The organism is Anaerococcus provencensis, assembly GCF_000312365.2.
Classification (GTDB): Bacteria; Bacillota; Clostridia; order Tissierellales; family Peptoniphilaceae; genus Anaerococcus; species Anaerococcus provencensis.
This window is the reverse complement of record NZ_HG003686.1, coordinates 520,039-629,298: the sequence shown is the minus strand read 5'-3', so window position 1 is coordinate 629,298 and position 109,260 is coordinate 520,039. Positions and strand designations below refer to the sequence as shown.

Here is a 109,260-nt window from a genome sequence, read left to right as displayed (position 1 = left end):
AAACATTCCAAAAATATAGAAAAGAATCCTTAGAAAACATAAGATCAGCCCAATGAATAGAAGAAAGATTAAACAGATCAATCCAATCCGAAGGAGCATTTTCCAAAATAAAATCAGGACTAAACTACAATAGATTCCACCACAGAGGAAAAGCAAATATAATAAGTGAAATATGCCTATTGTCAATGGCACTAAACTTAAACAAATTATCATCAAAAATAGAAAAAAGAAACTTAGAAATCATAAAATATAAAGCTGCCTAAGAAAAAAATATTAAAATGAGGAGCTCTATTACTTGAGCCTAATTTTAAAGAAAATGTGGAAAAATTTATCCTCATGTTTAAAAACTGTACAGAATATTATGGCTTGATATAAATATACAATAAAAAAAGTGATGAGCAGAATAGATTTTCCTATTCTGCAACACCACCCTATTTTACATTTATTGTATAATGTTCTGCTATTTCTGGGTTGATATTTAAAATATCTTCTACAGCTTTTTTGGTTTGTTCATCAGCTTCGGTCAACAAACCCTTGTCAACCGCTTCTTTTTCTACCTTTGCTTCTTCTTCTTTTCTAAAATTAGAATAATCTTCTAGGTCTAAGGGATTAAAAATTGAATTCTTCTCATCATAGATCATCACAGACTTCTCGTCAATATCGTGACTTAAAATCTTGGATTTTGGTAAAGTGACGCTAACTGTTTTATCTTCGTTATTAACATCCACCTTTGCCTTGTCTAGGTCCACGCCAGCGTGAATTACGCCCTCGTAAGTATACAAAAATCTTTTTGTAGTAAATGGTAATTTGAAACCTTGAAATTCTTGGCTATTTTCAAAAGATGCTATATTTTTGTAGTGGTATTTGAGAGTGGTTAGCTCCTTGGCTTCTTTGAGCGAAGATTCAACTGTTTCGGAACTAATAAGGGTTTCTTCTTTTGGAACAAAGTTGTTTTTGACATAGATGCTGCCGCCTATTAAAATAATAGCTATTATAAGGCTCCCAATCAGACCTTGTTTGAGTCCTCTTTTTTCTTTTTTATTCATTTATTATCATTCCTTTTCTCATATTTCAAATATAATATACTATATTTTTCAAGAAATCAAATTTTATTTTATTAATTCTTAAATTTTGCCTTTGCATAATTAATTGGAATGCCCCTATCTCTCCATTTTCTTTCGTATTCTGTCACGATAGAATCTTCTTCGGCAAGATCATAGTCATATTCCAATATTTCCATATCAAAATCTTCAAAATATTTTAGTGAATCGTCAAAAAATGGTCTATCATCAGTTTTTTGCTCAACTATACCACAAGGAACCATAATCTTCTTATATATCTCCAAAAATCTAGGATGACTTAGCCTTCTCTTGTGGTGCCTAGTCTTTGGCCAAGGTGTCGAAAAGTTTATGTATATACGGTCAATCTCACCCTCATCAAAAGCTTCTTCCAAGTCTTCTGCATAGTCAACAAGGCCTATCACATTTGTTAGACCCTCTTCTTCAATTTTCCTACTGGCAATTACAAAGGCATTTGTATTCATCTCAAGAGCAATAAAATTGATATTAGGATATCTTTTTGCCATTTCTATGATAAAATCCCCTTTTCCAGCTCCAATTTCTAGATAGATAGGGTTGTCATTGGCAAAAACACTTGCCCATTTTCCCCTCATATCTTTGGGATAAAAATATATCTTGTCATTTTCCTTCATCTCAGGAATTGCATTTGGTTTAAATCTCAATCTCATAAAATTCTCCTTAAAAAAACTGGCAATTTTACTCGCCAGTAGTCTTAGTTACCTTACTATTTTTCTTTGATTTATCAATGATTATTCCTATTGCAAAGCCTATAGCTGCTGGTATTATCCATGCAAATCCTAGGTCAAAGCCAGGGAGGAAATTTTCTGGAAACTTTAGGATATTTACAAGCAAATCGAATTTTGCAAATGGGCTTGCCTTTAGCAAGTCAAAAATAGCCGCAAATGCAGTTAATCCAATTGTCCATTTGTAAACTGTCTCATTTTTGCCTATTTTTACTGATAGCATTGATAAAATTATCAAAACTATGGATAGTGGGTACAAAAATAGCAAGACTGGAAGTGATAAGCTTATTATCGTTTCAAGGCCAAGATTTGCAATAGCGAATGAGATGATTGCAAATATATAGCAGTACTTTTCATAAGATATATCAAAACTTAGGATTTCACTAAACATTTCTGAACAAGCTGATATTAACCCTATCGATGTCTTAAGGCATGCAACTATAACAATCAAGGAAAGTAGGATGTGGCCTATATCTCCCAAATAGTACTTGCTTATCTCAGCAAGGATTATAGCTCCGTTTGCTACAGGCTCCATTATATTTGTTGAACTAGCTCCGAGCAAAGCCAAAGATACATAAACAAGGCCCATGGCTAATAGGCATACAAGTCCTGCCTTTAGTGTTTGCTTGGCTATATTTTGTGGATCCGTAAGTCCAAAAGACTTGATAGCTCCTATAATGATAACAGCAAAAGCCAGAGATGCTGGAGCATCTAATGTATTATAACCATCAATTACTCCCTTTAAAAATGGAGAACTTAGATAATTTTTAGTAGGCTCAATTGCCCCAAGTGGACCCATAGGTTTAAATATCCCCAGTAAAACCAGCACCCCCAACAATACAAGAAATATAGGCGTCAAATACTTGCCTATAGTATCGATAAGTTTTCCCTTGTTAAGAGCGAAGTGCAAGGCTAGGACAAAAAATATCAATGAAAAGATAAATAACCCCAAGCTTTGGTTAATAGAAAATGATCCAAATGATACTTCATAGGAAACTGTGGATGTACGTGGAATAGCAAATCCTGGTCCTATGGTTAAGTATAGTAAAATTGTAAAAAAGTATGCGAATTTCTTACCTGCAGGCACTGCTATATCAAAAAGTGACTGGCTATCAGACATGGCTGCAGCCACAACACCCAATATTGGAAGTCCTACACCTGATAATAAAAATCCCAAAGTAACAGGTCCTATATTAGATCCGGCATCTTGGCCCATTTTTAGTGGAAATATCAAGTTTCCTGCTCCAAAAAATAGTCCAAATAAAAGCGATCCTATAAGTAGAATCTGTTTAAAATTTAAAGTCTTTTTCATAGTATCCTTCTTTCATAATGAATAATTATATCATGAAATGAATTATAATACCATAAAAAGACTATAAATATTTTTCTATTAACCTAGCTAGCTTATCAAAAGTTTCTACTTCTAGGTGATTGAAGCGATTTTTGCTTGGGCTATCCAAGTCCAGTACTCCATAAACTTTGCCATCCCTAAATAAGGGTATAACAAGCTCGCTTTCTGATGCACTATCACAAGCTATGTGTTCGGCAAATTCATGGATATCATCTACTTTTGTAATTTTTTTATCATTAAAGGCCTTGGCACACACTCCCTTATACAATGTTAACCTAGTGCAAGCAGGCAGTCCTTGGAAGGGTCCTAAAACCAGTTCTCCATTTCTTAGTAAATAAAATCCTGCCCAGTTGAGATTTCTTGTAGACGACATTATAAAGGCAGAAATATTGCTCATAAGTGCAAGCTTATCTTTTTCATCTTCTACTTGTATTTTGACAAAATTTAAAAGCTCGGCCATGCGAGCTTTATCATCCATATTATCCATACCTCTAAGAGTAAAAGTCATCTCATCACCTACAAGGTCTCGATGTATTTTTTTACATCAGGGCCAACATAAATTTCCCCATCATCTGTAAATAAAATAGGTCTTTTCACAAGCATACCGTCTTTTGCAAGAAGTTCGTAAGCCTCATCATTTGTAAGATTTGGCAATTTATCTTTTATATTTTCTTCCCTATAGATTTTGCCAGAAGTATTGAAAAATCTCTTGATTGGAAGGCCTGTTTTTTCATGCCATTCTTTTAGTTCGCTTGCTGTTGGATTATCTTCCTTGATATCCCTATATTCATAGGAAATATTTTTTTCTTCTAACATTTTTTCAACACCCTTGCATGTTGTACATCTCTTATAACAAATTAATTTCATTTTGTCTCCTTTCGCAAAGTAAAAAAGATAGGTATATGATATATCATACCCTATCTTAAGATTTATATTTCTTATATAAAAAATTTTATAATTTCCACTGGATAATTTTGATCTATACGCCTAAATAAGTTTTCCAAAATATATTTTGAAGTTTGCCTATCATTTGATATTGTAACAAACCTTAGGTGAGCAAAATTTTTCATATCATTGTTAGATATTTCTGCTGATGAAATCTTTAGGGTGTTTCTTGCATAATCTATAATTGATTTTATAACTTTTTTCTTATCTTTAAGTGAAAAAGCCCCATCAATCCTAAATTCAATTTCCATTAAAAATACATACGCCCTATCAGCCATCATTTTGCCTCTTTACTTTTACCTTATCAACAGAGCTATTGGAAAAGTAAGCAAAGGTTATTGCCAATATAGGAATTCCCAATAGTAATATTAATATTGGATATCTTAAAAAAATTTGTTCTATTAATAATAGGCTTATAAGTAATGATATGAGCTCAAAAAGAGAGCTAAGGCTTATTAATATGGATTGGATAAAATAAACTTTGATTTCTAGATCAAATCTCAAAATTGTTATAGGTGAATGACTAATTATAATTAAAGTTAATAGAATTAGAACTAGCAAAATAATCCTTAATAAATTATTTTCTAAGAACTTTTGATTTATATTATAATCAAAAATTAAAATACTAGAAAAAAATGCATTTATCCAACCTTTGATATTTGATATTTTAAAATATTTTTTATAGGTCTCTGTAAATTCGTATTGAAGTGTATTTGGATTTTTATCATAAAACTTTGTTATCAATACTTTTATGCTTGCAAGAAAACTTGGAAATATGCCAAGTACTATTAAGCCCCTTAAACTATTATTAAATTATTCCGTGTTTACGGGTTCAGGTCAAAACTAGGAGTCTTTTTCACATTTAAATTTCGCTCCATATAATTCCTCCTTATTATAAATTTTAATTTTTCTCTTATCATATATATTATTAAAAAAATTAGTAATTGTCTATAAAATATAATTACGCAATAAATTAAAATTTAATAGGAAAAACCCTTGATTAAATCAAGGGTAGTCTCGTTTATCCTAAGAATCCAAAATATGCACCGGCAATTCCAAGTACTAACATTATTAACATTATTAATAGTGGACTTGTTTTTCTCTTTAGTAGTCTATATGCTAACCAGAATACTAATAGTTTAGGTATACCAGGTATGATACCATCAAGTATAGCTTGAACGGTGGTTGCATTCTCTCCAGCACCTATCGCTATAGGTATGTTTACATTAACCATTTCTGCTGTCATTGCACCTGCAACAGAAAGCCCTACTACACTGGCTGCACGTGTTATCTTATCCATAACACCTTTTTGGTTAGCCTTGGTAATAACTTCAGTACCTAAGTTAAATCCGACAAAAGATAAAATATATCTGGAAATCCAATGAGGCACGTTCCATACTAGAAAAAATAGTAGTGGACCAAGTAAATTGCCTTGTAGAGCTAGGGATGTACCTATACCTGTAGCAATTATTCTAAGTGTTCCCCAAAATATTGAATCACCTATGCCAGCTAAAGGACCCATTAAAGCAGTTTTTACGTCTGATATGGACTTTGTATCAAAGGTATCAACACTGGTTGATCTCTCTTCTTCCATCGCTGCAGATATTCCAAGTGGAAATGTGATTATAAATGGAGTAGTGTTATAGAATTCTAAGTGCCTTTGTAAGGCCTCTCTAAAATCCTCATCTTTTGGATATAATTTCTTTAAGATAGGCATTAAAGCCCGTGCATAACCCATGTGCATCATTCTTTCATAGTTCCAAGAATGTTCCATAGGTATGGATCTTAAGGCTAAGTTCGATAAATCTTTTTCTGTAATTATGCTATCTTTATTTTTTATTTCTTTAAAACTCATCTAAAACATACCCCTCATCTTCAATTACAGTACTTTCAGTTACTGATTTTTTATCATCTGAATAATACATGATAGCTGCTATGATGAATGCAAATATAGCTACTCCAGTAGTAGTTAAGCCAGAATCAGCAAAGTAACTAACTAAGAAAAATCCGAAAAAGAAAAATGGAGCAACTCTTTTATTCATTATCATTTGAGCTAGCATAGCAAACCCAAGAGCTGGTAATAAACCAGTAGCAATTTCAATACCTGTTATAACGAACTCTGGCAAAACACTTAATGCATTTGTTACAGCATCGCTACCAAAATAATATGCAAATGGTACAACTAGAGCAATAACCATTTCAATTAGTAAAGGAAATATAATTACATCAGTTGTAAACATTCTATAATTACCTTCTGCCACATGCTTATCAGCTAAGTGAGCAAGCCCTACTTTAATAGGCTCTCCAATAACGGATCTTAACGCTAACATTAGGGTTGCAATTGGCATTCCTAATGTTAGAGCTGCTTCTGGCCCTCTTCCTGAGGTTATTGCAAATGCAACCCCTAGTACAGTTCCAGATAACATATCAGGTGGTATGTAAGCACCTATACTTACTGCTCCTATAAAAGCTAATTCCATTGTTGCACCCATTATCATTCCAGTTTGAAGGTCCCCAAAAATCAAACCAACTAAAGGTCCAACTATAATTGGTCTTTGAATAAGCGCTGTACCAAGTAAAAACTCTGACCTTCCTATTATCATTATTAAGTATAATAATATCGCTTCTCGAATCATTAATATCTCCTACTTTAAAATATCCTTAATATATTCTTTTTTATTTGAAGGTACACCCTGAATATAAATGTCAATTCCTTCGCCTACCATCTTTCTTAGTAATGCTTTATCTTCCTCATTTACATGAACTGCTACTCCGATTTCTTCATAGCCTTCATGTGGATAAGTCCCTCCTAAATTAATTTCATTTAAATTAATTGCTTTTGCCAGTTTATAAGCATCTTGAATAGTTTCTACTATAATAAATAAATTATATTTGTCTGTAACACCAGATTTTATTGCTTCAACACTATCATCGATGCTTTTTGCTATAACTTTCACACCTGCTGGTTTAGAAAATTTAATCACATTTTGTCTTAATGTATCATGTACGAGTTCATCATTTGCCAATAATATTGCGTTTGCGTCTAAATTCTGAGCCCAAGAAAAGGCAACCTGACCATGTAACAATCTATGATCTATTCTTAATAATTTAATCATATTACCACCTTAAAAATCATCCAATCCTTCATCTTGTATAATAGTTGAATCATTAAAATAAATTATTCCTTTTCTTGATTCATCTATTATTTTATTAATTTGTTCTGGTAAATTACTATCATCAGCTAGCAAAATACTAATAACAAGTATTAAGTTCATACCTGTTATGAGATGAATATTATCTTTACCATCAACCATACTCATAACTTCATTATTAACACTGCCTCCTAGTAAGTCTGTCAAAATTATTAAATCATTGTCTCTATTATCATCAATAATCTTTTTCAATTCATTTTCAAAAGGAGGCTCGCCTTCTACATAAGCTGATAAGTATTCTAAATTATCTTGCTTACCTAATATAATATCAACACTACTAACAATTCCCCTAGCCATATGTCCATGACTAATTAATAAAACTTTTTTCATAATAATATTGTTTAATAATCAAACTGTCTGTAGTATCTTCTATAATCAAGATTATGCTTGGTATATTTCTCGTAGTTGGCACCCATTCTTTCAGTTAAAAGCGCTGTAGCTATCCATGGTGTTAAGTATTTTCTAAATTCTTTTGAAATACTTGTTAATGCAAATTCTGCTGTATCAAAAACGTAATGTTCAGCGTTTATTTTTCTACAGAAGTTCTCAACACGTGTATCTTGTTCTCTGAATTCATCTTCTCCTTTTATGATAAATACTGGAACACCGTCTTCTACAAGTTCTAATGTACCATGGAAGAATAAAGAACTGCTCACAGGTCTTGTTCTTATCCATTGCATTTCTTCTAGTATGCACATTGAGTATAATAGACATTCTCCCCATAAAGCTCCTGATGCTGTAAATATTGTGTGTTCAGCATTGTATAATTTGCTAGCCCAATAATCAGCTTTTTCTTCAAAATTTTCCTTTACCAATAGTAAGTCTTCAAAAATATTTTCTAGCTCATCAGCAAACTTAGGATATTCATCAAATTGATCAAGTTTATTTAAAATTCTATATAAAAGTATAGTTTGTAATAGATATGAGAACTCTACTTTTCCGGTCACAGCGGCTTCAGGAACTACATGTGTTGAATATTTTGCAAGTTCGCTTTTTTCTTTGGTAAATGATACTACTTTAATTCCTTTTTCATGGAATGATTTTGCTGCCTTTATTAATTCAGGTGTGTTACCACTAGAACTTGCAGTAATAACTAGACTTTCTGTTGTAAAGTTTTTATCTTCGAGTAATAAAAAGTCAGCAGCATTTATTAAATGAATCTCTACATCAAAGTATTTATTTATTAGATAATGAAAGTGGTAAAATTCAAATTCAGTTCCTCCCATTCCCATTAAATAAATATTTTTAAATCCCTCATCTACTAATTGATCTGCTAATTTTTCTACATCCTTTCTTTGACTGTAGGCATTTCTTCCATCTTCTAGGTATCTTTCTTTGTCAAATTTGTGTAAGTCTGTCATTTTAACCTCCGTATAATCTTATTCGTTTTCTTTGGATTTTATTTTTTTATCAAAATTTTTCATTAATGGATGTTTTTCCCATTTATTTAATTGATCAGTTTCGATTTGTGCTAAAAGTTGAAATGGAATTATATTAAATATCAACCTTGAAATATTGTTGTTATAATTTACCTTTAATGATCTGTCATCATTAATATCTCTTGTTGAAACAATATACACTCGTTCAGTAACTTCAGAAACAGCATAAAATAACTCAATAATCCTATCAGATGTATCATCTTCATTGTCTATTAAATAAACAGTATAATTTGGATCTATTTGAAGATTTGGGCCGTGTATATATTCCTCTAAGTCATACGCATATGCAGGAACTTTTACCGTTTCACCTATTTTTAAAGCTGCTTCTGATGCAGTCCCTAGACCATCGCCCGAACTAACTACGTGAACAACCTTTGAGGATAGAAAGTTTTTTTCGTTATTTTCATATATTTTTTTGATTTTAAAAGAATATCATCAAAAATATTTTGGGCATTACTTATATCTTCTATAAACTTATAATATAAGTCATTTGCTTTATCTCTATTTAATCTAAAAGCAAATAAAAGTAAAAATGAAACTAAGCCAGTATATCCTCTAGTAACATAACCAACCTTTTCAATACCTATCTTATAATCAATTACATTATTAGTAATTTTTGCTATAGAACTATCAATATCGGATGTTATTACAGTTGATTCAATATTTTTATTTTTCAATGTATCTAACAATCTTAAACAATTTGTTGAGTAACCCCCTTGAGATATGACAACTATCAAATCGTCTTTAAATCTATCTAATTCGTAGTATTGAAAATTAGATGGAGAAAACACATCGACATTTGTTCCTAATATTTCTCTTAAAGTATACTTAACTGTCAAACAAGCATTGTATGATGAACCACTTGCAACTAGTATTAAATTTTCACTTGAATTTAAGTAAACCTTTTCAAGTTCTTTAGTTAATTCAGTATCTTCATTATATTCTTTTAATAAATTTGGTATAGAAAAAATATAATCTCTCATGTTCATATCCATAAGTACATCCTTATCTTCAATAAACAGTAAACTAACAAAATGAATAAAGCTTTATTACTATTTATATGATAATATAGCTATTATAATAATGCAATCGTTTTTATAAATTACCTTAAAAAAATGAACCACCTATTAAACCAGCGGTTCATTTCTTTCAACGTGATAATTAAATTCTACTTCATTGAGCAGAATAAATGATTGAGTGTATTCTACTAACTCGTTATTTTGTGTGCTACCAAAAAATTCTATATTAAAAACCCTGCTACCTATCGATATATTAAGTAAAGAGTTGATTTCTTCATTTTTTACTACAGACATATGGGTTTCAAATTTTACAGGTAATTTCTTTTTGTATTCCATATAATCATACAAGGATGAGGTCGAAAAATCATATCTTATAGCATCTTTAAATTTACTAAAAGGAATATAGCAATACTCAACTGAATAAGCTATATCACCCGAATATCTAATTCTAACTAATTCGTAAAAATCTTTTTCGTATTTAAACAACTTTGAAATTTTTTCACAATCATATAATAATTTAAAGGACAAAACATCATTGTAAGTAATCTTACCTAATATAATATTTTTCATTCTTAAGGACATTGGTGTATTATCAGCAATTATCATTCTTCCATTATGATTTAAACTTTTTGTAACATATGTCCCCTTACCGTGTATTCTATAAAGTATTTTGGATTCTACAAGTTTATTTATCCCATTTTTGACAGACATCCTATTTATATTTAATAATTTGGACAACTCTCTTTCAGATTTAATTTTCATACCTGGTTTTAGCTTTTTGTCTGAAATTTCAGATAAAATATATTCTTGAACTTTAATATAATTATAATCTTTCATTATCTGCCCATATCATAAAATTCATATTGTTCTATAGTTAAACATTCCTCTACATAGCAATAAACCTCATCATTTTTATATAATTTAGTAGTGAGTAGAAGAATTTCTTTTACCTTTCCTAACCCCAAAACTTTGGATTCATCATCATCTGCATAAGCTGCCATAAGGTGAATATCAGCTTCTTCATATTTATCCAAAAGTTCATTAATAATATTATTTAGTTCTGTATATCCAATATTATAGTACGATATATCTTCGAATTTGATCAAAGAAATTTTTACATAAGATAAAGGATTAGATTTATAATTATTTATAACAAAATTAATTTTAAGAATATCCTTATTACCCTGAGTATCAAACAATGAGTCTGTAAAATTATTGCCTATCTCTAAAGATGCGTACAAGGAGTCTAAGTATATCCTGTTTTCTTGACTAAACTTTATCCGAAAATATGGATCATCTATTCTTCTCTTTATTCTTTGCATGATAAAACTCTCTTTATTTTATATAAAATTAAATTTTAAATGGTTATTAAAACATACATTTGTTATACTTAATTATAACACATACGTTATATCTTAAAAGTACACTTCAAACTAATAAATAAAATTGTATAATAATTCCAAGTGACACAATTTTATTAAAAGGAGTGTATATGAAATTTATTTTTAATGATAGTAAGAACAACTTAGTAAAATTTGTCTTTGAGAATGAATCTAACAATCCATTTTTTGATGGATCAAAGGGTTCAGTTTTGCCACTTGTCGGGGAAGAAACAATTCTTCTAGGTCTTGGTGATAAAGACAAATTTTGCAAAGAAAAATTCAAAGAAGCGGTTTATAAACTAGGAAGATTTTTGGCAGATAAGGATATCAATGAGGTTTCTTTTGAAAAATCTGACCTAAATCTAGAGGAAAAAGATTATGTCCTTGGACTTGTAGAAGCTTTACAAGTTTCAACATATAATTTTGACCATTATAAGAGCCAAAAATGCGCGAATAATCTTGAAAGCATAAATCTACCAGCTAGTTTAAAATCATACGAAAATGATGTCAAAGAACTTTTGGACACATTATTCGGTCAATTCTTAGCCCGTGATCTCATTAACCTTCGTTCAAATGATATCTATCCAGAAACACTAGCAAAATACGCCAATGATGAACTTAGCGACCTTGGTGTTGATGTAAAAATTTATGAAGAAGAGCAAATCCGTGATATGGGTCTTACAGCTTATCTAGAAGTTGCCAAGGGATCAGCTAACAAGCCTCGTTTTATAGTAATGGAATACTTACACGGAGATAATAAACCACTAGTATATGTAGGCAAAGGTCTTACCTATGACTCAGGTGGATACTCTATCAAAACAAGCGAGGGAATGAAAACTATGAACTCTGATATGGGTGGATCTGCCACTGTTATCGGTGCTATGAAAGCTATAGCGAAAAACAAGCTAAAGGTAAATGTAGTAGCCCTAGTAGCAGCCTGTGAAAATAGCATTTCTGGGGGATCTTACAAACCTGGTGATGTTATAAAGGCAAGAAATGGCATGACAATAGAAGTTGATAATACTGATGCAGAAGGCCGTATCACCCTCGCTGATGCAGTAAATTATGGTGTTACAGAATACAAACCAGAACTTATCGTAGACCTTGCAACCCTCACTGGAGCAGTTCTAGTAGCCCTTGGAGAAACCTACACCGGTGCTGTTACCAACAACCAAGAAGCTTTTGAAAAAGTTATGGAAGCTTCAAAAGAATCTGACGAAAAGATTTGGCAACTTCCAAATGATGACTTCCTAAGAACCTACAACGATTCAAAAGTCGCTGACATCAAAAACTCTGGTGGCAGATACGGTGGTTCAATCACAGCTGGCCAATTCGTAGGAGCCTTTGTTGAAGACTATCCATGGGTTCACCTAGACATAGCAGGAACAGCCTACCTATCAAAATCTCAAGGATTAAACGAAGTTGGTGGTACAGGAGTCCACGTCAAAACTCTTTACCATCTAGCAAAATCATATAGTAAATAAGTAAAGAGGGGCTGTTGCAAATTGATAGATATCTAACGTTCCATCATTGGAGTGCACTCCCAGAAAGTTTGAGGTTTAGCCCGCCGGCTCAGGGAGGCCAAACTTTCTGGGAGGGTGCTCGAATGATATAGGAACGATTTATCTATTTTGCAACAGCCCCCTTTTTATTTGTATCATATTATAATTCTTTTATGTTTGTACAAAGTATAAAACATAGTTTATCATTTATTGGCTAGCTTTCAAAACCATAGTAAATATAGATCCACTTGGTATATTATCCGTTACACTTATTTCGCCACCATGGGCCTTAACTATAATCCTACAAAGATATAAGCCTAGACCTATACTCCTCTTGCTATCGATGATTTTGTTATTAGCCGAATAGAATTTTTGGAATATTTTTTTCTTATCGGTATCCTCAATTCCTTTTCCATTATCTGCCACTTGGATTATGACTTTGTTTGCATGTTGGTAGGCTCTTATATTGATACTTGACCCTTCAAAAGTATATTTTATAGCATTGTCTACAAGGTTTATGATGACTTGTATTATTAACCTCACATCCATATCAGCCATTAGGTAGTCATCATCTATATCAACAGTTATATTGTGATTTTTTTTATCTCTGCTTACATGCTTTAGGGCCTCTTCTATGACTTCTTCAACCATTTGTGGCTCTATTTTTAGTTTGCTTTTACCTTCTTCAACTCTAGTTACTGAAAGTAAATTTTCTATAAGATTCAGTAGCCACTGGGAATCATCATAAATATCTCTATATAGCCCTAATTTCATTGTTTCTGTCAAGTTTTCCGAATTATTAAGTAGTATATCAGAATTACCATAAATAGTAGTTAGGGGTGTTCTTAAGTCATGGGAGATTGATCTTAAAAGATTTGTTTTCAATTGCTCATCTTTTATTCTCAAATTAGCTTCGTTTTTATCTTTTAAAATTTTTTCTTTCTCTAAAGCCAAAGACATATCTCCAAGGATAGCTAGTAAAATTTTATTTTCTACGGAATCCAGCCTATCTTTACCCAAATGTATACCTATAACCCCATACACGCTTGTATTAAATCTGATTGCATAATATAAGTACTTGGCATCTGGCAAATATTCTGTGCCAGCACCTGCACTTTTGTTTTTGGCAAATACCCACTTTACTATTTCTAATTCTTTGAGAAATTCTTTATCAGCATCCCTAAGGTCATCATTGAATATTAGTGGATCCTGAATTTTCCCATCTACTATATCGTAATAAACTATATTTCTATTTAGTAGGTTTGATAATTGATTACAGCCTGTTTCTATGATTTCGTATTTGGATATTTTAGTCTGTAAAAGTTGATTCGTTTCTAACAAAAGCTTTGTTATATATATCATATTTGATGAATTCTTTGCATTTTTTCTTATCTGGCTTGCTAGCTTACTTGTCAAAGATGATACTATTAATAAGACTAAAAAAGTAATAATATATTCAGGATTATATACTGATAAACTTAAAGTTGGCTGAGTAAAACAATAATTGAAGGCTAATACGCATATTACAGATGAAATAAAACTCACTAATTCATCATAAGTTACAAGGGCAATAAAAAAAACACCTAGTATATAGATCATTATTATATTTGCATCACTGTAGCCAAAATTATAAAATATATAACCTATTAGAGTGCTGATTGCTAGTATTATAAAAGCAATTAACAAATCTTTTGATATATTTTTGTTTTCTTTAAATCCATAAGTTTTGACCTTATCATTTATTGGAACAGCGTAAATATCTATTCTGTCAGATTTTTTTACCACTTGATCATATATGCTGGTATTTAAAGATAATAGCTTAAAATCATTTCGGTTTTTTCCTATTACAATTTTTTTTACTTTATATAGTTTTGCAAAGTTTACTATTTGGCTTGCTATATCGTCATCATATATAATCTCAACCATGGCCCCCATGTTTTCCGCTAGACTTAAATTGTCTTGTAGATAGTCATTGTCCTTTTTTTCCTGAAACTTATCTCTATCAGATACATATAGAGCAATTAGTTTAGCTTTTTCATTTTGAGCTATCTCATTGGCTTCTTTTATTACCTGACTATTAGATTGGGATTCAGATATACATACTAATATCAAATCTCTATCAATTAAATCCATTTATTTCATCTTCCCCTGATTTATTGATTCTAATCATCTTGTAGCCAACTCCAACATGAGTTTGGATATACTTATCGTCAGTTAATTTTTCTATCTTTTTTCTAAGAGAGGTCATATATACCCTCAAAGAAGAAAGGTCAGATTCAAGGTAATTTACCCAAATATTTTTTAATATATACTGATGTGTTAGTACTTTGCCGACATTTTCAGCCAATAGGCACAATAAACTATATTCTATTGGCATTAAATGTATTTCTTCACCTTTAATAAATACGCTTCTCGAAGGATAATCTATTCTTATATCTCCATTTTCAAATGAAATTTTGTCTTCAACACTATTATTCTCAGCATAATTTATTCTTCTTAAGGTTGACCTAACTCTTGCAAGAAGTTCGTCAACATTAAATGGTTTGGTTAAAAAATCATCTGCCCCTGCATCCAAGGCTTCTATTTTATCTTCATCATTGGTCCTAGCGCTAATTACTATAATTGGAGTAGTCGAAAAATCTCTGAATTTTTTTATTATTTCTATTCCATCAATGTCAGGCAAGCCCAAGTCAATAAAAACTATGTCATATTTATTTGAAGTCATTAGCTGTAGAGCATTTTTACCATCAATCGCTAGGTCATATTCATAATCATTTATTTGTAATGCTGTCGATATCAAGTTTCTCACAGCTCTGTCATCTTCTACAACTAATATCTTTATATTTTCATTCATATATACTTACCTTCTTTATAGCAAAATATTGGTCAAATCATTCTAGGCCTCAAGTTATGATTACCTGAGGCCTTATATTACAATATTATTTTTTCATTTCACTTACTAAGTCTATGTTTAGCTTCAATACATTTACAGTTTGTTCACCAAAGATTCCCAATGTTTTTTCTTTTGTGTTTTTCTTGATTAATTGTTCTATACTTTCCTTAGCAAGTCCAGTATTTTTTGCTATCCTATCAACTTGTAACTTGGCTGCATTTAAGGAAATATGAGGATCAAGCCCTGAAGCAGATTGACTGATGATATCTTCTGGAATATCCTCTTTTGATACAGTTGGGTTTTCTTTCAAAAACTTATCAACGTCCTTACCAATTCTCTTTTTTAAATCAGGATTACTTACCGCGAAGTTTTCACTACCAGAGGCTAGCGACCCAGCTTTTCCTTCATATACATTGTAGTTGACAGCTGATGGTCTGCCATGAAATAATTTAGGATCGGTAAAATCTTGGCCTATTAATTCAGATCCAACTACTTCATTATCTACTTTTATTAAACTACCATTTGCTTGTTTTGGGAAGATTAATTGAGCTATTCCCGTCATAAGAAGTGGATAAATTATTCCACATACTATAAATGCAAATATTGTTAAATAAAATGCACTTTTATATTTTTTTATCAATTTCATTTAATCTCCTTCATATTCCTAATACACCAAGTAATGGAAATACTATTATATCTATTAGTTTTATACCAATAAATGGACAAATCACTCCACCAAGTCCATAAATCAACATATTCTTGCCTAGCATCTTTGATGCTGACATTGGTTCATATTTTACACCCTTCATTGCTAAAGGTATTAAACAAGGGATGATGATTGCATTAAATATCAGTGCTGAAATAATAGCACTAGATGGGCTGTGCAATGACATTATATTTAAAACCTTCATTTGAGGAATAGCCAATGTGAAGATAGCTGGAATTATTGCAAAGTACTTAGCTATATCATTGGCAATAGAAAATGTAGTCAATGAACCTCTTGTTATAAGTAGCTGTTTACCAATCTCTATAACTTCCAATATTTTGGTTGGATCAGAATCTAGGTCAACCATGTTGGCTGCTTCTTTAGCTGAACTTGTACCAGAATTCATTGCAATACCAACATCAGCTTGAGCTAGGGCTGGAGCGTCGTTGGTTCCATCACCTGTCATTGCTACAATTTTTCCAAGAGCTTGCTCATTTTTAATGGCTTCTATCTTATCTTCAGGTTTACACTCTGCTATATATCCATCAACACCAGCTTCTGCTGCAATTGTTGCTGCAGTAAGTGGGTTATCACCAGTACACATTATGGTCTTTATTCCTATTTTTCTAAGTCTTTCAAACCTTTGTCTAAGTCCTGGCTTAACCGTATCTTTCAAATAGATAATTCCATAAATTACATTATCTACACAAACGACTAGTGGAGTACCCCCTAATTTTGAAATACTTTCTACTTTTGCTTGTAGGTCGCTTGGTACATCTCCACCTCTTTCTGTAATAAACTTTATTATCGCTTCCCCAGATCCCTTGCGTATCATTGGACCATTTTCTAAATCGATCCCACTCATCTTGCTTGCTGCAGTAAATTCTACAAAAGACGCATCTTCGTAATCTGCCGGATTAACTTTCGAACCCAATTTTTTTGCAAGTTCGACTGTAGATTTACCTTCAGGGGTGTCATCTTTTAGTGATGATATCATGGCATAGTCTATTAAATCTGATTTGTCGATTCCATCGACATTTATAAAATCACTAGCTAGCCTATTTCCAAAGGTTATTGTTCCTGTTTTGTCTAGAATCATTGTATCAACATCACCACAAGCTTCCACAGCCTTACCTGACATTGCTATGACATTGAATCTAGTAACCCTATCCATACCAGCTATACCGATTGCGCTAAGTAATGCACCAATTGTAGTAGGGATTAGGCAAACCATTAAAGCTATCAATGTAGAAACTGAAATTTTTACATTAGAATAGTTAGCTATTGGATAAAGGGTTATGATAACTATCAAAAATATAATAGTTAGAGAAACTAGCAAGGTATTTAGAGCAATCTCATTTGGTGTTTTTTGTCTAGAGGCTCCTTCTACAAGAGATATCATCTTATCCAAAAATGATTCACCAGGATCTGAGCTTATACGAACTTTAATCCAATCTGATACAACAAGTGTACCTCCCGTCACTGAAGAAAAATCTCCTCCACTTTCTTTAGTTACTGGTGCGGACTCACCAGTGATTGCAGATTCATCAATACTTGCTATTCCCTCTATAATCTCACCATCATTAGGAATTATTTCGCCTACTTTTACTAAAACTACGTCTCCTTTTTTTAGGTCATTACTAGAGATTTCAATTTCTTTTCCATCATCTAAAATTTTTCTAGCCTTAGTATCCTTTTTTGTTTTTTTCAATGTCTCTGCTTGTGCCTTTCCCCTACCTTCAGCTACGGATTCGGCGAAATTTGCAAATAATAAAGTTATAAACAAAATAATGGAAACAAGCATATTGTATTTACTTGCATTGTCGCTTCCATCATTTATCAAATTTGGGAAAAAAGCAAGTAATAGACAAATTATAAATCCAATTTCTACTACAAACATTACAGGGTTTTTTACCATATACTTGGGATTTAATTTTAAAAATGCCCCTTTAATAGAAGTCTTCATTATATCTTTACTTACAAATTTTGTTTTCTTATTAACCATATTTCCTCCTATAGTACCAACCATTCTGCTATTGGTCCTAAAGCTAGTACTGGCAAAAATGTTAGTGCTGCAAATATATATACAATTATCACTAGAATAATTGAAAAAGTTAAGTTATTAGTTTTTAATGTTCCAGCAGTTTCATTGATATCTATTTTTTTAGAAAGACTACCTGCTATTGCTAGCTGGATAATAATAGCTAAATATCTTCCAAAAAACATTACTAAGCCACAAGTTATATTCCAAAAGATTGTATTGTCAGCCAAACCTTCAAAACCAGAGCCATTATTGGCTGCTGATGAAGAATATTCGTATAGTATTTGACTTAGTCCGTGGAATCCTGGATTAGTAATACCCTCAAGTCCAGGATTTATACTAACTGCTAGTGCAGAAAAACCTAGAATCAAAAGTGGGTGAATGATAATTGATAAAGCTGCAAGTTTCATCTCATTACCTTCAATTTTTTTACCTAGATATTCTGGTGTCTTACCAATCATAAGACCGCATATAAATACTGCTAAGATAGCATAGATTAACATATTCATAAGTCCTACACCTGCTCCACCAAATACAACATTTAACATCATGTGAAGCAAAGGAACTAGGCCACCCAAAGGTGTAAGTGTATCATGCATATTGTTAACAGTTCCAGTAGTAAATGACGTTGTAACTGTTGTAAATAATGAAGATTGGGCAATGCCAAAACGCATCTCTTTTCCTTCCATATTTCCCATATTGTGAGATATTCCAGAAAGACTTGCCCCGTTTACACCATTAAGCTCATTATGATAGCAAATACCCAAGCCTATTACAAATAATATGGACATGGCAATAAATATTGACTGGCCTTCTTTGCCAATCCAAACTTTCTTAGCCATAGCTTTATCTGTGTGCTCTGGTATTTGTTCATTTTCACTTGCTGATTTTTTAATAAACTTATCATGTGCCATCTTTCCAAAAATGAAAACACATGATCCTGGCAATAACATCATAGAAATTAATTCTATAATATTTGAAATAATATTAGGGTTTTCAAAAGGAGTTGATGAATTGGCTCCGAAAAATCCTCCACCATTAGTACCCAAATGTTTAATTGCTTCCAAAGCAGCTACAGGACCAGCACTAAGTTCTTGGTTTTTGCCCTCAATAGTTTTAATTAAAATATTAGAATTAAAGTTTTGGATAACTCCTTGAGACACCAATAATAATCCAACAATAATAGATGCTGGTAATAAAAATCTTGTTATGATTTTTATAAAATCTACAAAGAAGTTTCCCATCTTCTCTCCAAGTATTCCTCTTATCATTGCTACGCAAGCTGCATATCCACTAGCTGCTGAAGTGAACATCATCATAATAATCACAAACATTTGAGAAAAATATGACAAGCCAGACTCACCTGCATAGTGTTGCAAGTTAGTATTAGTCATAAAAGAAATAATTGTATTAAAAGCTAAAGTTTCCTCCATAGAGCCTATTTTATTCGGATTAAATATCCCTATAGATTGAATTCTAAGAACTAGATATGAAAGTAGAACCAAACATGCATTTAAAAGAATCAATGACAATGTATATTCTTTCCAGTCCATATCACTTTTTTCAATCTTTAAAATTTTAAAAATTCCTGAATCCACTTTATCAAATAAAGGATCAGCGAATGTTTTTTTATTGTTAGTCATTTTATATAAGTAATTTCCACATGGAAATATAATGACTAAGAATATTAGTAATGTTAATAATATTTGTAACATAATCTCTCCTACTTACACAATTTTCTTACGAAAATATATATTTTTTATTTGTTCCATATATTGCTAAATTTTCCAAATTTTTACTAGCAGGTTCATAGCAAGGGTCTAATGCCCAAGCAGCTCTGAAATGTTTCATAGCTAGTAGATGGTTTCCTCTCATTTCCATCAAAATACCTAACAAATTATGAGGAACTGGACTATGTGGATAATCTTTCATCTTTTCCTTAACCAATTCCATACATTCATCAATATTACCTAAATCAATCTTTAATTTTATTAAGGAACAGAAATCATTCAAACATTTATTAAAATCACACTTATTTAAATTCATAACTTCCTCCATATTAAACTCCTAAATATATATTAAAACTTTTCAGGGTTAATTAATGCATAAAATAAATAACATAAAATCCCTACAATAATAATTGACAACAATAACATAATAGCCTCCAAAATAATTACTGTTTATTTTTTATCGATACATTGAACGAATATTTTTAATATTAAAAATGAAATGATTATTACAGTTACCATAATAATGTCTAACATAAATCACTCCTCCTATTCACTAACTATATTTGTAATATACCAACATTCGCCTTAAAATAGTTTTAAAATATGCATCTTGTATATTAAAATTGTATTAAAATTCATTAACCTTTGAACTTTTATGGTTTTTATATAGTAAAATAGAATAAATATCATATTTAAGAGGATAATATTATGGATAAAAGAGGAGAATTGACAATATTTTTCGGATACTGTGCAGGTGTCGGAAAGACATACAATATGCTAGAAGTTGCCCACGAAAAGTACCTAGAAGGCATAGATGTGGTTGTTGGTTATGTAGAACTTCATGATAGAAAAGATACTCTAGCATTAATGAATGGTCTAGATATAATAGACTATAAAAAAATAAACTATAAAGATCATATTTTTAATGAACTGGATATAGATAAGGCCCTAGATAGAAAACCTGACATCATATTAGTAGATGAGCTTGCCCATACCAATGCACCAGGCAGTAGACATAAAAAAAGATACCAAGATGTAGAGGAATTACTTAGGGCGGGCATTGATGTATACACAACATTAAATGTCCAACACCTAGAGAGCCTTCATGATATAGTAGAATCAATTACTAATATAAAAGTCAATGAACGTATACCTGATTATGTTTTTGATAATGCTGACCATATAAAAATAATTGATATCGAAGTAGAACAGCTAATCGAAAGATTGAAAGAAGGAAAAATATATAAGAACGCGCAGTCAAAGAAAGCTTTGGAAAATTTTTTTACAATTGATAACCTGGTATCGCTTAGGGAAATAGCTTTAAGAAGATGTGCTGACAAAATAAATTTGTATTCTGACGATAAAAATAAAGCTTTTTTAAAAGAGCATATACTAGTATGTCTCAGTCCGTCTCCAACAAATCAAAAAGTAATTAGAACTGCTTATAGGATGGCAAATTCCTTTCATGCTGAATTTAGTGCCTTGTATGTAGAAACATCAGATAGCGAACAATTTTCAGATACAGAGAAAAATAACCTACAAAAAAATATAGACTTAGCTAAACACCTAAAAGCAAATATTGTATCATCTCACGGAGATGATATAGCCTTTCAAATAAGCCAATACGCAAAGATAAGTGGAGTATCTAAACTAGTTTTAGGAAGATCTGCCCAGAAAATTTCTATCTTCAATAAAACTACCATAATTGATGAAATTATCAAGGCTGCACCAAATTTAGACATTTTCATAATTCCTTATGCTAATAGCGAGTTTAAAAAGAAAAATTTAAAATTTCCAGAATTTGTAAATTTAGATAGTGAGGACATGATACTTACATTCTTTATAATGCTAACCACCACAATATTATCTTATATTTTGTTTATTTTTGACTTTAATACAACCAACATTGTCTTACTTTACACCCTATCTTCCTGTATTGTAGGATATACAACCAAGCATCCAATCTATAATATGCTTGCATTGCTACTAAATATTTTTATTATAGATTTTATCTTTATACCACCCTATTACTCTTTGAGAATTTACTCAAAAGAATATGTGATGATATTTGTGATAATGAGCGTAGTATCATTTTTTATTAGCCTAATGCAAAATAAACTAAAAAATGAGAGCATTCTCGCAACCCAACAATCACATAGCCTGGAAGTTTTGCTTAAAACAAGCCAGAGATTGCAGCTAAGCAAAAACTATGATGAAGTAATGTATGAAACCTGCTATCAACTATATAAGCTCCTAAACAAGGTAATAATATTTTATCCTGTTTTCAAAAGCTCGCTTTTGTCGCCAATAATTTATAACCCAAAAAATGTCGCAAATATGAAAGAAATATATTTGCAAGACTCCGAGAAAACCGTAGCAAAATGGGTGTTTTTAAATAATGATAGTGCTGGTGCAGGCACAAATACTCTAGCCAATGCTAATGGCTTGTATTTTGCCATTAGAAAAAATAGTGCAGTCTATGGCGTTGTCGGTATAGATATGTCAGATAAAAGTATCGATAGTCAATTGTCAGTAAATGATAAATCTCTGCTTATAGCCATGCTAAACGAGATTGCTCTGGCTATTGATTCATTGGAAAATAAGTCTTGCTATATAAACCTTAATAAAATCTAATATTATAACCCCATAATTTTTCTATTGAATACTTTGCTATATTATGGGGTATTTTTATGTCCGAACTAATGAACAAATAATAAAGTATTAAGATCAGTTCATAATCAAAATATAAATGGGCAAATAAAAAGTGGAGATAAACTCCACTTTTTTATAATGAACCATTATTCATCTTCTTTTTTCTTTTTGCTAGCAAATAATCCAGCACTTGCTGCCGCTAATATTGATGCTACACTGAATGCACCACTTACACCTGTTTTAACGTTCGTGTTAGCAGTTTTGTTGCCATCTTTTGAGCTTGAATCCTTTTGAATTTTTTGATTATTCAAAGTTTTTGTTTCTACTTTTATATTATTTTCAGATTTATTACCCGGATTAGTAACTATATTGTTGTTGCCATTATAGTTTGGTTTCTCTGGATCTTTTGGATTCTCTGTTCCTGGTGTATTTGGTTTGCCTGGTTCATTTGGTTTGTCTTCACCTGGTTTGCCTGGTTCATTTGGTTTGTCTTCACCTGGTTTGCCTGGCTCGTTTGGTTTTTCTTCACCTGGTTTGCCTGGTTCATTTGGTTTTTCTTCACCTGGCTTACCTGGTTCATTTGGTTTGTCTTCACCTGGTTTACCTGGTTCATTTGGTTTGTCTTCACCTGGCTTACCTGGTTCATTTGGTTTGTCTTCACCTGGTTTACCTGGTTCATTTGGTTTGTCTTCGCCTGGTTTGCCTGGTTCGTTTGGTTTTTCTTCACCCGGTTTACCTGGTTCATTTGGCTTTTCTTCGCCTGGTTTACCTGGTTCATTTGGCTTTTCTTCGCCTGGTTCGTTTGGTTTTTCTTCACCTGGTTTGCCTGGTTCTTTCGGATCTTTTGGATCTGTCGGATCTTTCGGATCTTCTGGTTTTGCAGGTGGGATTTCACAAACATTCTTAGTTCCAATTTCTATAATCTTATCTCGTTTTTCTGTGATTGTCTTTGTATCCCTAGAAACTTCCTTGCTGTTTTCAATCTTAACAGTTGTTTCAGTTTTTCCTACAATGCCTTCTTGGATAACATTAGTCTTACCCGCTTCAAGGTTTGGGTTTTCTCTGATAATGATGTCGTAAGCTTGTTCACTTTCATAAGTGAATTCGCCTTCTGTCTTAGAACCATATTCTACAACCTTGTTCTTTGGTTCGACTCTTTCTTCTGTGACCTCAAGCTTACCAGTTTCCTTGTTGAAAGTAGTTGTGTATTTTACAGATCCCTTAGAACCTTCTTCGATGACATTTGTTTCACCTGCTGGAAGATTTGGATTGTGTCTGTATTCTGTATTATTACCAAGTTCAGTTTCTTTCACAACAGGTTTCACACCAATTCTTACTACCCTATCTTCTTTTTTTGTGATAGTCTTAGTAGTTTCTGTGGCTTCGCCTACTGGCTTAGAATCCTTAACCTTTTGAGTAATAGTTACTTCTTCCTTACCAGTTTTTCCTTCGTTTTCAATCTTTTGAGTTCCAGCTTCAAGGTTTTCGTCATAGATTACCTTAGTTTCATAAGGAATTTCTCTTTCGATAGTCTTAGTAGTTTCACCTTCAGTTGAATCAGCTGGTTTTGTACCTATACGAACTATGTGTTTTACAGGATCTTTAGTTGTTTCTTCGCTAATTTTCTTAGCTTCACCAACTGCTTGACCATTTTTAATGTCTTGTTCATACTTTGTAGTTTTAGAGCCTGGTACTCCTTCTTGGTCTACTACCTTTGTACCTTTTTCTAAAGTATCATCCTCGATAATTTCTACTTCAAATGGTATTGGGCAGGTCTTGCTGTATTCATAAGTTCCTGTGAAGTCTTTAGTACCTACTATAACTTTTTGCTTAGCCTTTGTTACTACTTGTTCTGTAGTTTGTTCAACCTTACCTGTTTCTGGATTGTATTTATCAATAACTCTAGTTTCTACCTTGCCAGGTATTAAATCGCCAGTTTCTACTACTCCCTTGTCTTTTGTGTCGTCGTATACATATTCGATTTCTACTTCCACATCTTTGGAGTAGTTGTTTTCTGGAGTTTCTACCTTAGTTCCTACTTCTATGATGTGCTTCTTAGCTTCTACTCTGTTGGATTCAACCTTGAGCAAGTCACCATCTGGAGCACCATTTTTAATCTTTTGGTTAAATTCTATATCATAGGAACCTTGGACACCTTTTTGAATTTCTTTGCTAGTTCCAGCTGGAAGTTCATTGTTGTATCTAACTTCAACTTCAAATGGAATTTCAAAGTGTTCAGTGTGTTTTACTTCACCTGTAAAGTCCTCGTCACCCACAAGGATAACTGCCTTTTTAGGTTCTCTAACCGTTGTGTATTCTGATGTGTGTGTTATTTGAGAGTTTTCAATTGTTAGAGTTCTTTCTCTTAGGCCGCTTTCTCCAGTTTGTTTGACTCCATTTATTTCGTTATATTTCCACTCACCTTTTTTAAGTGATGGGTCTTTTCTAACTTCTACTTCAAATGGAATAGTCTCAGTTTCCTTGTATTGGCCATTAGTTTTAGAGCCTATTCTTAACTTTCTTGTAACTGGAGCTTTAGTTTGAATAGTTTCTCCACGGTTTTCTTCGCCTGCTTCACCATTTGTAATTGTTCTTGTAATCTTAGTTTCTTGTTCTCCAAGTTCACCCTTTTGGTCTTCTACAATTTCATTTGGTGCTAGGCTTGGATCAACTATGATTTCAGTTTCAAATGGTATTGGGTCTTTGTCAACATATTCTACAGAGCCAGTAAAGTCAGCATTGCCTACTTCGATAATTTCTTTAACTGGTGTTTTTATTATTGATGGTTTAGAAGTTTCTGTCACCTTTGAATCTACTATAGTAAGGGTGTATTTTTCTTCTCCTGGTTCACCTTTTTGGATAACTTTATATTCGCCCTTTGCTAGATTTGGGTTTACCCTAACTTCTACATCATAAGGAGTCTTGTTAGTGTATTCGTGTGTTCCGTTGGATTTTGCAGCTCCTACTTTTACAATTCTCTTAGATGGAGCCTTGGTTTGTACTGGTGTGCCTTCCGTAGACTCTGTTACTTCACCATTTTTGATAGTATGGGTTACTTTTGTTTCTTTCTCTCCAAGTTCACCTTTTTGGATAACTTCTGTTGTACCTGGTTCTAAAGAATTATCTACAATATATTCTATTTCAAATTCAATAGGGCTTGTCTTCTTAGTTTCGAAAGTTCCTGTAAAGTCTTTTTTACCAACTTTAATTACTGCGTTTACTGGTTTTGTTTCTACAACTTTTGGTTCTCCAACGACTTTAGAGTTTACAATTGTCCAAGTTGTAATTCTTTCTCCTACTTTACCTGGAGTTACTTCTCTATATTCTCCTGCTTTTAATTCAGGATCATATTCAACGGTGTACTCAAAAGGAATTTCTTCCTTATGTTGATGAGTTCCGTCGGTCATAGAGCCCACTCTAACCACCCTATCTTCCGCTGGTGTTTCAGATATAAGTTTTTCTTCAGTTGATTTCTGTTCACCATTTTCAAAGTGTTGAATAAATTCCTTTGTACGCTCTCCTACCTTACCTGGTTTATCTACCTTCATAGTGCCAGCTGGGAGAGTATCATCAAATATCACTTCAGTTTTAAAAGGAATTACTTCCTTAATTTCGTTCTTGAATTCACCAGTGTATTTGTTGGTACCGACTATGATTTCTTGAACAGGAGGTGTAACGACTGTTTCTTCAACAGATTCTATCTTTCCAGTTTCAGGGTTGTATTTGTTAGTTACAACTGTCTTGACTTTACCTGGAGTGAACTCACCTGTTCTAGCTTCTGTAACATCTAAGTTAGGATCAAAGGTATATTTAATAGTAACATTTACATCACTTTCTACTCCAACAGAGTTTTGGGCAGGTTTAGTACCTACTTTGATTACATGTTCAACAGGCTCAGTTTTTGAAGTTTCTTCTGATTTTAGTTCACCGTCAGCTTCGCCATTTTTAATAGCTTGGGTGTATTTAGTTGTTTTTGAGCCTGGTACACCTTGAGTTACTAATTCACTCTTACCAGCTTCTAGAGTTTCATCTTCTATAACTCTGACAGTAAATGGAATTTTTTCTGTTACTTCGTGTGAGAAGTCTCCTGTAAAGTCTTTTTGTCCAACTCTTATAACAGCATCAACAGGATTTGTTGTTTCTACACTTGGCTCTCCAACTATTTGGGAGTTTTTGATAGTCCAGGTAGTTTTCTTAGTTCCTTCAGTACCTTTAACATCTATTACATATTCTCCAGATTTTAGTTCTGGATCGTAAGAGATGTTGTATTTAAACGGAATCTTTTCTTCGTAGGTGTGGGTACCTTCAGTATTTCTACCTACTTTGATGATTCTATTTACAGGTGCTTTTGTTTGAGTGTATGCGCCTTCTTCGGTATTTGTTACTTGGCCATCTTCTATAGTAAGGGTATTAGTTCTAGTCTTTTCACCTAGTTGACCTTCTTGAGTAACTTTTGTTTCACCTGGTTTTAGGCTGTCATCAAATTCTATAATAGTTTCAAATGGTACTTCAACTTTTTCTGTTACTTCGTGAGTACCGCTATTTGTTCCCTTACCAACATTGATGATTGCATCTTCTGCTGGGACTTCTGTTACAGTAGGTTCGCCATCAACTTTAGAGTTTACAATCTTCCATGTTGTAGTTTTAGTTCCAACCTTACCTTGTTTTACAATTTCATATTCGCCTTTTTTAAGGGTGTCGACTTCTTTGACTGTATATCCAAATGGTAATTCTTCCACATGTTTTACTTCGCCTTCAAAGTCTTTGCCACCAACTTCTATAACAGCAGCTTCTGGTTTTGTTTCATCTACTTTAGTATCTACAATCTTAGAGTCTCTTATTGTGTAGGTAGTTTTCTTGCTTCCAGGCTTACCTTTTTGCTCAACACCACCAACTTTTTTGTATCTCCACTCGCCCTTTGCTAGGTCCTCTACAACTTCGACTTTTGTTTCAAATGGAATTTCTTGCTCATGAACAATTGTATTTTTTGTACCTGAAGCTATAAATTGTACTTCTGTTACCCTTGTGCCTTTTTCTGTAGCTCCATCATAATAATGAGCAGTTACAGGTACGTTTAATAAAGCTCCGTCAATATTTTCCCCATCTGGAACAGTTGCTGTCACTTTACCTGTGTTTTCATCTATTGAAACTTGCCAAATATTGCCTTTATCATCTGTGTAGGCATTGGTATTAAGGGTAAATTTAGTTGGTCTTCTGTTAAAAGTATCTTCCTCGTTTAGAATAACATCAGAAGAAAGCACATCTCCTGCCTTACCTGCTTTTGCATTGTAGCGAGGAGTCATATTGGCTCTTTCTTTAATGATAAATTCAGCAAATGTTTCGTCGGTGATGTCCTCATCTGGTTGTTTTGGATCATTATAATGGGCAACTACTGGGACAAAAAGCTTTTCTCCACCATTAAAGTTACCGTCTTCTTTTGGCTTGGCAGTTACTTGGCCAGTTTTTTCATCAATAGAAACAGTCCATTCATTGCCGTGGTCGTCCTTATAATCAAAACCATCTTTTATAGAGTATCTTGCAGGGCTTTCCTTCTTTTCATCTTCAGTAATCACTGGTAGTGAGGTCTGTTCTTCTGAAGGGAAGTTAACTTGTGCCTCGTACTCTGGTTTGTTTAAAACTGACTCTTGAACAACAAAATGGAACCAACGTGTATCTGTTGAACCATTGGTATAAGTATATACAACAGGTAGGGCTATGGTATCTCCAGGCTTTGCGTTTTTTGGTGCAGTTATGTCAAAATATGATATATTATCAGACTTACCATCAATAACCCATCTCTTATCCTTATTTTCATCTTTCATCAATTCTTCGTAAGATATGCCTAGCTCTCTTGCAATTTTTTTATTTGCTGCTATAAGGTATTTTTCATCAAGTTTTCCTGTGGCTTCTCCAGCCTTATATGCAGCATCCATTGCTTCTCCAGATTTTTGAGTTCCATCACTTGTATCTGGATCTAAAATTCTTATAGTGGCTTTTTTCCCAGGATTTACACCTGTAGATTCATTTGGATCAATTTTATTTCCATCTTCATCTTTGAATTCTTGGTCATAATATCTAGTGTCGTCAAGGTTTAGGCTAAAGTCACCAATTAGGTTGTAATGGTCATAGCGATCTATGCCTTGCTTATCGATTGTGACATTAGTTCCCTTGTGGTTGATGTCGGCAGTTCCTGCACCTGTTTCTACATAAGTTCCTGTAGCACCAAATCTATCTGGTGTTTCTGCAATATTCTTAAATTCTTCAGCTGTTCTTGGGCGAGCAAAGAATTTGACATCTAGTTTTTGAAGGCCTTTATAATCTGGGTCTTTAGCAAAAATAGAATTTTCATTTACTACATACTTACCACCCTCTAATTTTAGAGCTCCTTCTGGCATATTGATGTGTATATTGCCATCATCTGCTATATAGGCACTTGATCCAGGAACAATTTCCCCTGTAATAGGGTTATAAACTTGACCGACTAATCTTTCCTTGGCATTTTCATCGATATTTTCTACCTTGATTCCAGTGTTTATATCTTGGCCTTGGACAAAGTATTTTTTGTTTGGATCGTAGTAATTTTTATTTAGCTTAAGTTCTTGTAGATTGTCGTTTTCATTTGGCCATGGGTTTACTTTGTAACCTAAAGTGAAACTATCACCAAAAAACTTCACATTTGGGTTATCTTTAGTGTAATTATCCTCAAATCCAAAGGAAGTGGAGTCATTATCCTTGTTGTTGATATGCTTTAAGGTTTCTTCGCTAGCTTCGTAGTTCAAGTTTCTTTGTGTCCTAGCAGCATCTATTATAGTATTTTCACCTGGCTTGAATGTTACATTAGGAGATTCAAGAGTTAATTCATCTCCTACATTCATCATAGGTTTTTCTCCAGGATTAACAGGTATAAGACCGGAATCTGTAACATAAACCAAAGTATAGGTTCTTTGACCGGTCTTCTTATCTATGGTGATTTGGTAACCGTATTCTCTCTTACTTGGTGATGTTGGGGATGGGTTACTAAGTTCAAATTTAAAACCGTCTTTTTCTACCTTCTCATCAGTATTTTTAAAATCCTGATTTGTATTTCCCGGTTGAAGATCTGTTGTCCTATAACGTTCACTGCCGTTATAGTCTTTGATTTCCTTTTCATCATTGCTATAGTTTGTCTCAGTTGAAGCTGGTGCCTGCTGCCTAGCTGGAGCATTAGCCTCAGACATTTCAAGGGCTGGACTAGTTGCTTCTTTAGCACTTGTACTGTATGTTTGAGCACTTACTGCTTGTTCTTTACTTTCTGTTTGTTTGCTTTGTGCACTTGTAGTACTTGCACTTACATTGGTCTTTTCTGCATTATTAACGCTAGTCTCTCTTGAACTAGTATTATTAGTTTCAGTATTGCTTGCACTACCATTACTTATAACGATAGTTTCATCGTATACTCCGTCTAGTTCGTCTGCAATATATGACGGAACACTATCAGCATATACTTCATTAGTATTCCCCATAAGGCCAAATCCACCAGCAATAATAGTAGCACCCAATAGTGCCTTCTTGATGGTTTCATTGGACAATGGAATTATTGATTTTTTGTTGTTATCAATCATCGTACAACTCCTAATCTCTAGTATAAAACATATCTACATATTTGTTACATATTATACCATTTTAATTATATATAACAATAGAAATAGAATGATTTTAATAGTTTAATTCAAAATTTCCATTTCTTAGGCCAAGCTTTTTAAATAGCAAAAAGCCCCAAATTTAGGGCTTCTATTTTAGATCATCTAATATATCGACAACCTTATCTAATTTATGGATGGTATAATCAATTCTTATGCCTAAATCATTGTCTAAATCTTCTGGATTGTACCAAATGTTTCTAATACCTGCATTGTTTGACCCTAGCATATCTGATGTGAGCGAATCACCTATTAGGATGTATTCTTCTTTATTTTTTGACTCAATGCTTTCAAATACTAAGTCAAAGTATTCTAGGCTAGGCTTATCATAGCCCATGTCTTCTGATATGAAGACCCCATCAAAGACCTTGTCTAGGCCAGAGTTTTTGAGTTTGCCTGATTGGGCGATCTTGGATCCATTGGTTACAGCGTATTGTTTGTAGTCTTTGGAAAGTTTTCGGAGAACCTCTTCGGCACAGTCGTTGAAAAAAACTTGTTTGCCTAGTTCTTCTTGGTAAAAGAGATTAAAGTCATTTACCAATCTCTCATCGTAGGCTATGTCATAGAGGTCAAAGAACTCCTCAAATCTCCCTGTCAAGATTTCCTCACGAGTCATTTCCCCCTTTTCTAGCATCTTCCAATATTTGTCGTTTATATTTTTGTAAACTTCTAGGGCTTCGTCATCTCCTATGTCTAGGCCAAATTTATCAAAGCCCTTGGTCATAGATGCTCTTTCTGCCAGGTCGAAGCTTAAAAGTGTATTGTCAATGTCCCAAAGTAAATATTTTATCAATTGTTTATCCTTCCTAGAATGAAATTTTAAAGACTAAGGCCAATATAGTTATGATTACTGCTATTGGCACATAGATATATCTACCTATTTTATACCAGTTTTTACCATAATTTCTTTTGGCAGATAGGTTTATCTCTGCTAGGAGCTTATCTTTTTGCAAAATATAGAACCAAGTTATAGCTCCAATTGATGCTCCTATTGGTATGATGTAGATTGAAACTATATCCATATATGGACCAAAGGAACTTATGGTCTCAAGGTTGATTCCTAGGACAAACACTAGTAAGCCAAGGCCTAAGAAAACTATCTTCCTAGTTAATTTAACAAATCTATGGGTCATAGATTCTGCTATAACTTCAAACATATTTTGCAAAGAAGATATACCGGCAAAGACTACAGCAAGGTAGAGTATGATTGCAAAGATTCTTCCAAATCTAATATTTAAAAGTATGGTTGGTAGAGTCACAAATAGTAGTGATGGGCCGCCAACTCCAGTCATTCCAAAGACGCTTATAGCTGGTATTATGACAAAGGAAGCTATCAAACCTGCCAATGTGTCCAAAAATCCAGTTTGGACTGATGAGTGGACTAGGTCTTCCTTTTTGTCAATATAGGCTCCTACAACTATCATACCAGATCCTGTTATGGATAAGGAAAAGAAAGCTTGGCCCATGGCGTTTACTATGGTCTGTATATTTACTTGTTCAGGCCTATAGGTGAACATATTTTTGTAGCCTTCTATAGAATTTGGTAAGCTTGCCACTTTGATGGCAAGGATTAGAAAAAGTATGAAAAACGTCGGCATCATAATTTTGTTTGTTTTTTCTATAGACCTTGCCCCACCTATGCAGGTTAGTATTGTTACTATGATAATTGTGATGTGATAGATTAGGACAGAATGCTCTTTATTGGCAAAGCTATCAAACCAAATTTCAGATGATGTCCTAAAAATCTCACCTGTAAGCGAATCCACAAAACCCTTTAGTACATAGGCAACTATGACAGAATATCCTATGGCTATGAGAAATGTTCCAATAAGTGGCACATAGCCAATGTATCTACCCAAAGTCTTGTTTTTGTTAGCTGACCTAAAAGAGTACTCGTAGGCACCCAAGGTCCCTGTTTTTGCCATCCTACCGACTGCAAATTCAGATGATAGGCCTACATAGGAAAATATCCCTGCAAATATAATATAAAATAATAAAAATACTAGGCCTCCCTGCTGGAATTTATATGGGAAACCCCATATATTTGCCATTCCTACAGCAGAACCTACTGCTGATAAGATGAGACCTAGTCTTGATGAAAATTTCTTGTTCATAATTTATCCCTTTAAAGCAATAGTGTTTATAAGGGAATTATATCATAAAAATTAATATATACAAAGTGTTTTAGAAAGATATTTTAAATATCAAAGCTATAAGAGTCAAAACCACTGCTATAGGCACGTATACATACTTGCCTATTTTGTACCATCTGTCACCGTATGTTTTTTTGGATGATTTGTTTATTTCGGCTAATAGCTTGTCCTTTTTTAGTATATAAAACCAAGTTATAGAACCAATAGAAGCTCCTATGGACATTATATATATGGATACTATATCCATGTAATGGCCTACTTGGTCTATGGTTTCCATATTTAAACTTATGGCTATTGTGACAAGTCCTATGATTAGCAGAGCTAGATTTCTGCTAAGTTTGTCAAATCTACCGGTCAGAGATGCCACAACTGGTTCAAACATATTTTGCAAGGATGATATACCTGCAAATATTACTGCCAAATATAATATTATGGAAAATATACGTCCAAAGAATATATTTTGGAGTATTGTTGGTAAGGATATAAACAATAGTCCCGGCCCTCCAACTTGTTCCATACCAAATACGCTTAGAGCTGGAATCATGACACAAGAAGCAAGGATTGCTGCAATTGTATCGTAAAGGCCTGTTTGCTTGGATGAATTCATAAGGTCCACATCATCATTGGTATATGAACCAACTGTGACCATGGCAGCTCCTGTTAGTGATAGGGAGAAAAATGCCTGGCCCATGGCTGATATTATGGTATCTAGATTAATCTTACTAGGATCAAATCTAAACATAAATTTGTAGCCTTCTATGGATCCATCTAAAAATAATATCCTTATAACCAAGATTAGAAATAAAACAAAAAATGTTGGCATCATAATTTTGTTAGATTTTTCTATGGTTTTTGCCCCACCTATACAAGTTAGGATGGTTAATATAATTATCACTATGTGATAGATTACCACACCATAATTTTTACTAGAAAAGCTATTAAACCATTCTTCTGCTGGCATAGTGAAAAGCTGGCCGTTTAGGGAATCGATAAAGGCTTTTGATACATAAGCCACTATAACCGAATATCCAATGGCTATGAGAAATAATGCAAATAGTGGTATGTATCCCAAGATTCGCGCTATTTTTTTACTTTTACCAGCAGATTCAAAGGCAATCTCATAAGAACCAAGGGATCCTTTTGGACTCATCCTACCTGCTGCAAATTCGCTGGATAGGCCCACGTAGGAAAATAGTATGACAAATGCTAGGTAAAATAACAAGAAGACTAGTCCTCCTTCTTGGAATTTGTAAGGGAATCCCCATATATTTGCCATACCTACGGCTGAACCTACTGCTGTTAATATAAATCCTATTTTTGAAGAAAATTTCTTTTCCATTCTTTACCTCTTATTGAAAAATTTTAATAAAAGTATATCACACTTTAAAGCGAAATAAAAGGCATAAAAAAAGGATGCTCATAGCATCCAAATTTTTATAAGTGACTTTCGTCAATAATATCTTTCAAGGTTTGGGCAGATTTGTCCATGTTTTCCTTTTCTATGTCAGTTAGTGGGATTTCTATTACCCATTTTGCGCCATCTTTGCCAATGATGGTTGGAACTCCTAGGTAGATATCATCTAGGCCGTATTCGCCCTTTAGGTATGATGATGTTGAATAAACTGAATTTTCATCGTCTATAATGGCTCTTACTAGGGCCGTTAGTGCCATGCCTATACCATAGAATGTTGCTCCCTTTTTCTTTATAATCTCATAGGCTGCGTTCTTTGACTTTTCAAAGGTATCTAGTAGGGCTTTTTCGTCAAGTTCGCTTTGGTTTCTGACCCATTCGTATATTGGCAAGCCACCTATGTTTGTATGTGACCACACTGGAAATTCTGTATCTCCATGTTCACCCATGATGAAAGCTTCCACACTTCTTGGATCTATACCGATAAGCCCCGCTATCTCTTTTTTGAACCTAGATGAATCTAGGGTTGTACCAGTTCCTATGACCTTGGATGCAGGAAATCCTGAATATTTCCATGTAGCATAAGTTAGTATATCAACTGGGTTACTTGCTATTAAAAATATGCCATCAAAACCACTGTCAACGACTTTTCCTATCATCTCTTTGAAGATGGCAAGGTTTTTGTCTACTAGATCAAGTCTTGTTTCGCCTTCCTTTTGGGCAGCTCCAGCAGTGATTACAACAACTTCTGCATCCTTGCAGTCGCTATAGTCAGCCTTGTATATATTTTTAGGTTTAGTGAAGCTTATGGCATCTGTTAAATCCATTACTTCTCCTTCTACCTTATCTTCGTTTATGTCAATGATGCCAAGCTCTCTGCCAACTCCAAGTAGTGTAGAAGCATAGGCAAAGGAAGAACCTACAGCACCAGTTCCTATTAGGATTATTTTGCTATCTTTCATATTAACTCCTTATCTTTTCTAAAAAGTTCTACAATATATATTTAACCATATCTGACCTTAGATAACAATTATCACTATCATTTATAGGATTTATAAATTAAAAAAGAGCTTTTGCAAATAAATCTAGCAATTTGCAAAAACTCATTTTTTTATTTATTGTATTTTTTCTTCATTTCTTCTATATAGGCACCATCTGCAAAATAGTCTATGCCCATGGCTTTTTTGACAGCATCAATCTTTGCTCTTCCTACTTTCCTAGCATCTGCTGTGCCTTTTTCAAGAATAGCCACTACATCATCTATATGGTTTTCATAGTAGGCTCTTTTTTCTCTGATTGGTTCTAATTCTTCTTCCAAAACTTTGATGAGGAATTTTTTGACCTTGACATCTCCAAGTCCTCCTCTTCTGTAGTGGTCCTTGAGTTCGTCTAGGTTCTTATAATCTGGCAAATATTTTTCAAAATGACTGTCATTTGAAAAGACATCTAGGTAGGTAAAGACTATATTGCCCTCTACCTTGCCTGGATCATCGATATTGATATGGTTAGGGTCTGTGTACATGGCCATAACCTTTTTCTTGATGGTCTTCTTATCATCAGCTAGGTAGATAGCATTGCCCAAAGACTTGCTCATCTTAGCATTGCCATCTATGCCTGGCATACGGCGTGCATTTTCATTTTCCGGCAAAACAGCTTCTGGCTCTACAAAAAGATTGCCATAGATGTTGTTAAATGACCTAGAAATCTCTCTGGCTTGCTCTAGCATTGGTTCTTGGTCCACACCAACTGGTACTATATTTGCATCAAAAAGCAAGATATCTGCAGCTTGGCTTACAGGATAAATCAAGAAACCAGCAGGTAGACTTGTTTCGAAATTTCTTAGTTTAATTTCACTTTTAACAGTAGGGTTACGCTCTAGTCTTGATAGGGTGACTAGATTTAGGAAATAAAATGTAAGCTCTGTTAGTTCTTCTACTTGTGATTGAACAAAGATGGTTACTTTTTCTGGGTCAATGCCTACAGAAAGATAGTCCAAGGCAACTTCGATGAGGTTTTCTCTTATCTTTCCAGGGTTATCAAAGTTGTCTGTGAGAGCTTGGCTATCGGCAATCATTACATACATCTTGTCAAAATTGCCCTCGTTTTGCATTTTAACCCTGTTTTTTAAGCTGCCTACATAGTGTCCTAGGTGAAGACGACCTGTTGGTCTATCTCCTGTCAAAATTATATTTTTTTCGTCCAAAATATTCTCCTTTTAAAAAAGAGAGGATTAATCCCCTCTATTTATTATCCTTATGGCTTTCTGCTAAATATGCATCTATAAATCCTTGGATATCCCCATCCATAACACTTTCCACATTACCCACTTCGTAGTTGGTTCTGTGGTCTTTTACAAGGGTGTATGGTTGGAATACATAGGATCTAATTTGGCTGCCCCAGGCAATTTGTGTGTATTTGCCTTGGATGTCCTCTATTTTTTCCCTTTGTTCTTCTTCTGCAATTTGAACTAGCTTTGCATAAAGCTGTTTCATTGCTGTTTTCTTGTTTTGGGTTTGGGAACGTTCGGCTTGAGAACTAGCCACAACTCCTGTTGGTATGTGGGTAATCCTTACTGCTGAGTCAGTCTTGTTGACGTGTTGGCCACCAGCCCCACTTGCCCTATAGGTATCTATCCTTAGATCATTGGGGTCGATTTCTACTTCAGTTGTATCATCAAGTTCTGGGAATATATCCACTGATGAAAATGAAGTGTGACGTCTGGCACCGGAATCAAATGGAGAAATACGAACAAGCCTGTGGACTCCCTTTTCTCCTTTGAGATATCCGTAAGCATAGGAACCCTTGATAGCTATGGTAGCTGATTTGATGCCCCCTGCTTCTTCGTTGTTTAGGTCAGTTATTTCGTATTTGAAACCATTTTGGTCAAAATATCTGGTGTACATACGAAGTAACATAGAAGCCCAGTCGGTTGCCTCTAGCCCACCTGCACCAGCGTTGATGGACATATAAGCATTGTTTTTGTCATATTCACCATCAAGTTGGGTTCTTAGTTTCATAGCAGAAACTTTTTTAGATAGCTCTTTAAGGTCAGCTGCTATTTGATCAAGGGTATTTGTCTCTGCTTCCTCGCTCATCTCAACTAAGTCGATTAAGTCAGTATTATCTGAGATAGCTTCCATTATAGAATTGTAGGAAGAAAGCTCATCTTTTTTGTTTGACAAGTCTGCCATAATATGTTGAGCTTTTTCACTATCGTCCCAAAAATCAGCTTGGAAAGTTTGTTTTTCTAGAGAATCTACTTCTTTTTTTAGACTTTCTGGGTCAAAGAGAGTCTCCGATTAATTTCATTGTAGCTGATAAGTCGCCAATTGTTTCTCTAAGTTGGTATATTTCTGCCATTATTATTTCTTAACCTTAGATTTTTTTGCAATACGTTCTAGTTTTCTACGTTCTGCCCTGTTAAGGTTTGATAATTGGTCATCTTCATCAGAAAGCTCGTTAGCTGATAGAACTTCTACATCACTTGAGCCATCATCTGATGGTTGTACTTCCTTATCTGGAACTAGAACTTGTTTTCTTTGGATATTTTGTCTGATTTCAACATTCATCATGTATCTTACAGTTTCTTCTTGGATAGATCTGGTCATCTCTTCATACATATCGAAACCTTCGTTTGTATACGCACGAACTGGGTCTTCGTTACCCATTGCACGAACACCGATTTCTTTTCTCATTTGATCCATGGCATCGATGTGGTCCATCCATTTTTGGTCGATTACACGAAGCATTATTACTCTTTCTACTTCTCTCATGTTTGAAGATCCAAATTGTGATTCTTTGTCTTCGTATTTTGCAAGAGTTGCTTCTGTGATATAGTCAATCAAATCTTGTTGGCTGTAATTGTTGATGTTTTCAAAATGTAGTTGGGTTACTGGTATACCAAGGCTATTTAGGTAGTTTAATAGGGCTACCATTTCCCAGTTTTCTGGTTTTACTTCTGGGTTTGTAAATGTATAAACAGAATCTGTTATAACATTTTTAATCATAGCTATGATAGTTTCTTTCATATCATTACCATAAAGTACGTCTTTACGTTCGTTGTAGATTATGGTTCTTTGTTTGTTCATGACATCATCGTATTGTAATACTCTCTTACGAGTAGCAAAGTTGTTTGCTTCTACTCTAGTTTGAGCCTTTTCAATAGACCTTGTAACCATCTTTGAAACTATTGGTTCATCTTCGTCAAAGTTTGCACTTTCGATGAATTTGGCAACTTGCTCGCCACCATTCAGTCTGATTAGGTCATCCTCAAGAGATATGAAGAATCTTGATTGTCCTGGGTCTCCTTGACGACCAGAACGGCCACGTAGCTGGTTATCTATACGGCGTGATTCGTGACGTTCTGAACCTATAATGTATAGGCCACCTACTTCTTTTACTCTTTCAGCTTCTTCTTTGACTTTCGGTCTTATGATGTCTTTTTCGTGTCTGTATTTTTTGCGAGCTTCTAGGATTTCTTGGTCATTAGTTTCTGCAAAGCTATCTACTTGTTCTAGTAGTTCTTCGCTCATACCATCTCTTTTTAGTTTTTGCTTAGCCATATCATCGACATTACCACCAAGCATAATATCTGTACCACGACCAGCCATGTTTGTTGCTATAGTTACTGCACCAAAACGACCAGCTTCTGCTACTATTGCAGCTTCTCTCTCGTGGTTTTTAGCATTAAGTACTGTGTGTTTGATACCCGCCCTCTTTAGAGCTTCTGATAATCTCTCACTTGCTTCAATTGATATAGTACCTATAAGGATAGGTTGTCCTGTTGGGTGGACTCTGTTGATTTCTTCGATGATTGCTCTGTATTTTCCATTTTCGTTGATATAAACATAGTCAACGTCATCTTTTCTTGCTATTGTTTTGTTGGTTGGGATTTCTACAACGTCAAGGTTATAGATTTCGTCAAACTCTTCTTCCTCAGTCTTTGCAGTACCAGTCATGCCTGATAACTTGTCGTACATTCTAAAGTAGTTTTGGAAAGTGATTGTAGCAAGAGTCTTAGATTCTGCTTTTACTTCTACACCTTCTTTAGCTTCTATAGCTTGGTGAAGACCATCTGAGAAACGACGACCTTGCATTATACGACCTGTGAATTCATCTACGATTTCAACTTCACCATGGTTTACTACATAGTCTATGTCTCTGTGCATAGTAGTATTTGCCTTAAGGGCATTGTTGATGTAGTGAGATAGCTCTAGGTTTTCGCTGTCAGATAAGTTTTCTATACCAAAGTATTTTTCTGCCTTAGCTGTACCTTTTTCTGTAAGGTTTGAAGATTTTCTCTTCTCATCAACTATAAAATCAACGTCTTCTACCTTGAATTCCCTGTCAAATGGGTCAATCTCTGCATCCTCGTTTGGATCTAGGATTCTACCTTCAAGAGTTAGGATAAACTCGTTAGCTTTTTGGTAAGTATCAGTTGATTCATCACCTTGGCCAGAAATAATAAGTGGTGTACGAGCTTCATCAATAAGGATAGAGTCAACCTCATCGACTATAGCATAGTTTAGGCCACGTTGTACCATGTCTTCCTTGTAGATAACCATGTTATCTCTTAGGTAGTCGAAACCAAATTGGTTGTTGGTACCATAGGTAATGTCAGCAGCGTAGTTTTCTTGTCTTTCAGAATTGGTTAGACCATAGATGATACATCCAACAGTCATACCAAGGAAAGTATAAATCTTGCCCATCCACTCTTGGTCACGCTTTGCAAGATAGTCGTTAACAGTAACTATGTGGACACCCTTACCTGTAAGGGCATTTAGGTAGGCTGGACAAGTCTCAACAAGGGTCTTACCTTCACCTGTCTTCATCTCTGCTATCTGACCATTGTGCAAAACAATACCACCAAGTAATTGAACTGGGTAATGTTTCATATTAAGGACTCTGTCACTTGCTTCACGTACTACAGCAAAAGCTTCTGGAAGCAAATCATCTAGAGTTTCTCCATCTTTTAATCTTTGTCTAAATTCTACTGTTTTGTTTCTTAATTCTTCGTCACTAAGACTTTGCATTTTTTCATCTAGGGCAAGAATCTTATCAACAACCTTCATATTGTTGTCTATTTCTTTTTGACTAAATGACTTAAATAGGTTAAATATTGCCAAATTATTCACTCTCCAATTTTCTAATCATCTTAGGCTCATGGCTTTAGCTATTAACCATGAGGGTAAAAATAATCAAATTATTTCACTAATATATTAAATGAAAACTTTTATTTTGTAAAGTTACCAGATAATAGACTAGCTTATGTTCTTATTCATATAAAAAACGCAGTAGAACTTAAGTCACTTAAGAGACTGCGTAATCTATAATTATATAAGTAATTACTGTTTACTATCATACCTATAAATAAGTTTTTTTCAATTAAAAAAGAGCGGATATACCGCTCCTTTGTGAATTTATCTTTGAGTTGGAATTATTACTCCATAACCACCATTTTTCCTACGATATACTATACGTAGATTCATATCTTGATCATCTTGGTAAACATAGAAATCGTGGTTAAGTAGTTCCATTTGCATTGCTGCTTCCTGGTCGCTCATAGGCTTCATCTTTACTTCTTTTTCACGAACAATCTTGATTTCATCATCGTCATAGGAATCGTCGATATTGTATTCGCTGTCAAAAGATTCGTTGAAGCTTTCAAATTTGATTGACCCTGAAGTTCTGTGCTTTAATAATCTAGTCTTATGTTTCCTAATCTGGCGAACAAGAGCATCCATGGTTCTGTCGATAGCGTTTTGATAGGACTCTTCCATGCTTTCTGCTCTAAGGATAGTACCACCATCAAGAATTATGGTCGATTCTACCTTATAGTCATTGCCCTCTTGGGAAATCTTGACATCCATAGCTTGTTGGTCGTCAAAATATTTGTTAAGTCGATCGAATTTCTTTTCTACTTCATCTTTGATATCTTGGGTGATGTTTATGTTTTTTCCCACTAAGTTTATTTTCATATTCTCTCTCCTTATGCTTTTTATATTATTACCCCAAAATGTTAAAAACAAAACTATATCATTCCAAAGATTTAGAAAATACTGTATAATTAAAATAATATGATGGAGGTATTATGAGTAAAACTAAGATTAAAGATATACTAGGATACGATTTTTTGCGTGGCCTAGAAATATCAAATGACAAAAGTAAGCTTGCTTACACCAAGACAAAGGCAAATTATGACGACAACAAATATGAAAATGACATCTGGATTTATGACACAAAAGAAAATGTAACTTACCCTGTAACAAATTCAAAAGAAAGTTCTATTTTTACTTTTGACCAATCATCCAATCTAATCTACAAGGCAAAAAGTACAGATGATGAGGATGTTTTCAACAAGGTTGGAGATCACGGAGTTGGTGAGAAATATTTTGCAATAGAAAAAAATGTATCTCGAATAGACTGGCTAAAAGATGACCTATATCTAATCAATGCAAGTGATAAAAAATCTAAAGAAGAAAAGGATAAAGATAAGGAAAATAATTATTTCAAAGAAGTAATTGATCTGCCATTCTGGCTAAACGGTGCTGGATATCTTAAACATGAGAAAAGCTCCTATTATTTCTATGATGCCGAAGATAAAAACCTATCAAAAATCATAGATTCTGATTTTGACCATGAAATTAGCTTCTTAAATATAAATGAAGATCACACAAAGCTTGTCTATGCCAAAGCAAACTATGACAAGGCAAGGGTTATGAACTTGCATGAATCCTTGTATCTTTACGATATAAAAAAGAAAAAATCAAAACTTTTAATAGATGCTAATTTTTCTTTCTACTATGCCAACTTTATAGATGATAAGATTATCTTTGTAGCAACTGATATGAAAAAAGGCGGAATAAACGAAGATGCCTTTATCTATATCTGTGATTTTGACGGTTCATATGAAAAAATAACCGACGATAAATTTGATATGGCCTTTGGTAATAGCATAGGTACTGATGCAAGATATGATGGAGCTAAGACTTTTGCTATAGCCAATAACCGACTATATTTTGTTGTAACAGAAAAAGAAGATAGCAAACTTTATTCTATAGATAAAACCGGTGATATTAAGCTAGAAATTGTCTCAAGAGTGGAAGACTTTGCTATAAAGGACGATGCATTATACTACTTTGCTATGGATAAAGATAGCCTATACGAACTTTACAAAAAAGATTCTGATACGGCTCTAATTGAAAATAAAATCACTACAAAGCTAGGAAATATAGAAACATTTGAATTTAAGTCAAATGGAGATACACTAAAAGGCTATGTGCTCCTTCCTACAAAATTTGATAAGAATAAGAAGTATCCAACTATCCTATCCATCCACGGTGGACCAAAGACAGAATTTTCTGATATCTTCCACCACGAACACCAAGTTTTTGCCAATGATGGATACATTGTAATCTATACAAATCCACATGGTTCATCTGGAAATGGCGTTACCTTTAGCGATATCAGGGGCTTATATGGGGCTAAGGACTATGAAGACCTAATGAGATTTACTGATTTAGCTATAGAAAAGTATTCACAAATAGATGAGAAACGTATGGGAGTATATGGCGGATCTTATGGTGGATTTATGACAAATTGGATTATAGGTCACACTGATAGATTTGCTGCAGCTTGCGCCCAAAGATCTATATCAAACTGGATAAGTTTCTACGGTGTATCTGACATAGGTTACTATTTTGCAAACGACCAAACAGGGGCAAAGGATCCATGGGAAGATTTAGAAAAGATGTGGGACCAATCTCCACTAAAATACGCTGATAAGGTAGTAACTCCTACCCTATTCATCCACTCTGATGAGGACTATCGCTGCCCACTAGAGCAAGGTCTACAAATGTATACAAAGATTAAACTAAATGGTGTAGATACAAAAATGTATATATTCCACGGTGAAAATCATGAACTATCAAGGTCTGGTAAACCAAAGCCAAGGCTAAAGAGACTTAAAGAAATTAAAAAATGGTTTGATGGATATTTGAAATAATGAAGATTGAGACAAAGGTAAAATTTAAAAAGACCATAAGCGATATGATTTATAGGTTTAAGTACCACGAAGTAACCAATAACTCAGCAGCTTTATCTTTCTACTTCTTACAAGCATCTATACCACTATCAATGGTGCTTGTATCAGTCGCTTCTAAGATTTTAGAAAATAATGTTGATGCTATATATTCACTATTAGAATTTTTGCCATCAACTTCAAAGGATATGGTTAAATGGGTCATTGACACTATGTTTGTCAATACTAGTTCAACATCGGTTACTGTTATTACCGTGCTTTTTGCCCTTTGGTCTGCCACCAAGGGTATGAATAACCTAATCACATCTATAAATAAAGCCTATGGTCTTGAGGGTGAAAATAAGTATATCAAACAGAGACTTTTTTCACTGCTTTATACAATAATGTTTATAGTTTTTATACTGTTTATTTTGGTTTCACAGATTTATGGTCCTAGTATTTTGACTTTTATAAATAACAACATACTAACACGTATATCTGACAAAGCCTTTGGGGGCTTATTTGATAGTATATTTGAGGCCCTCTCATCTCCTCTATTTAGGTTGACGTTGACATTGGCACCCATACTAATAATTGCTCTAGCCTTTGGAGTATTTTATAGGTTTGCACCAAATAACAAGAATGATAGGGTTCCATTTAAAAGTGCCTTTTATGGAGGATTGTTTGCAATCATAACTATTTATATTGCAACCTTCTTGTACTCTTTCTTCTTGAACAATTTTTCCAAGCAATCTGTAGTGTATGGAGCTTTGGCAGGTATATTGGCCCTATTTATTTGGCTTAACTTAGTATCCACCATACTTATCCTTGGAGCTGAATTAATTGATTCTACTAAAGAAAACTTCGCAATAGCTTCTGATAAGGAGATTAGAGAATTTAAAGAAAACAACAAGTCTTTCAAAGAAAGCCTACAAACAACAATTGAGGAATCTATGATTAAAAAAGAAGATAAAAACGAAATAGTAGATAAGAGAACTTTAAGGAAACATTTCAGAGATCTAAGATACCATATGGATCCAACTAGGAAAAATATGGTAGACTATGCAATTTTTACAAAATTGTTGAATTCTGATATGTACAATGATGCTGAAAGTATATTTATCTACGTATCAGTGGCTGATGAAGTTGATACATTTGAGATTATCAGGCGATCTCTAGAAATGGGAAAGGATGTCTATGTGCCATATATCACCGATAGAGATGAAGGTCTTATGATTCCTATAAGAATCTATGATTTGGACAATCTAATCCCAGGAGAGTTTGATATACCAACATCATATACTATGGAAACTATAGAAAATCCTGATCTAACTATAGTTCCTGGCCTAGGCTTTGACAAAGACAAAAACCGCATGGGCTATGGTGGTGGTTACTACGACAGGTATCTTAACAAGGTAGAAACAAAAGCTGTAGGATTATTTGCAAGCGAATTTGAAGTCGAAGAGATTCCAACAGATGAATTTGACCACAAGCTTGATTATATCATTACAGAAAAAGAAATATTTTAAAAAAGTATACACTATGAAAAAAATAATAATTTTAATTCTTACTTTATTTTGTCTGAGCTCTTGTGATGTAGATAATGAAATACCTAATAACGATGGTTCCAAACTTGTTTACAGTAATCTACTAACTAAAAAAACTAAAGAAGATCTAGAAAGTATTTTTAAATCCTCTGACCTAGATCATAAGAAAACTGATAGATTTTTTAAGCAAGTAGAATTCTTTAATTCAAGTGTGAATAATAATTTATTAGTCAAAGAAGATTATGCAAAAGCCAATAAGATTAAAGACTATGACGTATATGCTATGCAAGATGAATTGTATAAATCAAATCCAGACTTTACAGGTATTAATTGTAGGATTACTACTTTTGGCTTAGTTTCTGATAAAATCGAGGTTAAGAATAAATCAAATCCTAATATGTCTGTTGTTGAAATTGATAATACAAGCTTTTCCAATCCACCTGTCCCTACTCTAGATAAAGATGAGATTGATAAGTTTAATAAGTTTTATTCTGCTATCCCTACAGAAAATAAAGATGATTTGGACTATCAAGCAAATAAAATTAAAGATTTTTGGGAGAATAGTGGTATCAAATTTCACAAAAATAGTTACTATGAAGTTATATCAGTTTTTGAATTTTCAAATATAGACGAAAATAAAAATGAGCTTTTTGTTGGCCATACTGGTCTATTATTTGGTCTAGAAGATGGTAGATTAATGCTAGTTGAAAAACTAGCTTTCACAGCTCCCTACCAAGTTGTAATCTTTGAAAATGACAATGATCTTTATGACTACTTGATGGATCTTTATGATTATTCCAATGATGAGTATCCAATCAAGCCTATTATATTTAGAGATGACAATTTGTTTGTAAAAAAATAACTCCTCATTTGGGGAGTTATTTTTTATATTATTGTATCTCTGTATAAGTAAATGTTTCTTTGCCTAGTTTATCCAAGTATTTTTCTATTTTTTTACTTCTTTTCCTATTCCAATCCTTATCGTAGACTAGAGGGTTGATACAATTGTCAAATCTTACTGGACTGGTATATTCTTCTTTCAAATCAGCCGCCATATTTTCTATAGTTTGGTCAAGGTCTAGGTTGTAGTAGGCAAATGGCTTATCTCCTATTACTTCCATTCGATTATCAAATATTAAATCTTCTATTGCTATCTTTGATAAGTTTACTCCGTTTTGAGTCGCATAGTAGTGGCAGCGACCTTGGCGTAGATTTATTTCAAATGCATAAATCTTTCCAGTATCTATATCCTTCTTAAAGTCAATATTAAATAGTCCATAAACTCCAAGACTTTCTACTATTTTTCTTGCGTAATCGTATAAAATATCTTGGTCAGTATCAATTTTGGCTACAAAATTGCCTACCCAATCTGGTCTTTTGTCAAGCATGACATTCTTGCAAGCTGACATAGAAAAACCAGCTTTTGACCTATAACCATCGATACTAAATTCGCTTCCGTCTCCTCCAGCTACAAATTCTTGGACCATCATATTCTTGTCATAACCATTAGAAAAAATATTTTCCAAGATTTTTATAGTCTGCTCTTTTGATTTGGAATGGTAGCCCTTTTGCCAGCCATCAAAATCAAGTTTTTTATAAAACACATCATCGTCTGCTTTTATGAAGACATTATCTGGAAAATCTAGTTTTCTATAATTTTCCTCATTTGCTAAAATTGTTTGTGGGACTAGGTCAAGATGGGCTATTTTTTGGTTAAATTCATCTTTAGTCTTTATAGAATTTATAGTGTCTATATCTGCATATGGGAGTTTTGGCTTAAATTCCAATAAAGTCAAATTATTTATGAGGAAATTTCTCATATAATCATCTGGAGCAAATATGATAAAATCATCGCATGAATCTTTGTAATCATGGTAAATTTCATTTAAAAGGCCCGAAAAAATATCTTTTTCTTTTGAGAAATCTTTCTTCTTGTAAAATTTAATTATATCAGAGTCTATACAAGGTAAGAATATAGCAGATGTTGCAACAACTGACTTTATGCCATAGGCTTCATGGATTTCCCTTGCTATAGAATATGTATTTAGGTCTGATCCTAGTATTATTGGTAAAAATTTTTTCATTCTTTTCTCCTTTGTAAGAGTCTATAGCAAATATTATATTATAGATTTATGCAAAGTAAAAGGCGCAAGCTTTCTTACGCCTAATTTAATTAGTTATTTTAAAATTCTATTCCAAAATCATGACCTTCTTGACCATCAATATTATATGATATATCTATGCCCTTTAGGCTATTTTTATCTTTAATTATGAAATAATCTTTGTTGTAGATTATCCCCTCTTCATCATCCCAAGTGGAGTACTGACTAACATTAGTAACTTCATTGTCATTATTATCAATTAATTTAACTCTTACATAATTTTCTGATCCATCACTTGCTTGTGTGCTTATAGAAGTTTTTTCATCTCTACTATCCACTATCCTATATTCAATTCTAAAAACCTTATCGTCATTTTCTTTAATATATTCTTTTAGGTTGCTTCTTTCATTTTGATCAAGTTTATCTTTATCCACAATGTCATATGATATAATTTCTAACTTTACATCATCTACTATATTTAAACTATAGGTCGCTGGCTCCATAGAATTATCAACTTCACTAACTTTCTCTTCTCCTGCATTTTGAATGTTTGAACATCCTGTAAAAAGTAGTATCGAAAATATTAATAGTAATTTCCTTATTTTTATAAGCATACTTCCTCCAAAAAAAATTTTTTTAATATTATATTATAATTTTTCTACCAGTTCAATATTACAAATAATCTCCAAACATCATAAAATTTTGTAAATTGTAACCATTCCTTAATTTTAATTTAATAGGATATTTGATATAATGATTAAGTTCACGAGGTGGATTATGGAAAGAAAAGTAAAAACAAAAAAGAATATCATTTATTAACAGCCCTTCGTGCCCTAGGATTTGTTGGAGTTAGCCTATTTCATAGATTTAGCCATGTGATTTCTGGTGGATATTTGGCTGTTATAATTTTCCTTCTCCTGTCCGGTTTTTTGACTATGATGGGAGCTGATAATAAAAAAAATCTAGATTTTAAAAAATCTTTGTCTATTTTTCTTAATAAATACATAAAGATTTTGGGACCGGTATTATTTATTATGGCAATAGTTATGGGCTTTTCTTTGGCTTTTGCCAGGGAAGTTTTTGATGATTCCATCAAATCTGTTATTCCTGTTGCCCTAAACTTTGAAAATATACAAAAAATCCTTATAAATGAAGATTACTTCAACCAACTTGGTAATTTTAACATCTTTAACCATTTATGGTATGTATCTATGTACATGCAATTTATTGCTATATTTATGGTAATTGATGGATTTACAAAAAAACTTAATGACAATTTAAAACTTATAGTTCATTTGTTGATCACAATTGTTAGTTTTATCCTAATGATAAGTTTAGGAAAAAACAATAGTGATATTACAAGAATATACAATGGTATAGATACTAGAATATCAGCATTTACGTTTGGAGTATCCTTATATCTACTAAACAAAAATTACTTGTCAAAGATTAAATTTAGCGAGTCTTTCTTAAAAATTTGTGGAATAAGCCTAGGAGTACTCTGTGTGCTTCCATTTTTTCTAGTTAATGGCAAAGATATCAGGTCATATAAATTTATCTTTATAGCCTTTACAATAATCACAGGTCTTTTGACTTTGACATTATTTAACTATGAGAAAAACTACTATAGGGCTAGGAAAAATAGATTCCAATTAATCTCCTACATTGGTGACAGGTCCTATTACCTATACTTGTGGCAATATGTGGTACAAATATTTTCTGTGTATTTCTTGCATGGGATAAATAATTTTCTTGTAGCCATTATAGAAATTTTTGCCATATTTATATTATCTGAGCTAACATATATTATATTTAAGAATAAGAAAATAAATCTAAGCTTGATTATGATATCAATACTTGCTCTTATTGGTCTAAGAATTACTTCAGCAAGCATTGGTAATGCCAAGGAAAAGGAAATAGCAGAATTAAGAAAAGAAATTACGGCCAATGAAGAATTAATCAAAAAGAGAAATGAAGAGGCAAAGAAAAAAAGCAAAGTAAAAGCTAATGATAAAAAAGATGGCAAGAATAAGTCTATAGATGATGTCGACACAAAAACATTGGATGCCCTAAATAAAAAAGATAATCCGAATTTTGAAGAAAAGTCCTATGATGATTTTGAATTTACAGAAAATGAGCTGGATTATTTGTCCAAAGTTTCTATCACTTCTGTAGGTGATTCTGTTATCATCAATGCCGATTCCTACATCAGAAAGTATATACCAAACTTCTATCTTGATGGAAAAGTAGGGCGAGATATGGTTAGTGGTCCAGAAATCTTATCGTCAATTAAGGAAAATATTGGCCTTGCTGATATAATAGTAATTTCTCTTGGGTCAAATGGTTCTGCCAACCATGCTGATATGGATAGAATCATGGAAATTGCTGATGGCCGTGATGTTTATTTTGTAAATACTTCCCATACCCAATCCTATATGGACTATGTTAACAATTCTATCAAGGAATACTGCGATAGCCACGATAAGGCCCACATGGTTGATTGGAGAAACTATATCAAGGATAAGCCAGATTATCTAGCAGCAGATAGAACCCATCCAAATATACCAGGATCAGATGCCTTTGCCAAACTTATTATGAGAAAGATTTTAAATGTCAACAAGGTAGAACCATAAAAATTTTTAGGAGGCGGAAATGAAGATAAGTGGAAAATGTCCAAAGTGTGGATCAAAGAAGATAATAATTGTTCCAGGCAAAAGAATCCCAGCTGAAGCAGGTAGGTCAATAATGATAGGCCAATCAGCCCTATCATCTGCCCTGTTTGATAGGTATGTCTGTAGCGAATGTGGATATTCTGAGGAATATTTTGATAAAGATAACATAGATAAGTTGATTAGTACGTTTGGAATCAATAATTAAAAAATCAAACTGACCCCGTTAGTTTTTACACTAGCGGGGTCAGTTTATTTGCAAAGGTTGGTCTATTTTGCTTTAGGTTCAATTTTTTCCTTGCCACCCATGTACATTCTAAGTGGTTCAGGTATTTTCACGCTGCCATCTGCTTGTAGTAAGTTTTCAAGGAAGGCTATAAGCATTCTTGGTGGTGCTACTACTGTGTTATTTAGTGTGTGGGCAAAGTATGTTCCATTTTCTCCACGAAGTCTGATACCTAGACGTCTTGCTTGGGCATCGCCAAGGTTAGAGCAGGATCCTACCTCAAAGTATTTTTGTTGTCGTGGGCTCCATGCCTCTACGTCACAAGATTTAACCTTAAGATCAGCTAGGTCTCCTGAACAGCATTCTAGAGTTCTTACTGGTATTTCTAGACTTCTGAAGAAATCTACTGTGTTATTCCATAGTTCATTGTAAAATTCTTTTGAATCTTCTGGTTTGCAGATGATTACCATCTCTTGCTTTTCGAATTGGTGGATACGGTATACTCCACGTTCTTCTATACCGTGAGCTCCAACTTCTTTTCTAAAGCATGGTGAATAAGATGTCATTTTTAGTGGCATAGCATCTTCTTCATTAATTGTATTGATGAATTTACCAATCATAGAGTGTTCACTTGTTCCTATTAAGTATAAGTCTTCACCCTCGATTTTGTACATCATGTTTTCCATCTCTTCAAAGCTCATAACACCAGTTACAACTTCTGAACGAATCATAAATGGTGGGATGTAGTAAGTATATCCACGGTCAATCATGAAATCACGAGCATAAGAAAGTATTGCAGAGTGAAGTCTTGCAATGTCACCTTTTAAGTAATAGAATCCTGCACCAGAAGTTTCGCGAGATGCATCTAAATCTATACCATCAAATGATTCCATTATATCTACGTGGTATGGAACTTCAAAGTCTGGCACTACAGGTTCTCCGTATCTATCGTTTTCTACATTTTCGCTGTCATCTTTGCCTATTGGAACAGTTTCATCGATGATTTGTGGGATTTTTTGCATACGAACTTTGACTTCTTCAGCCAAGTTTCTAGTTTCTTCTTCTATATGACTTAGTCTATCGTTGATTTCTCCAACATGAGCTTTAGCTTCTTCTGCTTCATCTTTTTTGCCTTGGCCCATTAGTGCGCCAATTTGTTTAGAAACCTTATTTCTTTCTGCTCTGAGATTATCTCCCTCAGTCTTTGCAGCTCTTGCCTTTTCATCTAGGTCTAAGACCTCATCTACTAAAACTAATTTCTCATCTTGGAACTTCTTTTTGATATTTTCTTTTACCATTTCTGGATTTTCTCTTAATAGCTTAATATCTATCATTTTTACTCCTTTTTTGGCAAATAAAAAAGACCTCATCCTACATGGGACGAAGGTCTCGTGGTGCCACCCAATTTAAAACTTAATTAATAAACAGCATAAAGGTAGATTCACTAGCTTCCGCTAAAGATTTGCACCGACCATCTTCTCTCTGCAAGCTTTCCCTAGTTACTATGTCTTATCGTAGCCATATTTAGTTAAGTATAGTATACATTGAAATCAATAATTTATCAACACCTAGTCTAATTTTTCTTCATTAGCGTTTTTATTAGCCATATTTATTGTCTTCTTTTTTCTCTTACTTACCAAATATTTCACAAAGAAAGCAATTAGTATTGCTATAAGTACTAGAGGCCAGAAAGTGATTAGGGCAATTATAAGGTCTTGGAAGAAATTTATAAATAAATGGATCGAATCACCAAAGGCTTGGGAGACTCTTCCGGCAAAATCTGGTGACCTATTGGCTACATGCTTGTAATCATAAACTTCTCTTAGACAAAGATTGTAGGTATCGTAGTATACTCTGCTGTCCATGTCCGAAATCTCAGCATTAATCTGGTCAATTTCTGCTTGAACGTCCAGAATCCTAGCCTGAATAGCCATCACATCTTCGAGATTTTCTGCCTTTTCTAGAAGTTCATTTAGTTTTTCTAGTTCGGTTTCTTTGGACTTTAGCCTTATACTTGTATCTGTGTATGTTTTTGTAAAATCATTGATGTGGTTGCTAGATGATAGGATTTTGCCATGACTTTCAAGGTCTTTCCTAAATTTTTCTGAATTATCCTTTGGAATCTTGATGCTAGCATTTAGGATTCTTATACTCTCGTCAGATTCATTAGGAAATTCACGGTCAATAGTAGATGACTGATAAAATCCACCATATTTACTAACTAATTCTTCAATACCTTGATTGTCTTTGTCAAAGTCTATTGTTTCTATGTAATAATCATAAAATCTTTCAATCTTACGCTCACTATCTGTGCTTTTTATAGGCAAACTTTCGCCATCATCAATTCCCTCTTCTTCTGCTACTTCTTCAGTTTTCATGTCACTTGGCATTTCGGCAGGAGTAGATGCCCTGTCCGTAATTTCATTAGATACGCTAGCATCCTTGGTATTGCCTGCTACACAGGCAACAAGCATGAAGCTAAAAATTATACTGATTAAAATATACCTTCTCTTTGTCATAAGTTTATCCTCCTATGATCTCTCCATATTTTTATAAGTGCTTTTACTTATATAATATTTACCCCAAAAAAATAGAGAGCCTCAGCTCTCTTTTAAAACATAGTCTATTGCTTTTTGTGGTATGCCTATATCTTCGACTATGCACTTATCGCGATATCTACTGCGTTCATATATGCCTTTTTTCATTAGTTGCATAGAAACTATCAAATCGCTATCTACTACCTCGCCCCAAGAATCTCCAGATGTAGAATCTAGGCCACTTGGTATATCTATGGAGATAATATATTTCATGGAACGATTTATCATGGCTATTACAAAGGCATAGGTTCCAGAGATAGTACGATCTAGTCCTGTGCCAAATATTCCTTCTATGATAGTAGAAACATTTTTGATATTTTCTTCCATATTTTCCATATCTTCTATTGTATCTACAAAAAACATTCGATCTGTAAGCTTTGAGCAAGCATCATAATTTGCCCTAAACTCATCACTTGCCTTATCCAAACTCCCTATAATATAAATATCTACCTGAAAGTTTCTTGCCATGAGGTTTCTAGCACAGGCAAGACCATCTGCTCCGTTGTTGCCAATGCCGACAATGACAGCAAAAGTGCGTCTTTGATTTAAGTTGATATTTTTGATGATAGCAAGGCCAGCACGCTCAACCAAGGCTAAGGCTGGTATTTTTAGTTCATTGATTGCATAAGTATCTATGGCCTGCATAGTTTCTTTGTCTACTACAAGCATATTAATCTCCTACATATCTCTAAGTCTTAAGTCTTTGCCAAATATCTCGTGTACTTCACTATTACCCACAATCCTAGAAAATATTCTAGGTCCATATGTCTCAGATAGCATACTTTCATCGTAGTTGGTGGAAAATAGTATTGGTTTTTGCGATATCATCCTAGTATTTACAATATCAAAAAGATTAGAAGTGTTGTTTTTTGATGGATATTCGCTACCCAAATCGTCTATTATGAGCAAGTCACAGTCCAAGATAAAATCATATTTTTCTTGGTGCTTATATCTTTGCTCTTCAAAGGCCCAATTGTAATCGTTTAAAAACTTGAAAAGGGACGATGAAGTCATATATAGAACCGAGAAATTTCTATCCAATAATTCTTTGGCTACAGAATTTAATAGGAACGTCTTACCACGGCCAACATCACCAAATATATAAATATTTTTTGATTCTTTCGAGAAATTATTTATATATTTCATCAAGTTGTCTTTTACAATCTTGATATTTTCCCTAGGAGTAAGTGGATAGTTGCCATAGGGATTGTCATCAAAAAGCGTATCGTCAAAGTTTGAGAAATTTTCTTTTTCTATAAGATTTTTAATATTTGATAGATTATAATTTTCATCTATTATGATCTGCTTCCTACAAGAACACATATCATTTCCCACAAAACCAGTATCTTTGCACAAATCGTGGTGGTATTTTAAGTCCATATAATCCTTGGAAAATCCATTTTCTAGCAAGAGTTTTTCTTTTAAATCTCTTAGCTTTTTTAGCTTTACTTCTAAGTTTTCAGTATCTCCACCAGATAAGGTTTGGTTTATAATGGTAAAGCCCAATTCTTTTATATTTTTTTCAAGGGATGCCATGGTTGGGATTTTTTCATAGACTTCATCTATTCGCTTATTTCTATTTATTTCATTTTCTTGTCTGCGTTTTGCCAGTATTTCACTAGCCTTATTAGATGTTTTCATTAGATTTTCCCTGTTCTAGCATTTTTTCAAAGCGCTTTTTTCTAGCTTCCTCGGCATAGGACTTGTAATCGTCTCCACTTGAAATATTTCTACTGTTTTTCTTGTATTGCCTTGGAGATTTTTTTCTTACAAGTTTTTGACGTTCTTGGTGGATTTTTAGGTCATTGAGAGATAATATATTTTGATCTCTCCATGTTTTTATAAAGCCCATCACATACTTCACATCGACATTGTTTAGCTCTTTTGCTTGGCGAAAAGCTTCTGTGATAAGTTCTGGTTCGCTATTGTAGTCTTCTATAGTTTCTTGAATCCTTGTAATATCAGCTGGAGTTAAGGCCCTACCAATAATATTTTCTACATTGTTAAACATTATTTGCTTGCGGCTAGATTTGTCAAAGCTAGCTTCATTGACCTCATCATATGTTTTCTTATTGTCACCATAGATCATTTGCCTAAAAGAAACAATTTCTATGTATTCACTGCCATTTAGATCCAATTTCTTACGAAAGGCACCCATATTTACCCAATAATCTATAGCGTTTTTGATATCCTCATCAGAATATTTTAGAATCTTTTTGATTTTGTCTATGTCTACAGAACCCTCGTTATATATGTCCTTATATACCAAGAGATAAAACTTGAGATTCTCGCCATCCACCATACCTAGATAGGTATTTAAAAACATATTTTCAAGGGGTGTGGTTCCTAAATCAACTTTCAAATTTTCAAGTGTGAAGTTCATAATAATCATCCTTTGTAAGTTTCATCTTCAGTATCTTAGAATATATCAAATTGCCGTGCATTTCAAAATATCTATCGTCAAATTCTATGTCTTGGTTTTCAAAAAGTTCGCTATCAAAGCCAGTTTCCTTAAAACCTAACTTTTGGTAGAGATTTAAGGCCCTTTGGTTAAATAGATTAACTTCAAGAAGCATGACTTTGAATTTTAAATCATTAAAATAATAGTCCAGTAAAACAAGCATTGCATCATAACCATAGCCAAGGGATACAAAATGTGCATCAAAAACTATACCCAAAAGTGCCTTTTTTGTAAGAGGATTGTAGTTTTTTAGCCCTACAAAGCCAATAAATCTATCATCTTCATATCTTTTTACAGCAAAATACTTTTTCCTTGGTGTACAGATGGAATTGTACCAAAAGTTTATTTCGAAATCTGAAAGATTACCATAATTATATCCAGAAAGCCTGGGATCTTCATAATCTTCCCAGTTATTAAGTTGGTAGGCCGTAGACCTTGTCATTCTCTCAAGGTAGACTCTTTTTTGCTCGCTATTAGTAGGCATTTTCTTCTCTGTATGATAGGTCTCTAAATGTAGTACATGGCTTGTTAAAGAATAGGTCTATAGTTCCAGTAGAGCCATTCCTGTGCTTAGCCACAATTACCTTGGCTATATTTGGATTATCTTCTTCATCGTAATAGTCTTCCCTGTATAGAAGCATTACTACATCGGCATCTTGCTCTATAGCTCCTGATTCTCTCAAATCTGATAGGATTGGCTTGTGATCAGCCCTCTTATCAGCCTCACGGGATAGTTGGGCTAGAGATAGGATAGGACAATTTAACTCTTTTGATAAAGATTTGAGCCCTCTGGATATGGATGCTATTTCGTTTTGCCTATTTTCTTTGCTGGAGTCTGCACTCATCAATTGTAGATAGTCTATAACTACAAGGTCTAGGCCACTTTCTGCCTTAAGTCTTTTTAGCTTTGATCTCATTTCAGATAGGGATATAGCTGGAGTTTCATCGACATAGAGGTCCTTATCTACAATCTCTCTTACTGACCTAAATAACAATTCCCATTCGTCATCCTTTATCCTACCATTCATAACTTGCTCTAAATCTATCATAGATACCATTGATATGAGCCTGTAGTTTAATTGAAGGGTAGACATTTCTAGGGAAAAGAAGGCTACAGACTTGCCCTCTTTGGCTGCATTCCATGCCATAGTAAGTCCAAGGGCTGTTTTTCCCATAGCAGGGCGCGCGGCAAGTAGGATAAGCTGAGATGGTTGAAGGCCTGATAGTTTCATGTCTATGGAAGATAGTCCTGTTGGAACTCCAGTTATATCTCCATCATTTAAAGATAACTCGTTGATGATTTGTATTGTCTCATCTAGGGTATCTCCAACTTTGGTTAGGCCGTCGTTTAGTTTATCTTGGGATATATCAAATATTTTGCTTTCAGCTACTTCTAGTATTGTTGAAACATCGTCACTTTGCCTGTAGCTTAGCTCCATTATATCGTTACTTGCCCCTATAAGACTTCTTAGCAGCGCTTTTTCTTTGACTGTCTTTGCGTATGTATCAATATTTGGAGTATAAAATGAGGAGAGGGTAATCTCAGCGATAAACTCCTCCCCTCCAACTTCTTGTAATATATTTTCATTCCTCAACTGGGATAATAAGCTCACTTCGTCTACCTTGATGTCTTTTTCAAACATGGTGACTATGGACTTATATATCCTTTGTGTCCTGGAATCATAAAAGTCTACAGGTTTTATTATTTGATTTGCTCTATCGAAAGTTTCGTTTTTCTTAAGTATACTTCCGATAATAGCCTTCTCTGCTAAGAAGTCATATGGAAGAGGCCTACTTGCCTCAGTCATTAAGCTTCCTCAGCTACTACTTCTACTTTAAGATCAGCGTTAACTTCTGGGTATAGTCTTACATTTAGAGTAAATTCGCCAGTTCCTTCGATTTTTTCAAGGCCTTCGATTCTCTTTCTGTCAACTTCGATACCATTTTCAGCTAGTGACTCTGCTAGATCTTTGTTTGTGATAGAACCAAATAGTTTACCATCTTCACCAACGTTTACTTTTTGTGTAAGTGTTAGAGCTTCGATTTTTTCTTTTAGTTCTTCCGCTTCTTTTCTGTTTTGTGCTTCTTCTTCTTTTAATTTTGCTTGCATTTCTTCAAGTTCAGCCATGTTCTTTTTGTTAGCTTCTACTGCAAGTCCTTGTGGGTTAAGGTAATTTCTAAAATAACCTGGTTTTACATCTACAAGGTCTCCCTTAACGCCTACTCTTACGATATTATCTGTTAGTATTACTTTCATCTTCTTCTTCCTCTCTTAAATATTCAATTATTGCTTTTCTTAGCAATTCTTCAGCATTTTCCATGCTCATGTCAAGCTGGGTTGCAGCCGCTGTTAGATGGCCTCCCCCTCCGATGCGCTCTAATATTAATTGTACACTTATATCGCCCAAGCTTCTACCAGAGATGTGAATTTTATTGTGAGATCTGGTCAGTACAAAGCTTGCCTTTACACCCTTTATAGTCAAAAGATCATCTGCTGCTTGACTTGCTATAAGTGTTGATCCATCAATATCTCTATTGAAATGACCAATAGCAATCATATTATTTACTATACTCGAATCAGCTATAACTTCCGACTTATATTTAACAATTTCAAAATCATCTTTAAACATTCTCTTGATATAAACTGAATCTGCTCCCCAACGTTTTAGTATACTTGCCGCCTCAAAGGTACGAACTCCTGTTTGATAAACAAAGTTTTTTGTATCAACGGTGATTCCTGCTAAGAGTGACTCAGCTATTTGGGTTCTCGCCTTGAAATTTTCATCCAAGTAATTTAGGATTTCTGTAACAAGCTCTGATGCACTTGATGCATAAGGTTCTATATATGATATTGTAGATTTCTTGATGTAGTCATTGCCACGTCTGTGGTGGTCTATTATAACAATCTGATCGGCCTTTTCTATTATGTCTGGTGCTTCTGTAGAGTTTTTCCTATGATTGTCTACAACTACTACAAGTGATGAAGGCCTTAAGATATTAAGTGCTTCTTCTTCTGTCAATATATTATCCCTAAGCTCTTCTAGGTTTGAAGTTGTAGATGAGTACATATTTTCAATTTGTCTAGGAACTTCGTTAAGAATAATATATGGCTTTTTCTTTAGAAATCTTACACCCTCATATACACCAAGAGCCGCCCCAAAAGAGTCCATGTCAGGGTTGTTGTGTCCCATAATAAATACTTCTGATGATGCAAGGATCATTCTTTTTAAAGCACCAGATATTACTCTAGACTTAACCTTTGAAGTTTTTTCTGTTGCCTTACTCTTACCACCAAAGTACTCGTAGTTATCTTTTACTTTTACTACTGCCTGGTCCCCACCACGAGATAGGGCTATGTCAATTGCAACTCTAGAATCATCGTAAATTTCATTTGGTGATGATCCAGATATTCCAGCCCCTATTGATAGGGTTGGGTTAATAGTATTGCCCAAAGATATTTCCCTGATATCATCTAGGATTGAGAATTTAGAATCATAGATATCTTGATAATCTTGATATTCCATAACTACCATAAATCTATCATTCTCATATTTTCTAACCACACCATGATGGGAATTGAAATACTCTGTAATAGTCCTATCAATTGTACCCAAAACCTGTGGTCTATTGATGGCATCAGTAGAGTTTCTCAAATCTTCGTAATTGTCCAAAAATACTGTAAAAAATACAAGTCTCTTATCCTTAAAGAGCTGTTTTATGGACTCATCATAGGTATTATCGATACCATATAAAAAAGTCTCTCTAGTATCAAGCTCGTCGTTTCTCACACTTGAAATATGAAATTGTATAACCCTGCCATCTATTTCAGTTGTAACTGGCACAGTTAATTCTCTTTCTTCAAAATCGACTTCAGATAAGCTTGGCAAAACATCATCTATAGGATTTCCTATTAGCTCTTCTTCAGGAAATAAATTCCTAAAGTCGGTGTTGTGCCATTTTATGTTATCGTCAGCATCTAGGACTACAATAGGAAAAGGCATTTCAAAAACTAAGTTTTTTGTTATGCTATCAAAACTTGATTCGACCTCGTCAACATAACGTTGCAAGAGCTTTTCATTGGAATCACTTAAGTTGCTCAAATAAAAATACAAGGCCAAACATAGTATAAGGGCTATGAGCGATAAAATCTTACTATAGAAAAATAAAACTATAGATAAGGCCACTGGTAAAGCCAAGGCATAAAATATTTTTTCTTTTTCATTTGGTCTAAATTTGTCCATAAGACCTCCTAGATTTGTTTCTTATATCCATAAAGATATCAGCAAAGCCTATTATTACAAAAAATACGGCAAATATATAAAAGAATACTATTACAAAGAACCACTGCAATCCTCTAGACAATAAGGATTTTCTCCTACTTAGCATGTAATCATATACTCCCATACCATTAAACAATAAAATACTAAGGCAAATCCATATTAAATTTGTTCTTATATATATATCCTTTACTCCCAAAAATCTTGCAATGAAGTAAAGAATGATAGAAGCAATTATTATAGTAGAAAAATCCTTTTTATCCAGTCTTATATCTCTTAAAGCTACCATATCCTTGCCAATTTTCTTATAGGCTAGGTAATTTCTTATAATCCTAAGACTAATTGCACTATATATTAAGGATAGACTTGCAATCATAGCTGGATATAGGACAAAAACTGATTCTATGTACTCTAATTTTAAATCATAGGTGGTGTTAAGCTTAAGCTCTTCATATAAGTCATTTGCCAATGTTTTTATATCCAAACCAGCATCTACCATGGCAAGCTTATAGACTATTATAAGGATAAGGCTTATTATAAGAAAGCTAATCAAAATCTTATACTTATCACTTATAGTAGACCTAGTCATTGCTATAAAAAGTAGACTTATCAAAAATATCGGAACAAGATCAAAGGCTATAACATCAGGACTGATAAACATAAAAGCAATTAAGATTGCCATTAGCAAAGATATGCCAAATTCTTTAAAACCCTTTGTAAGGTAAACTAGGGCTAAAAGTATAGGACAAGTTGCAAAAAGCAAAACATTGCCACCAGTCACCAATAATAAAACTGTTATGATTGCTCCAATAGAAAGATAATCAACAATTTTATTTATATTTTTACTAATTTCCATAAAATTCCTTTCACTTAATTCTAGCATAAAGAGCCATTATAAACAATCCAAGAAATTTATGCTTTGTATATCTTACTATTTCTTTACCCACATTCAATTGATTAATAAATAAAACATAAATTTAAAAAGTGCCAAGAATAAATCTCAGCACTTTTAATCTATATATCCAAAATATTTAATAGTTCATTCCTATAATCAGTAAATTCTTTGCTTGTCCTATTTCTAGGATAGTCAAGTTCTATTGGAACTATCTCTTTGATCCTTCCTGGCCTTGGTTCCATGACTATAACTTTAGTTGACATATAAACAGCCTCATCAACATCATGAGTTACCATTATAGTCATATTCTTTTCTTCATCCCACAGTTTTAGTATCTCATCTTGCATGTTCATTCTTGTAAATGCATCCAAGGCACCAAGAGGTTCATCAAGAAGTAAGACTTCTGGCTTGTTTACCATAGTTCTGATTAATGAAATTCTTTGGGCCATACCACCTGATAAGTTTGATGGGTAAGAGTTTTTGAAATCTAATAGACCCACTTTCTTTAGCATTTGATCAATTGTCTTATCGTCGACTTTTTCTTCACTTTTTAGCTTACCAGAAAATCCTACATTATCTTTTACACTAAGCCATGGAAATAGGGTTGATTTTTGAAATACCATTCCCCTACTACTTGAAGGTCCTGTGATTTCTTCTCCATCTAGATAAATATTTCCTGTAGTGGGAACTATAAGGCCTGCTATAAGTCTAAGTATTGTAGACTTTCCACATCCTGACGGACCAACTATACTTACAAACTCATTTTCTCTTATGGAAAAATTAATGTCCTCAAGAGCTGTAGTTATAAATTCACTATCAGATCTTACGAATGATTTTGATACATCTTTAAATTCTAATTTACTCATCTAATAGTTCCTCCATTTCTCCATTTTAAGGCCCTTTTACTAATTTGCTTTATAACCATATTTACCAAAATAAAGGTAAGTGCAAGTAGAATTATAGCTCCGTACATGGAGGAATAATCAGCCCACGAGCTCTTCCATGTTATATACCAGCCAAGTCCACTTTCTACCCCAAGCATTTCTGCAACGATTAGGGCATTACAAGCTGCAGACATACCAGCTATAAGTCCTTGAAAAATATTTGGTGTAGCTGATGGAATTGCAACCTTTTTTACTAGCTCTGTATTGGTTGCTCCTAGGGTTTGGGCAGCCTCATAATAGGCAGGATCGACACTTCTCATACCTGTTATGGTTGCTAGAGTTGTAGAAAACCAAACACCTAATCCTATTATAAATACTGCTCCTTGGAAAAGATTTATAGCAATTACCATAACAACAGGTAACCAAGTTGTAGTTGGGATTGGTCCAAGGATTTTTAAAAATGGGTCTACCCAATAGTTTACTTTATCAAAGTAACCAGCCAGTATTCCAGTAATTATCCCCAATACTCCACCTATAATATAGCCTGTAAATAAAAGTTTTAGTGAACTTAATACAGATTCAGCCAAAAATGCATTATCAGCCTTCATGGAATTAAATATCATATCTATCCATGGAAAATATGGCAAGGCCAGTTTTGATGTTTTTAGGGTCAAGATATCATAAATCATTAGCAAGATATATATAAAAGTATACCTTGGAGCCTTATAAAGCAATTGGTCTCTTAAATTTTCCTTATTTGTCGAAATTAGAAGAGCAATTACATAAATACTTGTAAGTATGGCCAGAAATCCTGGATATAAATTAGTTTTTGCTAATCCAGGATTTTGTTCTGGTAAAAAGTAGTATTCAACAATGGCCAGGATTCCCGCAATTATTGGTAGGGCTAAGCTAATTCTTTCCTTAGTTTTATTTCTTGGTTTTGATTCAAGCTTGATTAACTCATCTTTTGTTAATCTTTCTTTTTCTTTTCTATTCGGTTTTTTGGGATTTAATTGATTATCTTTATCCATAGACCTTCCTTAATTCTTTTTGACTACTTCAACTTCCCCGTTTCCAAGTGGTTTCCATAATTCTTTAACTAGATCATCTGTCGATCTGTTTTTATCAATAAGATTTAGTTCTTTGTAGTCATCAAAATAGCTACGAATAGTTGTTTCACCGTCAGCATTTGTAAGTGTGTAGTCATATGCTTTTAGTAGTTTGGTTGCTACTTCTGGGTCTCCAGCTGCAAGGTTTTTATCTTGAAGTAATTTTACTGCTTCTGCTGGATTTTCTGCTGCATATTGATTTCCTTTTTCAATAGCTTCTGCAACAAGTTCTGCAAGCATTGGATTTTGTTCAACAAATTCTTTGTTAAAGGCAGTTACACAGCAAACTTCAGAACCAAAGTCTTCATCTGTAGTTAAAGATCTCACTGGTCTGATTTTTCCCACTTTGCAAGAATTCTTGGGCAAATTGGTCATCTAGAACTGCCCCTTGGATTTCCCCACTTTCAAGTGATTGGATTACAGCAGCTGCATCAACAGGTTTTACTGTAACATCATCTGGATTTACATCATCGTGGATTAAAAATCTTAAAAGTGTATTGTGTCCGCTATTTCCTATACCATTTGTTACAGCAACTGATTGGTCAACCATATCTGCTGTTGATTGGTATTTACTATCATCTAGGACGTAAAGTGATTTACATCCTGAGTGAGATGCAGTTGAGAATACATATTGTAGTCCCTTTGTAGCTGGGACGATTAGTGAACCAAATTCACCAGTCATAGCATCAAGTTGACCACTTGAAAGCGCATCTTTTCCAGTTTTTGTATTTACAAATTCTACGTCTACACCATTTTCTTCAAAATATCCATTGATTTCTGCAAGGTTTTGACCAGCTATACATAAGTCTCCATCAAAACCAATTTTTACCTTTGTACCATATCTTGGCTCTTCTTCTAGTGTAGCTGCCTTGGTAACATTTTGATCTTGGCTAATATTTGTATCTGATTTTTGGTCATTGCTTGCATTTTGATTTCCGCAAGCTGAAAGAGTCAATCCTCCAAGTAAGATTAACGCTAAAAGTTTATTGTTTTTCATTATTATTCTCTCCTTATTTATTCATCACAACAGCTATGTTGTTCAATTTTGCTCATGTCAAAGTTCTCATCCATAAAATCAACCACTTCAAGGTCATCTGCCATGTGGTCATTATGGTTTGTATGTTTATTAGCTTGAATATGGTTATTGGCATTGCTGCATCCTGTAAGCCCAAGACTTACAATTAAAGCTAGCAAGTAAAACTTCTTTATATATTTCACATCCTTCCTTTGTAGATAAATTTACATAAACAAATAAAAAACCCGTCCAAAAAAGGACGAGCTAATCGTGGTTCCACCTTAATTTATTTTAAGAAAAATTCTTAAAACCTCAATGTGCTTAACGGGCACTAGCGTTATAGCCTACTATAATTTCGGTATAAAACTCAAAGATGCACTTCCACAGACTTTCTATGATTTTTCTCAGCTAATAAATCTCTCTGTAATAGAAAATTTCTGTGTACTCTCTCTTTTCGACGTTTTTATTTATGTACTAGGAAATATACACCATCAAAAATATAAAGCCAAGTCTTTTTATAAATATATTTTGTTCTTAAAATAATTTGATATTTTTCTGTTGTAATGTTTCTCTTTAGTTCAAAAAAATACCTAGTATACTATAATTAGGTGAAATTTACAGAGGTGAATCATGGATTTACAAAATTATGATATTTCAATCATTAGTGACCCACATGTTTTAAGCGGGGATTTGATATCAAATAGTGAAGAATTTATTAAAGAAATAAAAGTAGAAAGAAAACTAACAGTAGAAAGTGAGGCCTTGTTCAAAGAAGCCCTAGCAATGGTCGATAAGGCCAATAGCCAGTTTTTATTTTTGCCAGGAGATTTGGTAAAAGAAGGAGAATACAAGTCTCATGAATTTGTAAGAGAAAACTTGCTAGCATGGAAAAGTAAAAATGAAGATAGAGAAATTTTTCTAATTCCAGGCAATCACGATTTGAATAACCATAGGTCCTACGATTTCAAAGATAATAGAAAAGCAAAAAATACCAATCCTAAGGAATTCTATGACCTATATATGTTTGTTTACGAAAACAAATATGTCCTAGAAATGTACAAAGATTCGACAATATTTCATAATTATTTGGATAGAATCAACAAAGAATACGACAGAGAGGAAAAATATTCCTACTACGCTCATGGATATTTTTCCTATGTAGCAAGGATCCCAAGCAGAAGAAATGATAACACAGGCCTAAGCCTCATATGTGTAGATACTTCCATATATTCTGCGGATACAGAACAAAATCATAGGGATAATAGAGAAAATGTACCAGGTTCTATCATTGTTGAACAGATGAAGTGGATTGTAGATAAAATTGATGAGGCAAAAAGTAGAAATGATCTTATCTTTGTCATGGCCCACCATGCCCTTATGCCAAATTTTAGAAATCAGGAGCTGGTATTCTCACCTTTTATCATAAAGGAATGGAGAAGTAAGTATGAATGTGATGACCCAAGGATTGATGGCAAAACTCCTATAGAAGCCCTTGCTGACAATGGTGTCAAATTTGTATTTACTGGCCACCTCCACGAAAATGGTACAGCTAAATATATTTCAGAGATGGGAAATGTTATTTATGATATACAAACAGGTTCTACTGTTACCTATCCACTTCCAATTAGGCATATAAAAGTCATAAACCAGGTAGCAGAAAAAAACGGCTATGAAGTTTATATAAAAACTGAACTAATCAAAGAATTTATCTATATGAACTTAAATGGCGAGTATGAAATAATCAAAGATGCCATCAACTATACTATAGGTAAGCAACTAAGCCTAGAAGATGTTGTACATAACTATATCAGAATCCAGGCCAACAATCCAAAATATAGTCATATAGATATACAAAGTGAAGTGTCAAGACTGCTTTCAAATCGCTTAAATAAAGAGGTCCCAGAAAAAGGATATGTTAATGACCTGATATTTCCAAGAATTGAAAAGTATTTTCCTATAGGCAAAAAACGTGCAAGGGTATTTGTAAAAAGAGTAAATGATGAGTATCAGTTCTTCATAAGAGCAACTGGCAATAGTATCTATATCAAGGCCTCAAATTTGGAAGAATCCATAAATATAATTCTTGATCAAATAGAAAGCAAAATCCTTATACCCTACAAGGTAGTTCAGGATATGGAAAAGATTATTCATAAAGCTTGGTCTATGCCTATAGATAATGCTGGCCATAGCTTTTATGACTTTGTAAATTATATTTACCAATACAAGCCAATCGGAGAGGAAGAAAGACCAGCATATGTAAGCAAAATGATTGATAATCTAAATAATCCTGATTACGACATTATCGATTTGGTTTTGGATTATGCAAGTGATGAAATAAATGAAGTTTTTGATAGGTTCACCAGCTCCATCAAACTTGAAAAAGATGGAAGCAAGCAAAAATTCTTTGATGATTTGATACAAACTGAAGGCTGGGCATCGAAGCTTACCTACAAGTATTTAAGATATAAGGTTAATAATTTAAGAGACCTATTGGATTTCTTTTCAAAGTTTTTGACTGGAAAAAAAATATAAAAGGTGTTGATTTGGCTAAGAGGATTGTTAAACTCAAGGCTGTAAGAAGAGCAAAGGAAAATTTCTCTAACCAAATGTTTGGCCAATCTAGCCTTAGACAGTTTGTCATTGACATGGTTAATTCAATGAGTGATGAAATGGTCGAAATCTACCAAAATGAAGAATTAAATGAACTAGAAAAATACTTTAACTACGTAGTATATGATGATACAAAATAAGGGGCTGTTGCTAAAGCAATAGTCCCTTTTAAAGTATTTAATATCCACTATCTTCCCCAAAAACTGGGTCTTGGGTAAAGTTTATTCCTAATTTTCTAAGCATTCTCTTTTCACTGTCATTTAAAATGACTGTGCTGTGCGCATCTAAAGTTTTTAAGTTTTTAATCTCTTCCATGGCCATATGAGTCAGAGGATTGGTTGTAGCTGAAATAGCTAGGGCTATTAGCATCTCATTTATTGATAATGATGGTTCAGTTTCTCCCAAGGACTTGGTCTTTAGGTTTGAAACAGGCTCAATTATATGTGGACTTAAAAGTAGGATTTCATCGTCAAGATTTCCTAGCTTTTTGAGGGCATTTAGTATACAAGCTGCAGGAGCTGTAAATAGTTTGGATTTTTTGCCTCTCATTATTCTTCCATCAGCTAGCTCTATAGCAAAAGATTCTTTGCCAGTTAATTCTTCTTTCTCACGAGCAGCTAAGGCAACCTTTCTATCTTCTGGACTAATGTCAAGGTTTGACATTAAGGTTTGTATTTTTTCTACACAAGAATAAGATTCTTTAGCAAATCTAAAATCAACTAGGGAGTTATAGTATCTCCTTACTATCTCATCCTTCGATGCTTCTATGGCAGCCTCATTGTCAGTGATACAAAATCCAACCATGTTGACACCCATATCTGTCGGAGATTTGTATGGTGTTTGCCCCATAATTTTTTCTAGCATTCTCTTTAAAACTGGGAAGGCCTCTACATCTCTATTGTAAGAAACAGCAAGCTTTCCATAGGCTTCTAGATGGTAAGGATCTATCATATTTACATCGTTAAGGTTGGCAGTTGCTGCTTCATAGGCAATATTTACCGGATGCATTAGTCCAAGATTCCATATTGGGAAAGTCTCAAACTTTGCATAAGATGATCTTTTGCCTCTCTCATAATCCAAATACATTAAGGATAGGGCTGTGGCCATTTTACCTGATCCAGGTCCTGGACCTGTTATGACTACAAGAGGTCTATCGGTCTCCACATAGTCATTTTTGCCGAAACCATCTTTTGACAAAATATGATCTATATCATTTGGATAGCCCTTGATATCGTAAGACCTATGGTGGGTTATTGAAAGGTTATCCAAATACTTTTCAAATCTTAGGACTTTTTCTCCATTGTTAAACTGAGTAATTACTATTGAGTTTACCAAAAATCCCTTTTGTTCAAAGGCTTGCTTTAGCCTAATGGTTTCAGTGTCGTAAGATATCTCATTATCCCCTCTGATTTTGTTACTTTCTATATCATTGGCATTAATAGTTATGATAATTTCTGTTTGATCTTTGATGCTATCTAGCATTCTAAGCTTAGAATCTGGCAAAAACCCTGGCAAAACTCTTGATGCATGTCCATCGTCAAATAGTTTACCACCAAATTCTAGATATAATTTATCAAAGTGACTTATTCGTTCTAATATTTTTTCTGATTGAAGTTTTATGTATTTATCATTGTCAAAGGCAATCTTTTTCATTCCTTCCTCCTAGCTTTCCTGTTATATTATACCAAAATTTCTATCAAAATAAAAAACCGGACCTAAGTCCGATTAATCTTCTAATTTTTCATAGCCCTCAGTCTTAAAGAGATTGCCATCTTTGTCAATCCACAAAACTTCAGCGTCAAATTCTTTGGCAACTTCCATTCCTTTTTCTAAATCAACTGTAAATAAGTATGTGCTTAGGGCATCTGCCAAAGCTATATCATTTAGAATTACAGTAACTGATCTAAAATAATCTGATGGGAAAAGTGTATCAGAATCAATGATATGGTGGTATCTCTTACCATCTACTTCGTAAAATCTTTGATAGTCACCACTTGTCACTACTGCTGTATTGTTCACAGCTACTACACTTGAATATGGATTTTCAGCTTTTAAGTCTGGATTTTGGATAGCTATTCTCCACTTACCATTTTCCTTATTTGGATTTTCACCTATTATTGCATCATCTCCGCCTACAGACAATATAGCTGTTGACACATGATTTTTTCTTAGGGCTTCTTCAACTTTCTTGGTTGCAAATCCCTTGCCAATTGCACCAACGTCTATGGACATATCTGGGTCCAAGATTTCGACAGTTGAATTTTCCTTATCAATTTTGATTTGGCTTACATCACTATGGCTAGCTGCTTCTTCTAGTTGTTCTTTTGTAGGAACCCAAGCCTTTGATTGATCATCAAGTGACTCTTCCCTTGCGTCATGCCACATTTTTATTACATTACCAAGGCCAATATTGATTTTGCCATCAGTCTTCTCATCAAAATCCAATGAGTATTCTACAAGTTCAATTATAGCAGGATCAACTTCTACAGGTCCTTTGCCAGCATTGTCGTTGATGGTCTTTATATTGTTTACTCCATCAAAATCGTAGTAAGAGTTGAACAATTCGTGGTATTTTTCAAGCTCTGTTTCCAGGATGTCGGTATATTCTTTGAATTGTTCTTCACTTTCTGCATAGGCAGTAAATGATGTAACAGTATCAAAGTAGTTATAGTAAACCTTGTCAAACTTCTCTACAGCTTTTTTACTAACTTCCTCTTTGCCAGTAGGTTCTCCTGATTCAACAACAGGTTCTTTCACATTATCACTTGTATCTTTATTCTGGCAAGAGCTAAGTCCTGCGATTAGAAATAGGGATAAAAATATTCTTCTTAACTTCATAACTTGTCTATATTTATTGTCTCCATGTCTTTTGTTATGGCGATTTTTTCATCGTCTGCCCATAGCAACAAAATATAGGCCGCTATTTTTGACTTAAAATCATTGTATTCGCCTTCAAGTCCTAGATTATAGATTATATCAAGAAATTCTTCCGCTGGGGCAAAACCCTCATACTCATCTATAACTTGATCTCTTTCGTGTCTATCCAATTTTTCTATAAATACAGATCTTGCCTTATCTTCATCAAAAGCATCAGCTCCAGGCATGAGAACATAATGGTCTATGTCACTATCTATATCTATATAATTTTTTATAATATCATCTTCTGTTTCTCCTTGGTTAATGCGGATGATATCAAGACTTTCGGTATTAAGCCACATACTTTTTAAGTAGGAGTCCTCATCCATTATAGTCCATTTTTCCACTAACCAAGATAAATTAATTGGTTTGTTCATTTTCTCTTATCTCAAATATAGCACCTTCATATTCCCAAAGCTCCAATTTGAGATTACTTCCTTTCTTAACTTCTATCTTTCTTAAATTATCTCTTGCTCCTCCATATTTTTGGTCGAAAGAATTAAGTCTTTCTATAAATATCAAGTCCTCATCATATGGGAATTCATAGCCACCATGATAGAGATTGGCCATATTAAGTACAACTAAAAATCTCTTATCCTCTGCTATCCTTTCAAAAGCAAAGACAGATGTATTCGCATCATCTACTATTATCCACCTAAATCCAGCTTCGTCATAATCATATTTGAAAAAGGCATCATTTTCTTTATACAAGAAATTTAAATCTTGCAAATATCTATTAAAATCATCATGTTTTGGATAGAATAGAATGTCCCAATTTATGCTTGCATTTTCATTCCATTCGTCAAATGTAGCAATTTCATTGCCCATAAAGTTTAAAATTTTGCCAGGATGAGCCATTTGATAAGTGTATAAGACCTTAAGCTCTTTAAACTTATCTTCATATGATCCACTCATCTTATTTACCATAGCGCCCTTAAGGTGAACTACTTCGTCATGGCTAAGAGGCAGCATAAATCTCTCATTGTAAAAATAAAACATTGAAAATGTTATTTTTGAGTGATGGTGACTTCTATTGTAGGAATCTACCTTAAAATACTTGGTGGTATCATTCATCCAACCCAAATCCCATTTGTAGTCAAATCCAAGACCATCTTCATCAACAGGACTTGTAACTTTAGGATATGCCGATGAGTCCTCAGCTATTAGCATAACATCAGGAAAAGAATTTTGTAAATCCTTATTTGCATCCTTGATGAAATTTATATTGTCATAGTGGACACCACGGTTTTCATTGCCGTTATAATAAATCATATAGGAAACTGCATCCACTCTTATACCATCAATGTGGAAATTTTCTATCCAATAGGCAAAAGATGATTTCATAAATGACCTTACATGGCCTTTGGAATAGTCAAAATTGACTGAGCCCCACTCAGAATAAGTCAATCCATCATATGGAGATTCATAAAGGTGAGTCCCATCAAAGGTCTTTAAACCATAATAATCATTTGCAAAATGAACTGCCACCAAATCTAATATGACTCCTATACCATTTTGATGTAGGAGGTCTACAAATTTTTTAAAATCTACTGGCCTACCATATCTAGCACTTGTAGCAAAAAAACCTGTGGATTGGTAACCCCAAGATGGATAAAAAGGATATTCGGTAACTGGCATTATCTCTACATGAGTATAATTCATCTTTTTGACGTGGTCGATTAGCTTATCAAATATGTCAAGAAAGTTTACATTGCCCCCATATCTCAACCAAGAACCTATATGAAGTTCGTATATGTTTAAAGCCTTATCAAAATTCTTATCTCTTTTTTCAATAAAATCCGAATCATTAAATTCGTAGGAATCATCAGTGATAAGTGTTGCAAAGTCACCCTCATAGTCCATGGCCTTACCAAAAGGATCGGCATGGTAGACCCAGTTTCCATCCTTAACTACTGCATATTTATAATAATCTCCTACTTTCGCAGGAAGTTTTATGAAAAAATATCCCAAATTGACATTCTTAGTCATCTGGATATTTTCCCAGTTTGTAAAATCTCCTTGGACATAAACTGCGTCTGCATTAGGCGCATAGACTCTAAATATATACCCATCATCGCAAGCTAAGGCTCCCCATATTTCATGACCCTTGTGAGAATTGCCAGCTATATATGATTTTATCGCATCATAATCAGTATTAATTAAATTTACTTGCATATCTAGCCCTCAATCATATCGGCAATATGCTTAATTAAAATCTCTATTCCTTTGGAGTTTTTTGCCCCTCTTGGAATTATAATATCGGCATATTTCTTTGTAGGCTCTACGTATTTTTCGTGCATTGGCTTTACTTGCTTTATATACTGTTCCAAAACAGATTCTAAGCTTCTGCCACGTTCTTTTGTATCTCTTAGGATTCTTCTTTGTAATCTTACGTCGCTATCAGCATCTATAAAAACTTTTGTATCTGTGATATCCCTGATTTTTTTATCTTCCAAAACTAAGATACCCTCGATTAGTATGATCTTACTAGGGCTTATCCTTGTAGTTTCCTTGCTCCTAGTATGAATAGTGTAATCATATCTTGGCATATCAATAGATTGACCTTGTTGAAGTTTTAATAAATCTTCGTAAAAAAGTTCATTGTCAAAGGCACCAGGATAGTCGTAATTTAGCTTACTTCTCTGATCAAAGGACATATCATCATGTGCCTTGTAATAATTGTCATGGCCGATAACAATAAGGTCATCCTCAAAAGTTTCATCAATTTGCTTGACTATTGAAGATTTCCCAGAAGCTGATCCACCAGCTACTGCTATGATTTTGATATCTGTCATAATTTGATCTCGTTTATAATATTTCCATCTAAATATTCATATATATTGTTAAATACAATTTCAGCCCTATTTTCCATAGCTTCTTTGGTGTAAAATGCCACGTGATTGGTCAAAATACAATTTTTTGCATTTCTAAGTGGATAGTCCTCTGGAAGAGGTGGTTCCATATCAAAAACATCTATACCAGCACGGACTTTGTCTTCGTTTAGTAGTTGTGCCAAATAATCATTGTCCACTACTGGTCCCCTAGCACAGTTTATTAGAATTGCATTTTCTTTCATTTTGTCAAGCTTATCTTTATTTAAGAAATTTTTGGTTTCTTTATTATTTGGAATGTGGAGGGATACTACGTCAGACTCTTCTAATAATGTATCCAAATCAGTGTATTTGACACCCATGTCCTTAACTTCTTGTTTTTCAGTTCTAGAATAAGCTAGGATTTCGCAGCCAAAAACTTGTAAGAGTTCTATTAATTTGATGCCAATATTACCTGTACCAATAATACCAAATTTTTTGCCCTTTAGGGTTTGACCAAGTAGTTTATGGCCTGAATTATCAAAAATATTTTCACGATTTTCGTTAAATTTTCTCAATACTCCTATAGCAAGGCCTATTACAAGTTCTGCTACAGAATCATCAGAATATCCACTAGCATTTAATAAAGTAATGCCATTTTTCTTGATAGCATCCAAGTCTACGTGATCAACACCAGTAAATGCAACATCAACTAATTCCAAATTAGGACAGGCATCTATTACTTTTGCACTTAGTGGTTTGTTTGTAATTATTGCAATATCAGAATCTTTAAGTCTTTCGATTATTTCATCATCATCTTTAGAAAGATCATCATAAAAAACAAATTCGTGACCCATTTCTTCAAGTTTTTCTTTATTATTTAAAATAGTTTCTTCACTAACTTCTAAGGGATTTAACAATGTAATTTTCATTTCTTCCTCCTAAGTTTCTTAATGTAACTATACTCGAAATCCATATATAAATTAAGATAAAATTCAAAAAATAAAGCTTAATCAACTTTAGCCATTTTTTTCTTATCCTTAGATCTTTTTCTAAGCATTTTAAAGAAAGTTTGGAGTTCATATAGGCATTCTTCTTCCAATAATCCAAACTCAGCATCCAAGAAGTGTAGTTGGCTCCTATCTCCTGTGATATTGGTATTAGAACCACAAGCACCTCTTTTATAATCTGGTATGCCTATAACAAGTCTTCCTATCCTAGAATTGATAATCGCCCCAGCACACATTGAACAAGGTTCCATAGTGACATACATGGTAGTATCTTCCAATCTAAAATCATCAAAATACTCATTGGCTTCTTTGATTGCAATAAGCTCAGCATGGTATAGAGCAGACTTACCCTTGTAGGTGAAATTGTGTCCACGACCAATAATTTTGCCATTATAAACAATCACACAACCTACAGGCACTTCCTCAACAAAACGAGCAAGACGCGCCTCATATAAGGCTTCATTCATATAAAATTCATCTAAATTAGAAAAAGAAATATTATCCATAAAAACTCCAAAAAAGCAATAAAAAAGGATGATAAAAATATCATCCAAAAAAGTGGTGTTCCAGAGAGGATTCGAACCTCCGACACCCGCCTTAGGAGGGCGGTGCTCTATCCAGCTGAGCTACTGAAACAAAAAACTAGGCCGTCCGCCTCATGGAGGACCCTCCATGGAATGGTCGCAGGGCGTAAGCCCGAGAATTCTGGCCGGCTTTCTGAGAGGCCTCGTGCAGTTATCTGGATTCGCTTATGCTCATCTCAGATATGAAAACACATATGTGTTTTCACCCATGGTGCTAGGACTAAGCACGAAATACCGCAGAGCCATAGGCTCGAGGACCTTCAATAAAAGCCTAAGGCTAATTTTTAATTTGGTCAGCTTAATTTGAGGTCCTAGACTATCGAGGATCTCGTGTAAACTAACTAAGATTATATCACAAGTATTTTTATCTTGCAATCAAAACTTTAAGCAAGAAGTCTGCTGAATCTTGAAGAGATCTGACTATTCTTGCAAAAAGAGATGCTTCTTCTAAGTTCGACTTTGAGATTAGGGAAACATCATATTCCTTATCTTCATAACTTACATTTGCATTTCCTAGGACTTGACCAGATTTGATTGGTGTTTTTATGTTTTCTTGTAGCTTAGTCTTAACAGCTGGATTTTCTCCCGTTTTTACAATCATTTCTACATTTTGATTTGGGTATAGTTCAACGTATCCTTGTTTGGCTGTGTTTACCTTAAGTGAATCGTAAGCAACATTGGTATCAAGAACTTTGACCTTATCGTAATATCTTGATACATAATAAATCAAGTCACTCATAGCCTTATCTCTAGTATCTTTTTGGTCTGCACCAAGCAAAACAGCAATCGTCCTAAAGTCATCTTTGCTGTCAATCTCTTTCATATCAACTGTAGAAACTAAACAATATCCCGCTTCTTCTGTACTACCTGTCTTTAGGCCATCCACTCCTGGAATTTCTCCAATCAAAGGGATAGTGCTATTTACATCTATTTCACGTCTCTTATCTTCTATTTTTCTAACTTTGCTATATTCCAAAACTTCAGGATATTTTTCTATTATATACTTACTTAATACATACAAATCTTTCGCTGAAGATGAGTTTTGGTTGCCTGATTCTGTTTGGACACCACTTGCATTGTAATAAACCTGGCTATCCAAGCCTAGTTCTCCCGCTTTCATATTCATCAGCCTTGCAAATTCGCTTTCAGAATCCGAAACGGTAACTGCTAGCTGGTAGGCACAGTCATTGCCACTTACAACCATAAGACCTTGAAGAAGCTCTTCTATTGTATATACTTCCCCTTCGTCTAATCCTAGGTAAGAGTATTCCCAGCTATGAAACTTGGCTGCTTCTTCACCGACAGTTACTTCTTGGTCTAGGGATAGCTTGCCATCATCTATCTTTTCTTTTACTATTAAATATGTCATTAGTTTGCTTAATGATGCTATTGGATATGGAGTAGATGAGTCTTTTTCGTAATATATATCTCCATTTTCCTCATTGCCGATGATATAGGCTCTGACGTTTTGATCAAGTCCTACAACTTGGCTTTGGTTGGCTGCAAGTGCGTTTATTGGAAATAGTAATATTAAGAGCACTACAATTATTGATGATATTTTATTTTTCCTCATAGTTTTCTCCTAATTTATAAATGATTCTAGCTTTTTGTAATTTTTTCTAAGTACTTTTAGTGTTTCCACATCAATTTCTTTTGGATATGCGTATCCTAAGTCCTTGCATATTTCCATGGCAAGCTTTCTAAATAGGACACAAGCTTTAAACAATGAAAAATATATATCCATCAAATCATCATGGCTAAAGGTCAAAAGATAGTTTTCTTTTATGTCATATTCCAAAGTATTAATCAGATTTTGACCATCATCTCCCATGGCAAGTTTGTAGGCATATTTGTTTTTGACATAAAAATCTACCATGCTTGTTAGATGTTTTCTAACTTCTTCCAGTTTTAAGCTCGCCGCAATCGGATCTTTTTCATCTACAAATAATGATGTTTCGTATGCTTTTGCAAAGAAATTTTTTATAGTAGACATAACTTCGTATTCCTTTGGCATTTGATAGCTAAAGTCATTACTAGTTTCAAGCTTATAAAAGCCTGGTTTGCTATACAAAACTTTTACTTGACCAGGAATACTCTTTATGAACGCATCTAGAAAATCCTCTGAAATTATTGATTCTGTTAACTTTAAATTGTTTGCTGTATAAATATTTAAGCTAGTATAATTAAAATTATCTTTTTCAAAAGAAAAATCGTCTTTTTGCCTATTGAGCAATATAACATCGTCAAAAATTTGGACCAATTCTTCTTCCATTTTTCCAACTATGACTTCATTTACAATAGTATAAATGTGTATGAATGAATCATAGGAGTTATCTTCTAAGTAGTAAATAGCTTCTATAGATTCATTATTTTTAGCATAGTTAATGATTTTATTACTTATCTCTTTATTCATCTTTATCTAAGCCTTCTATAAAGTTTTTGAGAAGTTTTGCAGTAAGGCCCCAGATCACTGGAGTTGTATCATAAAAATACATATCGTGATATAATGAAGTAAAGTTATAATCTTTACCATTTGGGATTTTATCAAAAGGAAAGTCGCTAGGAAATTCCATTTTGTAAGGAGCTCTATACATTATAGGCTCATTATTCTTTAGAAAATCAACATCAACTGCAAAAACAGATTCTACTTCTTCATTATACTTTATTTCTTCAATTTTTTTATTAATCCTACCATAAAAAGCTTTAACATGCCTATATGAAGAAGTTAATATCATTGAAGAATATCCATCGAGTATTATATTCTCTCTATTAAGAAGCAACTCTTCCATAGTTTCTCTTATAGCAGCATCTTCAAAGCTTTCACCAGCTTCTACTCTTCCCCCAGGAAAGCTAACCTCTCCAGGCTGGGTAATATGCTTACTACGTACTTCCAAAAGTATATGGTCCTTGCCTTCTATCTTAATAATAGGTATAAAAACAGCGTAATTTTTTATTTTTTCATAAAACTCGTCATCGACTAATAATGATTTCATATCTACCTCTTAGTTAAATAATATTAAAATAATGTTTAATAGTCAAATTTTGAGGTATAATACTATAGTAATTATGATAAAAATTTTTAAAGGAGTTTTATATGCTAAAAGAATTTAAACAATTTATTCAAAAAGGCAACGTCCTTGACATGGCAGTTGGTATCATCATGGGTACTGCTTTTACTGCAATTGTTAACTCACTAGTAGAAGATTTGCTAATGCCAATCATTACAGGACTTACTGCAGGAGTAGATTTTGAGGACTTAGTTGTCAATGTTGGTGGAGCTACATTAAAATTCGGTAACTTAATCAACGCCATTATAACATTCTTAATTGTAGCATTTGTTCTATTTGCTATTCTTAAATCAATGAATAAGATAGAACCAGTTTCTGACGGGCCAACTACAAAAGAATGTCCATTCTGTAAATCAGAAATTGCAATCGATGCAACAAGATGTCCAAACTGCACAAGTGAACTTGAAGGCTACCATAACGAACACGCTCACGTACTTTAAGTAATAATTTAGAACCACAAATGTGGTTCTATTTTTTTTGCTAATTTTTCTTGACAATAATCATTTACCTGTTATAATTTAAGTATAAGCACCTAGTTACTCAAGTAACTAAGTAATAAGGAGGCCATATGGATGGATTCTAACAAACTAATATTCGAACAAGTAGCAGAAATTGTAGAAAATCAAGTTTTAGATGGTTATTTAAAAGCAAATGACCAGTCCCCTTCCACAACTGAGTTTGCTAATGTTTATTCTATAAACCCAGCAACAGCAAGAAAAGGACTCAATATTCTGGTTGATGAAGGAATACTATACAAAAAGCGAGGCATGGGAATGTTTGTAACTCAAGATGCAAAAAAAATTATTATAAATAAAAGGAAAGATGAATACATAAGTAATATTTTGCCGGATTTAATTAAAAATATGACCATGTTAGGAATTAGCAAAGAAGAATTGATAATAGAAATTGAGAAGCTTTACAAAAAGGAGCAGGATAATGATTAAATTGGTAAATGTAAGCAAGTCCTATGGCAATAATATCGTTCTAGATAAAATCAATCTTAGTCTAGAGGATAATAAAATCTATGGACTTATAGGCAGAAATGGTGTTGGTAAGACTACTTTGATGAAAATCTTGTCTGATCAAATACTAAGTTATCAGGGAGAAATATTTATTGATGGATCAAATATAAAAAATGATAAGACTTTTAAAGAAAATTTGGTGTTCATTAGCGATGGGTTTATATCTGATATGCAGCAGGCTAGCAAATTAAAATCTCTAACATCAACTATTAAGATCCTCGCCCCTATGTTCAATCAAAAAAGATATGATGAGCTGATGGATATCTTTATGCTAAATGAAAAGACCAGATACAACAAATTATCCTATGGTAATCAAGGGCTTTATAGGAGTATTATTGGTCTTTCTACTGGCGCAAAAATAATTTTCTTAGATGAGCCAGCAAATGGTCTAGATGAAATAAATAGGGATAAGTTTTATAAAAAAATTATAGAATACCAAGAACAAGACCAATCTTTGATCATGGTTTCATCACACATACTCTCAGACATAGAAAGGGTTGTTACAGATATAATCTTTCTAAAAGATTCAAAAGTAGCATTAAACGAAACCGTTGAATTCATAGAAGAAAAGGCTTATATGATTACTATTGATGAAGACCATTTAAAATTCTTAGAGAATAAAAATATTTTATCTTACAAAAAAGTCGGTAAGCAGTTGGTAGTTATGGTTTATGATGACTTTACAAGTGAAGAACTAGGAAGATTAAATGCAAGAGTAGATCGTATGAACTTACAAGAATTGTTTAAAGCATTTAACAAGGAGGCATAAGATGAGCGGAATTAATAGAGTATTAAGAGCAGAAATAAAAGAAAACTCAAAAAACCTTGCTGGTGCTATAATAGGCATTCTAATAGGACTAGGTTTTTTATACATATTTTTGGCAAAAACAGTAATGGCTGAAGAAGGTGTATCTTTGCCAGAGTTTTTTAAAATAATTATAGCAGCAATGATACTTTTTGCAGTATGCGTCACTTTGGCCATAGGAGAGGCCCAATCACTTGGCGAAACTTTTCCTCTAGCAAGTAAGCTAGGTAACAAAAGATCTGACATAGCTTTAGGGCTTATTTTAAATGATATACTTATATTGATACTAGCAGGCATATTAATGTATCTTGTGCCTAAATTTCTCTTATCAAGTGTCTATGATAAAATCCTAGGAGCATTCGGTAAAATTATAAGTCCTAGCTTTATTATAAACTTTGTCCTTGGCATATCTAGTATATCTTTAATTAGTGGATCTATTGCATACATATTTAAAGTAGGTCCAATTATTGGTTCTGCCTTTGGAATTATCTTTGCCTTTGCCCTATTTCTAAATGGAAATATATTGAATATTACTTTAATAAGTAAAATGTACTTATCAATAGCCCTTTTCATAATAGGTCAAGTCCTTAGATTTTATATAATAAATAAGTTGGATGCTAGATTTTAGGCAATTTAAAAGAGATGACGACAATCATCTCTTTTTTTCTTTGATATATCCGCAATTTTCACAGCGTATTTCATCTACATTTCTATTTTTCTTGTGCACTAAAAGCTCTCCACATTCTGGGCATTTATCTCCTGTTGGTGGATCCCATAAAGCATAGTCGCAGTCTGGGTAGTTGTTACAAGCGTAAAATCTCTTGCCTTTCTTGCTTACCTTTTCTATAATTTCCCCTGTTTTACATTTCGGACAAGCTACTCCAGTTGTTTTTACAATTGATTTTGTAAAATCACATTCTGGGAAGTTTGTACAACCAATAAATTTGCCGTTTCTACCGTGTTTTATGGCAAGATTACTTCCACATTTCGGACATTTCTCATCAAGGATTTTATCTTTGACCTTGTAGTCTGTATCATCTTTTTTGACATTTTTCATATCCTTTTCAAAACCAGTATAGAAATTTGATAGTACATCTTTCCAATAAATTTCATGGTCAGCAATCTTATCAAGTTGGTCTTCCATTTCAGCAGTAAATTCGACGTTTATTACATCGTCAAAGTTTTCTTGCAAGAAATCATTTACTGTAAATCCAAGTTCTGTAGGATATATTGACCTTCCTTCAAACTCTACATAGTTTCTATTAACTATTTGGTTGATAGTTGCAGAATATGTAGATGGACGGCCTATTCCAAATTCCTCCAATACTTTTACAAGGCTAGCTTCTGTGTATCTTGCTGGAGGATTTGTAAAGTGTTGGGCTTTTTCGATTTTTTTGCCAGAAATCACATCGCCTTCTTTTAGCTCTGGCAATATATTTTGATCTTCAAATCCTGGATTGATCTTGTTAAAACCTTCAAAAGTTGTTATCCTACCGTTGGATTTAAAAATCAATCCATTGTTATCAAAGGATACGCTAGTTGATAGATACTCGTAATCTGTCATTTGTGATTGGACTATCCTAGTCCATATTAGCTTATATAGCTTGTATTGTGGGTCTGATAGGTACTGTTTTACAGAAATAGGGTCCCTATAAATAGATGTAGGACGAATAGCCTCATGGGCATCTTGGCTACCTTTTTTCTTACCAGCGTGGGTGTTGCCCCTGCCTGCATATTCCTTGCCATATTTTTGATTAATATAATTTAAAGACTCATTTACAATTTCTTGGCTAATTCTAGTAGCATCAGTTCTCATATATGAGATCAAACCGACAGAACCCTCACCTACGTCAATACCTTCAAAGAGTTGTTGGGCAAGTTGCATGGTATATTTGGTTGAATAACCTAGTTTATTAGATGCATCTTGTTGGAGGGTTGATGTGGTATATGGCTTTGGTGGTTTTCTAGTTTTCTTTGTCTTCTTAACTTCAACAACCTTAAAAGAATCCTTATCAATTTTATCAAGAACCTTATTAGCACCTGACTCATTTGATATTTTCATTTTTTTGCTAGGCTTGCCATAAAACTCTGAAGTAAAATCAATCTTATCTACATTATGATCTGCTGTTATTGTCCAGTATTCTTCTGGCACAAAGGCGTCAATTTCTCTTTGCTTATCTACAATTAGTTTAAGTGCAACAGATTGGACACGTCCTGCAGAAAGCCCTGATTTTACTCTCTTCCAAAGGATTGGACTTATCTCATATCCCACTATCCTATCCATGACACGTCTAGCTTGTTGGGCATCTACCAAGTTTTGGTCGATTTGCCTTGGATTTTTTATGGCATTTTTTACATTTTCTTTGGTAATCTCGTGAAACTCTACACGAATTTTTTCCTTTGGATCTAGGCCCAAAAGATATTCCAAATGCCAGCTTATAGCCTCACCTTCCCTATCCGGGTCAGTTGCCAGATAAACTTTGTCTGCCTTTCCTGCTTCTTTTATAAGTTCATTTATAGTTTTTGCTCGTCCCCTAACCTTGATATATTCTGGTTCAAAGTTATTTTCTATATCAACACCGAATTTTGACTTTGGTAAATCTCTTAAGTGGCCTACGGTAGCTTTTACCTTGTAATTGCTACCAAGCATCTTTGCTATAGATTTTGCTTTGGTTGGGGATTCGACTATTACTAAATTTTTTACCAAAATTTCACCTCTTTACTGTGAATTCATTATTTCCTATATTTTCAATAAAATCTCTCAACTCAAGTGATGTTAAAAGATAATTTATTTCATCAATCTTAATCTTAAGTTCAGCTGATAATATATCTGCTGAGGAATTTGGATTTTCCTCGATATACTTTACTATATCTAGTTCATCTTTTTCAAGGTGAGAATAATCTATTTCATTTTTAATATTGGAATATTCCAATAGATAGTCCAACTCTTCTAAGATATCATCAGCACAAGTAATAAGCTTGGACCCTTCTTGGATCAATTTATTGGTACCTCTAGAATATATAGAATTAATATTTCCAGGGACTGCAAATACTTCCTTGCCTTGGTCAAGAGCACACCTTGTAGTAATCATAGTACCTGATTTTTCTTTAGCTTCTATGACAACGGTAGCAAGAGATATGCCGGAGATTATCCTATTTCTCCTTGGGAAATTGTAGGATCTTGGTTCAGTTTCTAGAGGGAATTCTGATAAAATCAGTCCATCTTCTTCTAAGGCCTGGTACAATTTCCTATTCTGTTTGGGGTAAATTTTATCAATACCACAACCTATCACTCCTATAGACCTACCGGCTACTTCTAAAGTCGACTTGTGACACATAGCATCTATGCCATAGGCAAGACCAGAAACAGTTGTAATTCCTGCCCTACTTATGTCTTGGCTAAGATTTTTGCAGGCCCATTTGCCATAATCAGTGCACTTTCTGGCACCTACAAAGGCAATGGAGTTCTTGTCTTTTTCCCTATCCAGCCTTCCCTTATAAAAAAGCAAGGTCGGCCTATCATCTATGTATCTTAAGTTGATTGGATAGTCATCATCAAGAAACGTCACATATGTATAGCCATATCTTTGAACTTTTTCATTATAAGACTTGAAACTTTCCAAATTTTTATTAGATACAATTTTCTCATAGGAAACATCAGGTATAAAGTCTAAGTCAATTCTTGATCTTTCAAGTAAATCCTTAAAGCCTACTCTTTCATAGATTATATGAATAAGCCTGTTGTCCAAGTATATGTAATTTAAATATAAAATAATTTCTCTATCGGTATATTTAGAATGCATTTTCTATATAGTTTATCTTTCTACTTTCAGTTAAAACTTCCACAACATCAAATCTCATCAAGTAGTTATTGATATTATTCTCCATCATATACATCTGGCTAGCCTTGATAATCCTTTGCTGTTTGTGGTAGTTGACAGCTTCTCTAGGGTAGGAAAATTGGGATGACTTACGAGTTTTGACTTCGACAAAACAAACTATATCATCTTTTAGGGCAATTATATCAATCTCTCCATAGGGTTTTAGATAGTTACGGCATAGAATTTCATAACCCTTACTAGTCATATAGCTTACAGCCAAGTCTTCGCCAAAATCACCTATTTTTCTTTTCTCATTCATAGAAAACTTTCCTGTTTTTGGTAGAATTTCCTCAAAAAGCTTTTCCTATGAATGGGTGTTGGACCATACTTTTCAAGACCCTCATAATGCTTTTTTGTTCCATAACCTACATTAGTTTGGAAAGAATAATGTGGGTATATTTTTGAAAAGTTGATCATAATATCATCTCTTCTGATTTTGGCAAGTATTGATGCACAGGAGATGGCGTATTCATTGAGGTCTCCCTTTACAATATTTAGCTGGGGAATTTCTGTATCTATTCTTTCTGCATCTATGAGCAGTATATCTGGTTTGTTTTCCAAAGCTTCCACTGCATTTTTCATTGCAAGAAGAGTTGCTTGCCTGATATTTATATCATCAATCAGTCTGTTGTTGGCATAGCCATAGGATACTTCTATGGCATCTTCCAAAATCTCATCTCTAAGACTTAGCATCTTTTTTCTACTAAGTTTTTTGGAATCTGTAACGCCTTCTATATGAGAATCCTTTTTCATAATAACAGCACAGGTTACAACAGGCCCTGCTAGAGGACCTCTGCCCACTTCATCAATGCCTGCAATCAAATTATAATTTTCATAGATTTCTTTTTTGATTTTCTCGTTATAGTCTGAATATTTCATGGTCTTTCCAAACTAATTCTTCCAAGTTTTCCATTTCTAAAATCTGTAAGGATTATATTAGCTGTACGAGTGTAGTCAAAGTCTCCACCCTTTGTAACAGCTCCTCTTTTTCTAGCAATATCCTCGTAGATTTCTAAGGCTGGTTTTTCTGGATTTACTCCATATCGTTCTTCTATATTTGCTGGATATTCTTCCTTCATCTTTTCCAAAAACTTGAGGGTAAGATCTTCTATATTTAATATCTCATCTTTTATTGCGTGGGTGTAGGATAGGTTTAATCCTGTTTCTTCGTCAAATTTTGGCCACAAAACTCCTGGAGTGTCCAATAATTCTATGTTGGCATTGGTCTTAATCCACTGCTTAGTTTTTGTAACACCAGGCCTATTACCTACATTGGCACCCTTCCTTTTAGCTATATTATTTATAAAAGTTGATTTGCCTGCATTAGGTATTCCTACAATCATCATACGGATTGTTTGATTTTCTATGTTTTTTTCTTTGTGCTTATCAAATTTTTCCCTCAAAGATTCTCTTGCCAAGTCATAGATTTTTTTAGCATTTATATTTTCCTTGGAATTTAATCTAAGAGCAGAAATTCCCTTATTTTTAAAATCCTCAATCCACTTACTAGTAATATCCTTATCCGCAAGATCAGCCTTGTTCATTATAATTATCCTAGGCTTATCACCAATAATATCATCAAGCATAGGATTCCTACTTGACCTAGGTATCCTAGCATCAATAATTTCAAGGACAATATCTACAAGTTTTAGATTATTTACTATATCTTCCTTAGTCTTTTTCATATGACCTGGATACCAATTTATATTCATTGCCATAATTTTCTCCTTATTTACTAAATCTATTATACATAATATGTTGTTTTTTATCTAGAAATAGCTTATTTGTAGTACTTAAAAAGTGTACCAGTTATTAAGCTCATCTGCTATAATTGGTACACTTAAATTATTTTTATAATATTATTTTCTGAGTAACATGCCATCATTTATCCATGCAACTTATCATTCATAATAGATAATTCTATATGATTTGATATATAAAAAATTTACGTGTGATATTTCCAGTTTATTCGTTAAATACTCTATATTTTGATATAAGTTTATAGTTTTTATTCTATTAGAAGATGAGTATTCAATAAAAATTCCATTAGTTACAGTTATTGTAATTTTATATCATAAGCTAGCTTATAATGTAGAGATCATCTTGGTTCTTGATTTCTTTATCTAAGACACTAAGAAAGTCTTTATAAAGCTCATATAATTGTGTAAAAAAAGTCATTTGATCCCGAACTAGTACAATGATCTTAAGTAGCAAAACAAATTAGGAGAAGTACAAAGTTTATTAACATAAACGAAATATAAATACTATTAGGATGCATTTGAATATCCAATAATGCCATAATTCATAATAGTCTTATAGAAAGATTTCATTAAAAATTTATAATACGTAAAAATTTATAATAATATTCCCATTAAACAATCAGCTATTCAACTAATTACAAATTTGAAAGCACATGTAGACTAATTCTCATTGATAATAACGAGAATTTGTTAACTTCATCATAGCTATATATTAGAATGTAGAAGATAATATTCTGATAGATTAATTTACAAAGTATTATGGGATTGACGTAGGATTAGTATGATGAAGTCAAAAAAATTAATATTTAATTAATTATAATACAATGAGGAGAAAATATTGTATTTTTCCTCTTCATATCCATACACATAGGAATTATGTAATTCTAATAGTTTTCTGACTTGCTCATTATTTTCCTTAGATAATTTAACTAAAAACTTTAATAAATAATGACTTTCTATAATTAATTTATCGGCTAATATTCTTTTATCTATATATACATATGTATTAAATAAATATTCCAACAAATTTCTAAATCGATCAACAGAACCATCAATATTTTTTTGTATATTATAATAATTTGTTAATAAATACTTATTGTTTAATATATCGTAAACACTATTATTAGCATACTTAGTATTAAAATTGTAATAATCAGGTATAAGTGACTTATAATATTTTTTTGTTAATTCTGATCCTGGGAAAAATTGAATTTTATTTATTTCATAAATAATTAAAGCATTATATTTATTGTTCTTTTCAATATTTTTTATTTTCCACATTAATTCTATTGTTTTATTTAAGTCACATTCTAATTCTCTTGGATCGGATATTATAAATGAACAAATAACATTTATTTTATTTTTAATTAAGTAATCAATATTATATAAAAGTTCCTTTGTATTTATTTGCTTTCTATAATATTTTCTAATCTTAGGACTACCACTTTCAATACCAAGAAAAATAGATTTACAGTTTCCTTTTCTCAATAAGTTAATTATTTCTTTATTTAATAGCTCCGCTCTAAGGCTACATGAGAACTCATAATTTAACTTATTTTTCGTCTTTATAAATTCCTTCACATCATTCTCATTTTTAAAAAATAATTCATTAGAAAAAAATACGGATTCTATATTAGATCCACTCAGGCACTCATTTATTTCTTTATAATCAACATCATAGTTCTCATAATTTCTATAAGGAATGTTCAAACTACAGTATTCACACTTATAAGGACACCCATTAAACGTATTCAAAGATAACTCTTTAGAGTTAACTTGACTTATTATTTTTTTACAATCAAATTCTTCCTGAAAGTTTATTATTACAAAATTCAAATCATCAAATTTATTAATCAGATTAGGATATATATAATTTAAGTAATTCCCAAAAAATACTATATTATTATCTGATTTGTAGTTAAAATATAGGTAAATCGCATCTAAAACGTTTCTATACGTAATATGTACATAGATATCATAATCAACAAATCCATACTTACTAAAAAAATCATCAAGAACTTCATCATTCTTGTATCTATTACAATATTCATTAACTGTATCTGAAACTCTTAGTACATTATCTATATTCAACTTATCTTTTAGAATGAAAATCTCACAATCCATTTGCTCTCTATTGTTCGGATTTAAGTCATCTATATCTATTATTATTGTCTTCATTTTAATTCTACTTTTTTGTCATACCTACCCTCAAATAACGCATTACTATTATGAGCTATGTGTATAACCATTCTTCCCTCTAAATTCAAAATTTCATCTTCGACTTTAATAGAGTTTTCATAATCTAATCCTGAAAGAATCTCATCTATTATTACTATTTTTTTATTTGATAATAGTACTTTTGCCATATATAACCTCGAAGCTTCTCCTCCAGAAATAGAGTTAATGTCCTGATTTATAACTCTATCAAGTCCTTCACCATTAAGTATATAGGAAAGATTCACCTTTTTTATTGCTTCAAGTATTGCTCTATCAGTATGCTCTAATAGAGGATCTATATTTTCTCTGATAGATTGATTGAATATAAATAGATTCTGGGGAACATATATTATTTGACTATTGATATCCTTATCCTCTAAATCCTTTAATTCTATGTTGTTAAATTTTATTGATCCTATGTAATTATCATTATATTTCATTAAAATTTTTACGAGAGTTGACTTTCCGCTTCCACTTTCACCTTTTATAAGATACTTTTTATTACTTTCAAAGTTTATATTTAAATTTTCTTCGTACACCTTTTCGAACTCGCTGTACTGATAATTTACATCTTCTAATTTTATACTTTCAATAATATTCATAGTACTTTTATAATTATCAGTATTTAATTCTAATACTTGAGACAAATTTTCATTTATTTCTTTAACTGTAGATATACCTACTAAGGAATTTATTATTGAAATCACCGGTTGCTGTATATAGACTGATAACTGTATAAATGTCATAAAAATGCCAAAATCTATATATCCCTTCATATAATAAATAAAACTTATAATTATTGAGGAAACCTGCGAAATAGTTACTCCTGTATTAGCGAAATAAGCAGATAAGTTTCCTAAAAATTGATCTTTTTTAGATGCTTTGTTAGCTCTATTTATAACATGGTCAACTTTTTCCATAGATCTTTCGTACGAAGTATTATTCTTTATAATCAAAATAGATTCTAAATATTCTCTCATAAATTCTAATAAACTTGTATTTTCTTCCATACTTTTAAGAGTTGTTTTTTTCATTTTTTTAGGAAATACTATATTGTTTATCACTAATGGTAGAATAAAAACTAATATGAATATATTTATTCTAATATCAATTGTTGAAATTAAAATAATAACCCATAGCAAAGATAAAACATCTGTTGCTATATTTATACAACTATCCAAATACCTAAATTTCCACATATCTATTTTGGCTAAAATTTCATTATAAAAATACCCTTTTGGTTTTTCAGATATATATGAAGATTTTGAGCTCATTATATTTTCAAATGATTTTTTTCTAATTTCCGCACATATATCTTCTCTTATTAAACCAACATATATATAATTAAAACCTGCAAATGATAGCGCAATTATTATTAATAAAATGATTTTTACAAGTTCAACCGAATTTATATTCCCATTTTCGGTAAAAATATTTGTAAGCAGTGAAAATGAATAAGCTATTGATACTTGAGATAATGATCCCAAAAAAATAGCTAGTATTAGTAATATCTTTTCTTTAAAACTAACTAACTTAGAAATATTTTTTAACATATGCCCTCTTTTTAAATTTTTATGCCGACCTATACTTATTAATTATTAATTAACTCTGCTTTTTTAAGATTAATTATATCAATTATCTTTCCTTGTGTCTGCCAATTATTACAAGCACAATTCCTCATTGGTGTTACTTTAATAATTTTCATCTTATTTTTATAATCTTCTTTTTGCTTATTTTTTTCTCTAATATTACTTCACTAGTCATAATTTCTCCTTATTTCTTCTTATAGGTCGGCATAAAAATTTATTAGAATGCTATATAATTGCTTGCAGTAAATAATCCATAATTAATTTTGAATGTATACAAAAACCTTCATCAATCTGTCTATCACTATATTGTTTATAACATCCCCCACCACATATTGGTAGAGCATAACATTCAATACAAATTCCGTTATATATAGGACTATTTCTTTTAATATTAAATTTTGTATTTTCTATTTGTATCAAATTATCAAAATTATTTTGTTTTATATTCCCAATGTAACTACCCTTGTCATTAAAATCACAGTTACATATAGACACATCTCCATTATATGAAACAGTAAGCTGTTCCCCAGCCATTGCAGAACAATCGGCATAGTTAAAATTATTATTATAGAAGGACTCTAACTTTCTATGAATTCTATCATCATATATATTTGAACTGTTAATATAACTCCTTATAATAAAATTAGTAGCATCTCTGTAATATTTTTTTATATAATCTAAATTATAATTATCACCCCAAAAATGTAGCATATTGTAATTGATACTGTTGACATCACGCCTAATATTCCAAGACATAACTTCCTTTTGTTTTTTTAGAACTTCATTTGTAATAGTAAGTGATAATCCATAATCTATTTTATTTTCATTCAACAAAGAAATCTTTTCTAATACACCATTATAAACTGAACCACCATGTTTTTTTCTGCCGTTAACTCCTACTGGACCATCTGCAGAGATACCTATACTCACATTCTTTTCAGAAAGAAATTTCACTGTTTCTTGATCCAAAAGCGTTCCATTAGTGATCATAGATATTTTATAAGCGAAACCTTTTTCTCTCAATGTTTTTACTATGTAAAAGAATTCTCTTTTATTAGTTAAAGGCTCCCCACCATAAAATATTAGTATGAATTCTTCAGAATTTGTATTAATATATTCAAATATCCTATCAATAAGCACATCTGACATTTCTCTATTCATCTTAAAAACATCATTATTTATGTAATTATTTTTGTAAACAAAACAATAATCACATTTCATATTGCATGTTGCTGATGGAATAACATATAGTGTCTTTAAATTTCTCTTTGTTTCAAAATTATTTAATAAAATTGTATATAGGTAATTATCTATATCGTCATCACTTACATAAATATATTTGTTAAGTAAATCATTCTTTTCGTCTAGATTAACTTGATATTTCATTATTCTTTTTAAATAACTTTTATCTACATATTTAATCTCAAAGTATATATTATTATACACAGCATAACAATCGTCATTAATTTCTATAATCTGAGTATATCTTGATAACTTCATATTTTTTCCCACGTTTAAAATTAACAATTTAATTTGATACTCTATATTTCGTATGCATTATGACATAAATAAATTGTTTCGCCATTCCTATCATTATATGTTAAAGTTAATAAAAAATTCAATACCAATATGAAACTTAATATAATTCTTCTTATTTGTTTTCTAGTCATATTCATCTCCATTTTTTAATAATGATAACAACTTAAAGACTTTTAATCTATATACAATTTTTCTATAGACAAAAAAATGTATATATTATATAATTGCTTAATGGGTTATTAATATGAATTCAGTAAACTATAATTTTGCTTATTTTTTAAAGAAAATTAGAAAATCTAGAAAGCTTACTCAACAAAAGCTATCAGAACTATCCTATATAAATGTAAAAACTATATCTGAGATGGAAACTGGTAAGGCCAATATTGATTTGGATAAATTAGAGATTCTTTCATCAGTTTTAAATGTTGATTTAGTAGAAGAATATTTTAATATATTATTTGAAGATTCAAATAATATTGAACAAATAGTTAATTCCCTAAATAGGAAAGATAGATTTCACGGAAGCAGTCAATCAAAAGAAATACATGCATTAGAAGATATAAAAAATAAAACTGATAGGGAAATAATAAAAATTAAAGCTCAGAAATTGATTTTGTATTTTAATAGTATAGAAGTGAAGGATGATTTAATTCTTAAAAGAAAGCTCTTATTGGATGCTTTAAATATCAGCTGTAATTTTGATTTAAAAAACTTAGAAAATAATAATTACAGTAATATAGATTATAGGATACTTATGAACTATGCTTACACAGATATGGAAGCAACTGAAAGACTAAGAATTTATAAATTTATTGAAGATTCTAATATTTATGATAATGATTTAAATTCTATTTTATTTCATAATATAGCTAACACATACTATATTTTAGAAGAAAGCGAAATAGCTTTAGACTATATAAACAAAGCTATTAATCTTAATTCTAGTAACCCAACATCAGCGGTTATGCTTTATACTAAAGCTCTTATCTTATATGATTTATCTAAACCTTACGAAAAGTACGCTAGAACAGCTCTAGAAGTTAGTAAGAAGACAGATGAAAAGCTTTATTCATACATATTAAAAAACTCAAAGGAAAAATTTAACATATCATATTGAATAATTATTAAACTTCCTAAGTTATATGCTTAGGAAATTTTTATTTGTTGCTTTTGCTAATAAAAAAGGGATGTTGCAAAATAGATAATCGTTCCTACATCATACGAGCACCCTACCAGAAAGGTCTCCGCCAGCCTACAGGCTATAGTTCAAACTTTCTGTTAGTGCAATCTAATGATAGGACGGTAAATATCTATCAATTTGCAACAATCCCTTAATATTAATAATTTGTTTTTTCTTTAACTTTAGTAGCCTTACCTTGACGGTCACGTAGGTAGTTTAGTTTAGCACGACGTACTTTACCATGTCTTGTTACTACTAATTTTTCAATTCTTGGTGAGTTGTATAGGAAGGTTCTTTCTACGCCTACACCGTAAGAAATTCTTCTTAATGTGAATGCCTTGTTGATGCCGCCTTCTTTGATTTTGATTACTGTTCCTTCAAAGTCTTGAAGTCTTGTTTTGTCACCTTCTTTGATTCTGTAAGATATTCTAACTGTATCACCTACGTTAAAGTCATATTGATCTTCGCGTAAGTTTTCTTGTTCAATTTTTTTAATTAAATCCATTTTCATTCTCCTCTCTTAGGAATTTTTCATATAAGTCTGGTCTAACTTTTTTTGTTTTTGCTATTGCAGATTTTCTATTCCACTCTTTGATCTTTTTGTGATCTCCACTAGTTAATTCATTTGGCACTATGTAACCATTAAACTCTCGTGGCTTGGTGTATTCATCTTGCTGCAATAATATATTGTAGTGGGAATCGGTCTTTAGTGATTCCTCCTTGCCAACTACTCCATCTATAAATCTTGCCATTGAGTCTATTAGTACCATAGCAGGTATTTCTCCTCCTGTTAGGACATAGTCTCCTATGGATATTTCGTAGTCGACATAGTGATTAGTTATCCTTGCATCTATACCCTCGTAGTGGCCACAAATGATTATAAGATCTTTAATCTCTGCAAAGTCGATTGCTAATTTCTGATTTAATACTCTCCCAGCAGCTGACATATAGGCTACTTTGGAGTTTGGTTTTTTTACAGACATTAATGCATCATATAATGGTTTTGGCTTCATTAGCATGCCCGCTGCTCCACCATAAACCGTATCATCAACGTGGTTGTGTTTATCATTCGAAAAATCTCTTATATTTACAAGTTCTAATTCTAATAAACCTTTTGATATAGCTTTACCTATTACTCCATAAGTTTTCAAAAACTCAAAACTTTCTGGAAATAGGGTAAGGATTGTTATTTTATTCATAATCACTAAAATTTTCTATTTCTATAATATTCTTTTCAAAGTCAATATTTTTAGTTGTAGCATTTAAAGCTGGAAAATAAATTTCATCTTTATCTGTCTTTATAACATAAACATCATTGGGATATACACCTGTGATTACGTCTATGATATTGCCGACTTTTTGCCCATTGTCGTAAACATCAAGACCTATTAGTTTATAAACGTAGTACTCATCTTCTCCTAGTTCGCCTAGGTCAGCTTCATCTATGGTTATATCTTTGCCAACAAATTTGATGACATCATTAATGTCGTCATATTCTTCAAATTTTATAACCTTAAGTCCTTTTTGGTCAAAGGATGATTCAACTGTTAGTTCTTCGTCATCGATAAGTACCTTTGCCCCAGTTTTAAACCTATTTTCATTATCACTTAGGCTTTTTATTTTAAGATTTCCTCTAATCCCATGAGTTGTTACAATCTCTGCTACACTTATCCTCATATTTTTATATTGACCTTAACATCTTCCTTTATAGCTGCTGATCTTGCTATGGTTCTGATAGAATTGATGATATTTCCTCTAACTCCTATAACACGACCCTTATCGCTATCTGCAACGTGGATTACTATATTTACTTCTCCATCGTTACGATTTTCTTCGATTTCTACAGCTTCTTTATCTTCTACTAGCTCTTTTACGATTGCTTCTACTAATTCTTTCATAATCTTATGCTAATACATCATTGTCATTGAATAGCTTTTCAACGATTGATGTTGGTTTTGCACCATTTTTAATCCATTGTTTTGCTTTTTCATTGTCTACTTTGAATTCTTTTGGTTCGCTTACTGGATTGTAGTAACCAATTTCTTCGATAAATTTACCATCACGTGGACTTCTTGAATCTGCAACTACTACTCTGTAAAATGGTTTTTTCTTTTGTCCCATTCTTTTTAATCTAATTTTTACTGCCATTTTTCTTCCTTTCCTTTTATAAAATTTGACCTATGATTACTTAGTTTCTACTAAAAAGGTAACTTAGGCATCCTAAATCCGCCTCTACCCTTTTTGCCTTTTGGATTCATATTAGAAACTTGTTTCATCATTTTCTTAAGTTCTTTAAATTGTTTTAACAGCTTGTTTAGCTCTCTGACATCTACACCGGATCCTTTTGATATACGCTCTTTTCGTCTTTTGCCTATGATTTCTGGCTTTTCACGCTCTTCTTTGGTCATAGAATTAATCAAAGCTTCGATTTTTACAAATCCTGTGTCATCTACATTGACTTGTTTGAGCATTTTATTATTTACACCAGGAATCATTGCAAGTAAGTCTTCCAGAGGCCCCATATTTCTAATTTGATTTATTTGATCCATAAAATCATCTAGGGTAAATGTTTGATTTCTTAGCTTTTCTTCCAAAGCCTTGGCATTTTCCATATCGATTTGCGCTTCAGCTTTTTCGATTAAAGATAAGACATCACCCATGCCTAGGATTCTATTCGCCATCCTATCTGGATAGAAGGCTTCTAGGTCTTCTAGTTTTTCGCCAACTCCAACAAATTTGATTGGCTTGCCAACTACTTGTCTTATTGATAAGGCTGCACCACCTCTTGCATCACCGTCAAGCTTGGTGAGTATAACACCTGTGATATCAAGGTAGTCGTCGAATGTTTTTGCCACATTAACTGCCTCTTGGCCAGTCATGGCATCTACTACTAGAAGAATCTCATCAGGCTTGGTTACTTCCTTGATTTTTTTAAGTTCATCCATAAGATCAGTATCAATTTGCAAACGACCAGCTGTATCAAGGATTACTGTGTCGTAATTGTTTGCCCTAGCATAATTTTTTGCTTCAAGGGCAATCTTTACTGGATCTTCCTTACCTTGTTCGAAAACAAAGGTATCTGCTTTTTTGCCGACAACTTTAAGTTGTTCTATTGCAGCTGGCCTATATATATCTAGGGCTGCTAGCATTGGATTTCTATTTTCGCCTTTAAGCTTATAAACAAGCTTACCTGAGTGAGTTGTTTTACCTGAACCTTGGAGTCCTACCATCATCACAACGTGTGGGGTAGAACCTTTTAAATCTAATCTAGAATTTTCTTTACCCATCAAATTGGTAAGTTCTTCATTTACAATCTTAACCACCATTTGACCAGGAGTAAGGGATGTCATTACATCTTCGCCTAGGGATCTTTCTTTGACAGTCTTTACAAAGTCTTTTACCACCTTGTAGTTAACGTCTGCTTCTAGAAGTGAAAGTCTAATCTCCCTCATAGCGTTGTCGATGTCTTTTTCTGTTAATTTTCCTTTTCCGGTAAGTTTTCCAAGACTTTCTTGGAGCCTATCGGCTAGGCCTTCAAACACCATATTATCACTCCCTAAATTCTCTCAATTGTCTCTGTTATTTTCTCAATTGCTTCTTTGTTTTTTGAATTTTCCATCAGCTCTCTTATACTCGTAAGAGCATCTTTGAGCTCATCTTTTTTTTCTAGTAAAGAAAGCTCATCTTCAAACTCAAATAGCTTATCAACTGTCCTTGTCATCATGTCGGAAATTGCTTGTTTACTTTTATTGTTGTTTTCTGCAATCTCTTGTAAGGACAAGTCTTCGTTATAATAACAATTGATAACATCTCTTTGCTTTTCATTTAGTAGCGGTCCATATATGTCGTATAATTCAGCCACCTTAACAATTTTTTCCATAATCGGTCCTTACTTTTTATATTAAATTTAATTTAATATAATTAGCCTGTCAAGATAATTTCTTGACCTGTATATTATACACCCCTATAAATATCATGTCAAGGTTTTTTCTTGACTTATTTAAACCTTGATTTTATAATGCTTTGTTTGATTCTTTCTACTAAAAAACTAGCAATATTATTACATACTGCTAGTTTTATTTTTACTCTTATGGTAGATTTTTGAATGGATTTAGTGATCTATCATTTTCTCCATTACTTTCTATTTGATTTTCTGGTTTTGCTTGTTTGTACTCATCTACATTTGATGAGTCTATTGAGAATGTAAAGTCAAGATCCATTGATTTGCCATCTCTTAATACTGTAATAGTTGCCTTATCACCTACCTTATAGCTTAGTAAGTTCTTTCTAAGTGAAAGCATATCAGTGACTTTGTTTCCGTCTATGGCTGTAATCAAATCACCCTTTTTGAGAGTTTCACTATCATCAAATACGCTTGTTACAAATACACCTTCTTTGCCTTCTAGGTCGCCTAGATTTACTTGAGGGTATTGTAAGAAGTAGTCTAATGATTGACCAGTTATTCCTAGGTATACTGAGTGGTATTCTCCACTTTCTTTGATTTGCTCAATAATTGGCTTTACTAGGTTTATTGGTATAGCAAATCCTATACCATCACTGTTACCAGCTTTTGCAGTATTGATTCCTATTTGCTCACCTTTTGAATTTAGTAGAGCTCCTCCAGAGTTGCCGGCATTTATAGCTGCATCTGTTTGCATCAAGCCGTCCATCTGAGCGCCTGTATTAAAGCTTACGCTCCTATTTAGGCCTGATATTATACCAGATGTTACTGTTGATTGGAGTTGCAAGCCTAGTGGGTTGCCTATGGCAACTACCCTATCGCCTACTCCCATCTTATCACTATCTCCTAGCTCCATAACTGGAAGATTGTCCTTTTTAACTTTTACTATGGCTAGGTCTAGTGTAGCATCATTCCATACGAGGTCAGCTTCTGCAGTTGAACCGTCGCTAAATAATACATTTATCTCGCTTACATCTCCATCGCTTACAACGTGAGAGTTTGTCACTATATAACCATCTGAACTTACTATTGATCCAGATCCTATACCTTCTGCATAACCAGATTGTGGGCCCCAGAAAGTTTGTTCTACAACCTTAGATACAGTAGTTATTCCTACTACACTATCTATAGATTTTTTTACTACTACTGATTCCATTGATGGGTCATCAGATATTTCTATTTTTTGTTTATTAGCTTTTGTATCAATCTCTTGTTTTTCTTCCACTTTATTACTGGCTACATCCGTATCTTGATTGTTGGATTTTACTGATATCGTCGTGGTTAATACATACACTAGTAAACCACCAACTATTGCTCCAAGTAAGGCACTTACAAATGATGGAAGGCCTTTTTTTCTGTTATCTTCTCTATTTGCCATAACTTTTCCTTTCTTTGTAGTTTACAATTCGTGTTTATGCTTATATATTACTTCTTTTATTGTTAAATTTACATAAAGAATAATAGCAAATACTATCCTTATTTGACTTAATATTAACTTATTAATATAATGAATGAAAAGATTAAGGAGGGTTTTATGACCAAATTTATCGCAGATTCATCCTTTTTCGAACTATTCCCAGATGCAAAAATCGGTGTAGTTATCGCAAAAGGTATTGAAAACAATGAATCTTCTAGTAGAGAAATTAAAGATATGCTTAATGAAGCAAACGAAAAAGCTTATGATTACTTAACTGAACCAGTTTTTTCTGAAAATAAAGTTATCAAAGTATGGAGAGATGCTTTCAAGAAATTCAAAACTAAAAAAGGTGCAAGATGTGCTATAGAAGCTCTACTTAAAAGAGTGGATAAGGGCAATCCAGTAGGTTCAATCAACCCATTAGTTGATATCTACAATGCTATTTCACTAACCTATGCTCTTCCAGTTGGATCAGAGGACTTTGACAAATTCGATGGTGATATGGTATTAAAAATCACCGAAGGAGGAGACAAATTCCAAGCTTTGGGAGATGATGACGAATCTGAAACTTATCCAGGCGAACTTGCATATGTAGATAATGCTGGAGCTATTTGCAGATGCTTTAACTGGAGAGATGGAGTTCGTACAATGATTACAGAAGATACAAAAAACGCTGTAGTTATCATGGAATCAGTAGATCCAGAAAGAGACGAAGACCAAAAAGAAGCGCTAAATGCTATGGCAGAAAATTTAGAAAAATACCTTAACTGCCAAACAGAAATAAAAATTCTTACAAAAGATGATTCAGAAGTAACTTTGAAATAAAAATAATAAAGTGGATGCAAAACTTTCAACATTTGTTGCATCCACATTTTTTATGCTTATTTTTATATAAAACCCGTGAAATTAATTTTCCATTATTTATATAGAAATCAAACTAATTTATTCTATCTATTATTTTCCATAAATAAAAACCACCAATTCACAAATGGAATTGATGGCTTAAAATTGTTACTTAGAATATCATCATACAAATTGATAGTATTACAATATTTAGAATCATTACTATAAAGAATGGTTTTTTAACCCATTTTAGGTATGTTGAGTATTCTACTCTTGCAGCTGCAAGTCCACCCATTACTACCCCTGATGTTGGAGTAACAAAGTTTATAAGACCACAAGCTCCACAGAATATCATAATCATAATGCTTGGGTTAAATCCAAGTGCATTTGCAAGTGATCCCATTACTGGAATAGAAAGTGCTGCAAGTCCTGATGTAGATGGTACTAAGAAACTTAGTAGCATGTATACTAGGTATGCAAGTGGTACAAATACAAATGCTGGTACACCTCTTAGTAATCCACTAGCTTTATCTAGGATAAAGAAGTCAAGGTGAGTTTGATTCATTACAACTGTAATACCACGAGCTACAGCTATGATTAAAGCTACAGATAATAGGTCTGCTGCACCAGCTATAAATGTATCAACAAATTCTTTTTCACTCATGCGAGCAACTATAGCAATTATGATACTTGCAAGGATAAACCAAGCACCTAGTTCAGCAAAATACCATTTACCTAAAGGTTGTCCTGTTAAGAATTTTGACCAACCAAAGGCATTCATATAAGCATCTTCATCACCAGCAAAGTTGATATCAACATATGAGATAAGAGATAGAATCATTACAACAAATGCAATTGCAAATACTATAAGTACGTGTTTGTGTTGTTTGGTAAATACAAGACCTTGGTCTTTTTCTTTACCATAAACTTCATCCATTTCAGCGAGTTCATCTGAGCTTAGAACTGTATTAGCTCTATTTTCTTGAACTTTTTTAGCATAAGAAATTACGAATTTTGCAACTACTGCTAGTGTTGTTAACCAAAGTATAACACCTACAATCATTATGGTTGTAGCATTTGGTTCAATACCTACAGATGATAGTGCACCCATAGCTGCACCTGTTGCAAATGGGTTGATTGTAGAACCTAATACACCAGCTCCAGCACCTAATAGTACGGTACCTGCTGCTACTGCTGTATCAAATCCTGCAGCAACCATTGCTGCTGTAATTAATGGATAGAAACCAATTGTTTCTTCTGCCATACCATAAGTTGTTCCACCGAGTGAGAATAAAAACATTAAAATGCCGATAAGTTTATTTTCTTTACCCTTCATTTTGCCAACTAGGTTATAAATTCCTGCTTCAAGAGCTCCTGTTGACATCATTGTTCCGATGAAACCACCTATACCAAAGATGAAGATGATAAGATCAGCTGCATCCATAAAACCATTTGGTATAGCCATAACAAAATCTGATAGATGTGCACTTTGAACTGCAACAGTTCCACCACTATTTACTGTATCTATCATTTCACCGTATTTTTCTGGATCTAGAGATTCTATAATGCTAGAACTGATTGGAGATCCATTCAAAAACAATGAAAATAGACAAACAACAGCAAGAACTATCATCAGTATTGAGAAAGCGCTAAGAGAACGTTTTTTCTTTTTCCCCTTATTTTCTGTCATTTTGCCCCTCCTTATATTTTATTTTGTTATTATTTTTTTATGATTGTTCCTGTTTGTCCTTTTAAAGCTTCAGCTGCTTTTTCTAAAGAAGTAATAAGAGCAATGCCATTTTCAGTGTTTTCAACAAATTCCATACAAGCTTCTACTTTTGGTAGCATTGATCCTTTTGCGAATTGTTCTTCACCGATATATTTTTTAGCTTCTTCTAGGGTCATTTCCTTGATAGCTTCTTCATTTTCTTTACCAAAGTTAATCATAACTTGGTCAACTGCTGTGAGTATTACAAGCATGTCAGCTTTTAATTCTTCAGCTAGTAGAGCAGAAGATCTATCTTTGTCGATTACTGCTGGGATTCCTTCTAATTTGTCATCTTTATCGATTACTGGAATTCCACCACCACCAACAGTGATTACTATATTGTCATTTTCTATTAAGCTATTTACAACATCAAGTTCTACAATTTCCTTTGGAATAGGGCTTGCTACAACTCTTCTGTATCCACGACCAGAATCTTCTACAAATGTATAACCTTTTTCCTTAGCTATTTGGTCAGCTTCTTCTTTAGTCATAAATGAACCAATTGGTTTTGTAGGATTTTTGAATGCTTCATCTTTTTCATCAACAAGGACTTGAGTTAATACAGTTGCAACATTTTTGTTGATGCCACGTTTTTTAAGCTCGTTTCTTACTGATTGTTGAAGGTGATATCCAATATATCCTTGGCTCATAGCGCCACATTCTGGGAAAGGCATAGCTGGTGTACCAGCGCCATTTAATGCTGCATATTCGAAAGCATTGTTAATCATACCAACTTGTGGACCATTACCATGACCTATTGCAAGATCATATTCTTCTGATAAATCTACAATTGATTCAGCTGTCTTTGTTACTAATTCTAATTGCTCTTCAGGGGTATTGCCTAAAGCATTACCCCCAAGAGCGATAACCAATCTTTTTTTGCTCATTTAGTTTCCTTATTTAAGTGTTGCATACATTACAGCTTTAATTGAGTGCATTCTGTTTTCAGCTTCATCAAATACTTTTGATTTGTTTGAAAGGAATACATCATCTGTAACTTCCATGCCGTTTAGTTCGTATTTGTCACCGAATTTTTCATAAACTTCTTCACCGATTGTTGTTTTTAAATCGTGGAATGATGGTAGGCAGTGCATAAAGATTGCGTCTTCATCAGCCATATCCATTACTGATTGATTTACTTGGTATGGGTGAAGTTGTTCAATTCTTTGTTCCCAAACTTCATCTGGTTCACCCATTGATACCCAAATATCTGTGTAGATTACGTGAGCTCCACTTACACCTTCTTTTACGTCTTCTGTGAAGTTTACTGTTGATCCGTGAACAGCTGCATATTCTTTTGCTTCTGCTATTAATTCTTCTGTTGGCCATAATTCTTTCGGACCACAACCTGTGTAATTTACACCAAGTTTAGCACAAGTGATTAATAGTGAGTTTGATACGTTGTTTCTGCAGTCACCCATGAATACAAAGTTTAGTCCTTTTAGGTATCCAAAGTTTTCTTTGATTGTCATCATGTCAGCAATCATTTGTGTTGGGTGGAAGTCATCTGTTAGACCATTCCATACTGGAACACCTGAGTTATCTGCTAGAGCTTGAACTAATTCTTGATCAAATCCTCTGTATTCGATACCATCATAGAATCTTCCAAGTACTTTTGCTGTATCTTCAATAGATTCTTTTTTACCCATTTGGCTTGAACCTGGATCTAGGTATGTTACACCCATTCCTAGGTCATAACCAGCTACTTCGAATGAGCAACGTGTTCTTGTAGATGTTTTTTCAAATAATAGAACGATGTTTTTACCTTCTAGGTATCTGTGTGGTGTTCTTGTTAATTTAAGATTTTTAAATTGAGCAGATAGGTCTAATAGATAGTTGATTTCTGCTTCTGTGTAATCACTTAATGTTAGGAAAGATCTTCCTTGTAAATTTACTGGCATATTTGTATCTCCTTATAGTTTTATTTATAGTTTTATTTTAATTTATTCTCTTTTATTTTGCAATATTAATTAGTCTAGGCTTCTTACAAATGGCATTGTCATACATCTTGGACCACCACGACCTACTGTTAGGTTTGATGCGTCTAGTTCATGTATTTTGATTCCTGCTTCTTTAAGTGCAGCATTTGTTACTGTATTTCTCTTATAAACAACTACTTCACCTGGAGCTATTGTTAGTGTGTTTGAACCGTCGTTCCATTGTTCACGTTCAGCAGCGATTGGATCACCATTACCACATGGGATTAGTCTAACTTTTTCAACTCCTGCAATTTCAGCTAAGATTTCTTCAAATTCACCAGATTTTTCTTCGATGTTTAGATCGTTGTCACCTTTTGTGATTTTGTAGATTTTTAGTGTTTGCATGATTCCTGGGTGGAATGTAAATGCATCATGGTCAATTCTTGTAAATACAGTATCTAAGTGCATGAATGCTCTATTTACAGGGATGTTTAACGCATAAATTTTTTCAATTTTGCTTTCTTCTTCCCCAAAGAATATATTTTTAGCTAATTCTTGGATAGCTTCATATTGTGTTCTTTGAGAAATACCAATTAATAGTGTTGTATCAGATATGATTAGTTCGTCTCCACCTTCGATGTGGTATTCTTTTCCTCTACCATAGTAGTTTGGAACTTGACCTTTATAATCATTGTGATATCTCATTACATAATCACCATAGATTGTTTCTCTGTTACGTGTTTCAGCATACATTGTGTTGATTGATACGCCATTACCAATTGTAGCAAATGGGTCTCTTGTGAAGTATAGGTTTGGCATTGGATTGATTGCAAGGTAGTTTCCTTTTTCACCCATTGTTTTAAGTTCTTCTTCACTAAAGTGGCCAATTTCTAGTAGTGTGATACCAGCCATAGTTTTTTCAACAAATTCTTTTGTATCAGAAATACCTTCTAGTAGTTCTCTAGATTTTTTAAGAATTTCTTCATCTGTAACACCTGTTTCTTCAAGGTATTGGTCTAAGAATTGTTCTCTGAGTCCTTCGTTTTGGTCAAGTGCTTCAGCAACTAAATCTTCAAGATAAAGTACTTCAACGCCGTTATCTCTAAGAATATCTGTGAATCTATCGTGTTCTTCTTGAGCAAGTTTTAAATCTGGAATATCATCAAATAATAATTCTTCCAATGTGTTTGGAGTTAAGTTTAATAATTCATCTCCTGGTCTGTGTACTAAAACTTTTTCAAGTTTATTAATTTCGCTTGTTACTTGTATAGCTGTCATTAAAATCCTCCTAAAAATTTTGGGAAACATTTTCCCTTACACATATATTATATGACATTCCAAAATTAAATGTAGGACATTTTCGAACTGATTAGTTGTAAAAAAAGGTATATTATATAGAACCTTTACTAAAATATGTGGTAAAATTGTAGTATACTTATTGTAAGGAGATAGAATGAGTAATACACGTTTAGAAGGAAAATTTGAATCCCACTTAGATTTATCCAGTCTTCTGACATATGAATATGAATTTGAAAGCTCCAATACAAAGCCAATGATTCACCAACAAGCACGCTTTCTACTTTGTACAAAAGGTTCTGGAAAAATAACATTGAACTCAAAAGAGTACGAAGTAAGAAAAAGATCTATAATTTTAATAGTGCCTTGGGACATAACAGAAATCACACAGGTTGATGAACAATTAGAATTTATTAAAATTGTATTTAATTACAGTGCTTTCACAGAATATTTATCAGACCTAGAGATATTTACAGAAAAAAACAGCTCTTTTTATTCAGTAATAGAAGATAATAGAATAAAATACTTAAATGATATCGAATTTAAGAGCATACTAAGAACAATGAAAAAATTTAGGGCTGAAGTTGGAGATATTTCAATATATCATACACCTAATAAAGATAATTTTTCTAGAATATACTTACTAGCCTTGCTAGTTGAATTAACGATTGAATTCCTTAGATCAATTAATGTAACAGAAGAAATTGATAGCAAAGAAAAATCTGTCAATATAAATGAAGTATTAAGCTACATGTACGCACATTTAGCCGATAAACTTACACTAGAAAAGGTATCATCGGTATTTTTTATGAGCAAATCTTCTATGGCCAAATATCTGAAAGAAAGTATCAACTATACATTCAAAGAATTATTAGATGATATGAAATTTTCAAAATCAGTAGACTTACTAGCCTATACATCACTGACACTTAGCGAAATTGCAAGCGAAGTTGGTTACAATGACGACTCTCACTTCATAAACTCCTTCCTACAAAGGGAGAAAGTTACACCAAGTGAATTTAGAGAAGATTATCTACACACAGAAAATAGACTAAAGCTTTTTGAATCTGACACTAAAAAAGATCTCATTAGATATATAGAAAATAATTTTAGAGACGAAGAATTGTCCATATCACTAGTATCTAAGAAATTTAATATGACAACTTCATCAGTAAACAAAATCCTAAACTTCCAATTCGAGAAAAACTTTACAGAGTATCTAAACTATCTTAGAGTAACAGAAGCGGTAAATTTACTAAAAACGACCGATGAGCCAATTGAAGATATAGCAATAAAAGTGGGATTTAACAACAGCAGAACATTTAGAAGAGCATTTAATCAAATAATACAAATTACCCCATCAAATTTTAGGAAAAATATAAACTTACAACAATACGATGGAACAATAATGTAATAGAAGTAAAAGCGTAATCTAAAGATATGACATCAAAAAATATTGAAATATATAAATTAAAACTCTTACAAGCAAAATAATTGTAAGAGTTTTTTATTGCATATTTAGATTTAAAAATGCTATGAAATTAAATAACAATTTTGTTTCAATTAAATTTTATACTAAGCTAATAGTTTCTACAGATACAGATCATTTTCTAAAGATGAAACAACCAATATCTATAGAAAGCATATAATAATAAAATGATTCAATGAATAAAAATAAAAAAATATTATAAATTGTAGAAAAATAATTTCAGAAATTTTATCTCGTCGTAACTAATTTCGTAACTAAAGAAATTAAAAAACCTTACAAACGTTGAAATTGCAAGGGTTAAATTTAAATGGCGTACCATTGAGGATTCGAACCCCAGGCCTTCTGGTCCGTAGCCAGACGCTCTATCCAGCTGAGCTAATGGTACATACTAAATATTCTACTTAAAATAAATGGCGCGCCTGGGAGGAATCGAACCCCCGACACACGGATTAGAAGTCCGTTGCTCTATCCAGCTGAGCTACAGGCGCATAACTTGATTTCTTTTATTATAACACCAATATAAAATTAATGCAAGAGAAATTTTAAATAAATATAAAACATTTAATTGGAGCGGATGACGAGATTCGAACTCGCGACCCTCGCCTTGGCAAGGCGATGCTCTACCACTGAGCCACATCCGCATATATATTTTAAAAATGTTAAATATGTAATATTAAATTTTATCTTGCTTCGAAAGACCATTTCATAGAGATTGCTCACAAGCCTCACGCGCTTTTCCCGCCCTTGTGGACTACAACCACTCCGTGGAGGTCTTCTAGCAGCCAGGCAGGCTAATTTGGAGCTGATGATAGGACTTGAACCTACAACCTATTGATTACAAATCAATTGCTCTGCCAATTGAGCTACATCAGCGCTTAATCGACCAAAAAATAAGCTAAATGCGACCTGGATGAGATTCGAACTTGTCCTTTGTAGGGTTTCAAATCTGAACGATTTGAAATCTTTGAGGCGAATCATTGCGATAGCTTTGATGAGTCCAAAGAACCCTCCGCCGTAACGGCGATTATTATCGATTTCTCCAGATAATTATTTTTTTATAGCGACCTGGATGAGATTTGAACTTGTCCCTCGTAGGGTTTCAAATCTGAAAGATTTGAAATCTTTGAGGCGAATCATTGCGATAGCTTTGATGAGTCCAAAGAACCCTCCGCCGTAACGGCGATTATAATCGATTTCTTCAGATAAATATTTTTTATGGCGACCTGGATGAGATTCGAACTCACGACCTCCGCCGTGACAGGGCGGCATTCTAACCAGCTGAACTACCAGGCCATAAATTAATAACAATTTTAAATATATCTTTTTATAATTCTATAGCCGCACGGGCTATTCTCGGGCTTGCCCTGCGAGTGCTCCGCACGGGTCCTCCCCTAGCCAGACGGGCTAGTTTCTTGCTTCGCAAGACCATTTCATGGAGAGTGCTCCTCTAGCCGCACGGGCTAGTTTTATGGTGGAAGTAACAGGGCTCGAACCTGTGACCCCCTGCTTGTAAGGCAGATGCTCTCCCAACTGAGCTATACTTCCAGATAAGCAATACCTATTTCATGACTTAATATTAGCCCTCGGACTCTCGTCCTGCGGTATTTCGCACTGTAGTGCGACTCCTCCAATAGCCGGAGGGGCTTGCTTGGTGACCCTACCGAGATTCGAACTCGGGATACCACCGTGAAAGGGTGGTGTCTTAACCGCTTGACCATAGGGCCTTATTACTTAAACTGTATATACTTTTTAGATATTTCTAGATTAATCATCAACAGATAATCAATAAAAACTACAAGCCGTGAACACGATGGCTCTCCTTCAAACGACGTCTTTCTTACTATTATATTATATAAGCAATATATGGTGACCCCATCGGGATTCGAACCCGAGAACCCGCCGTGAGAGGGCGATGTCTTAACCGCTTGACCATGGGGCCAAACAAAATTTCTTTTGAATATTGTTATGATATATTAAATTTATGTCAAAGCTTCGCTTTGATATGTCTTAGTCGGCTACAAAACGAAATCGTAGATTTCTATTTCGCGACATTTGACCTACCAGCCAAAACAAAGTTTTGGGGTTAGGATCAAGAAACCGCTTTAAAAACCTAACTTAGCGAACAATAGTGAGCTTTAGTAGGTTCCATGCAACTTATTTCCCAAGAGGCGTTAGCCGATTGGCAAGAAATAATCTGCTGACCATGGGGCCAAACAAAATCGTGGACAAAACACGATTATTATTTAATAAAAAAATGGTAGCGAAGAAGAGACTTGAACTCTTGACACTCCGGGTATGAACCGAATGCTCTAGCCAACTGAGCTACTTCGCCACATAAAATAGTGTTATAATTTATGATAGTATATAATCCACCATAAAGCAAAAGCTTTTGGTTGCGGGAGCTGGATTTGAACCAACGACCTCCGGGTTATGAGCCCGACGAGCTACCAGACTGCTCTATCCCGCGGCATTTTAGCATTACAAGAACTATACTATTTATTTGAGCAAATTCACACACTAATAAAAAAGCTTTTCTTGGCGCTCAGGGTGGGACTCGAACCCACAACCTACCGGTTAACAGCCGGGTGCTCCACCATTGAGCTACCTAAGCATATTTATACTTGATATTATTTCATCTATTACTAGTCTAGCCTTTTAGGCTAGCTTATATTCTCGGGCTAACGCCCTGCGACCATTTCATGGAGCCCCAATATGACGGGGATAATTTCCTCCATGAGCCGGCCGGGCTTGCCTTTGTTTAGCAACTTCCTACTCTACCGGGAGGTCACCCTCCGAGTACCATCGGCGTTAATGAGCTTAACTTCTGTGTTCGGTATGGGTACAGGTGTATCCTCATTGCTATCGTCACTATATATTATGACCTAACCCAAAAACTTGTTTTTGCTGGTAGGTCAGATGTCGCGCAGTCCAAATCTTTGATTTGGCTAACGGAGCCGACTTTTCCAAGCCAACAGTTTTGTTAGGTGTTTTTTGAACTTTCTAAATAGCTAGTCGAGTTAAAGGACTTAGCTTAAGCTTTTGTTATACTTACGACTTGTCCGTAAGTATCTTGCCAAGCTAGAGCTCTTCGAGCTCTACCGTTGGGACACTCTCGACTAGGACCTATCATACATTTGCTTGGCAAATGTGATTAGATCCGTAACAATATTTCCAGTCAAGATTTAAAGTTTAGTATCCTTTAGCTTAATACATTACTGTACTTACACCTTGGACCTATCTAAGGTATTTTCTTTACCTTCTTTTAGAAATCTTATCTTGAGGGTTGCTTCGTACTTAGATGCTTTCAGTACTTATCAATGCCATACTTAGCTACCCAGCTATGCTTCTGGCGAAACAACTGGTACACCAGTGGTATGTCCATCCCGGTCCTCTCGTACTAGGGACAGCTCCTCGCAAATTTCTTACGCCCACGCTGGATAGGGACCGAACTGTCTCACGACGTTCTGAACCCAGCTCGCGTGCCTCTTTAATGGGCGAACAGCCCAACCCTTGGGACCTACTTCAGCCCCAGGATGAGACGAGCCGACATCGAGGTGCCAAACCTCCCCGTCGATGTGGACTCTTGGGGGAGATAAGCCTGTTATCCCCGGGGTAGCTTTTATCCGTTGAGCGATGGCCCTTCCATGCGGTGCCACCGGATCACTAAGTCCGTATTTCTACTCTGCTTGAGCTGTGTCTCTCGCAGTTAAGCTCGCTTGTGCCTTTGTACTCTGCGAATGGTTTCCGTCCATTCTGAGCGAACCTTTGAACGCCTCCGTTACTTTTTGGGAGGCGACCGCCCCAGTCAAACTGCCAAACTGACAATGTCCATTGCCCAGATTCATGGGTCAATGTTAGAATTTTGATATTAGAGGGTTGGTATCCCAAGGGTGACTCTGTGTATACTGGCGTACACACTTCATTGTCTCCCAACTATCCTGTACGTCTAATCTCAAAATCCAATATCAGCCTACAGTAAAGCTCCACGGGGTCTTTCCGTCCTAGCGTGGGTAAGTCGCATCTTCACGACTACTACAATTTCACCGGATCCTTTGTTGAGACAGTGCCCAAATCGTTGCACCTTTCGTGCGGGTCGGAACTTACCCGACAAGGAATTTCGCTACCTTAGGACCGTTATAGTTACGGCCGCCGTTTACTGGGGCTTAAGTTCTAGCCTTCGCTTGCGCTAAGCCTTCCCCTTAACCTTCCAGCACCGGGCAGGTGTCAGCTCCTATACGTCATCTTTCGATTTTGCAGAAACTTGTGTTTTTGGTAAACAGTCGCTTGGGCCTGGTTTCTGTGGCCTGATCGCTCAGGCTCCCCTTCTCGCTAACTTACGGGGACATTTTGCCGAGTTCCTTAACAAAGGTTCTTCCGCGCGTCTTGGTATTCTCTACCTCCCTACCTGTGTCGGTTTTGGTACGGGCGCTTTGGTCTTGATAGTGACTTTTCTTGGCAATTTGAAGTCGGCTATTTCTCTACTTATGTTTTCGATGCCTATTACACATTAGCTTTTTGATTAGCGGATTTGCCTACTAATCAGCCTTTGTGCTTAGACTGCCATCCATCGGGCAGCTAGCTTATCCTCTTGCGTCATCACGTCTCTTTAGCGACTTTAAGCGGTACAGGAATCTAAACCTGTTGTCCATCGGCTACGCCTTTCGGCCTGGCCTTAGGGCCCGACTTTCCCTGAGGGGACGAGCCTTGCTCAGGAGTCCTTAGGGTTTCGACGGGAGAGATTCTCACTCTCCTTCTCGCTACTCATGCCAGCATTCTCTCTTGTATTAAGTCCACGCTTGCTTTCGCTTAGGCTTCTTCCCTAATACAATGCTCCTCTACCACTGATAGAGAGTTTAAATCTATACATAAGTAACCACTTTTTTGGTTTTTGAATACGCTTAACCAGGGTCATACTTTTTTGTATGTCTGTTTTTTTCGGTGATATCGTAGTTATCTTGTCATTGTTTTTTTTAGTATGACGATCTTACCTTTATCTTTGTTTGATATTTGCGTAATTTGTTTAGCTGACTCGTTCGTACCTCTGACGCCACTCCGTGGGTCTCATGATGTGGAGACACGAAATGTCCTCTATTGGCCGGACGGGCCTGCTTTTGATAACTCGTTTTATCTTGATTGTGTGTTTTAATATTTCCTAGTTAAGTTTTTTCTTTTTCCTTTTTTATGGTTTCCTTTATGTGATAGGTTTAAATTCTCTATCAATCCGAAGCTTCGGTACTGGATTTTAGCCCCGTTTATTTTCGGCGCAAACCCACTTGACCAGTGAGCTATTACGCATTCTTTGAATGTATGGCTGCTTCTAAGCCAACGTCCTGGTTGTCTTGGTAGGTTCACATCCTTTTCCACTTAATCCAGATTTTGGGACCTTAGCTGTCGGTCTGGGCTGTTTCCCTTTCGACTTAGGAGCTTATCCCTCTAAGTCTGACTCCATGACCTGATTTTTTGGCATTCGGAGTTTGATAGGCTTTGGTACGGTATGCCGCCCTAGGCCATTCAGTGCTCTACCTCCTAAAATCTTTAGTCATAGGCTAGCCCTAAAGCTATTTCGAGGAGAACCAGCTATCTCCGGGTTCGTTTGGTTTTTCGCCCCTATCCACAGTTCATCCGATGCGTTTTAAACCGCACCCGGTTCGAGCCTCCAGTGAATTTTACTTCACCTTCACTCTGACCATGGATAGATCACCCGGTTTCGGGTCTATCATATTAAACTACTCGCCCTGTTAAGACTCGCTTTCGCTTGGACTGCGTATCTTAAATACTTAATCTTGCTTGATATGATAACTCGCTGGCCCATTCTACAAAAGGTACGAGATCACTCTTTAGAGCTCTCTCTGCTTGTAGGCACTAGGTTTCAGGTTCTGTTTCACTCCCCTTGCGGGGTTCTTTTCACCTTTCCCTCACGGTACTTGTTCGCTATCGGTCACATGTTAGTATTTAGCCTTAGGGGATGGGCCCCCTGTCTTCACAGCAAATTCCTCGTGTTCACTGCTACTTGCTCCCAAAAATATTTGAGCTTTCATCTACAAGACTTTCACTTTCTTTGGTTCATTTTCCCAAATGATTCGACTTGCTCTTATATTTCTTATTGGGTTGGGCTGTTTTCTTTTCGCTCGCCGCTACTTGGAAAATCGAGTTTTCTTTCTTTTCCTCCTGCTACTTAGATGTTTCAGTTCGCAGGGTCTTACTTCATTAAGTTATGTATTCGCTTAATGATGACTGATTCTTCATCAGCCGGGTTTCCCCATTCGGAGTCCTAGGGGTTATGGCTTTTTGTGAGCTTGCCCTAGTTTTCGTTCACTTACGTCCTTCGTCGTCTTCATGTGCCAAGGCATCCACCTGGCGCCCTTTCTTTCTTGACTGGAAATATTGTTTGCTATTTAGTTTTTACTCATTGCTGAGTGGTTCATATTATTTTTTTAACATACGGATTTATTATCCATACGATTAGCGCCGTAGTTTTCTTGCAAACCCGCTTCTCGCGTTTGGAAAAACTACTGTTTAATGACTATATCCTTCAGTCAAACTCTTCGGCTTGCTGACAAAGTTTCTTCGAAACTTTGAAACGCCGCGAAGTCTGACCTTCCATCAATTTTGCTTTGCAAAATTGGGATAGGTCATTATGGTGGAGGTAAAGAGATTCGAACTCTTGACCCCCTGCGTGCAAGGCAGGTGCTCTCCCAGCTGAGCTATACCCCCATATATTTAATATCAATGAATACGTAGTTCTTTTCTCGGTGAGGAGCCAACGTGTCGGCTCCTCTACTCTTAGAAAGGAGGTGATCCAGCCGCACCTTCCGATACGGCTACCTTGTTACGACTT

Annotated in this window: 94 protein-coding genes, 13 tRNA genes, 2 rRNA genes, 1 pseudogene and 1 other annotated feature; of the genes and pseudogenes, 17 read left to right on the top strand and 93 right to left on the bottom strand. The window is 33.7% G+C overall.

What is annotated here, in order from left to right; all coding sequences use genetic code 11:
* Positions 1-56: 56 nt before the first annotated feature.
* Positions 57-263: a transposase gene (locus BN38_RS11360; RefSeq protein WP_084593760.1), complete on the top strand. Its 207-nt coding sequence runs from the start codon at positions 57-59 to the stop codon at positions 261-263.
* Between the two features lie 168 nt (positions 264-431).
* Here BN38_RS11360 and BN38_RS05715 read toward each other — a convergent pair whose 3' ends face one another.
* The 15 genes and pseudogenes from BN38_RS05715 to BN38_RS05640 form a co-directional block, all read right to left on the bottom strand.
* Positions 432-1,046 carry a DUF4230 domain-containing protein gene (locus tag BN38_RS05715; RefSeq protein WP_044566007.1) on the bottom strand — a complete coding sequence of 205 codons (615 nt, stop codon included), beginning with the start codon at positions 1,044-1,046 and terminating at the stop codon, positions 432-434.
* Between the two features lie 71 nt (positions 1,047-1,117).
* Positions 1,118-1,747, bottom strand: a complete 630-nt coding sequence (gene trmB / locus BN38_RS05710) for a tRNA (guanosine(46)-N7)-methyltransferase TrmB (RefSeq protein ID WP_044566006.1) — start codon at positions 1,745-1,747, stop codon at positions 1,118-1,120.
* A 28-nt stretch (positions 1,748-1,775) separates the two neighbouring features.
* Positions 1,776-3,134: a branched-chain amino acid transport system II carrier protein gene (brnQ, locus tag BN38_RS05705; RefSeq protein WP_044566005.1), complete on the bottom strand. Its 1,359-nt coding sequence runs from the start codon at positions 3,132-3,134 to the stop codon at positions 1,776-1,778.
* A gap of 61 nt (positions 3,135-3,195) precedes the next feature.
* Complete coding sequence (locus BN38_RS05700; RefSeq protein ID WP_044566004.1) at positions 3,196-3,681, bottom strand: GAF domain-containing protein; 486 nt, start codon at positions 3,679-3,681, stop codon at positions 3,196-3,198.
* 8 nt (positions 3,682-3,689) lie between these two features.
* The gene (locus tag BN38_RS05695; protein WP_044566003.1) at positions 3,690-4,040 is read right to left on the bottom strand and encodes a Spx/MgsR family RNA polymerase-binding regulatory protein; all 351 of its coding nucleotides are present in this window, start codon (positions 4,038-4,040) and stop codon (positions 3,690-3,692) included.
* 71 nt (positions 4,041-4,111) lie between these two features.
* Positions 4,112-4,396: a DUF503 domain-containing protein gene (locus BN38_RS05690; protein WP_195890884.1), complete on the bottom strand. Its 285-nt coding sequence runs from the start codon at positions 4,394-4,396 to the stop codon at positions 4,112-4,114.
* Positions 4,389-4,910 (bottom strand): annotated as a pseudogene (locus tag BN38_RS11630) (DUF624 domain-containing protein); the annotation flags it as partial. The gene BN38_RS05690 and the pseudogene BN38_RS11630, both read right to left, overlap by 8 nt.
* Positions 4,911-5,139: 229 nt before the next feature.
* Entirely contained in the window at positions 5,140-5,973 is an 834-nt protein-coding gene (locus tag BN38_RS05680) for a PTS system mannose/fructose/sorbose family transporter subunit IID (RefSeq protein WP_044566001.1), read from the bottom strand.
* Complete coding sequence (locus BN38_RS05675) at positions 5,963-6,754, bottom strand: PTS mannose/fructose/sorbose/N-acetylgalactosamine transporter subunit IIC (RefSeq protein WP_044566000.1); 792 nt, start codon at positions 6,752-6,754, stop codon at positions 5,963-5,965. The genes BN38_RS05680 and BN38_RS05675 overlap by 11 nt, the downstream gene beginning before the upstream one ends.
* Before the next feature lie 9 nt (positions 6,755-6,763).
* Entirely contained in the window at positions 6,764-7,234 is a 471-nt protein-coding gene (locus BN38_RS05670) for a PTS sugar transporter subunit IIB (RefSeq protein ID WP_044565999.1), read from the bottom strand.
* A gap of 9 nt (positions 7,235-7,243) precedes the next feature.
* A complete protein-coding gene (locus tag BN38_RS05665) occupies positions 7,244-7,660 on the bottom strand; it encodes a PTS sugar transporter subunit IIA (RefSeq protein ID WP_084593758.1) in 417 nt (138 codons plus the stop codon).
* Positions 7,661-7,671: 11 nt separating this feature from the next.
* The gene (locus BN38_RS05660) at positions 7,672-8,691 is read right to left on the bottom strand and encodes an SIS domain-containing protein (protein WP_044565998.1); all 1,020 of its coding nucleotides are present in this window, start codon (positions 8,689-8,691) and stop codon (positions 7,672-7,674) included.
* A gap of 437 nt (positions 8,692-9,128) precedes the next feature.
* Positions 9,129-9,764 carry an SIS domain-containing protein gene (locus BN38_RS05650; protein ID WP_044565996.1) on the bottom strand — a complete coding sequence of 212 codons (636 nt, stop codon included), beginning with the start codon at positions 9,762-9,764 and terminating at the stop codon, positions 9,129-9,131.
* Between the two features lie 132 nt (positions 9,765-9,896).
* Positions 9,897-10,625 carry a GntR family transcriptional regulator gene (locus tag BN38_RS05645; protein ID WP_044565995.1) on the bottom strand — a complete coding sequence of 243 codons (729 nt, stop codon included), beginning with the start codon at positions 10,623-10,625 and terminating at the stop codon, positions 9,897-9,899.
* The gene (locus tag BN38_RS05640) at positions 10,625-11,110 is read right to left on the bottom strand and encodes a hypothetical protein (RefSeq protein WP_044565994.1); all 486 of its coding nucleotides are present in this window, start codon (positions 11,108-11,110) and stop codon (positions 10,625-10,627) included. The genes BN38_RS05645 and BN38_RS05640 overlap by 1 nt, the downstream gene beginning before the upstream one ends.
* A gap of 170 nt (positions 11,111-11,280) precedes the next feature.
* On the opposite strand from BN38_RS05640, the gene BN38_RS05635 reads away from it, so the two are divergent.
* Complete coding sequence (locus BN38_RS05635) at positions 11,281-12,654, top strand: leucyl aminopeptidase (RefSeq protein WP_044565993.1); 1,374 nt, start codon at positions 11,281-11,283, stop codon at positions 12,652-12,654.
* A 225-nt stretch (positions 12,655-12,879) separates the two neighbouring features.
* Here the strand turns inward: BN38_RS05635 and BN38_RS05630 are convergent, their stop codons facing one another.
* The 7 genes from BN38_RS05630 to kdpF all read right to left on the bottom strand — a co-directional run bounded on the left by BN38_RS05630 (position 12,880) and on the right by kdpF (position 20,468).
* The gene (locus BN38_RS05630; RefSeq protein WP_044565992.1) at positions 12,880-14,805 is read right to left on the bottom strand and encodes a DUF4118 domain-containing protein; all 1,926 of its coding nucleotides are present in this window, start codon (positions 14,803-14,805) and stop codon (positions 12,880-12,882) included.
* Positions 14,792-15,526 (bottom strand): response regulator transcription factor, encoded by a 735-nt coding sequence (locus BN38_RS05625; RefSeq protein ID WP_044565991.1) that lies wholly within the window; start codon positions 15,524-15,526, stop codon positions 14,792-14,794. Before BN38_RS05625 ends, BN38_RS05630 begins: the two co-directional genes overlap by 14 nt.
* An 85-nt stretch (positions 15,527-15,611) precedes the next feature.
* Positions 15,612-16,211 carry a potassium-transporting ATPase subunit KdpC gene (gene kdpC / locus BN38_RS05620; RefSeq protein WP_044565990.1) on the bottom strand — a complete coding sequence of 200 codons (600 nt, stop codon included), beginning with the start codon at positions 16,209-16,211 and terminating at the stop codon, positions 15,612-15,614.
* A 10-nt stretch (positions 16,212-16,221) separates the two neighbouring features.
* Positions 16,222-18,276, bottom strand: a complete 2,055-nt coding sequence (kdpB, locus tag BN38_RS05615) for a potassium-transporting ATPase subunit KdpB (RefSeq protein ID WP_044565989.1) — start codon at positions 18,274-18,276, stop codon at positions 16,222-16,224.
* Between the two features lie 8 nt (positions 18,277-18,284).
* A complete protein-coding gene (locus BN38_RS05610) occupies positions 18,285-20,027 on the bottom strand; it encodes a potassium-transporting ATPase subunit KdpA (protein WP_044565988.1) in 1,743 nt (580 codons plus the stop codon).
* Positions 20,028-20,052: 25 nt separating this feature from the next.
* Positions 20,053-20,370 (bottom strand): hypothetical protein, encoded by a 318-nt coding sequence (locus tag BN38_RS05605; RefSeq protein ID WP_049944453.1) that lies wholly within the window; start codon positions 20,368-20,370, stop codon positions 20,053-20,055.
* A gap of 20 nt (positions 20,371-20,390) precedes the next feature.
* Positions 20,391-20,468 (bottom strand): K(+)-transporting ATPase subunit F, encoded by a 78-nt coding sequence (gene kdpF / locus BN38_RS11625; RefSeq protein ID WP_407636501.1) that lies wholly within the window; start codon positions 20,466-20,468, stop codon positions 20,391-20,393.
* Between the two features lie 282 nt (positions 20,469-20,750).
* Between kdpF and BN38_RS05600 the strand changes: the two genes are divergently transcribed.
* Positions 20,751-22,676: a sensor histidine kinase gene (locus BN38_RS05600; RefSeq protein WP_044565987.1), complete on the top strand. Its 1,926-nt coding sequence runs from the start codon at positions 20,751-20,753 to the stop codon at positions 22,674-22,676.
* A gap of 164 nt (positions 22,677-22,840) precedes the next feature.
* Here BN38_RS05600 and BN38_RS05595 read toward each other — a convergent pair whose 3' ends face one another.
* The 9 genes from BN38_RS05595 to hpf all read right to left on the bottom strand — a co-directional run bounded on the left by BN38_RS05595 (position 22,841) and on the right by hpf (position 40,914).
* Positions 22,841-30,295 (bottom strand): G5 domain-containing protein, encoded by a 7,455-nt coding sequence (locus tag BN38_RS05595; protein WP_049944452.1) that lies wholly within the window; start codon positions 30,293-30,295, stop codon positions 22,841-22,843.
* A gap of 169 nt (positions 30,296-30,464) precedes the next feature.
* Positions 30,465-31,166 carry a YjjG family noncanonical pyrimidine nucleotidase gene (locus BN38_RS05590; protein ID WP_044565986.1) on the bottom strand — a complete coding sequence of 234 codons (702 nt, stop codon included), beginning with the start codon at positions 31,164-31,166 and terminating at the stop codon, positions 30,465-30,467.
* 13 nt (positions 31,167-31,179) lie between these two features.
* Complete coding sequence (locus tag BN38_RS05585; protein ID WP_044565985.1) at positions 31,180-32,487, bottom strand: sodium-dependent transporter; 1,308 nt, start codon at positions 32,485-32,487, stop codon at positions 31,180-31,182.
* Positions 32,488-32,557: 70 nt separating this feature from the next.
* The gene (locus BN38_RS05580) at positions 32,558-33,865 is read right to left on the bottom strand and encodes a sodium-dependent transporter (RefSeq protein WP_044565984.1); all 1,308 of its coding nucleotides are present in this window, start codon (positions 33,863-33,865) and stop codon (positions 32,558-32,560) included.
* A 95-nt stretch (positions 33,866-33,960) separates the two neighbouring features.
* Positions 33,961-34,899, bottom strand: coding sequence for an L-lactate dehydrogenase (locus BN38_RS05575; protein ID WP_044565983.1), 939 nt, complete (start codon positions 34,897-34,899; stop codon positions 33,961-33,963).
* A 149-nt stretch (positions 34,900-35,048) separates the two neighbouring features.
* On the bottom strand, positions 35,049-36,140 hold the full coding sequence (gene trpS / locus BN38_RS05570; protein ID WP_044565982.1) for a tryptophan--tRNA ligase: 1,092 nt from the start codon (positions 36,138-36,140) through the stop codon (positions 35,049-35,051).
* A gap of 37 nt (positions 36,141-36,177) precedes the next feature.
* A protein-coding gene (prfB, locus tag BN38_RS10755) for a peptide chain release factor 2 (RefSeq protein ID WP_195890883.1) occupies positions 36,178-37,297 on the bottom strand; the annotation gives its coding sequence in 2 pieces (ribosomal slippage) (positions 36,178-37,221 and positions 37,223-37,297; 1,119 coding nt in all).
* A gap of 2 nt (positions 37,298-37,299) precedes the next feature.
* Positions 37,300-40,062: a preprotein translocase subunit SecA gene (gene secA / locus BN38_RS05560; RefSeq protein ID WP_044565981.1), complete on the bottom strand. Its 2,763-nt coding sequence runs from the start codon at positions 40,060-40,062 to the stop codon at positions 37,300-37,302.
* Between the two features lie 294 nt (positions 40,063-40,356).
* Positions 40,357-40,914, bottom strand: coding sequence for a ribosome hibernation-promoting factor, HPF/YfiA family (gene hpf / locus BN38_RS05555; protein ID WP_044565980.1), 558 nt, complete (start codon positions 40,912-40,914; stop codon positions 40,357-40,359).
* A 113-nt stretch (positions 40,915-41,027) separates the two neighbouring features.
* On the opposite strand from hpf, the gene BN38_RS05550 reads away from it, so the two are divergent.
* From BN38_RS05550 to BN38_RS05535, 3 genes are read left to right on the top strand one after another with little or no spacing between them, the layout of a single operon-like run.
* Entirely contained in the window at positions 41,028-42,941 is a 1,914-nt protein-coding gene (locus tag BN38_RS05550) for an alpha/beta hydrolase family protein (RefSeq protein WP_044565979.1), read from the top strand.
* Complete coding sequence (locus tag BN38_RS10750) at positions 42,941-44,485, top strand: 5-formyltetrahydrofolate cyclo-ligase (protein WP_049944451.1); 1,545 nt, start codon at positions 42,941-42,943, stop codon at positions 44,483-44,485. The genes BN38_RS05550 and BN38_RS10750 overlap by 1 nt, the downstream gene beginning before the upstream one ends.
* Positions 44,486-44,498: 13 nt before the next feature.
* Positions 44,499-45,365 carry a DUF4300 family protein gene (locus BN38_RS05535; RefSeq protein WP_195890882.1) on the top strand — a complete coding sequence of 289 codons (867 nt, stop codon included), beginning with the start codon at positions 44,499-44,501 and terminating at the stop codon, positions 45,363-45,365.
* 28 nt (positions 45,366-45,393) lie between these two features.
* Here the strand turns inward: BN38_RS05535 and BN38_RS05530 are convergent, their stop codons facing one another.
* Complete coding sequence (locus BN38_RS05530) at positions 45,394-46,587, bottom strand: ATP-grasp domain-containing protein (RefSeq protein ID WP_044565977.1); 1,194 nt, start codon at positions 46,585-46,587, stop codon at positions 45,394-45,396.
* A 98-nt stretch (positions 46,588-46,685) separates the two neighbouring features.
* On the bottom strand, positions 46,686-47,219 hold the full coding sequence (locus BN38_RS05525) for a hypothetical protein (RefSeq protein WP_044565976.1): 534 nt from the start codon (positions 47,217-47,219) through the stop codon (positions 46,686-46,688).
* A gap of 156 nt (positions 47,220-47,375) precedes the next feature.
* Between BN38_RS05525 and BN38_RS05520 the strand changes: the two genes are divergently transcribed.
* The gene (locus tag BN38_RS05520) at positions 47,376-49,238 is read left to right on the top strand and encodes an acyltransferase family protein (RefSeq protein ID WP_044565975.1); all 1,863 of its coding nucleotides are present in this window, start codon (positions 47,376-47,378) and stop codon (positions 49,236-49,238) included.
* A gap of 19 nt (positions 49,239-49,257) precedes the next feature.
* Positions 49,258-49,482 carry a hypothetical protein gene (locus BN38_RS05515; RefSeq protein ID WP_044565974.1) on the top strand — a complete coding sequence of 75 codons (225 nt, stop codon included), beginning with the start codon at positions 49,258-49,260 and terminating at the stop codon, positions 49,480-49,482.
* 62 nt (positions 49,483-49,544) lie between these two features.
* Here the strand turns inward: BN38_RS05515 and serS are convergent, their stop codons facing one another.
* The 15 genes from serS to BN38_RS05445 all read right to left on the bottom strand — a co-directional run bounded on the left by serS (position 49,545) and on the right by BN38_RS05445 (position 62,941).
* A complete protein-coding gene (gene serS / locus BN38_RS05510) occupies positions 49,545-50,834 on the bottom strand; it encodes a serine--tRNA ligase (protein ID WP_044565973.1) in 1,290 nt (429 codons plus the stop codon).
* 234 nt (positions 50,835-51,068) lie between these two features.
* Positions 51,069-52,019, bottom strand: coding sequence for a DUF4349 domain-containing protein (locus BN38_RS05505; protein ID WP_044565972.1), 951 nt, complete (start codon positions 52,017-52,019; stop codon positions 51,069-51,071).
* A gap of 81 nt (positions 52,020-52,100) precedes the next feature.
* Positions 52,101-52,766, bottom strand: coding sequence for an NAD(P)H-hydrate epimerase (locus tag BN38_RS05500; RefSeq protein WP_044565971.1), 666 nt, complete (start codon positions 52,764-52,766; stop codon positions 52,101-52,103).
* A 9-nt stretch (positions 52,767-52,775) separates the two neighbouring features.
* Positions 52,776-53,738 (bottom strand): ATP-binding protein, encoded by a 963-nt coding sequence (locus tag BN38_RS05495; RefSeq protein ID WP_044565969.1) that lies wholly within the window; start codon positions 53,736-53,738, stop codon positions 52,776-52,778.
* Positions 53,725-54,480, bottom strand: coding sequence for a DnaD domain-containing protein (locus BN38_RS05490; RefSeq protein ID WP_084593756.1), 756 nt, complete (start codon positions 54,478-54,480; stop codon positions 53,725-53,727). Before BN38_RS05490 ends, BN38_RS05495 begins: the two co-directional genes overlap by 14 nt.
* A complete protein-coding gene (locus tag BN38_RS05485) occupies positions 54,464-55,042 on the bottom strand; it encodes a GNAT family N-acetyltransferase (RefSeq protein ID WP_044565966.1) in 579 nt (192 codons plus the stop codon). The genes BN38_RS05490 and BN38_RS05485 overlap by 17 nt, the downstream gene beginning before the upstream one ends.
* Positions 55,032-56,366 carry a replicative DNA helicase gene (dnaB, locus tag BN38_RS05480; RefSeq protein ID WP_044565965.1) on the bottom strand — a complete coding sequence of 445 codons (1,335 nt, stop codon included), beginning with the start codon at positions 56,364-56,366 and terminating at the stop codon, positions 55,032-55,034. The genes BN38_RS05485 and dnaB overlap by 11 nt, the downstream gene beginning before the upstream one ends.
* Complete coding sequence (rplI, locus tag BN38_RS05475) at positions 56,366-56,815, bottom strand: 50S ribosomal protein L9 (RefSeq protein WP_044565964.1); 450 nt, start codon at positions 56,813-56,815, stop codon at positions 56,366-56,368. The genes dnaB and rplI overlap by 1 nt, the downstream gene beginning before the upstream one ends.
* Entirely contained in the window at positions 56,793-58,799 is a 2,007-nt protein-coding gene (locus tag BN38_RS05470) for a DHH family phosphoesterase (protein ID WP_044565963.1), read from the bottom strand. The genes rplI and BN38_RS05470 overlap by 23 nt, the downstream gene beginning before the upstream one ends.
* Positions 58,786-59,691, bottom strand: coding sequence for a DUF2232 domain-containing protein (locus tag BN38_RS05465; protein WP_044565962.1), 906 nt, complete (start codon positions 59,689-59,691; stop codon positions 58,786-58,788). The genes BN38_RS05470 and BN38_RS05465 overlap by 14 nt, the downstream gene beginning before the upstream one ends.
* A gap of 158 nt (positions 59,692-59,849) precedes the next feature.
* A complete protein-coding gene (locus BN38_RS05460) occupies positions 59,850-60,596 on the bottom strand; it encodes an ABC transporter ATP-binding protein (RefSeq protein ID WP_044565961.1) in 747 nt (248 codons plus the stop codon).
* Positions 60,593-61,645: an ABC transporter permease gene (locus BN38_RS05455; RefSeq protein WP_084593754.1), complete on the bottom strand. Its 1,053-nt coding sequence runs from the start codon at positions 61,643-61,645 to the stop codon at positions 60,593-60,595. The genes BN38_RS05460 and BN38_RS05455 overlap by 4 nt, the downstream gene beginning before the upstream one ends.
* Before the next feature lie 9 nt (positions 61,646-61,654).
* Positions 61,655-62,050, bottom strand: coding sequence for a substrate-binding domain-containing protein (locus BN38_RS11355; protein WP_230197733.1), 396 nt, complete (start codon positions 62,048-62,050; stop codon positions 61,655-61,657).
* Positions 62,028-62,720, bottom strand: a complete 693-nt coding sequence (locus BN38_RS05450; RefSeq protein ID WP_230197732.1) for an ABC transporter substrate-binding protein — start codon at positions 62,718-62,720, stop codon at positions 62,028-62,030. Before BN38_RS05450 ends, BN38_RS11355 begins: the two co-directional genes overlap by 23 nt.
* Positions 62,721-62,737: 17 nt before the next feature.
* Positions 62,738-62,941 (bottom strand): putative periplasmic lipoprotein, encoded by a 204-nt coding sequence (locus tag BN38_RS05445; RefSeq protein ID WP_044565960.1) that lies wholly within the window; start codon positions 62,939-62,941, stop codon positions 62,738-62,740.
* Positions 62,942-62,990: 49 nt separating this feature from the next.
* Positions 62,991-63,205: a binding site (T-box leader), on the bottom strand.
* A 163-nt stretch (positions 63,206-63,368) separates the two neighbouring features.
* On the opposite strand from BN38_RS05445, the gene BN38_RS05440 reads away from it, so the two are divergent.
* Complete coding sequence (locus tag BN38_RS05440; protein ID WP_230197731.1) at positions 63,369-65,270, top strand: metallophosphoesterase family protein; 1,902 nt, start codon at positions 63,369-63,371, stop codon at positions 65,268-65,270.
* Between the two features lie 11 nt (positions 65,271-65,281).
* Positions 65,282-65,488, top strand: a complete 207-nt coding sequence (locus BN38_RS11350) for a hypothetical protein (RefSeq protein WP_230197730.1) — start codon at positions 65,282-65,284, stop codon at positions 65,486-65,488.
* Positions 65,489-65,525: 37 nt separating this feature from the next.
* Here BN38_RS11350 and BN38_RS05435 read toward each other — a convergent pair whose 3' ends face one another.
* The 11 genes from BN38_RS05435 to BN38_RS05380 all read right to left on the bottom strand — a co-directional run bounded on the left by BN38_RS05435 (position 65,526) and on the right by BN38_RS05380 (position 75,661).
* A complete protein-coding gene (locus tag BN38_RS05435) occupies positions 65,526-67,001 on the bottom strand; it encodes a DUF1846 domain-containing protein (protein ID WP_044565959.1) in 1,476 nt (491 codons plus the stop codon).
* Between the two features lie 72 nt (positions 67,002-67,073).
* Entirely contained in the window at positions 67,074-68,186 is a 1,113-nt protein-coding gene (locus tag BN38_RS05430) for an FAD:protein FMN transferase (RefSeq protein WP_049944450.1), read from the bottom strand.
* Complete coding sequence (locus tag BN38_RS05425; protein ID WP_044565958.1) at positions 68,183-68,641, bottom strand: hypothetical protein; 459 nt, start codon at positions 68,639-68,641, stop codon at positions 68,183-68,185. The genes BN38_RS05430 and BN38_RS05425 overlap by 4 nt, the downstream gene beginning before the upstream one ends.
* The gene (glgB, locus tag BN38_RS05420) at positions 68,625-70,439 is read right to left on the bottom strand and encodes a 1,4-alpha-glucan branching protein GlgB (protein ID WP_044565957.1); all 1,815 of its coding nucleotides are present in this window, start codon (positions 70,437-70,439) and stop codon (positions 68,625-68,627) included. The genes BN38_RS05425 and glgB overlap by 17 nt, the downstream gene beginning before the upstream one ends.
* A 2-nt stretch (positions 70,440-70,441) precedes the next feature.
* Positions 70,442-71,059, bottom strand: a complete 618-nt coding sequence (gene udk, locus BN38_RS05415) for a uridine kinase (protein ID WP_044565956.1) — start codon at positions 71,057-71,059, stop codon at positions 70,442-70,444.
* Positions 71,056-72,006, bottom strand: a complete 951-nt coding sequence (locus BN38_RS05410) for an NAD(P)-dependent oxidoreductase (RefSeq protein ID WP_044565955.1) — start codon at positions 72,004-72,006, stop codon at positions 71,056-71,058. The genes udk and BN38_RS05410 overlap by 4 nt, the downstream gene beginning before the upstream one ends.
* A 77-nt stretch (positions 72,007-72,083) precedes the next feature.
* Positions 72,084-72,590 carry a nucleoside deaminase gene (locus tag BN38_RS05405; RefSeq protein ID WP_044565954.1) on the bottom strand — a complete coding sequence of 169 codons (507 nt, stop codon included), beginning with the start codon at positions 72,588-72,590 and terminating at the stop codon, positions 72,084-72,086.
* 53 nt (positions 72,591-72,643) lie between these two features.
* Positions 72,644-72,720 (bottom strand) — tRNA-Arg (locus BN38_RS05400).
* A gap of 312 nt (positions 72,721-73,032) precedes the next feature.
* Positions 73,033-74,241 (bottom strand): D-alanyl-D-alanine carboxypeptidase family protein, encoded by a 1,209-nt coding sequence (locus BN38_RS05390; RefSeq protein ID WP_044565952.1) that lies wholly within the window; start codon positions 74,239-74,241, stop codon positions 73,033-73,035.
* 9 nt (positions 74,242-74,250) lie between these two features.
* Positions 74,251-75,081, bottom strand: coding sequence for an aminoglycoside 6-adenylyltransferase (locus tag BN38_RS05385; protein ID WP_044565951.1), 831 nt, complete (start codon positions 75,079-75,081; stop codon positions 74,251-74,253).
* A complete protein-coding gene (locus BN38_RS05380; protein WP_044565950.1) occupies positions 75,074-75,661 on the bottom strand; it encodes an NUDIX hydrolase in 588 nt (195 codons plus the stop codon). The genes BN38_RS05385 and BN38_RS05380 overlap by 8 nt, the downstream gene beginning before the upstream one ends.
* 101 nt (positions 75,662-75,762) lie before the next feature.
* On the opposite strand from BN38_RS05380, the gene mscL reads away from it, so the two are divergent.
* From mscL to BN38_RS05360, 4 genes are all read left to right on the top strand, one after another.
* The gene (gene mscL, locus BN38_RS05375) at positions 75,763-76,176 is read left to right on the top strand and encodes a large conductance mechanosensitive channel protein MscL (protein ID WP_044565949.1); all 414 of its coding nucleotides are present in this window, start codon (positions 75,763-75,765) and stop codon (positions 76,174-76,176) included.
* Between the two features lie 132 nt (positions 76,177-76,308).
* Positions 76,309-76,680 carry a GntR family transcriptional regulator gene (locus tag BN38_RS05370; RefSeq protein WP_044565948.1) on the top strand — a complete coding sequence of 124 codons (372 nt, stop codon included), beginning with the start codon at positions 76,309-76,311 and terminating at the stop codon, positions 76,678-76,680.
* A complete protein-coding gene (locus BN38_RS05365) occupies positions 76,673-77,527 on the top strand; it encodes an ATP-binding cassette domain-containing protein (RefSeq protein ID WP_044565947.1) in 855 nt (284 codons plus the stop codon). Before BN38_RS05370 ends, BN38_RS05365 begins: the two co-directional genes overlap by 8 nt.
* A gap of 1 nt (position 77,528) precedes the next feature.
* Complete coding sequence (locus BN38_RS05360) at positions 77,529-78,191, top strand: hypothetical protein (RefSeq protein ID WP_044565946.1); 663 nt, start codon at positions 77,529-77,531, stop codon at positions 78,189-78,191.
* Between the two features lie 24 nt (positions 78,192-78,215).
* On the opposite strand, the gene topA is transcribed toward BN38_RS05360, so the two are convergent.
* The 8 genes from topA to BN38_RS05320 form a co-directional block, all read right to left on the bottom strand.
* Positions 78,216-80,270 carry a type I DNA topoisomerase gene (gene topA, locus BN38_RS05355; RefSeq protein ID WP_044565945.1) on the bottom strand — a complete coding sequence of 685 codons (2,055 nt, stop codon included), beginning with the start codon at positions 80,268-80,270 and terminating at the stop codon, positions 78,216-78,218.
* 4 nt (positions 80,271-80,274) lie between these two features.
* Positions 80,275-81,366, bottom strand: a complete 1,092-nt coding sequence (gene dprA / locus BN38_RS05350) for a DNA-processing protein DprA (RefSeq protein WP_044565944.1) — start codon at positions 81,364-81,366, stop codon at positions 80,275-80,277.
* Positions 81,356-81,703, bottom strand: coding sequence for a YraN family protein (locus BN38_RS05345; RefSeq protein WP_044565943.1), 348 nt, complete (start codon positions 81,701-81,703; stop codon positions 81,356-81,358). Before BN38_RS05345 ends, dprA begins: the two co-directional genes overlap by 11 nt.
* Positions 81,700-82,323, bottom strand: coding sequence for a ribonuclease HII (locus BN38_RS05340; RefSeq protein ID WP_049944448.1), 624 nt, complete (start codon positions 82,321-82,323; stop codon positions 81,700-81,702). The genes BN38_RS05345 and BN38_RS05340 overlap by 4 nt, the downstream gene beginning before the upstream one ends.
* Positions 82,320-83,156 carry a ribosome biogenesis GTPase YlqF gene (gene ylqF, locus BN38_RS05335; RefSeq protein ID WP_044566379.1) on the bottom strand — a complete coding sequence of 279 codons (837 nt, stop codon included), beginning with the start codon at positions 83,154-83,156 and terminating at the stop codon, positions 82,320-82,322. The genes BN38_RS05340 and ylqF overlap by 4 nt, the downstream gene beginning before the upstream one ends.
* Positions 83,157-84,014: 858 nt before the next feature.
* Positions 84,015-85,382 carry a B12-binding domain-containing radical SAM protein gene (locus BN38_RS05330; protein WP_044565942.1) on the bottom strand — a complete coding sequence of 456 codons (1,368 nt, stop codon included), beginning with the start codon at positions 85,380-85,382 and terminating at the stop codon, positions 84,015-84,017.
* Positions 85,379-86,974, bottom strand: a complete 1,596-nt coding sequence (locus BN38_RS05325) for an ATP-binding cassette domain-containing protein (protein WP_044565941.1) — start codon at positions 86,972-86,974, stop codon at positions 85,379-85,381. Before BN38_RS05325 ends, BN38_RS05330 begins: the two co-directional genes overlap by 4 nt.
* Positions 86,975-87,235: 261 nt before the next feature.
* A complete protein-coding gene (locus tag BN38_RS05320; RefSeq protein WP_044565940.1) occupies positions 87,236-88,510 on the bottom strand; it encodes a radical SAM/SPASM domain-containing protein in 1,275 nt (424 codons plus the stop codon).
* Positions 88,511-88,793: 283 nt separating this feature from the next.
* Between BN38_RS05320 and BN38_RS05315 the strand changes: the two genes are divergently transcribed.
* Positions 88,794-89,666 carry a helix-turn-helix domain-containing protein gene (locus BN38_RS05315; RefSeq protein ID WP_044565939.1) on the top strand — a complete coding sequence of 291 codons (873 nt, stop codon included), beginning with the start codon at positions 88,794-88,796 and terminating at the stop codon, positions 89,664-89,666.
* A gap of 220 nt (positions 89,667-89,886) precedes the next feature.
* On the opposite strand, the gene rplS is transcribed toward BN38_RS05315, so the two are convergent.
* The 8 genes from rplS to BN38_RS05275 form a co-directional block, all read right to left on the bottom strand.
* Positions 89,887-90,234: a 50S ribosomal protein L19 gene (gene rplS, locus BN38_RS05310; protein ID WP_044565938.1), complete on the bottom strand. Its 348-nt coding sequence runs from the start codon at positions 90,232-90,234 to the stop codon at positions 89,887-89,889.
* The gene (trmD, locus tag BN38_RS05305; RefSeq protein ID WP_044565937.1) at positions 90,221-90,928 is read right to left on the bottom strand and encodes a tRNA (guanosine(37)-N1)-methyltransferase TrmD; all 708 of its coding nucleotides are present in this window, start codon (positions 90,926-90,928) and stop codon (positions 90,221-90,223) included. Before trmD ends, rplS begins: the two co-directional genes overlap by 14 nt.
* A complete protein-coding gene (rimM, locus tag BN38_RS05300; protein ID WP_044565936.1) occupies positions 90,921-91,406 on the bottom strand; it encodes a ribosome maturation factor RimM in 486 nt (161 codons plus the stop codon). Before rimM ends, trmD begins: the two co-directional genes overlap by 8 nt.
* Positions 91,403-91,627, bottom strand: a complete 225-nt coding sequence (locus BN38_RS05295; protein ID WP_044565935.1) for a KH domain-containing protein — start codon at positions 91,625-91,627, stop codon at positions 91,403-91,405. Before BN38_RS05295 ends, rimM begins: the two co-directional genes overlap by 4 nt.
* Positions 91,628-91,631: 4 nt before the next feature.
* Entirely contained in the window at positions 91,632-91,877 is a 246-nt protein-coding gene (gene rpsP / locus BN38_RS05290) for a 30S ribosomal protein S16 (RefSeq protein WP_044565934.1), read from the bottom strand.
* Between the two features lie 50 nt (positions 91,878-91,927).
* Positions 91,928-93,274, bottom strand: a complete 1,347-nt coding sequence (ffh, locus tag BN38_RS05285) for a signal recognition particle protein (protein ID WP_044565933.1) — start codon at positions 93,272-93,274, stop codon at positions 91,928-91,930.
* Between the two features lie 11 nt (positions 93,275-93,285).
* Positions 93,286-93,609, bottom strand: coding sequence for a YlxM family DNA-binding protein (gene ylxM / locus BN38_RS05280; RefSeq protein ID WP_044565932.1), 324 nt, complete (start codon positions 93,607-93,609; stop codon positions 93,286-93,288).
* Positions 93,610-93,817: 208 nt separating this feature from the next.
* Positions 93,818-95,068 (bottom strand): S1C family serine protease, encoded by a 1,251-nt coding sequence (locus tag BN38_RS05275; RefSeq protein ID WP_044565931.1) that lies wholly within the window; start codon positions 95,066-95,068, stop codon positions 93,818-93,820.
* A 156-nt stretch (positions 95,069-95,224) separates the two neighbouring features.
* Between BN38_RS05275 and BN38_RS05270 the strand changes: the two genes are divergently transcribed.
* A complete protein-coding gene (locus BN38_RS05270; RefSeq protein WP_044565930.1) occupies positions 95,225-95,932 on the top strand; it encodes a B3/B4 domain-containing protein in 708 nt (235 codons plus the stop codon).
* A 190-nt stretch (positions 95,933-96,122) separates the two neighbouring features.
* Here BN38_RS05270 and BN38_RS05265 read toward each other — a convergent pair whose 3' ends face one another.
* The 4 genes from BN38_RS05265 to arcA form a co-directional block, all read right to left on the bottom strand.
* Positions 96,123-97,640, bottom strand: a complete 1,518-nt coding sequence (locus tag BN38_RS05265; RefSeq protein WP_044565929.1) for a YfcC family protein — start codon at positions 97,638-97,640, stop codon at positions 96,123-96,125.
* A 29-nt stretch (positions 97,641-97,669) separates the two neighbouring features.
* Positions 97,670-98,605 (bottom strand): carbamate kinase, encoded by a 936-nt coding sequence (gene arcC / locus BN38_RS05260; protein ID WP_044565928.1) that lies wholly within the window; start codon positions 98,603-98,605, stop codon positions 97,670-97,672.
* A 9-nt stretch (positions 98,606-98,614) separates the two neighbouring features.
* Positions 98,615-99,619: an ornithine carbamoyltransferase gene (gene argF / locus BN38_RS05255; RefSeq protein ID WP_044565927.1), complete on the bottom strand. Its 1,005-nt coding sequence runs from the start codon at positions 99,617-99,619 to the stop codon at positions 98,615-98,617.
* A 69-nt stretch (positions 99,620-99,688) separates the two neighbouring features.
* Complete coding sequence (arcA, locus tag BN38_RS05250; RefSeq protein ID WP_044565926.1) at positions 99,689-100,915, bottom strand: arginine deiminase; 1,227 nt, start codon at positions 100,913-100,915, stop codon at positions 99,689-99,691.
* A gap of 175 nt (positions 100,916-101,090) precedes the next feature.
* Here arcA and BN38_RS05245 point away from each other — a divergent pair, with 175 nt between their 5' ends.
* Positions 101,091-102,347: an AraC family transcriptional regulator gene (locus tag BN38_RS05245; RefSeq protein ID WP_044565925.1), complete on the top strand. Its 1,257-nt coding sequence runs from the start codon at positions 101,091-101,093 to the stop codon at positions 102,345-102,347.
* Positions 102,348-102,730: 383 nt separating this feature from the next.
* On the opposite strand, the gene BN38_RS05240 is transcribed toward BN38_RS05245, so the two are convergent.
* The 14 genes from BN38_RS05240 to BN38_RS05175 all read right to left on the bottom strand — a co-directional run bounded on the left by BN38_RS05240 (position 102,731) and on the right by BN38_RS05175 (position 109,136).
* Positions 102,731-102,807: transfer RNA gene (locus tag BN38_RS05240), tRNA-Arg, on the bottom strand.
* Between the two features lie 26 nt (positions 102,808-102,833).
* Positions 102,834-102,910 (bottom strand) — tRNA-Arg (locus tag BN38_RS05235).
* Positions 102,911-102,988: 78 nt separating this feature from the next.
* Positions 102,989-103,063, bottom strand: a tRNA-Gly gene (locus BN38_RS05230).
* 156 nt (positions 103,064-103,219) lie between these two features.
* Positions 103,220-103,295 (bottom strand) — tRNA-Thr (locus BN38_RS05225).
* A gap of 343 nt (positions 103,296-103,638) precedes the next feature.
* A tRNA-Asp gene (locus BN38_RS05220) sits at positions 103,639-103,715 on the bottom strand.
* Between the two features lie 176 nt (positions 103,716-103,891).
* Positions 103,892-103,967: transfer RNA gene (locus BN38_RS05215), tRNA-Val, on the bottom strand.
* Between the two features lie 104 nt (positions 103,968-104,071).
* Positions 104,072-104,146: transfer RNA gene (locus BN38_RS05210), tRNA-Glu, on the bottom strand.
* Between the two features lie 140 nt (positions 104,147-104,286).
* Positions 104,287-104,361: transfer RNA gene (locus BN38_RS05205), tRNA-Glu, on the bottom strand.
* Positions 104,362-104,677: 316 nt separating this feature from the next.
* Positions 104,678-104,754: transfer RNA gene (locus BN38_RS05200), tRNA-Met, on the bottom strand.
* A gap of 58 nt (positions 104,755-104,812) precedes the next feature.
* A tRNA-Met gene (locus BN38_RS05195) sits at positions 104,813-104,889 on the bottom strand.
* 69 nt (positions 104,890-104,958) lie between these two features.
* Positions 104,959-105,033, bottom strand: a tRNA-Asn gene (locus tag BN38_RS05190).
* A gap of 145 nt (positions 105,034-105,178) precedes the next feature.
* A 5S ribosomal RNA gene (rrf, locus tag BN38_RS05185) occupies positions 105,179-105,295 on the bottom strand.
* Between the two features lie 298 nt (positions 105,296-105,593).
* Positions 105,594-108,799: ribosomal RNA gene (locus tag BN38_RS05180) — 23S ribosomal RNA — on the bottom strand.
* Between the two features lie 261 nt (positions 108,800-109,060).
* Positions 109,061-109,136: transfer RNA gene (locus tag BN38_RS05175), tRNA-Ala, on the bottom strand.
* Between the last annotated feature and the right edge of the window lie 124 nt (positions 109,137-109,260).

What these genes read in the sequence shown, in the direction of transcription:
- BN38_RS05715 (WP_044566007.1), bottom strand. Translation starts at nt 1,046, where the DNA reads ATGAATAAAAAAGAAAAAAGAGGACTCAAACAAGGTCTGATTGGGAGC.
- trmB (WP_044566006.1), bottom strand. Translation starts at nt 1,747, where the DNA reads ATGAGATTGAGATTTAAACCAAATGCAATTCCTGAGATGAAGGAAAAT.
- brnQ (WP_044566005.1), bottom strand. Translation starts at nt 3,134, where the DNA reads ATGAAAAAGACTTTAAATTTTAAACAGATTCTACTTATAGGATCGCTT.
- BN38_RS05700 (WP_044566004.1), bottom strand. Translation starts at nt 3,681, where the DNA reads ATGACTTTTACTCTTAGAGGTATGGATAATATGGATGATAAAGCTCGC.
- BN38_RS05695 (WP_044566003.1), bottom strand. Translation starts at nt 4,040, where the DNA reads ATGAAATTAATTTGTTATAAGAGATGTACAACATGCAAGGGTGTTGAA.
- BN38_RS05690 (WP_195890884.1), bottom strand. Translation starts at nt 4,396, where the DNA reads ATGGCTGATAGGGCGTATGTATTTTTAATGGAAATTGAATTTAGGATT.
- BN38_RS05680 (WP_044566001.1), bottom strand. Translation starts at nt 5,973, where the DNA reads ATGAGTTTTAAAGAAATAAAAAATAAAGATAGCATAATTACAGAAAAA.
- BN38_RS05675 (WP_044566000.1), bottom strand. Translation starts at nt 6,754, where the DNA reads ATGATTCGAGAAGCGATATTATTATACTTAATAATGATAATAGGAAGG.
- BN38_RS05670 (WP_044565999.1), bottom strand. Translation starts at nt 7,234, where the DNA reads ATGATTAAATTATTAAGAATAGATCATAGATTGTTACATGGTCAGGTT.
- BN38_RS05665 (WP_084593758.1), bottom strand. Translation starts at nt 7,660, where the DNA reads ATGAAAAAAGTTTTATTAATTAGTCATGGACATATGGCTAGGGGAATT.
- BN38_RS05660 (WP_044565998.1), bottom strand. Translation starts at nt 8,691, where the DNA reads ATGACAGACTTACACAAATTTGACAAAGAAAGATACCTAGAAGATGGA.
- BN38_RS05650 (WP_044565996.1), bottom strand. Translation starts at nt 9,764, where the DNA reads ATGGATATGAACATGAGAGATTATATTTTTTCTATACCAAATTTATTA.
- BN38_RS05645 (WP_044565995.1), bottom strand. Translation starts at nt 10,625, where the DNA reads ATGAAAGATTATAATTATATTAAAGTTCAAGAATATATTTTATCTGAA.
- BN38_RS05640 (WP_044565994.1), bottom strand. Translation starts at nt 11,110, where the DNA reads ATGCAAAGAATAAAGAGAAGAATAGATGATCCATATTTTCGGATAAAG.
- BN38_RS05635 (WP_044565993.1), top strand. Translation starts at nt 11,281, where the DNA reads ATGAAATTTATTTTTAATGATAGTAAGAACAACTTAGTAAAATTTGTC.
- BN38_RS05630 (WP_044565992.1), bottom strand. Translation starts at nt 14,805, where the DNA reads ATGGATTTAATTGATAGAGATTTGATATTAGTATGTATATCTGAATCC.
- BN38_RS05625 (WP_044565991.1), bottom strand. Translation starts at nt 15,526, where the DNA reads ATGAATGAAAATATAAAGATATTAGTTGTAGAAGATGACAGAGCTGTG.
- kdpC (WP_044565990.1), bottom strand. Translation starts at nt 16,211, where the DNA reads ATGAAATTGATAAAAAAATATAAAAGTGCATTTTATTTAACAATATTT.
- kdpB (WP_044565989.1), bottom strand. Translation starts at nt 18,276, where the DNA reads ATGGTTAATAAGAAAACAAAATTTGTAAGTAAAGATATAATGAAGACT.
- BN38_RS05610 (WP_044565988.1), bottom strand. Translation starts at nt 20,027, where the DNA reads ATGTTACAAATATTATTAACATTACTAATATTCTTAGTCATTATATTT.
- BN38_RS05605 (WP_049944453.1), bottom strand. Translation starts at nt 20,370, where the DNA reads ATGGAGGAAGTTATGAATTTAAATAAGTGTGATTTTAATAAATGTTTG.
- kdpF (WP_407636501.1), bottom strand. Translation starts at nt 20,468, where the DNA reads ATGTTATTGTTGTCAATTATTATTGTAGGGATTTTATGTTATTTATTT.
- BN38_RS05600 (WP_044565987.1), top strand. Translation starts at nt 20,751, where the DNA reads ATGGATAAAAGAGGAGAATTGACAATATTTTTCGGATACTGTGCAGGT.
- BN38_RS05595 (WP_049944452.1), bottom strand. Translation starts at nt 30,295, where the DNA reads ATGATTGATAACAACAAAAAATCAATAATTCCATTGTCCAATGAAACC.
- BN38_RS05585 (WP_044565985.1), bottom strand. Translation starts at nt 32,487, where the DNA reads ATGAACAAGAAATTTTCATCAAGACTAGGTCTCATCTTATCAGCAGTA.
- BN38_RS05580 (WP_044565984.1), bottom strand. Translation starts at nt 33,865, where the DNA reads ATGGAAAAGAAATTTTCTTCAAAAATAGGATTTATATTAACAGCAGTA.
- BN38_RS05575 (WP_044565983.1), bottom strand. Translation starts at nt 34,899, where the DNA reads ATGAAAGATAGCAAAATAATCCTAATAGGAACTGGTGCTGTAGGTTCT.
- hpf (WP_044565980.1), bottom strand. Translation starts at nt 40,914, where the DNA reads ATGAAAATAAACTTAGTGGGAAAAAACATAAACATCACCCAAGATATC.
- BN38_RS05550 (WP_044565979.1), top strand. Translation starts at nt 41,028, where the DNA reads ATGAGTAAAACTAAGATTAAAGATATACTAGGATACGATTTTTTGCGT.
- BN38_RS10750 (WP_049944451.1), top strand. Translation starts at nt 42,941, where the DNA reads ATGAAGATTGAGACAAAGGTAAAATTTAAAAAGACCATAAGCGATATG.
- BN38_RS05535 (WP_195890882.1), top strand. Translation starts at nt 44,499, where the DNA reads ATGAAAAAAATAATAATTTTAATTCTTACTTTATTTTGTCTGAGCTCT.
- BN38_RS05530 (WP_044565977.1), bottom strand. Translation starts at nt 46,587, where the DNA reads ATGAAAAAATTTTTACCAATAATACTAGGATCAGACCTAAATACATAT.
- BN38_RS05525 (WP_044565976.1), bottom strand. Translation starts at nt 47,219, where the DNA reads ATGCTTATAAAAATAAGGAAATTACTATTAATATTTTCGATACTACTT.
- BN38_RS05515 (WP_044565974.1), top strand. Translation starts at nt 49,258, where the DNA reads ATGAAGATAAGTGGAAAATGTCCAAAGTGTGGATCAAAGAAGATAATA.
- serS (WP_044565973.1), bottom strand. Translation starts at nt 50,834, where the DNA reads ATGATAGATATTAAGCTATTAAGAGAAAATCCAGAAATGGTAAAAGAA.
- BN38_RS05505 (WP_044565972.1), bottom strand. Translation starts at nt 52,019, where the DNA reads ATGACAAAGAGAAGGTATATTTTAATCAGTATAATTTTTAGCTTCATG.
- BN38_RS05500 (WP_044565971.1), bottom strand. Translation starts at nt 52,766, where the DNA reads ATGCTTGTAGTAGACAAAGAAACTATGCAGGCCATAGATACTTATGCA.
- BN38_RS05495 (WP_044565969.1), bottom strand. Translation starts at nt 53,738, where the DNA reads ATGAAAACATCTAATAAGGCTAGTGAAATACTGGCAAAACGCAGACAA.
- BN38_RS05490 (WP_084593756.1), bottom strand. Translation starts at nt 54,480, where the DNA reads ATGAACTTCACACTTGAAAATTTGAAAGTTGATTTAGGAACCACACCC.
- BN38_RS05485 (WP_044565966.1), bottom strand. Translation starts at nt 55,042, where the DNA reads ATGCCTACTAATAGCGAGCAAAAAAGAGTCTACCTTGAGAGAATGACA.
- dnaB (WP_044565965.1), bottom strand. Translation starts at nt 56,366, where the DNA reads ATGACTGAGGCAAGTAGGCCTCTTCCATATGACTTCTTAGCAGAGAAG.
- rplI (WP_044565964.1), bottom strand. Translation starts at nt 56,815, where the DNA reads ATGAAAGTAATACTAACAGATAATATCGTAAGAGTAGGCGTTAAGGGA.
- BN38_RS05470 (WP_044565963.1), bottom strand. Translation starts at nt 58,799, where the DNA reads ATGGACAAATTTAGACCAAATGAAAAAGAAAAAATATTTTATGCCTTG.
- BN38_RS05465 (WP_044565962.1), bottom strand. Translation starts at nt 59,691, where the DNA reads ATGGAAATTAGTAAAAATATAAATAAAATTGTTGATTATCTTTCTATT.
- BN38_RS05460 (WP_044565961.1), bottom strand. Translation starts at nt 60,596, where the DNA reads ATGAGTAAATTAGAATTTAAAGATGTATCAAAATCATTCGTAAGATCT.
- BN38_RS05455 (WP_084593754.1), bottom strand. Translation starts at nt 61,645, where the DNA reads ATGGATAAAGATAATCAATTAAATCCCAAAAAACCGAATAGAAAAGAA.
- BN38_RS05450 (WP_230197732.1), bottom strand. Translation starts at nt 62,720, where the DNA reads ATGAAAAACAATAAACTTTTAGCGTTAATCTTACTTGGAGGATTGACT.
- BN38_RS05440 (WP_230197731.1), top strand. Translation starts at nt 63,369, where the DNA reads ATGGATTTACAAAATTATGATATTTCAATCATTAGTGACCCACATGTT.
- BN38_RS05435 (WP_044565959.1), bottom strand. Translation starts at nt 67,001, where the DNA reads ATGAAAAAGATTGCCTTTGACAATGATAAATACATAAAACTTCAATCA.
- BN38_RS05430 (WP_049944450.1), bottom strand. Translation starts at nt 68,186, where the DNA reads ATGAAGTTAAGAAGAATATTTTTATCCCTATTTCTAATCGCAGGACTT.
- BN38_RS05425 (WP_044565958.1), bottom strand. Translation starts at nt 68,641, where the DNA reads ATGAACAAACCAATTAATTTATCTTGGTTAGTGGAAAAATGGACTATA.
- glgB (WP_044565957.1), bottom strand. Translation starts at nt 70,439, where the DNA reads ATGCAAGTAAATTTAATTAATACTGATTATGATGCGATAAAATCATAT.
- udk (WP_044565956.1), bottom strand. Translation starts at nt 71,059, where the DNA reads ATGACAGATATCAAAATCATAGCAGTAGCTGGTGGATCAGCTTCTGGG.
- BN38_RS05410 (WP_044565955.1), bottom strand. Translation starts at nt 72,006, where the DNA reads ATGAAAATTACATTGTTAAATCCCTTAGAAGTTAGTGAAGAAACTATT.
- BN38_RS05405 (WP_044565954.1), bottom strand. Translation starts at nt 72,590, where the DNA reads ATGGATAATATTTCTTTTTCTAATTTAGATGAATTTTATATGAATGAA.
- BN38_RS05390 (WP_044565952.1), bottom strand. Translation starts at nt 74,241, where the DNA reads ATGAGGAAAAATAAAATATCATCAATAATTGTAGTGCTCTTAATATTA.
- BN38_RS05385 (WP_044565951.1), bottom strand. Translation starts at nt 75,081, where the DNA reads ATGAATAAAGAGATAAGTAATAAAATCATTAACTATGCTAAAAATAAT.
- BN38_RS05380 (WP_044565950.1), bottom strand. Translation starts at nt 75,661, where the DNA reads ATGAAATCATTATTAGTCGATGACGAGTTTTATGAAAAAATAAAAAAT.
- mscL (WP_044565949.1), top strand. Translation starts at nt 75,763, where the DNA reads ATGCTAAAAGAATTTAAACAATTTATTCAAAAAGGCAACGTCCTTGAC.
- BN38_RS05370 (WP_044565948.1), top strand. Translation starts at nt 76,309, where the DNA reads ATGGATTCTAACAAACTAATATTCGAACAAGTAGCAGAAATTGTAGAA.
- BN38_RS05365 (WP_044565947.1), top strand. Translation starts at nt 76,673, where the DNA reads ATGATTAAATTGGTAAATGTAAGCAAGTCCTATGGCAATAATATCGTT.
- BN38_RS05360 (WP_044565946.1), top strand. Translation starts at nt 77,529, where the DNA reads ATGAGCGGAATTAATAGAGTATTAAGAGCAGAAATAAAAGAAAACTCA.
- dprA (WP_044565944.1), bottom strand. Translation starts at nt 81,366, where the DNA reads ATGCATTCTAAATATACCGATAGAGAAATTATTTTATATTTAAATTAC.
- BN38_RS05345 (WP_044565943.1), bottom strand. Translation starts at nt 81,703, where the DNA reads ATGAATGAGAAAAGAAAAATAGGTGATTTTGGCGAAGACTTGGCTGTA.
- BN38_RS05340 (WP_049944448.1), bottom strand. Translation starts at nt 82,323, where the DNA reads ATGAAATATTCAGACTATAACGAGAAAATCAAAAAAGAAATCTATGAA.
- ylqF (WP_044566379.1), bottom strand. Translation starts at nt 83,156, where the DNA reads ATGAATATAAATTGGTATCCAGGTCATATGAAAAAGACTAAGGAAGAT.
- BN38_RS05330 (WP_044565942.1), bottom strand. Translation starts at nt 85,382, where the DNA reads ATGAAGACAATAATAATAGATATAGATGACTTAAATCCGAACAATAGA.
- BN38_RS05325 (WP_044565941.1), bottom strand. Translation starts at nt 86,974, where the DNA reads ATGTTAAAAAATATTTCTAAGTTAGTTAGTTTTAAAGAAAAGATATTA.
- BN38_RS05320 (WP_044565940.1), bottom strand. Translation starts at nt 88,510, where the DNA reads ATGAAGTTATCAAGATATACTCAGATTATAGAAATTAATGACGATTGT.
- BN38_RS05315 (WP_044565939.1), top strand. Translation starts at nt 88,794, where the DNA reads ATGAATTCAGTAAACTATAATTTTGCTTATTTTTTAAAGAAAATTAGA.
- rplS (WP_044565938.1), bottom strand. Translation starts at nt 90,234, where the DNA reads ATGGATTTAATTAAAAAAATTGAACAAGAAAACTTACGCGAAGATCAA.
- trmD (WP_044565937.1), bottom strand. Translation starts at nt 90,928, where the DNA reads ATGAATAAAATAACAATCCTTACCCTATTTCCAGAAAGTTTTGAGTTT.
- rimM (WP_044565936.1), bottom strand. Translation starts at nt 91,406, where the DNA reads ATGAGGATAAGTGTAGCAGAGATTGTAACAACTCATGGGATTAGAGGA.
- BN38_RS05295 (WP_044565935.1), bottom strand. Translation starts at nt 91,627, where the DNA reads ATGAAAGAATTAGTAGAAGCAATCGTAAAAGAGCTAGTAGAAGATAAA.
- rpsP (WP_044565934.1), bottom strand. Translation starts at nt 91,877, where the DNA reads ATGGCAGTAAAAATTAGATTAAAAAGAATGGGACAAAAGAAAAAACCA.
- ffh (WP_044565933.1), bottom strand. Translation starts at nt 93,274, where the DNA reads ATGGTGTTTGAAGGCCTAGCCGATAGGCTCCAAGAAAGTCTTGGAAAA.
- ylxM (WP_044565932.1), bottom strand. Translation starts at nt 93,609, where the DNA reads ATGGAAAAAATTGTTAAGGTGGCTGAATTATACGACATATATGGACCG.
- BN38_RS05275 (WP_044565931.1), bottom strand. Translation starts at nt 95,068, where the DNA reads ATGGCAAATAGAGAAGATAACAGAAAAAAAGGCCTTCCATCATTTGTA.
- BN38_RS05270 (WP_044565930.1), top strand. Translation starts at nt 95,225, where the DNA reads ATGACCAAATTTATCGCAGATTCATCCTTTTTCGAACTATTCCCAGAT.
- BN38_RS05265 (WP_044565929.1), bottom strand. Translation starts at nt 97,640, where the DNA reads ATGACAGAAAATAAGGGGAAAAAGAAAAAACGTTCTCTTAGCGCTTTC.
- arcC (WP_044565928.1), bottom strand. Translation starts at nt 98,605, where the DNA reads ATGAGCAAAAAAAGATTGGTTATCGCTCTTGGGGGTAATGCTTTAGGC.
- argF (WP_044565927.1), bottom strand. Translation starts at nt 99,619, where the DNA reads ATGCCAGTAAATTTACAAGGAAGATCTTTCCTAACATTAAGTGATTAC.
- arcA (WP_044565926.1), bottom strand. Translation starts at nt 100,915, where the DNA reads ATGACAGCTATACAAGTAACAAGCGAAATTAATAAACTTGAAAAAGTT.
- BN38_RS05245 (WP_044565925.1), top strand. Translation starts at nt 101,091, where the DNA reads ATGAGTAATACACGTTTAGAAGGAAAATTTGAATCCCACTTAGATTTA.